The 115,343-nt window shown below is 48.2% G+C and carries 83 protein-coding genes, 17 tRNA genes, 3 rRNA genes and 1 pseudogene (1 of these 104 only partly in view); 22 read left to right on the top strand and 82 right to left on the bottom strand.

Annotated elements, in window-relative coordinates; all coding sequences use genetic code 11:
* Positions 1-923 carry the beginning of a methyl-accepting chemotaxis protein gene (locus tag ACR32F_RS01600; RefSeq protein WP_440115514.1) on the bottom strand. 1,051 nt of this gene lie to the left of the window's left edge, so the window shows 923 of its 1,974 coding nt (coding positions 1-923); it begins with the start codon at positions 921-923; its stop codon lies beyond the left edge, outside the window.
* Between the two features lie 253 nt (positions 924-1,176).
* Here ACR32F_RS01600 and ACR32F_RS01595 point away from each other — a divergent pair, with 253 nt between their 5' ends.
* On the top strand, positions 1,177-2,589 hold the full coding sequence (locus ACR32F_RS01595; protein ID WP_440115512.1) for a serine hydrolase: 1,413 nt from the start codon (positions 1,177-1,179) through the stop codon (positions 2,587-2,589).
* Between the two features lie 179 nt (positions 2,590-2,768).
* On the opposite strand, the gene nagZ is transcribed toward ACR32F_RS01595, so the two are convergent.
* From nagZ to ACR32F_RS01560, 7 genes are all read right to left on the bottom strand, one after another.
* On the bottom strand, positions 2,769-4,466 hold the full coding sequence (nagZ, locus tag ACR32F_RS01590) for a beta-N-acetylhexosaminidase (protein WP_440115510.1): 1,698 nt from the start codon (positions 4,464-4,466) through the stop codon (positions 2,769-2,771).
* 66 nt (positions 4,467-4,532) lie between these two features.
* Positions 4,533-5,750 carry an exo-beta-N-acetylmuramidase NamZ family protein gene (locus tag ACR32F_RS01585; RefSeq protein WP_440115508.1) on the bottom strand — a complete coding sequence of 406 codons (1,218 nt, stop codon included), beginning with the start codon at positions 5,748-5,750 and terminating at the stop codon, positions 4,533-4,535.
* Positions 5,747-6,457 (bottom strand): hypothetical protein, encoded by a 711-nt coding sequence (locus tag ACR32F_RS01580; RefSeq protein ID WP_440115506.1) that lies wholly within the window; start codon positions 6,455-6,457, stop codon positions 5,747-5,749. Before ACR32F_RS01580 ends, ACR32F_RS01585 begins: the two co-directional genes overlap by 4 nt.
* Positions 6,458-6,500: 43 nt before the next feature.
* Positions 6,501-7,610 carry an ABC transporter ATP-binding protein gene (locus ACR32F_RS01575; RefSeq protein ID WP_440115504.1) on the bottom strand — a complete coding sequence of 370 codons (1,110 nt, stop codon included), beginning with the start codon at positions 7,608-7,610 and terminating at the stop codon, positions 6,501-6,503.
* 50 nt (positions 7,611-7,660) lie between these two features.
* Positions 7,661-8,494, bottom strand: coding sequence for a carbohydrate ABC transporter permease (locus ACR32F_RS01570; RefSeq protein WP_440115502.1), 834 nt, complete (start codon positions 8,492-8,494; stop codon positions 7,661-7,663).
* 37 nt (positions 8,495-8,531) lie between these two features.
* A complete protein-coding gene (locus ACR32F_RS01565; RefSeq protein WP_440115500.1) occupies positions 8,532-9,455 on the bottom strand; it encodes a carbohydrate ABC transporter permease in 924 nt (307 codons plus the stop codon).
* Positions 9,456-9,591: 136 nt separating this feature from the next.
* Entirely contained in the window at positions 9,592-10,944 is a 1,353-nt protein-coding gene (locus ACR32F_RS01560; protein WP_440115498.1) for an ABC transporter substrate-binding protein, read from the bottom strand.
* A gap of 361 nt (positions 10,945-11,305) precedes the next feature.
* On the opposite strand from ACR32F_RS01560, the gene ACR32F_RS01555 reads away from it, so the two are divergent.
* Complete coding sequence (locus ACR32F_RS01555) at positions 11,306-12,268, top strand: N-acetylglucosamine kinase (protein WP_440115496.1); 963 nt, start codon at positions 11,306-11,308, stop codon at positions 12,266-12,268.
* Between the two features lie 22 nt (positions 12,269-12,290).
* Positions 12,291-13,196, top strand: coding sequence for an N-acetylmuramic acid 6-phosphate etherase (murQ, locus tag ACR32F_RS01550; RefSeq protein ID WP_440115494.1), 906 nt, complete (start codon positions 12,291-12,293; stop codon positions 13,194-13,196).
* Positions 13,197-13,346: 150 nt separating this feature from the next.
* Here the strand turns inward: murQ and ACR32F_RS01545 are convergent, their stop codons facing one another.
* From ACR32F_RS01545 to ACR32F_RS01520, 6 genes are all read right to left on the bottom strand, one after another.
* A complete protein-coding gene (locus tag ACR32F_RS01545; protein ID WP_440119641.1) occupies positions 13,347-14,186 on the bottom strand; it encodes a MurR/RpiR family transcriptional regulator in 840 nt (279 codons plus the stop codon).
* 125 nt (positions 14,187-14,311) lie between these two features.
* On the bottom strand, positions 14,312-15,541 hold the full coding sequence (locus ACR32F_RS01540) for an anhydro-N-acetylmuramic acid kinase (RefSeq protein WP_440115492.1): 1,230 nt from the start codon (positions 15,539-15,541) through the stop codon (positions 14,312-14,314).
* Between the two features lie 180 nt (positions 15,542-15,721).
* On the bottom strand, positions 15,722-17,215 hold the full coding sequence (locus ACR32F_RS01535) for an MBL fold metallo-hydrolase (protein WP_440115490.1): 1,494 nt from the start codon (positions 17,213-17,215) through the stop codon (positions 15,722-15,724).
* Positions 17,212-18,849, bottom strand: coding sequence for an ABC transporter permease (locus tag ACR32F_RS01530; RefSeq protein ID WP_440119639.1), 1,638 nt, complete (start codon positions 18,847-18,849; stop codon positions 17,212-17,214). The genes ACR32F_RS01535 and ACR32F_RS01530 overlap by 4 nt, the downstream gene beginning before the upstream one ends.
* 241 nt (positions 18,850-19,090) lie before the next feature.
* Entirely contained in the window at positions 19,091-20,164 is a 1,074-nt protein-coding gene (locus ACR32F_RS01525) for an ABC transporter substrate-binding protein (protein WP_440115488.1), read from the bottom strand.
* A gap of 42 nt (positions 20,165-20,206) precedes the next feature.
* Positions 20,207-21,223, bottom strand: coding sequence for an ABC transporter ATP-binding protein (locus ACR32F_RS01520; RefSeq protein WP_440115486.1), 1,017 nt, complete (start codon positions 21,221-21,223; stop codon positions 20,207-20,209).
* Positions 21,224-21,414: 191 nt separating this feature from the next.
* On the opposite strand from ACR32F_RS01520, the gene ACR32F_RS01515 reads away from it, so the two are divergent.
* The 4 genes from ACR32F_RS01515 to ACR32F_RS01500 all read left to right on the top strand — a co-directional run bounded on the left by ACR32F_RS01515 (position 21,415) and on the right by ACR32F_RS01500 (position 26,551).
* The gene (locus ACR32F_RS01515; RefSeq protein WP_440115484.1) at positions 21,415-22,323 is read left to right on the top strand and encodes a LysR family transcriptional regulator; all 909 of its coding nucleotides are present in this window, start codon (positions 21,415-21,417) and stop codon (positions 22,321-22,323) included.
* A 146-nt stretch (positions 22,324-22,469) separates the two neighbouring features.
* Entirely contained in the window at positions 22,470-23,330 is an 861-nt protein-coding gene (locus tag ACR32F_RS01510) for a hypothetical protein (RefSeq protein WP_440115482.1), read from the top strand.
* A 315-nt stretch (positions 23,331-23,645) separates the two neighbouring features.
* On the top strand, positions 23,646-25,340 hold the full coding sequence (locus ACR32F_RS01505; protein WP_440115480.1) for an AraC family transcriptional regulator: 1,695 nt from the start codon (positions 23,646-23,648) through the stop codon (positions 25,338-25,340).
* Between the two features lie 161 nt (positions 25,341-25,501).
* A complete protein-coding gene (locus tag ACR32F_RS01500; protein WP_440115478.1) occupies positions 25,502-26,551 on the top strand; it encodes an ABC transporter substrate-binding protein in 1,050 nt (349 codons plus the stop codon).
* A gap of 313 nt (positions 26,552-26,864) precedes the next feature.
* Here ACR32F_RS01500 and ACR32F_RS01495 read toward each other — a convergent pair whose 3' ends face one another.
* From ACR32F_RS01495 to ACR32F_RS01360, 28 genes are all read right to left on the bottom strand, one after another.
* Positions 26,865-27,506 carry a pentapeptide repeat-containing protein gene (locus ACR32F_RS01495; protein ID WP_440115476.1) on the bottom strand — a complete coding sequence of 214 codons (642 nt, stop codon included), beginning with the start codon at positions 27,504-27,506 and terminating at the stop codon, positions 26,865-26,867.
* A gap of 89 nt (positions 27,507-27,595) precedes the next feature.
* A tRNA-Gly gene (locus ACR32F_RS01490) sits at positions 27,596-27,666 on the bottom strand.
* Positions 27,667-27,676: 10 nt separating this feature from the next.
* A tRNA-Pro gene (locus ACR32F_RS01485) sits at positions 27,677-27,750 on the bottom strand.
* Between the two features lie 16 nt (positions 27,751-27,766).
* Positions 27,767-27,843: transfer RNA gene (locus tag ACR32F_RS01480), tRNA-Arg, on the bottom strand.
* Between the two features lie 6 nt (positions 27,844-27,849).
* Positions 27,850-27,924 (bottom strand) — tRNA-Gly (locus ACR32F_RS01475).
* 8 nt (positions 27,925-27,932) lie between these two features.
* Positions 27,933-28,019: transfer RNA gene (locus ACR32F_RS01470), tRNA-Leu, on the bottom strand.
* Between the two features lie 9 nt (positions 28,020-28,028).
* A tRNA-Lys gene (locus ACR32F_RS01465) sits at positions 28,029-28,104 on the bottom strand.
* A gap of 9 nt (positions 28,105-28,113) precedes the next feature.
* A tRNA-Gln gene (locus ACR32F_RS01460) sits at positions 28,114-28,188 on the bottom strand.
* Between the two features lie 13 nt (positions 28,189-28,201).
* A tRNA-His gene (locus tag ACR32F_RS01455) sits at positions 28,202-28,277 on the bottom strand.
* Positions 28,278-28,374: 97 nt separating this feature from the next.
* A tRNA-Thr gene (locus tag ACR32F_RS01450) sits at positions 28,375-28,450 on the bottom strand.
* Positions 28,451-28,479: 29 nt separating this feature from the next.
* Positions 28,480-28,557, bottom strand: a tRNA-Asp gene (locus tag ACR32F_RS01445).
* 27 nt (positions 28,558-28,584) lie between these two features.
* A tRNA-Met gene (locus ACR32F_RS01440) sits at positions 28,585-28,658 on the bottom strand.
* 20 nt (positions 28,659-28,678) lie between these two features.
* A tRNA-Val gene (locus ACR32F_RS01435) sits at positions 28,679-28,754 on the bottom strand.
* Positions 28,755-28,760: 6 nt separating this feature from the next.
* Positions 28,761-28,832: transfer RNA gene (locus tag ACR32F_RS01430), tRNA-Glu, on the bottom strand.
* 18 nt (positions 28,833-28,850) lie between these two features.
* Positions 28,851-28,942, bottom strand: a tRNA-Ser gene (locus ACR32F_RS01425).
* A 3-nt stretch (positions 28,943-28,945) separates the two neighbouring features.
* A tRNA-Asn gene (locus tag ACR32F_RS01420) sits at positions 28,946-29,021 on the bottom strand.
* 1 nt (position 29,022) lies between these two features.
* Positions 29,023-29,098, bottom strand: a tRNA-Ala gene (locus ACR32F_RS01415).
* Positions 29,099-29,186: 88 nt separating this feature from the next.
* Positions 29,187-29,263 (bottom strand) — tRNA-Ile (locus ACR32F_RS01410).
* 57 nt (positions 29,264-29,320) lie between these two features.
* A 5S ribosomal RNA gene (gene rrf / locus ACR32F_RS01405) occupies positions 29,321-29,437 on the bottom strand.
* Between the two features lie 84 nt (positions 29,438-29,521).
* Positions 29,522-32,448, bottom strand: a 23S ribosomal RNA gene (locus tag ACR32F_RS01400).
* 309 nt (positions 32,449-32,757) lie between these two features.
* A 16S ribosomal RNA gene (locus tag ACR32F_RS01395) occupies positions 32,758-34,310 on the bottom strand.
* Together the 16S, 23S and 5S rRNA genes with 17 tRNA genes alongside form the textbook arrangement of a ribosomal RNA operon.
* Before the next feature lie 496 nt (positions 34,311-34,806).
* Positions 34,807-34,956: a hypothetical protein gene (locus tag ACR32F_RS01390; RefSeq protein ID WP_440115474.1), complete on the bottom strand. Its 150-nt coding sequence runs from the start codon at positions 34,954-34,956 to the stop codon at positions 34,807-34,809.
* A 219-nt stretch (positions 34,957-35,175) separates the two neighbouring features.
* On the bottom strand, positions 35,176-36,780 hold the full coding sequence (locus ACR32F_RS01385; protein WP_440115472.1) for a response regulator: 1,605 nt from the start codon (positions 36,778-36,780) through the stop codon (positions 35,176-35,178).
* Complete coding sequence (locus tag ACR32F_RS01380; protein WP_440115469.1) at positions 36,777-38,747, bottom strand: sensor histidine kinase; 1,971 nt, start codon at positions 38,745-38,747, stop codon at positions 36,777-36,779. The genes ACR32F_RS01385 and ACR32F_RS01380 overlap by 4 nt, the downstream gene beginning before the upstream one ends.
* A 27-nt stretch (positions 38,748-38,774) precedes the next feature.
* The gene (locus tag ACR32F_RS01375) at positions 38,775-39,623 is read right to left on the bottom strand and encodes a carbohydrate ABC transporter permease (protein ID WP_440115467.1); all 849 of its coding nucleotides are present in this window, start codon (positions 39,621-39,623) and stop codon (positions 38,775-38,777) included.
* Entirely contained in the window at positions 39,620-40,570 is a 951-nt protein-coding gene (locus ACR32F_RS01370) for a carbohydrate ABC transporter permease (protein WP_440115465.1), read from the bottom strand. Before ACR32F_RS01370 ends, ACR32F_RS01375 begins: the two co-directional genes overlap by 4 nt.
* A gap of 48 nt (positions 40,571-40,618) precedes the next feature.
* Positions 40,619-41,953, bottom strand: a complete 1,335-nt coding sequence (locus ACR32F_RS01365) for an ABC transporter substrate-binding protein (protein WP_440115463.1) — start codon at positions 41,951-41,953, stop codon at positions 40,619-40,621.
* A 267-nt stretch (positions 41,954-42,220) separates the two neighbouring features.
* Positions 42,221-44,557: a glycoside hydrolase family 88/105 protein gene (locus ACR32F_RS01360; protein ID WP_440115461.1), complete on the bottom strand. Its 2,337-nt coding sequence runs from the start codon at positions 44,555-44,557 to the stop codon at positions 42,221-42,223.
* 513 nt (positions 44,558-45,070) lie between these two features.
* On the opposite strand from ACR32F_RS01360, the gene ACR32F_RS01355 reads away from it, so the two are divergent.
* Entirely contained in the window at positions 45,071-45,730 is a 660-nt protein-coding gene (locus ACR32F_RS01355) for a methyl-accepting chemotaxis protein (RefSeq protein WP_440115459.1), read from the top strand.
* A gap of 260 nt (positions 45,731-45,990) precedes the next feature.
* Here the strand turns inward: ACR32F_RS01355 and ACR32F_RS01350 are convergent, their stop codons facing one another.
* Positions 45,991-46,809 carry an endonuclease/exonuclease/phosphatase family protein gene (locus ACR32F_RS01350; protein ID WP_440115457.1) on the bottom strand — a complete coding sequence of 273 codons (819 nt, stop codon included), beginning with the start codon at positions 46,807-46,809 and terminating at the stop codon, positions 45,991-45,993.
* Between the two features lie 203 nt (positions 46,810-47,012).
* Between ACR32F_RS01350 and ACR32F_RS01345 the strand changes: the two genes are divergently transcribed.
* Together ACR32F_RS01345 and ACR32F_RS01340 are read left to right on the top strand one after the other, a co-directional pair.
* Positions 47,013-48,785 carry an SWIM zinc finger family protein gene (locus tag ACR32F_RS01345; protein ID WP_440115455.1) on the top strand — a complete coding sequence of 591 codons (1,773 nt, stop codon included), beginning with the start codon at positions 47,013-47,015 and terminating at the stop codon, positions 48,783-48,785.
* 5 nt (positions 48,786-48,790) lie between these two features.
* Complete coding sequence (locus ACR32F_RS01340; RefSeq protein WP_440119638.1) at positions 48,791-51,805, top strand: DEAD/DEAH box helicase; 3,015 nt, start codon at positions 48,791-48,793, stop codon at positions 51,803-51,805.
* Between the two features lie 341 nt (positions 51,806-52,146).
* On the opposite strand, the gene ACR32F_RS01335 is transcribed toward ACR32F_RS01340, so the two are convergent.
* On the bottom strand, positions 52,147-52,794 hold the full coding sequence (locus ACR32F_RS01335; RefSeq protein ID WP_440115453.1) for a TetR/AcrR family transcriptional regulator: 648 nt from the start codon (positions 52,792-52,794) through the stop codon (positions 52,147-52,149).
* Positions 52,795-53,095: 301 nt separating this feature from the next.
* On the opposite strand from ACR32F_RS01335, the gene ACR32F_RS01330 reads away from it, so the two are divergent.
* Entirely contained in the window at positions 53,096-53,779 is a 684-nt protein-coding gene (locus ACR32F_RS01330; RefSeq protein ID WP_440115451.1) for a type 1 glutamine amidotransferase domain-containing protein, read from the top strand.
* A 103-nt stretch (positions 53,780-53,882) separates the two neighbouring features.
* Here ACR32F_RS01330 and ACR32F_RS01325 read toward each other — a convergent pair whose 3' ends face one another.
* From ACR32F_RS01325 to ACR32F_RS01310, 4 genes are all read right to left on the bottom strand, one after another.
* Positions 53,883-54,074 carry a 2-keto-3-deoxygluconate permease gene (locus tag ACR32F_RS01325; protein WP_440115449.1) on the bottom strand — a complete coding sequence of 64 codons (192 nt, stop codon included), beginning with the start codon at positions 54,072-54,074 and terminating at the stop codon, positions 53,883-53,885.
* A gap of 6 nt (positions 54,075-54,080) precedes the next feature.
* Positions 54,081-55,538 (bottom strand): glycoside hydrolase family 1 protein, encoded by a 1,458-nt coding sequence (locus ACR32F_RS01320; RefSeq protein ID WP_440115447.1) that lies wholly within the window; start codon positions 55,536-55,538, stop codon positions 54,081-54,083.
* Positions 55,539-55,590: 52 nt separating this feature from the next.
* Positions 55,591-57,519: a beta-glucoside-specific PTS transporter subunit IIABC gene (locus ACR32F_RS01315; RefSeq protein WP_440115445.1), complete on the bottom strand. Its 1,929-nt coding sequence runs from the start codon at positions 57,517-57,519 to the stop codon at positions 55,591-55,593.
* 136 nt (positions 57,520-57,655) lie between these two features.
* Positions 57,656-58,489 (bottom strand): PRD domain-containing protein, encoded by an 834-nt coding sequence (locus tag ACR32F_RS01310; protein ID WP_440119637.1) that lies wholly within the window; start codon positions 58,487-58,489, stop codon positions 57,656-57,658.
* Between the two features lie 327 nt (positions 58,490-58,816).
* On the opposite strand from ACR32F_RS01310, the gene ACR32F_RS01305 reads away from it, so the two are divergent.
* The 7 genes and pseudogenes from ACR32F_RS01305 to ACR32F_RS01275 all read left to right on the top strand — a co-directional run bounded on the left by ACR32F_RS01305 (position 58,817) and on the right by ACR32F_RS01275 (position 67,591).
* A complete protein-coding gene (locus tag ACR32F_RS01305) occupies positions 58,817-59,350 on the top strand; it encodes an RNA polymerase sigma factor (protein WP_440115443.1) in 534 nt (177 codons plus the stop codon).
* On the top strand, positions 59,334-60,461 hold the full coding sequence (locus ACR32F_RS01300) for a DUF4179 domain-containing protein (RefSeq protein WP_440115441.1): 1,128 nt from the start codon (positions 59,334-59,336) through the stop codon (positions 60,459-60,461). Before ACR32F_RS01305 ends, ACR32F_RS01300 begins: the two co-directional genes overlap by 17 nt.
* Positions 60,462-60,490: 29 nt before the next feature.
* Entirely contained in the window at positions 60,491-61,069 is a 579-nt protein-coding gene (locus ACR32F_RS01295; protein WP_440115439.1) for a VanZ family protein, read from the top strand.
* 203 nt (positions 61,070-61,272) lie between these two features.
* Positions 61,273-61,905, top strand: coding sequence for a uridine kinase (gene udk / locus ACR32F_RS01290; protein WP_440115437.1), 633 nt, complete (start codon positions 61,273-61,275; stop codon positions 61,903-61,905).
* A 177-nt stretch (positions 61,906-62,082) separates the two neighbouring features.
* Positions 62,083-62,411, top strand: a pseudogene (csaA, locus tag ACR32F_RS01285) (chaperone CsaA).
* A gap of 520 nt (positions 62,412-62,931) precedes the next feature.
* A complete protein-coding gene (locus tag ACR32F_RS01280) occupies positions 62,932-64,212 on the top strand; it encodes an S-layer homology domain-containing protein (protein ID WP_440115435.1) in 1,281 nt (426 codons plus the stop codon).
* Between the two features lie 478 nt (positions 64,213-64,690).
* Entirely contained in the window at positions 64,691-67,591 is a 2,901-nt protein-coding gene (locus tag ACR32F_RS01275) for a DUF5704 domain-containing protein (RefSeq protein ID WP_440115433.1), read from the top strand.
* Between the two features lie 154 nt (positions 67,592-67,745).
* Here the strand turns inward: ACR32F_RS01275 and ACR32F_RS01270 are convergent, their stop codons facing one another.
* Positions 67,746-68,573 carry an AraC family transcriptional regulator gene (locus ACR32F_RS01270; RefSeq protein WP_440115431.1) on the bottom strand — a complete coding sequence of 276 codons (828 nt, stop codon included), beginning with the start codon at positions 68,571-68,573 and terminating at the stop codon, positions 67,746-67,748.
* 195 nt (positions 68,574-68,768) lie between these two features.
* Between ACR32F_RS01270 and ACR32F_RS01265 the strand changes: the two genes are divergently transcribed.
* Positions 68,769-70,070, top strand: a complete 1,302-nt coding sequence (locus tag ACR32F_RS01265; protein ID WP_440115429.1) for an alpha-glucosidase/alpha-galactosidase — start codon at positions 68,769-68,771, stop codon at positions 70,068-70,070.
* Positions 70,071-70,180: 110 nt separating this feature from the next.
* Here ACR32F_RS01265 and ACR32F_RS01260 read toward each other — a convergent pair whose 3' ends face one another.
* The 10 genes from ACR32F_RS01260 to ytxJ all read right to left on the bottom strand — a co-directional run bounded on the left by ACR32F_RS01260 (position 70,181) and on the right by ytxJ (position 82,601).
* Positions 70,181-70,879, bottom strand: a complete 699-nt coding sequence (locus ACR32F_RS01260; RefSeq protein WP_440115427.1) for a response regulator — start codon at positions 70,877-70,879, stop codon at positions 70,181-70,183.
* Between the two features lies 1 nt (position 70,880).
* Positions 70,881-72,428 carry an ATP-binding protein gene (locus ACR32F_RS01255; protein WP_440115425.1) on the bottom strand — a complete coding sequence of 516 codons (1,548 nt, stop codon included), beginning with the start codon at positions 72,426-72,428 and terminating at the stop codon, positions 70,881-70,883.
* Positions 72,429-72,469: 41 nt separating this feature from the next.
* Entirely contained in the window at positions 72,470-74,809 is a 2,340-nt protein-coding gene (locus ACR32F_RS01250) for a histidine kinase (protein ID WP_440115423.1), read from the bottom strand.
* A 200-nt stretch (positions 74,810-75,009) separates the two neighbouring features.
* A complete protein-coding gene (kdpC, locus tag ACR32F_RS01245) occupies positions 75,010-75,570 on the bottom strand; it encodes a potassium-transporting ATPase subunit KdpC (protein ID WP_440115421.1) in 561 nt (186 codons plus the stop codon).
* Between the two features lie 36 nt (positions 75,571-75,606).
* The gene (gene kdpB / locus ACR32F_RS01240; RefSeq protein ID WP_440115419.1) at positions 75,607-77,751 is read right to left on the bottom strand and encodes a potassium-transporting ATPase subunit KdpB; all 2,145 of its coding nucleotides are present in this window, start codon (positions 77,749-77,751) and stop codon (positions 75,607-75,609) included.
* Positions 77,752-77,818: 67 nt separating this feature from the next.
* Positions 77,819-79,498, bottom strand: a complete 1,680-nt coding sequence (kdpA, locus tag ACR32F_RS01235) for a potassium-transporting ATPase subunit KdpA (protein ID WP_440115417.1) — start codon at positions 79,496-79,498, stop codon at positions 77,819-77,821.
* Positions 79,499-79,561: 63 nt separating this feature from the next.
* Complete coding sequence (locus tag ACR32F_RS01230; protein ID WP_231952816.1) at positions 79,562-79,624, bottom strand: potassium-transporting ATPase subunit F; 63 nt, start codon at positions 79,622-79,624, stop codon at positions 79,562-79,564.
* Positions 79,625-79,961: 337 nt separating this feature from the next.
* Complete coding sequence (locus tag ACR32F_RS01225) at positions 79,962-81,158, bottom strand: spr1629 family repressor/antitoxin (RefSeq protein ID WP_440115415.1); 1,197 nt, start codon at positions 81,156-81,158, stop codon at positions 79,962-79,964.
* 20 nt (positions 81,159-81,178) lie between these two features.
* A complete protein-coding gene (locus ACR32F_RS01220; protein ID WP_440115413.1) occupies positions 81,179-81,949 on the bottom strand; it encodes a spr1630 family ClpXP-sensitive toxin in 771 nt (256 codons plus the stop codon).
* 112 nt (positions 81,950-82,061) lie between these two features.
* Positions 82,062-82,601 (bottom strand): bacillithiol system redox-active protein YtxJ, encoded by a 540-nt coding sequence (gene ytxJ, locus ACR32F_RS01215; RefSeq protein ID WP_440115411.1) that lies wholly within the window; start codon positions 82,599-82,601, stop codon positions 82,062-82,064.
* A 203-nt stretch (positions 82,602-82,804) separates the two neighbouring features.
* Here ytxJ and ACR32F_RS01210 point away from each other — a divergent pair, with 203 nt between their 5' ends.
* Positions 82,805-83,662 (top strand): hypothetical protein, encoded by an 858-nt coding sequence (locus ACR32F_RS01210; RefSeq protein ID WP_440115409.1) that lies wholly within the window; start codon positions 82,805-82,807, stop codon positions 83,660-83,662.
* 86 nt (positions 83,663-83,748) lie between these two features.
* On the opposite strand, the gene ACR32F_RS01205 is transcribed toward ACR32F_RS01210, so the two are convergent.
* Both ACR32F_RS01205 and ACR32F_RS01200 read right to left on the bottom strand, forming a co-directional pair.
* Entirely contained in the window at positions 83,749-84,177 is a 429-nt protein-coding gene (locus tag ACR32F_RS01205) for a VOC family protein (RefSeq protein ID WP_440115407.1), read from the bottom strand.
* Positions 84,178-84,439: 262 nt separating this feature from the next.
* Positions 84,440-84,667 carry a DNA-binding protein gene (locus ACR32F_RS01200; RefSeq protein ID WP_440115405.1) on the bottom strand — a complete coding sequence of 76 codons (228 nt, stop codon included), beginning with the start codon at positions 84,665-84,667 and terminating at the stop codon, positions 84,440-84,442.
* A 175-nt stretch (positions 84,668-84,842) separates the two neighbouring features.
* Here ACR32F_RS01200 and ACR32F_RS01195 point away from each other — a divergent pair, with 175 nt between their 5' ends.
* Positions 84,843-85,718, top strand: a complete 876-nt coding sequence (locus ACR32F_RS01195) for a CPBP family glutamic-type intramembrane protease (protein ID WP_440115403.1) — start codon at positions 84,843-84,845, stop codon at positions 85,716-85,718.
* 15 nt (positions 85,719-85,733) lie between these two features.
* Positions 85,734-86,495, top strand: coding sequence for a MerR family transcriptional regulator (locus tag ACR32F_RS01190; RefSeq protein ID WP_440115401.1), 762 nt, complete (start codon positions 85,734-85,736; stop codon positions 86,493-86,495).
* Between the two features lie 48 nt (positions 86,496-86,543).
* On the opposite strand, the gene ACR32F_RS01185 is transcribed toward ACR32F_RS01190, so the two are convergent.
* The 21 genes from ACR32F_RS01185 to ACR32F_RS01085 form a co-directional block, all read right to left on the bottom strand.
* Positions 86,544-87,416, bottom strand: a complete 873-nt coding sequence (locus tag ACR32F_RS01185; protein ID WP_440115399.1) for a sugar phosphate isomerase/epimerase family protein — start codon at positions 87,414-87,416, stop codon at positions 86,544-86,546.
* 12 nt (positions 87,417-87,428) lie between these two features.
* Entirely contained in the window at positions 87,429-88,304 is an 876-nt protein-coding gene (locus tag ACR32F_RS01180; RefSeq protein WP_440115397.1) for a sugar phosphate isomerase/epimerase family protein, read from the bottom strand.
* An 87-nt stretch (positions 88,305-88,391) separates the two neighbouring features.
* On the bottom strand, positions 88,392-91,493 hold the full coding sequence (locus ACR32F_RS01175; RefSeq protein ID WP_440115395.1) for an alpha-mannosidase: 3,102 nt from the start codon (positions 91,491-91,493) through the stop codon (positions 88,392-88,394).
* Positions 91,490-93,802: a glycoside hydrolase family 3 N-terminal domain-containing protein gene (locus ACR32F_RS01170; RefSeq protein WP_440115393.1), complete on the bottom strand. Its 2,313-nt coding sequence runs from the start codon at positions 93,800-93,802 to the stop codon at positions 91,490-91,492. Before ACR32F_RS01170 ends, ACR32F_RS01175 begins: the two co-directional genes overlap by 4 nt.
* Positions 93,803-93,894: 92 nt before the next feature.
* A complete protein-coding gene (locus ACR32F_RS01165) occupies positions 93,895-96,117 on the bottom strand; it encodes a helix-turn-helix domain-containing protein (RefSeq protein ID WP_440115391.1) in 2,223 nt (740 codons plus the stop codon).
* A 196-nt stretch (positions 96,118-96,313) separates the two neighbouring features.
* Positions 96,314-97,951 (bottom strand): ABC transporter substrate-binding protein, encoded by a 1,638-nt coding sequence (locus ACR32F_RS01160; RefSeq protein ID WP_440115389.1) that lies wholly within the window; start codon positions 97,949-97,951, stop codon positions 96,314-96,316.
* A gap of 127 nt (positions 97,952-98,078) precedes the next feature.
* Complete coding sequence (locus ACR32F_RS01155; protein ID WP_440115387.1) at positions 98,079-98,987, bottom strand: carbohydrate ABC transporter permease; 909 nt, start codon at positions 98,985-98,987, stop codon at positions 98,079-98,081.
* 15 nt (positions 98,988-99,002) lie between these two features.
* Complete coding sequence (locus ACR32F_RS01150) at positions 99,003-99,983, bottom strand: ABC transporter permease (RefSeq protein WP_440115385.1); 981 nt, start codon at positions 99,981-99,983, stop codon at positions 99,003-99,005.
* A 316-nt stretch (positions 99,984-100,299) separates the two neighbouring features.
* Complete coding sequence (locus ACR32F_RS01145; RefSeq protein ID WP_440115383.1) at positions 100,300-101,709, bottom strand: alpha-L-fucosidase; 1,410 nt, start codon at positions 101,707-101,709, stop codon at positions 100,300-100,302.
* A gap of 363 nt (positions 101,710-102,072) precedes the next feature.
* Positions 102,073-103,131, bottom strand: a complete 1,059-nt coding sequence (locus ACR32F_RS01140) for a Gfo/Idh/MocA family protein (protein ID WP_440115381.1) — start codon at positions 103,129-103,131, stop codon at positions 102,073-102,075.
* Between the two features lie 297 nt (positions 103,132-103,428).
* Complete coding sequence (locus ACR32F_RS01135; protein WP_440115379.1) at positions 103,429-104,295, bottom strand: sugar phosphate isomerase/epimerase family protein; 867 nt, start codon at positions 104,293-104,295, stop codon at positions 103,429-103,431.
* A gap of 258 nt (positions 104,296-104,553) precedes the next feature.
* A complete protein-coding gene (locus ACR32F_RS01130; protein ID WP_440115377.1) occupies positions 104,554-104,700 on the bottom strand; it encodes a hypothetical protein in 147 nt (48 codons plus the stop codon).
* 182 nt (positions 104,701-104,882) lie between these two features.
* Positions 104,883-105,071: a hypothetical protein gene (locus ACR32F_RS01125; RefSeq protein WP_440115375.1), complete on the bottom strand. Its 189-nt coding sequence runs from the start codon at positions 105,069-105,071 to the stop codon at positions 104,883-104,885.
* A 100-nt stretch (positions 105,072-105,171) separates the two neighbouring features.
* On the bottom strand, positions 105,172-107,958 hold the full coding sequence (locus tag ACR32F_RS01120) for a glycoside hydrolase family 3 C-terminal domain-containing protein (RefSeq protein WP_440115373.1): 2,787 nt from the start codon (positions 107,956-107,958) through the stop codon (positions 105,172-105,174).
* A 426-nt stretch (positions 107,959-108,384) separates the two neighbouring features.
* Positions 108,385-109,473 carry a low temperature requirement protein A gene (locus ACR32F_RS01115; protein ID WP_440115371.1) on the bottom strand — a complete coding sequence of 363 codons (1,089 nt, stop codon included), beginning with the start codon at positions 109,471-109,473 and terminating at the stop codon, positions 108,385-108,387.
* 186 nt (positions 109,474-109,659) lie between these two features.
* Positions 109,660-110,622, bottom strand: a complete 963-nt coding sequence (locus ACR32F_RS01110) for a ring-cleaving dioxygenase (protein WP_440115369.1) — start codon at positions 110,620-110,622, stop codon at positions 109,660-109,662.
* A 124-nt stretch (positions 110,623-110,746) separates the two neighbouring features.
* On the bottom strand, positions 110,747-110,974 hold the full coding sequence (locus ACR32F_RS01105; RefSeq protein WP_440119635.1) for a DUF896 domain-containing protein: 228 nt from the start codon (positions 110,972-110,974) through the stop codon (positions 110,747-110,749).
* A gap of 423 nt (positions 110,975-111,397) precedes the next feature.
* On the bottom strand, positions 111,398-112,444 hold the full coding sequence (locus ACR32F_RS01100; protein ID WP_440115367.1) for an SPFH domain-containing protein: 1,047 nt from the start codon (positions 112,442-112,444) through the stop codon (positions 111,398-111,400).
* 76 nt (positions 112,445-112,520) lie between these two features.
* A complete protein-coding gene (locus tag ACR32F_RS01095; protein WP_440119633.1) occupies positions 112,521-113,330 on the bottom strand; it encodes a TPM domain-containing protein in 810 nt (269 codons plus the stop codon).
* A 35-nt stretch (positions 113,331-113,365) separates the two neighbouring features.
* Positions 113,366-114,397 carry a TFIIB-type zinc ribbon-containing protein gene (locus tag ACR32F_RS01090; RefSeq protein ID WP_440115365.1) on the bottom strand — a complete coding sequence of 344 codons (1,032 nt, stop codon included), beginning with the start codon at positions 114,395-114,397 and terminating at the stop codon, positions 113,366-113,368.
* A 40-nt stretch (positions 114,398-114,437) separates the two neighbouring features.
* A complete protein-coding gene (locus ACR32F_RS01085) occupies positions 114,438-115,145 on the bottom strand; it encodes a PspA/IM30 family protein (RefSeq protein ID WP_440115363.1) in 708 nt (235 codons plus the stop codon).
* Positions 115,146-115,343: the final 198 nt, after the last annotated feature.

Raw genomic sequence — 115,343 nt, 5'->3', positions numbered from 1 at the left:
TGCGATAATGGACGGTGAATGCTACGGATAATGAACACGAGCAGAATAATACCGATGATCAACGAAACGCCTACAATGGATAATGTACGGATCATAATTGGTCTTACGGCGTCATCCGCTTCGGAAGGAAGCATCTCACCAACAATTTTCCAACCGGTTATCGGATTCGTATAATACACAGCCTCCACTTCATGTCCATCATATGTATACTTTACGGTTCCTCTGTCATTCGCATACATCTCATTAATGTAGCTCTCATTGGATTGCACACCGGATTCAATCTTATAATGGAACAGGAACTTCCCGCCGTTATCCAGCATGTACAGTTTTCCTTTTTCACCGATATGTATCTGATTGACAGATTCCTTCAAGTGGTTGAGACTCACATTCGCCCCGAATACCCCTTTGCCATCAGCCAGCTTGGCTGCTGCCGTTACCACCCATTCTCCTGTGGTTACGGACTGGAAGGTGTCCGAAATAATAGGTTCATCCTGTGACATCCCCATCTTATACCAACTGCGTTCCCGTGGATCATAGATCTGTTCCCCAGGATCAGGGGATTTCATCCAGCTGCCATCTTCAGCTCCTGCGGTAAGTACACCCAGTTCTTGGTGGTTCTCAGACATCCGGTCCATCTGCCTTTGAAGTGCAGGGGATTTATTGATAATATCGTTGGAAGTAATACCCGCCGCGATCTGCGCAGCGTTATCCTTCTCCATATCCAGCATCTGATTAATTTGCAGACTCAGCATTTCTGTCTTGGCCTGTGCGGAACGAATAATTTCTTCCTTGACCTGGTCAGCTGCTTTTTGATAAGACAACCATCCCACGGTAATGCTCGGTACCATCAGGAACAGGAGCAATGCAGCAATCAGGCGTTTCTTTACGGATAACGTGAACCAATTTCGAACCCTTTTCTTCATTTAACTATCCCCCATCATAATCTTCACCCCTCTTTTTATCGGACAAACGATGTAAAAATATTATGTATAGATACTAAATTAATTCGAATTTTAATTATTTTTGTTAGGATAATGAAACACTCCATGCTCATGTCCATTTTGACCCCCTCTGCGAGATCGTTTACAATGCTCATAAGCTGGTTATTCATGAAACGATTGGAAGGAGAGGATTCGAATCTTACGCAAGTCTCAATGGAAACGACCGATTGTCCCTATGTATTCATCCATTTTCCGCATCTTGTTTGCACTCATTTTGGTTACCGGTCCTGTTCTGGGTCAATTCGGCGCAGCTGCAACGGCAGCAACGCTGAGCCAGACCGTTCATATTGAAGTTAATGGTGAGCAACAATCCTGGAAGAACGAACCGCTGATCATTAAAGGAACTACGTTTGTACCACTTCGGGACGTCGTTAATTCCGTTAAAGGTACCTTGAAATGGAGCACCTCTACCAAAACGGCAACCATTACCTATGGACGAGACAAGCTGGTTCATCAAGCTGGCAGTGAATCCATTACGGTTAACCATGATCATCTGGCCTCCAGTGTCAGTTCCAGAACGGTTAACGGTACTTTAATGGTACCGGTAAGGCTGATGGCAAACGCGCTGAAAGCCGACATCAAGCTACAACGAATGGCTTCAGGACAGATGAGCGTTAATATTGAAACAGATAAAGTAAGTCTGCTGGACAATGAAGTCGCCAGTGTAGACCGTTATCTGCGTGAAATCAAGTATCCAGGCATGGCTTTGATTGCCCGCAAAGGCGAAGTGCTGCTCCGGCAGGGCTACGGACTTGCAGATAAACAGACGCTGAACCGTCCAGATCAGAAGACTAGAATCGCTTCACTGAGCAAATCTTTCACGGCTGCCTCTATTCTCAGCTTGGTGGAAAAAGGGAAGCTGGATGTACAAGATCCCATTTCCAAGTACATTTCGGGTATACCGAAGGGCGACGAGATCACCTTGCATATGCTGTTATCCCAAACTTCAGGCCTTCCATCCGCATTTGGCCGGGGCGAAGGGACTTCATTGGAAGAAACCGTTGAGGAAATTCGGCACAAAACGCTGAAATTCGAACCCGATAGCGCCTACCTGTACAGCAACAGCGGCTATGTTCTGCTTGCCTATGTCATTGAACAAGTATCCGGCGTGAGCTATGCCGATTACGTGCAGCAGACCATCTTGAAACCTTTGGGGATGAAAAACTCCGGGGAAGCTTCCCGTAAAGTTCATACCATTAGTGGATTTGTTGCACAGGGTAAAGAGTGGGTACCCGCTCCTTATTACGTTTCACAATCCGGTTCAGGAACGATCTATTCCACCGTGGACGATATGCTGAAATGGGATCGTTCGCTGTACACCGATCAAATTCTGAGCCAGGATACGATTGAACAGATGTACAAGCCTTATTCGGATAAAAATTATGGCTACGCCTGGATTCTCAAGGAAAATGGTCCGAATCGTACCGTCTTCCATAACGGTAGCGGCGGTGGTTTTGCCACAGCCTTTTCACGAAATTTATCGGATGATATCACGATTATCCTGCTCGGTAACCACGCAGGCATGGATATGACTTCACTTATGGATGAGGTCGAGATACAGACTGCCAAGGCACTGGGTTTGCAATAATTCATGATTATTCATTTATACAGCCCAAAGGGACGGTCCTGAAGAGGATCGTCCCTTTGGGCTGTATATGTATTATTTTTTACGGATACACTTCCGCTTCGTCCATTCAACACTTCGTTTTTTCTTCATTCCGCAAAAGGTAGATTATTTCATATCCCCATCACTGTCCAGCTGCTCTTTCATCGTATTTCCTCTATCGTTACAGGAAGTTTCCCGGCAAAAGGAATATGTCCCATCAGCGCCCGAGCGGCGCTATCCATGGCAAGCGGTCGGCTCTCGTAAGCCGCTACATAGACCTGGGCCTCCGGAATCGCCAGCAGATCATAGGGACTTCGCAGTGCCACAACCGTCAAAGGTTTACCCAATTGCTGCAACCAGCCGATTAGCCTGCACTGTGGATCTCCAGAAGGGCTTCCCGCATTATAGGTCCCCACCACAATCTGCCAGATGTCATCCCCTTCCGCAGCCTGAAGCAAGCGGGCAGTTCGGATGGCAACTTCCTCAGGTGTAACCATCAGATCGACAACATCCAGACCACAGTAGGATAAGGCTGATCCCAAGGTGACCACCTGAGTCAGCTGTTCATCAGCAATCGTTGTCACAGACGTGGCAACCGTAATGACCAGCGTGCGTTCCAGCTTCAAAGGCAGCATATTCAGCTGATCACGCACCAGTGTGATACTATTCTCGCTAATTCGCCGGGCCACCTTCTGATGCAACGAACTGTTGCGCTCTGACCCACTGGATGGAGCAGGAGTATTTGATACCTCGGAGGAAGATGTACTCGATACTACACTGTACAAATCATCATTACCCGCACTGCCCATTCCATTTTCCAGCAAACCACGTTTTGCCTTGTACATCAGCAGGCGGGTTACCGATTCATCAATGCGACTCTCTCTAATCCGCCCGCTCTTCACAGCTGCTACCAACGCATCAAATGCCTCTGCCTGAAGCTGAGCCGTGTGGCTGATTAACACCAGATCCGCTCCGGCCTCTACTGCCATCACGGCTGCATCGACGGTACCATAGTTGACGGCAATCGCGTCCATTTCCATGCAATCCGTCACGATCATGCCCTCATAACCCAGTTCCTGACGAAGTAATCCGCTTAATACGGTTGGCGACAATGTTACAGGCAGACGATTCGGTTCCAGAGCCGGAAAATAAATATGTGCCGACATCATCGCATCGACACCTTCGGCTATGGCGGCTCGGAACGGAATCAACTCCAGGCGTTCTACCCGTTCACGATCATGAGTGATCATCGGGAGGTCCAGATGGGAATCGGTATCGGTATCCCCATGTCCCGGGAAGTGCTTGGCTGTCGCTGCAATACCAGCGTCCTGAATTCCTGCAATAGTCCTGGCCCCATATTCTGCAACAGACTGTGGAGATTCGCCAAATGATCGTACACCGATTACCGGATTGGCGGCGTTATTGTTCACATCCAATACCGGAGCAAAATTCATGTTAATGCCCATGGATTTCAGTTCCACCCCGCTGATATATGCAGCCTGATAAGCATCGTCAATGGAACCGGCAGCTGCAATCGCCATTTGCCCTGGCATCAGGGTTATTCCATCGGTAATTCGGGCGACCATACCGCCCTCCTGATCAATGGATATCCAGAGCGGCACATTACCGCTGCTTTTGGCGATCCGTTGTAGCCCTAACGATAACCGCTCTACCTGCTCTGGTGACTCAATGTTACGTGCAAAATAGATTACGCCGCCGATCGGATACTTTCGGAGAAAGGTATTAATATCACCAGTCGCTTCAGTGCCATGAAAGCCACATAGCAGCATTTGGCCGATTTTCTCACGCAGGGTCATCTGTTTCAGTTTCGACTGGTACAACTCTTTTTGCCCACTCATTACACGCCTCCTCCCCATAACAAACTTCCGTACATTATGTGATCATCTATGGATGAACATCATTCTTTAAAGGTATAGCAAAAACGGCTTCCGCCGCTCCTTCCATTCTTCTGCCTGTACATTCCATACTTCCATCAAACGAATCAGTTCATCACGGTCATGAATGCCATCCCTGACTTCCCTGCCTCCGGTTAACAGATCAATAAAATAGCGGGAACCTGGCTGTGGCGGCTCCAACCAGCGAAAATACTCGGGATAGATCGAAGCCAGCTCATGCAAAAGCACCAGCCCTGTGTCTACCGCCCGAAATTCCTTGCGGTCCGTCACGAAAATTCGAACCCCTCCGCATAACTCACCTGCATGCTTGGAGAAGGTTGGCGACATGTAAACCGGATGTGCGTGTACGCCTTTCAGTTGGTGATTACAAAAGCGTTCCGCCAGTCGTTCACCATCTACCCACGGTGCGCCAATCCATTCAAAGGGTCGGGTCGTGCCTCTGCCCTCCGACACATTAGTACCTTCGAACAGACACGTACCCGCATATACTCGTACACTATCCAGGGTGGGTATGTTGGGAGAAGGCAGCATCCAGGGAAGTTCGCAATCCGTAAACTCCATGGAGCGCTGCCACCCTTCCATCTTAATCACACCCAGTTCGCAGGACGCCGACATTTCACTGTTCACCAGAAGGGCCAACTCACCGATCGTCAATCCGGTGCGGACAGGAACACGCCAAGCACCAACGAGCGATTCATACCCCGCGCTCAGCACGCCGCCTTCCACAACGTTTCCGCCCAGCGGATTGGGGCGGTCCAGAATCAGCATGCGTTTGCCAGCTTCAGCGCAGGCCTCCATCATGTGGAATAAGGTTGAGGCATACGTGTAATAACGGATGCCCACATCCTGAATATCAAACAGTACCGTGTCCACCCCAGCCAGCATCGCGGAAGTAGGCTTCTTGTGTTCACCATACAGGCTGAACACCGGAATGCCCAGCCTTGGGTGCAACGTATCCCCGAACCGTATTCCGGCCTGAAGCTCTCCTTCCAGTCCATGCTCACAGGCATAGAGCGCTGTAAACTCGGCATCGGCCAATCCGGAACATACATCCACTGTAGAGACAAAATCAGCCGTAATGCCAGTCGGGTTCGTGAACAGACCGATTCGTGCATCCGTTAACCATGGATGCGACAGCCCTCTGGACAGAAGATCCGTTCCGGTGCTTACCCGGGGTCTTCGTTTGAAGCCGTCCATCCTTCCTCTTATGTTCGTTCTGTTCATCATACATTCCCCTGGCTTATCCAACCGTTATGCTGGTGGTCATTGCCGCCGGATGGAACAGTCTCCTCTTCAGGCTCCAGCACATTCAAAGCAACTTTATGCTGATAGATCGCAAACATACCTCCGAACAGCGCTCCGAAACCAACTACGGTCAACATCAGCAAACCAGTTAGACACAATGCCTGAAAACAGGCGCCCATCGTGTACCCTGGATGACGTAAGAACAGCTTCACACTTTCCCCCATCGCCTGAATGATGCCCATGTTTTTTTGTAAAACAAGCTGCCAGGTATAGAACTGCGACATCAAGGCCATGAGAACGAAGAACGTCTGGAACATACTTACCGCCATGCCAGTCATCCCGCCCTGTCCGCCGTAATACCACCAGGTAGACCATAGAATGAAGCCAAGCACCGCGAAAAGCACCCCTACAGCCCCTCCTGGCATGAGTCCCTTCAACGTTCCGCTCCATAGATCCCGCAATCCATTCCGACGTTCCTTGCGTTCCAGCCTGTGATGCACGGCGTAACAGACACCGAACAACATCGGCATATAAATCACGGCCAGCAGCAGCACCGCCATAGGCAGCGGAGCAAATATCAGAATGGGCACCAGCACGATAGAGCTAACCACGCTGTACAGGGCCACCGAAATGATATCCCGATAGATCTCTGCCCCCGACTTGACCAACACCTCACTCAGCTTACGCATCTCCGTTCTCCCCTCTCTTGCCATTCGTTCCACTGATATAACCTTACTCTCGTCCAATGGCCATTTCTGTCTTCGGGTCAAAAAAATGCGCCTTGCGCAAATCCAGCACGAAATTTTTGTCCATGCCGACATAGGCATGAGTCTCTGGATGTACTTTGGCTGTGACGGTTCGCGCACCCAGATGGAAATAGACCAGATTCTCTGAACCGAGATGCTCCACCACCTGAACACGAGCCTGAAGCATATGATCTCTTGGAATATTCGGTGCAACATCTTCTCCGAAAAAATGCTCCGGACGCAAGCCGAGAATCACCTGTTTGCCCTGATAGCCTTGCAAGCGGGCAAGCACATCCTCTGGCAAAGTGAAGGATGCCCCTTCCACCACAACCTGTGTTCCTTCAATACGTGCATCGATGAAGTTCATTGCCGGAGAGCCGATAAATCCCGCTACAAACATATTACGCGGACTTGCATACAGTTCTTTGGGCGATGCCACCTGCTGAATATCCCCATGATTCATGACCACGATTCGTTCCCCAAGGGTCATCGCTTCCACCTGATCATGGGTGACGTACACAATGGTGGCACCCAGCCGTTTGTGCAACTCGCCCAATTCCACCCGCATCTGTACCCGCAGCTTCGCATCCAGATTGGAGAGCGGCTCATCGAACAGAAACACCTGAGGATCACGTACGATCGCCCGACCTACCGCTACCCGCTGACGCTGACCACCGGATAACTCACGCGGTTTGCGCTCCAGCATCGCTTCCAGCCCCAGAATGGATGCAGCGTTCTGCACCTGTTCATCAATATAGGACTTGGGCTTCTTCAGATTTTTGAGGCCAAAGGACAGATTTTCACGGATGGTCATGTGCGGGTAGAGCGCATAATCCTGAAATACCATCGCGATATCCCGATCCTTCGGATGCAGATCATTCACGATGCGGTCGCCAATGACAATATCACCGCTCGTCTGTTTTTCCAGCCCGGCAATCATCCGCAGTGACGTCGTTTTGCCACAGCCCGAAGGGCCGACAAAAACGACAAATTCCTTATCTTCTATAACAAAGTCTGAACCGGCTACAGCCGTGAACGTTCCTTTATGATCGTCTTTAAATTCTTTACGCACTTGGCGAAACTCCACGCGTGCCATAGGTAGATCCCCCTTTACGTTGTCGCTTGTCCTTGACGGGCTAACTCACCTTAACCTTTAACTGCTCCGATTGTAATGCCCTGCAGGAAATAGCGTTGCAGTGAGAAAAACAGAATGATCATCGGCAGTGCTCCAATCGTCGCCCCCGCCATCATTGCACCGAAGTCGGTCGATTCGGCAAATACAAACGAGGCCAGCCCTACCTGAACCGTACGCATTTCATTCGAATTCGTAATGAGGAATGGCCAGAAGAATTCATTCCACGAGGCGACAAACGTGAAGATCGCCAGCACCGCAATTCCTGGTTTCGCCATGGGCAGAATGACTTTCCAGAAAATGCCGAATTCGCTGCATGCATCGATCCGGGCTGCATGAATCAGAGATGTCGGAAGTGTCGACATGAACTGCTTCATCAGGAAGATGTTCCCCACACTCACCGCCGCAGGCAGAATAATAGCCGTATACGTATCCCCCAGGTCAAACACGTTGACCATTAGAATGTAGAGCGGGATCAATGTGACCTGTGCCGGAATCATCATGGTGCCCAGCAAAACCCAGAATACCGCCTGGCTGCCCGGGAATTTCAATTTGGCAAACGCATAACCCGCCAGAGAGGCGAAGAATACATTCGTTACCGTCAAAATGACCGAGATCAGCAGCGAGTTATATAACCAGCGCCATGCATCCGTTTTGGCAAAAAAACGCTCATACGGCGACAGCGATAGCTGCTCCGGAATCATCTGAGGTTTGAACGAAGCCGACATCGTCGTATCCTGCACCGAACCGACCAGCATCCAGTACATCGGGATGATCGTAACGAGTGCCCAGCCCGCCAGCAGAATGGATGCTACAACAAGCAATGTCTTTTTCTGTGTTGATTTCATGAATTTCATTCACCCCCGGGTGCTTATTGCAACAATCTTAATACTCAATGTCGCTGGAGAAATATTTGAACTGGATGACGGAGATCACAATGATGATGACTGCCAGTACAAATGACTGCGCCGAAGCGAGTCCAAATTCGTAGAATTTGAATGCCGTCTCATAGATCAGATAAGCAATCGTGGTGGTTGCAAAGTTCGGGCCACCCTGCGTCATCAGATAGACAGAGATGAATACCTGAAAGGACGTTATGACGCCCGTCACGAGCAGATACAGTGTTGTTGGCTTGAGCAGCGGCCAGGTGATTTTGCTGAACTGGGTCCAGCCACTCGCATGGTCGATGTCTGCTGCCTCATACAGAGACTTTGGAATGCCGCCCATGGCTGCCAGATACAGAATAATGCCCGCTCCGTGCGATCCAAGCCAGTTCATCAGAATCAGTGAAAAGAGTGCCGTACCTGACTGACCCAGCCAGATCACCGGATCAAGACCGAACAAGCCCAGAAATCGGTTGAGCAATCCTGAATCGGTAGGATCAAAGATCGCCAGCCATACAATGGAAATCGTTACTCCGGAAGCTACCGCTGGCAGATACAAGGTTGCTTTGAAAAAAGTCTGCCATTTGCTTTTCATCTGGAAGATGAAGTAGGACAGCACAAACGTAATGAGAATATTGACCGGGACTGTACCTACGGTGAAGATTACTGTATTTTTAATCGACTTCCAGAACGTTTCATCCTTCACCAGACGTTCGTAGTTATCCAGTCCCACCCACGTTGAATTCATGATGTTGTATTTCTGGAAGCTCATCACAAGTGCCGTCAGCACCGGGTACATCGTAAAAATGAGAAACAGCAGGACAGGCGCCAAAATGAACAAATACGCCCACCCGTAATCTCGCCAAAACCGTCCAACCCGGGAAGTCCGGGGCACGGACGGCTTTGGCGCAAGGGCAGTCTGCATGGCGAATCCTCCTCTCCTAGTCAGTGTGTTGTTGCACGATGCCTTAGTTCAGATGATAGTCGGTATGATGATTTGAGTTATGACTTAGGTACGACCCCACGGTATCGCTCGAAATATGGTTCAAGTATGGTACAAGTCATTGCCCAAACATCTGCTGCCCTTTGCTTTTGAAGTCTTCCGCGATCTGCTCCGGTGTTTTCTCACCTGAGAACAGCGCCTGAATGTTCGGCTTCACAACCTGTTCCTTGAATTGTTTTTGCTGGGATGCTTTGTCGATGTCCAGTTCCAGTACAACCGGCATCGCGATATGTTCAGCCATTACTTTAGCAGCGTCCAGATTATCCTGTTGTCCAAGTTCCTTGCCTTTGAACAGATCCACCTGGGATTGTCTGACAAAAGGCAGGGCCAGTTCATTAGCGGAATTGCCGGCTTTGGCACCGCTCAGCGCCTCCATAACGAGGAATGTATTTTTGGCATGCTGTTCGCCTTTATCCTTCTTCTGTTTGAAGGCGACATAACCCTCGCCACCCATCGTCGTCGCCGCAGGCTGGACGTCATTGTGCGGCACAGGCAGCAATACAAAATCAATTTTCTCGCCCTGCACCTTGCCGTCGTCAATATCCTTGTTGCGGTTCTGAATCATAACGTCATAATAAGGAATCGCCTTGGAGATGATTGCTGTCTCACCAGCATAGAACATATCTGTCCGTTTCGCCGGAGCGAGCGCGGCCGTTTCCTTCGGCATGTATCCTTGATCCATCATGTTTTTGATAAACGAGAGCGTGTCCAGAATGCGACCATCATTCCACTGGAACGTGCCGTCTTTGTCAAGAACGTCGATCATGCCATTGTTACGGGACAGCATTTCAATGAAATCAAGCGAAGTACCGTCTGTAACCAGCGCATACTGTTTGCTTCCGTTATCCAGCGTTTTGGTCAGCTTGGCAGCAGCTTCATTGAATTCGGACCACGTCCAGCCCTGTTGCTGAATGGATTGCCAGTCAATGCCCGCTTCCTCCAGAATGCGTTTGTTACCACCCCAGGCCCACTGGAATTGATACAAGGGCAGTCCGTATTGCTTGCCCTGAATCTGTCCGAGCTCCAGCGTACCCGGCAGGTAGTCGTCCTTGATCTCAGGCGTCAGGTAGCTATCCAGTTCCAGAGCCAGACCCGTATTTACATACGTGCCGTCTACACTATGGAAGTACAGATCCGGCGGATTGCCCGCGTTCAGAGCAACGTCGAATTTTTTGGGGCCTTCCGCCCAGGAGAGCATTTCCGTTTTCACGGTAATATTCGGATGTTCCTTATTGAAATCAGTAATCAGATCCTTCAACTCATCCTCATATGTGCCATGTACCGGATATGTCCACACTGTTACGGTATCGTCCGCATTCGGATCATCCGATGCAGCCCCACCACTGTTCCCACAGGCTGTAACCCAGACCATCATCAACAGCATTGCCAATACAAGACCCTTCCTTTTCATCCCTTTCATCTCCTTCACGTATCATCTTCAATGATCTCATGACCCCATCCTGCTACCCCTTATCACAATCCAGCTTCAACCCGTATCTCCACTTATTAAAAGATTAAAAGCGGACGCAAGGACCAGCACCTCCTTGTAAGTTCAACCTGCAAGCAAGCTCAACCTCTTAAATGCAATATTAACGTCAACTAAGTTAACATTAACAGTATTAATTCCTTCCAAAATTGTAGATTGAGTTCATTATATGAGTTGTAAAATAAAAATTCAACATTATTTTTTATCATAAAATTTAATTTTACTTTTTCGTTTTATGCCTCTATACTATGAAAAAAGAAAACACAAGCTAGCGAGGTGAGCCACGTTGCGAATATATGCAGGCATCGATGGAGGCGGTACCAATACTGATGCAGCAATCATTTCTGACTCCGGGGACATTCTTGCCGAGTTCCGTGGCGGTGCAAGCAATCCCCATAGTGTACCTTTTGAAGAAGCCATGTCGGAACTGCATCTGGTTCTGGATCAGCTGTTTCAGTCCGAAAAAGGAGCACTGTCGAATTGTGAAGGTATATGTCTCGGAATGTCAGGTGTAGATACTATTCAAGAGCGACAATGGATTGCTGACACCATACAGGACTATATGAAGAAGAACCGGCGGCAGGATGCTGCCGATTGTCAAGTCTGGGTCGTTTCAGAGGGAGAAATTGCTCTTATGGCCTCCATAGGACAGACTCACGGTGTGTTGTGCATCTCCGGAACGGGGTCCATCGTATACGGATTTACACCGGAAGGGGAACGGTATCGTGCAGGAGGTTGGGGACATTTGCTTGGAGACGAGGGAAGTGGCTATCACATAGGACAGCGAGCGCTCCAGGCGGTCATGCAAAGCTACGATCGCATTCTTCCGCCAACCGAATTAACCCCTCTTCTCCAACAGAAGCTGGATCTGCCGAATCTGATCGATCTGAAGCAGCTTGTATACCAATCCGGTTGGGGGAAGACCCATACGGCTTCCATTGCTCGCTTGGCCATAGAAGCCGCCGATGCGGGAGATAACGTGGCCAGAATACTCATTGCTGATGAAGCCCGACTACTTGCAGATACAGCAAAGGCATTAATTGCACGCCATAACTCATTCCCCTCCGCCCCATTCGTTCTGTCAGGGTCCATGTTTCGCTACTCTGCACTGTTCCGTGATACGTTTGTTCATAAGCTATCCGAATCTTATGGTGCATTGAATTTCGTATGCAGAGAGCATGCCCCGGCTCCGGCAGTAGGTGCAGCACAGCTCGCGCAGCGAAGATGTTCACTTCATCAATCATTTTGAAAGAGAAAAGGAGGCCACACGGATGAATCATACGCTTAACTCTTTGTTAACTGAACAACCTAATCCGCAGACGGATCATATAGATGAACTGCCCTCGGCAGAAATTATGGCATTAATTAATCAGGAGGACCGCCGAATTGCCGAACGGATTCAACCGCTTATTCCGGTCATTGCTCAGGCAGCCGACCTTATTGTGGAAGCTTTTCAGTCTGGTGGAAGGCTTTTCTACGTTGGTGCAGGCACAAGTGGAAGACTGGGTATCCTGGATGCTTCGGAGTGCCCTCCTACCTATGGCACACCACCCTCCATGGTGCAGGGCATTATTGCAGGCGGATTTCGCGCTGTGAAAGACCCTGTGGAAGGTGCTGAAGACAGTGAGGAAGCGGGAGCCGTGGATCTGGATGAGCACGAATTGAACGAAAACGATGTCGTTGTAGGCATTGCCGCCAGTGGTCGGACACCCTATGTGCTCGGAGCGATGAAACACGCCAGAAAGATCGGCGCTAGAGTGATCAGCCTAAGTAATAACGCAGATACACCGATGACTCCGCTGGCTGATGTTAGCATCGAGGCTGTCGTAGGGCCAGAAGTCGTGATGGGCTCTACACGCATGAAAGCAGGCAGTGCCCAGAAGATGATACTGAACATGCTGACCACAACGGCCATGATCCGCATGGGCAAAGTATATCGTAATTTTATGGTGGATCTGAACCCTTCCAATGAGAAGCTGGTCCACCGGGCCAAGCGCATGATTCAGCTGGCGACCGGAGCGAAGGAAGCGGACATCGAACAAGCCTTTGTCGCTGCAGATGGTCATGTCAAGACCGCTATTGTCATGTTAATGGCAGGTGTTGATGCAGCGGAAGCCGCCCGCAGACTTAAGTTGGCGGACGGCTTCGTCCGCAGCGCGATTGCAGGCCCACTGTAGACAAGCGACCAGATTACGCAGGAATCCATTCTGGAATACGAAGGAGCCCGACCATCAGTCAGGGCTCCTTTGGCTTTCTTTTCACATCTAACCACATGTTATCATCCAAAAAATCCCTTCTGCTTATGGCAGCAAGGGACTCTTTGTGCTTCATTTATGCTCCAGAATAGCCTGCCGGCTCTTCTCCAGATATTCCACCGTTTGACTGTAATCCCGGCTGGCAATGGCCAGATACAGAATATCAATCACATTGAGCTGTGCAATGCGTGAAGATGTCGCCCCGCTCCGAATATCGCTTTCGGTGGACGTAATCATCAGGGGTACATCAGCCAGACTGCTGAGTGTATTGCTGCCCCACTTGGTAATGCTGATCGTTGCTGCGCCACCTTCGCGGGCATGCTTCAAACAGGAGATCACATTGGATGTTTCCCCCGAATACGAGATGCACACCACCGCATCATCTTCACGAAGCGTCGTTGCAGACGAGATCTGCATATGTGGATCGGCGAACGAAAAGCTGGTGCGGTTGATACGCATGAACTTGTAGTGTGCATCCAGCGCAATCAGATTGGAAGCGCCCACCCCGTAGAAAAAAACTCGTTTCGCCCGGTGCAGCACATCCACAGCCTGCTCGACGAGGCGAGGGTCCAAAATATGGACCGTATCTTTCACCGATTGAATATTGTTCGCGGACACATGCTGGATAATGCTCTCCATGGAGTCCTGGGGACGAATCTCCGTATAATTATATTGCTCATCCGTCTGCAAATCTCCGGCAATCTTGAGCTTCAGCTCCTGAAAACCTGCTACTCCCAGCGATTTGCAGAGACGGATAATAGCCGCCGGGCTGCCCCCGCTCCGTTCAGACAGCTGTGCCACCGACGACTGGACGGTTTCCTGCGGGTGATCGAGAATATAAGCTCCGATCTTCCGTTCCGACGGGGTCAGGTCGTCCATTAATGCGCGTAAACGTACAAGTCCACCTTTCATGCCTGCCATCCGCTCCTCCTTTCCATACTGCATTCATGTACAAGCATTTTATCCTATAATTTCTGCCACGTCTAATTCGAAGTTGCTTCGATTCAACAGCCCGTTAACCGACATACCTTGTCCAGTTATAATGTCAGGATTCCCGAGATCACCGCATGTCTGGCTCCCGTAACAGCAGGAAGCGTATTCGTTCTGCCCATCAGCGCTTCATGCCCAAGCAGTGCGAATCCAATCGCTTCCCGGGCATCATCCGGCACACCATAATCTGCTGTGCGCTCCAGACGAATGCCCTCTGGCAGTCTCTCGCGAATCATTCGCATCAGGGTGGCATTGGAGGTTCCGCCGCCACAGGTCAGCATGGCCGAGATGGACACCTTCGGCAGCACAAAGTCCTTTACTGCGCGCACGATCGTCTCCGCGGTCAGGCAGGTCGCCGTAGCCAGAGTATCCTCCATGGATAAGGAACGTGCAGCAGCATGCTCCATCAGACGCTTGGCATAAGCAGCGCCATAAACTTCACGTCCTGTGCTTTTGGGAGGTATTCTCCTGAAATATTCGTCGTCCAGACACAGCTCGACCAGTTCTGGATCAAACTTCCCTTGTGCAGCCATGCTTCCATTCGGATCATAATGCTGCCGTCCTTCCGTAGCCTGTCGCACAATGGCATCCATCACCATATTGCCCGGCCCTGTATCAAAAGCCGATATGTCCTCGGCAGAAGATTCGGCTGGAAGCACAGTCACATTGCCAATACCCCCGATATTCTGCACCAGACGTCCTTCTGTCGAACTGCGGAACATCATGGCATCCGCGTAGGGCGTAAGCGGCGCGCCCTCCCCGCCTGCTGCCATGTCCCGCGCACGCAGGTTGCCAATCACCGGCAGTCCCGTACGTTCCCGCACCACAGCACATTCACCAATCTGCAATGTGGATGCTACGTGGAGACTTGCTCCCGTTGGCCCTGGGAATGCGGACGCCACAGGGGCATGCCATACCGTCTGTCCATGCATGCTGATCGCATCCACCTGCTCTGTTGAGATGCCCGCAGACCGCATCAGTTCCATAACGCTATGCGCATACCATTCCGATACACCAAAATGCGCGGCTGTCAGTTCGTCAACACGAGCTGTCTCCGGTGAACATAACCAGATCAGGACATCTCTCAATTCATTCGAATACGGCACACAGACGAAATCAACCAGATCCATCTGCTGTAATGCCCCGCTCTCATTGGTCTGAATACGCACCAGTGCCGCATCCGTTCCGTCCAGAGACGTCCCGGACATGAGTCCGATCACCAGATGCTCCCGCTTCAAACGATACTTCTCCCACATCGGATAGCTGCCTGTATCCATTCACTTCCAACCTCCCGCAAGACCCGATGAACACGTTCATCTGCCAACATTTCACCCAGTATATGATATAAAATTTCACAAGTCAAACATTACGTGAAATTAAATTACAAAACTGAAAATAAAAAAAAGAGGCGTCAGAGCGCCCCTTCCTGTTCGCTTAAATATGCCGTTTCATTCCCATTAGAATGACAGCTCATCACCCGGAGACATCGAATGTATGTCTGCTTCCGGGAATGGGCTATTGCCGCGCAATCCTGCCCGCAACCGATCGGTCTCTGGGCGATCGGTATGCACAAGCACCGTATGCCGCGCAGGAATGCGATGCAGCATTCGTTCAACATCCTTCCAGCCTTGATGCACCTTATAGCGGATTTTTCTCACCTTGCATTGGCCATATTCCTTGGGCTGCAGCAACAGCTTCTGTGCGAATGTTCCAGCAGCGACATGTCCAGTAAGCAGTATCAGGTTTTCCTCTCTAGCTGACAACTGGCCATAATACCAGCGGGCAAGCGAAGACTGCATCATGCCATCCGGAATGAACCATAGCGAAGCACCATGTTGATCCAGCAGCCGTTCCCGATCTTCCCTCGTTGTAGTCAGTTCCCATCCTTGACCATTCAGAAAGCTTCCAATTCTGTCCTGTAACGGCTCTAACGTAACTCTCTCTTCCTGCTTCCTTAGCCAGTCCGGAACACGAAACAATTGCTTCATGCCGTCCACGAGCTTTTGCTCCACGATGATCGGTGTGCCTTGAAACTGCCGCTGAGCCCATAATATAATCTCCTGCCCCCGGCCCACTGCCGGCATGGGCAGCAGCACCTTACCGCCTTTGGCAATCGTTGTACGAATAGCGCTGTCCAGCTGCTTCAGCTTATCGGCCTGCGTATCCTGGTCCGTACCATAAGCTGCATCCACAATCGCCAAATCCAGCATTGCAACAGAGGAGCTCTCCGCCATATCTGATCCATTAACAGAAGCCAAGTTTCGAGATGATGATGCCGCTCGCTCTGCTATAGCTTGCCCACCATTCACAGCTGCTGCTCTATTGGACATGCATGTGGGTCTACTGACAGGAGCAGCCAATGCTCGACTGTTACCGACCATGTCCGCCTGCATGAACACAGTTGCCGCATCATCTTCCTGTAGAAGTAGTGATTCCGAGGTATAGTCCCCCGAGTAGAAGATCCGTTTCCCTTCCATCTTCAGCCCGAACCACACCGAGCCTGCAAGGTGGCCACTTCGCCCCCAGACCGCCGCCACACCAGGAACAACATTGAACCAGGTTCCGCGTTGTGCTTCATCCTCCAGAAAGCGATAGCGAATCGCCTGTTCATCGGCTTCATCATAAGGCAAGGTATGTCCTGCCCTCTCCGTATTTCTGCGCCATGCGCTGAAATACGTGTCCAACTGTTCCCTCGTCTCCCTCGTTGTCCACACTTCACCCTGATAACCCATCTTGTACAGTAAAGGAATGGCTACGGAATGGTCCTCATGGGCGTGGGATAACAGGACCGCATCCAGTTGTGGAACGATCTCCGGTTCAATCAGCGGATATTCGCCCGTGCCTTCTTTTTTGACACCACAATCCAGCAAAAGGCGAAACCGGCTCCCGCTCAGGAGATACGCGGAACGTCCATGTTCCCCTGCACCGCCCCATACGTTCAGCTTGATCATGATGCATTCCACTTTCTCTTTGAATTCAGCATTTCGATTCCAAGCAGCATCAGCACCGTCATGCCTACAGTCACCACGGCCATCGCCATCCCGAGGGACACCTGACCTTGTTCAAACTGGGCAAAAATATACGTAGCCGATGTCTGCATCGACGGCGGGAGAATCAACAACGAACCTACCAGCTCCCGGGTAGCGATCGTAAATGTCATCATCCAGCCCGCCAGCATGCCGGGTAAGATCAGCGGGATCAAGATTCGCCGCAGAATATACAACGGCTTACCTCCAAATACCTGACCCGCCTGGAACAATGTTCCGTCAATCTGGGTGAAGCTCGATTTTACATACTGCACGGTGTAAGGCAAGAAGAGAACAACATACGTCAGAACAACCATACCGTAGGTGTTATACAGCGTGATTGGCATCCATGGTGAATTCCAGAAGAGAATCAGTCCCACGACCATCACGATGCCTGGCACCGTATTAGGCAACAGGCTGAACAAGTCAATTACACGCTGCATGAATGATGACGATCTGCCGATAGTCAGTGCGAGACCCGTACCGATAATAACCGCGACTGTTGAAGCCGCAAGGGATAATCCCAAACTGTTCCCAATCGCCTTCATGCTCACCGATCCCCAGGATAGCAGCTCCTTGTAATGATCTAGTGTCAGATTATCGAAAGCGAGTCCCGACCCCCGTAGCTTCATGGTCGAAGCGGCAATGATGGAGAAATACGGGATACCTACAGACATAATCAACAGAATCGCAAGATACACACCGCATAACCATCCAGCCCCGCCACGAAGGGAATATCGCTTCGAACGCTGCCCTTTGCCGCCAACCAGACGATAGGTGAACTTCCGGCTCATGGCAGACTGCATATACCACATCACCAGACAGACCGACAGCAGCACCGATGCCAGTGAAGTCGCCTTGCCGAAGTCAATCGGCCAACTGGAGATGTACTTGTGGATTTCGGAGGTCATGACATAATAGCCAATCTTGCGCCCGAAGGTTGCCGGTGTTCCGAATTCCGCAATCGTTTTGACAAAGACAAGCATAATCCCCATGCCGTAAGACGACAGCAACAAGGGTAAAATAATACGTCTGAAACGGTACCCCGCACGTGCACCGTGCACGGCTCCCGCTTCTTCCAGATTGCCGCCGATGCGAATCAAGGCATCCCGAAGCAGCAGATACAGGAAGGGGAACAGATGCAAGCTCATGATGAGCACCATGCCCCAGAAGCTGAAGAACAATTCACTCCAGCCTGCAGCTGAGGGCACCCATTGCTGCAGGTATCCCCCTTTTTGCATAAAGAGAATCCAGCCCATCGAGCCGATATACGGCGGGGTCATGAACGGAATCATCAGGATCACATCGACCCAGCGATGCTCGCCCATCCGTGTCTTCGCCATCATCCAGGCAAGTGGCAACGCCAGCAGCGTGGTTACCGCTACAACGCAGATGCCAAGCCAGACGGAATTCAGCAACACCCCAGACAGATGATGACCGGTAATGGTGCGAATCGGGGCCATCCAATCCCATTGTCCGTTTGCATACACACTTTGCCAGAAAATCAGCAAGAGCGGCACGCCAATGCTGATGGTCAGCAGAAAGAGGGCCAGAATCATGCCCACTCTCCGAAAAATACGGTTGTTGTCCATTACAACAGGTTTCACTACGCTCACCTCACATGACTTTCCACAGACAGCAGGTATTCCTTTTGCCTAATCGTCTCTTTTGTACTGCGTCTTTCAGTATCTTGCATAATTCGAATCAAATCGCTCGCGGGTACAAGGTATAGACGAATAGAAACATTTCGATCTATACCTTGCTTATTGAAAGACGCTCTTTGGATTTATGCAAAAGTACTTATTTAAAAGTCTCGGAAAGACGTGCCGCTGTCTCATCGCCATGTTCGCTCATCCAGTTCCAATCCACTTTAAGTTGTGGAATATCCTTTACGTTGGCACGGTTAGTCGCTTCAATGTCTTCGCGGCCCGGAATCAGATAGGCATCTGCGACGAGCTTCTGTGCTTCATCGGACAACAGGTAGTCAATGAACGCCTTGGCGTTCTCTACATTCGGACTGGATTTCAGAATTGCTGCCGGTCTTGGGCTGATTACAGTGCCTTCCTCAGGATATACGATATCCAGTGGCTCACCTTTGGCCTTCGAGGAATATGCCATGTAATCCACACCTGCCGCTACGATGCTTTTGGCACCCGTAATAACTGGATCCAGTGCTTCCTGATTGGCTCCTGCCATCGCTACACCATTAGCTTTATACGCACTCAGCAGATCCCAACCTTTTTCACCGTTCGCGCTTAGGTACCCAGTGATGAAGTCGAGTGCCGAACCTGAGAGTGTAGGGTCTGGAATGTTGACTGCATCTTTCCATGCAGGTGTAGCAAGCTCTGCCCAACTTGTCGGTGGTGTAGATACCAGTTTCGTGTTATAGACAATGCCCAGTGCGGAAGCGCTGCTACTGAAGTAGTTGCCTTCTGCATCCGACCAATCCTTGTTCAGCTTGTCTGCATTGGCTGCGTCCGGGTAAGGCAGTGTCAGTCCATCTGCTTTCAGAGCCTGTGCCGAAGGCAAAGAGGCCAGGATGACAACGTCTGCAACCGGATTGGATTTCTCTGCTTCCATACGAGCCAAAATTTTGCCTGTCGTTCCCTGGAACATCTCGACTTCGATACCCGTTTTGTCCGTAAATCCGCTCACGATGTTATCCGCCAGCTTCTGTGGGCCAGCACTGTACAATACCAGCTTGCCGCCAGCCGGTTTCGTTGTCTCTGCCGCTGCTGCCGTACTTCCTTCACCTGCGGGTTGTACCGCGTTGCCTGTGGTCGTGCTCCCTGTACTACATCCGAACAAACTGATACTCATCACCGCTGTTAATAGCAGCATTGCGCTCTTTTTCCGTGTTTTCATACCTAACATGTTAGTCCATCTCCCTTGGTTTCTGATTGAATTTGTACCACTTTAGTTGACCGCTGCTATAACTTCTCTCTGCTTCACACTTGGTTTGTCGTAACCGCCCATTCTGCATATCCGCTCGGGGGAAATATAGAGCTGCACCTTCTCCCCTGCACGCACTCTTTGGTTCATATAGGCTGTCCATACGTCTAGCCCTTCCATCTGCACTCGCACTTCATAACGCTCACCTACGTAGCTGACACTAAGCACCGTCCCCGGATAACAGAGATCATCATGCCCTGTTTTGTTCCAGGTGACATGCTCCGGACGAACCATCGACTGATTAGGCGTGAGCCAGTTGGACTTTCCGATAAACGAAGCGACATACGGATCACTTGGCGCAGAGTAGATCGTTTCCGGAGTGCCTTTTTGCAATATCTGCCCCTTCTGCATCACCACAATCTCATCCGACATCGACATCGCTTCAATCTGATCATGTGTGACATACAGCGCAGTCAGCCCCATGTCGCGCACCAATGACATCATCTCAATCCGCATCTCTTCCCGGAGTACAGCATCCAGTGCACTGAGTGGCTCATCGAACAAGATCACACCAGGCTTCACGGCTACGGCTCTGGCAAAAGCAACCCGTTGCTGCTGTCCACCAGACAGCTGATGAGGATAACGATCTTCCATGCCTTGCAGGCGAACCATGTCAAGTGCTTCATTTACCTTTTGCCGTAGATCGGACTTCTGTTTTCCGGCCTTCAGGCCAAAGGCTACATTTTCGTATACAGTCATATGCGGCCATAATGCAAAATCTTGAAACACCATGCCCAGATTACGCTTATGTGTCGGTATATCAATCCGCTTCGCCGCAGAGTAGATACACTGACCATCGGCACGAATCTCCCCCGCATCCGGCTGTTCCAGCCCGGCCAACATGCGGAGCAGTGTTGTTTTGCCACAGCCCGATGGGCCGAGCAGTGTCGTGAACTGTCCATGTTCAAGCGTTAGATCTGTCGGCAGCAGTGCGGGTGTTTGATTAAATGATTTTTGAATTCCGGTCATCTCTAATTTCATAAGCATCCCTGCCTGTCCTTGTTACTTGATCTCTTGCACTGATCTCAGTCTAACGTCTGCTTTCGCGAGTTGTATGTCTTCTATGTAAAATTGGAATTAACTTTTTAGATGAATTCTGTTGATGTTCATAGATTAAATCTATAGTAGGTGAACTAATCGTTTGCACGATAACGTAGAGGAGTGTTTGGACATTGAATCTAATCAAATTGCAAATTGTTGAACTGATCGACAAGCATCATCACATGACAAGTGTGGCCGAGTTACTGGGTATCAAGCAACCCACCGTCACATTTCATATGAAGTCACTGGAGGAAGAGATGGGCGTTCGATTATTTGAATCGCGCAGTGGGAAAACTTTTCTGACCGAGGCTGGACAAGCTCTGCTCCACTATTCCGTCAAAATCAATGCATTGACCCAGGAAGCACGTCGGGTAGTGAAGGAATATGACAGTCTCTATCGGGGTACCCTGCACATTGGAGCAAGTTACGTACCGGCTACATATCTGCTGCCTGCCATGCTCAATACCTTTTCTCAGGAATTCCCGGGCATTCGTATCGTCTTATCCGTCAAACCTTCACCCGTCATTCGCGAGATGTTAATTCGACATCAGATTGATCTGGGTGTGATCTCTTCCGAACCGTTTGTCGGACCCGCACTGCAAGCAGAGACGCTGTGTGAAGATGACCTGGTATTAATCTGCTCTCCGCAGCATGGATTGGCCCAGAAGGAAATATTGACACCTGAGCATATCGCACAGATCCCTTTTGCCTTACATGGCAATGAATCCAGCACTCGCCGTTTAACCAACCAATGGCTGGAGCAACACGACATTCGGCTGCGGAGCACGGTGGAGATGGACTCCCTGGAAGCCATCAAACAACTCGTGTTACTCGGGGGGCATGCCTCATTCATGTCGCGAATGGCGGTGCAGTGGGAGGAGCGGCAGGGGCTCATTGAGGTTCTTCCCATTCCGGGAGAGCAGGCACCGCGCCATATTTATACTGTACATAACAAGGACCGCCACCCCTCTGTTCAGGTGAACCGTTTCAAAGAAGTACTGCGAGAGGTGAGTCGTGGCTTTCCCCTTTTTCACGGATGACTCGCCTGATCCTCTATAAACTATCGTTTGCCATTCATCAAATCTATGCAGGCTTAACGCAATATGCGCTCCCCGTTAATCGCTTCCATATACTCGGGCGATAAAGTGAGTCTGTACGTTAATCCAGATTAGGAGAGTGATTAGTTTTGAAAAAGTGGAAAAAGGTAACTGCCTCATTGATGCTGAGCATCGTCACATTGGGAAGTGGACTGACATTTCTGGGAGCACCACAAGCTTCAGCTGCTGCCAATGCCGTTCCTGCTTATGAAGTGAAGTTTCTGGCCAAGCCGGAACTTGTATTGAATACAGATGGAACACCACGCAGTGAAGTGATTCAGACACTCGGCCTGAATTCCACACCAAGAAACATTAACGTAGAGTACTTTGACACGAGTTCACTCGGATTGGATCAGGAAGGATGGAACGTCCGTCTTCGGAAGAAAGATGACAAGAATAACTATGAATTGACTTATAAAAAGCGTTATCCTGTGATCAATGGTGATATCAACGCAGCACTGACATTGGCGAACCAAGAAGGATTTGATAAATCTGATGATAATTATGAGGCTGAGATTGATTGGGGATATGGCAAACAGACCCTGAGCTTCTCCAACACCAAAAAAGTTGATACCAAAGCGAAAGGTGTTCAACTTCCTTCCGAGCAAGAAGCCCTGACCATGTTACTGGACAAGCTTCCAGGTAAGTTGAAAAACTGGTCTGCCTCCAACTGGGGCAAACAGCAGCTTACACAATCCCGTGCATACGGTCCGATCACGTTTCAACGGTATGAAGGTACATGGAATGGACAAGAACTTACATTCGAAGTATGGCCGATCCGTAACGCAGCAGGTACAGGAACTGAGAATATCGTAGAAGTTTCGTTCAAAACTGATGATGCTGTAGCCGCATCCGGACTGCGTACCCAACTGCTGCAATTGCTGGAGAACAACAACTGGCTGATTCCTGCCGATGGCTTGAAGACACAGACAATTCTGGAAAGATACTAATCTCCTACTCTAACTAAACATGCCAAGCTCCTCTTCCTGCGTTAGCGTAGGAGAGGAGCTTGTTTTGCGTAGTGAACTACTGAATGCTGGGGGCTATGTATCTCGTTGTTCCGATACTCTACCAAAAAATCCATCTGCTTCACTTCCGCAACTTGTGGAAGCCCTGAAACCTTCTTCGTATTCTCTCCGCTATTTTCATTTACTTTTCTTGTTAATGAATGGACTTCTTATTTCTATGACAATATGCGATAATTGATAATGATTCTCAAATACATCAAATGTAATGTTACTATCGCAAGTTAAGGAGGGATTCTGTTGACTTTGGAAGTCTTTCCACTAATATCTAACGGTGAACATACCCGTGATCTATATGCAAGATTCAAGACATCCGAAATGCTTGATCAAGCCTCATTTCTTCCCCCATTCGTACTGACGGACACACACCTTCTGCTCATCTGTACTGGCGGTGAAGCCAATATCCGTATTGGGCATAGGCAAAATCATGCCACACTCGGTAAGATGTATCTGATCCTACCAGGAACATCGATAGAATATATACCCGATGAAGCTCATCCTTTACAGGGCCTCGCGATATATTTTGATCTGTTAAAGCCCATTTCAGATATCAACAAAGCAACTTCCGGCTCTACTGAAATGGAGGTATACCAAAAAGGATTACTTTGTTCGTCTTATGTCGATGAATTACCGTATGAACTCTTTCAGGAATGTACAAGAATTGCCTCCCAGCTCCATGAATGCATCTCTGTACCTCAAGAAAATCGTCCATTTCGAATCCAGACTTTGATGCATGAGTTGTTGGCCCATGTATATGCCGCTCCCAAAGAGAGTACATTAGGGGATTCTGAACATACCTCTGCTTTGGACCAAACGCTTGAACTTATTGAGCATGGATATGCGGAGCATTTATCCCGTGAAGTTCTTGCCGGAGTGGCAGGCATGAGTGTATGGCACTATTCCCGGGTATTCAAAAACCGGACCGGCATCAGTCCCATGGAATATGTGAATGGTATCCGCATGGACCGGGCCAAAGAGATGCTGCTCGTCTCTGGACAAACCATCAAGCATATCGCCTCGCAGGTCGGTTTCCAGGACGAGTTTTACTTTAGCCGCAAATTCAAAAAACATGTTGGCGTGTCTCCTTCCACCTATCAACTGCAGAAACGTAGTAAAATCGCAGCACTTTCCTTCGGAACCACCGGACATCTGCTGGCATTGCACGTCATCCCCCATGCGGCATTGATCGATAACCGACGGGATCAACACAGGAATCTGTTTTTCTCCAATATCCCCTATCATCTGGGGCGTAGCAAACGCATGAATCCTCATATTTGGCAAACCAACGTTGAGTTGTTAATGCAAGCGAGCCCAGACCTCATACTCTGTAATGAGTACGAAGCCCATACGTTAAAAAGAACGCTGCAGCAAATTGCACCTACCATCGTTATTCCATGGAAAGGATTGAGCTGGCGGGAACATTTTGAACAAGTTGCCTCCATTGTGGGACTGCAACAAGAAGCTCAGCAATGGTTGGAACAGTATGATGACAAAGTAACCCGTGCCAAAGAACTGCTTGGTCATCTAATCGGTAAGGATACGGTCTCCATCATTCATATCATGATGGGTCATCTATTAATCTACGGGCGACGCAATGGGGGGGCTGTTCTATATAATGATCTGGGCGTGTTACCTTCACACGATCTGCTTCCAGGGCAAGTCTATCGTGCATTGGATGATCAGGAGTTGCCTCGAATGGCAGGAGATCGCATGTTACTGATTGTGGACCAGGACCCGGAATCCCAGCAGCGCTGGCATGAACTACAACATACTCAGCTATGGCAACAATTGAGGCCCGTGCAGAACCAGCATGTATATCCGCTACATGAAATGCCTTGGTTAGATTATTCCCCGTATGCCCACGATCAAATTATAGATGAAACTGTGAAACTTTTTGGCGGGACATGTGATGGAGTCACCAATGAAACCTTGTAATGGGTGGCTGTATGATCAGAATAATCTCCGATGTATCACGAACAAACCACAGCACATTAATCCATGACTGAAGAGCACAAAAGGCTATGTCTCCCTCAACATGAGACCGTTACAATATAAAGTGTACTGAGAATCAATATCAATAGAACCACAGGGGGATTATGATGTACAGACAGCATTATATCAAAATAACGGGGATTCTGTTCATGCTCGCCATGCTACTTGTTGCTTGTGGACAGACACCTGCAACCACTTCGCAGCAATCTGCGGATGGCGTGAAATCAGCTGCGGGGACAAATGGGGACTCATCCATTGAATCAGCTACGAAGACGGTGGAGAGCGCCAGTGGCAGCTCAGAAATCCCCGCACATCCTGAACGGATTGTTTCCATTAATATGGAGGACATTCTCCTCTCCTTAGAGGTACCGCTGGTACTCGCAACACCGATTGGTCGGCAGGATTACCTGAATGAGCAACTTGAAGCCCAAGGCGTCACTGTCGAACCCATTAATGCGAGTGTCAATTTTGAAGCTGTAGTTAATGCCAATCCGGACCTCATTATTGCCAATGCCAGTTTGGATGCCAAGATTCTCGAACAACTCGATAAAATCGCGCCTACGATCACTTACGATCGTCGTAATTGGCAGGAGTCTATCGTACAGGTAGCTAAAGCGCTGGATATTGAAGAGCGGGCTGAACAGCTTTTACAAAAAAATAAAGACCAAGTGACAGACGCTCAGCAGCTCGCAGCCGATATCACCAAAACCAAACCTACAGCTGCATTCCTGCGCCTGGAAGAAAAGGATATGCGTTTGTTCTTCTCATCCATCCCCTCTACACCCTTTTCGGGTTCCAGCTATGTCGGAGCGGGTTATGAGATTGGATTCACTCCCGATGCTCTCGTTACCAAACTTGAGGCAGAGAACCCGGAACGGATGAATGCCAATATCTCGGTCGAACTTCTGCCTGAGATCAAAGCAGACTATCTGTTCATAGTGTCCATCAGCTCAGATGGGTCAGCTGAAGCATTGCAAAAAACAAAAGATGAACTAAACGAAATCCAACAACTCCAAGTATGGAAAAGCTTGCCCGCTGTGCAAAATGGTCATGTATATGTCCTTAATGCGAAGAAATGGCTCATTGACGGTCCCACTGCCGAATCGCTCAAACGTAATGAAATGATCGAAGTTCTTGGATTATCTGCTCCATAATTCCAAACATCAAGTCCGTTTCATCGAAGACAAATGGAGATCAACAGGATTATTCTGTTGATCTCCATTATATTTATTATTCCAGATGGCTTCATTCAGGAATTCTTCATTGAGTATAATCTCGTTCAGTTATTTTCCATGGAAAATTATTGTGCATGTTCAACCTTTAATAGCTACCATGGCACTCGATGCACCCTTCTAATAGGATGATCTTGTATAATGCCACTGACCAGCGTGAAACTCCCTTGTCGTTGATGTAGTGCTAACAAACAAAGATCATACACATTACCAAACCGCTTGCAGAAGAAATAAGTTAATCCTTCACAATTAAGCCCAATAATCCAACAAAAGACGATGCCTGTGTATCTGAGATTATGCAACCGTCCAGATCTTCAGTATCTACATGTAACATGTCAAAGCTACAATCACTAAGATCAATTCCCTTTAGTTTCACACCCGACATCATGACTTGATCTATTTTGCATTCAGAGAATTCCAATTTATGTGGTGCAGATTGAAAAAAATCACTGCTCGTCAAAGAACATTCCTCGTACTTTACCTGTTTGAGATTGGTGAATCGAAACAACGAAAAGTCAGCCAAACAATTCCGAAAACTCACATTTTGAATCCTGCTATTTGCAAAATTAGTACCGATTAATTTACAGTTCCTGAATTCTGTTCGATGGATGAAGGAACCGTTAAGGTTCATATTGGACAGATCACATTTATCAAAAATAACATCCGTAAGCTCTACCTCCGGTAGAGAGGATTCACTGAATACCACGTTCTCAAAGATGACTTTATCAAATGAAACCCTGCTGGCGCTCTGATTCTCAATCGAGATATTACTGAATCCCCCTTGCTTGATTTCTTCCTTGCTCTCCCATGTTCCTAAGGTGAACGATAAGTCATCGAGATCTAGGGGAATGTTAGGAACTTCTATTTTATTTTTCATAAGTCCTCCCACTATTTTCTTGTTTAAAATTATTATATCAAAAAAGAGCCCTTGCAATAAGCAAGAGCTCTTTTTTGATGTTACCATGAAGCGGGTGATGGGAATCGAACCCACGCTATTAGCTTGGAAGGCTAAAGTTCTACCATTGAACTACACCCGCGAATAAAAAATCGGGATGACACGATTTGAACATGCGACCCCCTGGTCCCAAACCAGGTGCTCTACCAAGCTGAGCTACATCCCGATGCTTATGAGAATAATGGCGCGCCCTGAGAGATTCGAACTCCCGGCCTTTTGATTCGTAGTCAAACGCTCTATCCAGCTGAGCTAAGGGCGCATATATTGGAGCGGACGACGGGAATCGAACCCGCGACCCTCGCCTTGGCAAGGCGATGCTCTACCGCTGAGCCACGTCCGCAAAGCAATTGGTGCGGTCGAGAGGACTCGAACCTCCACGGGGGTTAGCCCACACGGACCTGAACCGTGCGCGTCTGCCAATTCCGCCACGACCGCAAAATATAATGGTGAGTCATGAAGGGCTCGAACCTTCGACACCCTGATTAAAAGTCAGGTGCTCTACCAACTGAGCTAATGACTCATGAAAAAATGGCTGGGGATATAGGATTTGAACCTATGCATGACGGAGTCAAAGTCCGTTGCCTTACCGCTTGGCTAATCCCCATTGAGATAAAAAATGGGGCGATCGAGGGGAATTGAACCCCCGAATGCCGGATCCACAAACCGGTGCGTTAACCACTTCGCCACGACCGCCATAATATATCTCAATTATTCACTGAGAGTATCTCAGTATTCCCATCCACATTTATAATATACATTATACTATAAATTGAAATGAAAATGTAATAAGTGGTGCCGGCGAGAGGACTTGAACCCCCAACCTACTGATTACAAGTCAGTTGCTCTACCAGTTGAGCTACACCGGCACGGTGTAAGTGTAAACTGAATAAAAAAATGGCGGAACCGACGGGATTCGAACCCGCGATCTCCTGCGTGACAGGCAGGCATGTTAGGCCAACTACACCACGGTTCCACAGTACTTTCATCGAAGAAAGGTTAATTGCGGGGGCAGGATTTGAACCTGCGGCCTTCGGGTTATGAGCCCGACGAGCTACCGGGCTGCTCCACCCCGCGTCGTTATTCAAAAATAGATATGGTGGAGGCTGAGGGGATCGAACCCCCGACCCTCTGCTTGTAAGGCAGATGCTCTCCCAGCTGAGCTAAGCCTCCATGTTATGACCCGTAGGGGATTCGAACCCCTGTTACCTCCGTGAAAGGGAGGTGTCTTAACCCCTTGACCAACGGGCCTCACTAAAAAAATATATCTGGCGGAGAGAGAGGGATTCGAACCCTCGAGACGCTTGTGACGCCTACACGATTTCCAATCGTGCTCCTTCGGCCAGCTCGGACACCTCTCCATATGGCTCCCCGAACAGGGCTCGAACCTGTGACAACTCGATTAACAGTCGAGTGCTCTACCAACTGAGCTATCAGGGAATGGTGGAGCCAAGCGGGATCGAACCGCTGACCTCCTGCTTGCAAGGCAGGCGCTCTCCCAGCTGAGCTATGGCCCCATGTTTCACTCCAAAAAGTGAAGTTTATTTTCGAGGTTGATTCCCATTACTTCTCGGGGACCCCGTGCAATTCAATAATAAACATGTATGGTGGGCCCTGGTGGACTCGAACCACCGGCCTCACCCTTATCAGAGGTGCGCTCTAACCAACTGAGCTAAGGGCCCCAATATGTTTCTCTTTTATCTCACTAGGGGGCAAAAAAAATACCCCAAAGGGAATTCGCTTGGCGGCGTCCTACTCTCCCAGGACCCTGCGGTCCAAGTACCATCGGCGCTAGAGGGCTTAACGGTCGTGTTCGGGATGGGTACGTGTGGAACCCCTCCGCCATCGCCACCAAACGCATAGCTTGTAGCTTACATTTCAGAGTATTTGTTCTCTGAAAACTAGATTCGAAACGAAATTTGCGCCTTACAACCTGCATATTGGATAAGCCCTCGACCGATTAGTACTGGTCAGCTCCATGCATTGCTGCACTTCCACCCCCAGCCTATCTACCTCGTCGTCTTCAAGGGGTCTTACATACTGGGAAATCTCATCTTGAGGGGGGCTTCACGCTTAGATGCTTTCAGCGCTTATCCCTTCCGTACATAGCTACCCAGCGGTGCTCCTGGCGGAACAACTGGTACACCAGCGGTACGTCCATCCCGGTCCTCTCGTACTAAGGACAGCTCCTCTCAAATTTCCTACGCCCACGACAGATAGGGACCGAACTGTCTCACGACGTTCTGAACCCAGCTCGCGTACCGCTTTAATGGGCGAACAGCCCAACCCTTGGGACCTACTTCAGCCCCAGGATGCGATGAGCCGACATCGAGGTGCCAAACCTCCCCGTCGATGTGGACTCTTGGGGGAGATAAGCCTGTTATCCCCAGGGTAGCTTTTATCCGTTGAGCGATGGCCCTTCCATGCGGTACCACCGGATCACTAAGCCCGACTTTCGTCCCTGCTCGACTTGTAGGTCTCGCAGTCAAGCTCCCTTATGCCTTTGCACTCTTCGAATGATTTCCAACCATTCTGAGGGAACCTTTGGGCGCCTCCGTTACTCTTTAGGAGGCGACCGCCCCAGTCAAACTGCCCACCTGACACTGTCCCCGCACCGGATTACGGTACCAGGTTAGAACCTAGATACGATCAGGGTGGTATCCCAACGGTGCCTCCACACAAGCTGGCGCTCATGCTTCAAAGGCTCCCACCTATCCTGTACAGATCGTACCCAAATTCAATATCAAGCTGCAGTAAAGCTCCATGGGGTCTTTCCGTCTTGTCGCGGGTAACCTGCATCTTCACAGGTATTAAAATTTCACCGGATCTCTCGTTGAGACAGCGCCCAAGTCGTTACGCCATTCGTGCGGGTCAGAATTTACCTGACAAGGAATTTCGCTACCTTAGGACCGTTATAGTTACGGCCGCCGTTTACTGGGGCTTCGGTTCACAGCTTCGGATTGCTCCTAACCACTCCCCTTAACCTTCCAGCACCGGGCAGGCGTCAGCCCGTATACTTCGCCTTACGGCTTCGCACAGACCTGTGTTTTTGCTAAACAGTCGCTTGGGCCTTTTCACTGCGGCCCCCTCGTGCTATTCACACTACCGGGGCACCCCTTCTCCCGAAGTTACGGGGTCATTTTGCCGAGTTCCTTAACGAGAGTTCTTCCGCGCGCCTTAGAATACTCTTCTCGCCTACCTGTGTCGGTTTGCGGTACGGGCACCATCACCTGGCTAGAGGCTTTTCTTGGCAGTGTGAGATCATGACCTTCGCTACTATAATTTTCGCTCCCCATCACAGCCCAGCCTTATCGATGTGCGGATTTGCCTACACATCAGCCTCACTGCTTAGACGGACATCCATCAGTCCGCGTCACTACCCTGCTGCGTCCCCCCATTGCTCATAACGGCTTACGGTGGTACAGGAATTTCGACCTGTTGTCCTTCGACTACGCCTTTCGGCCTCGCCTTAGGTCCCGACTTACCCTGAGCGGACGAGCCTTCCTCAGGAACCCTTAGGCTTTCGGCGGATCAGATTCTCACTGATCTTTTCGTTACTCATACCGGCATTCTCACTTGTATAATGTCCAGCGCTCCTTACGGTACACCTTCAACCCTTATACAACGCTCCCCTACCCCTGATGCAAAGCATCAAGCCATAGCTTCGGTGGTGTGTTTAGCCCCGTTACATTTTCGGCGCAGAGTCACTCGACCAGTGAGCTATTACGCACTCTTTCAATGGTGGCTGCTTCTAAGCCAACATCCTGGTTGTCTGGGCAACTCCACATCCTTTTCCACTTAACACACACTTGGGGACCTTAGCTGATGGTCTGGGCTGTTTCCCTTTTGACAATGGATCTTAGCACTCACTGTCTGACTCCCGGAAGTAAGTCTATGGCATTCGGAGTTTGACTGAGCTTGGTAACCCTTGCGGGCCCCGCACCCAATCAGTGCTCTACCTCCACGACTCTGTTTTCCGAGGCTAGCCCTAAAGCTATTTCGGGGAGAACCAGCTATCTCCGAGTTCGATTGGAATTTCTCCGCTACCCCCACCTCATCCCCGCATTTTTCAACATGCGTGGGTTCGGGCCTCCAGTGCGTGTTACCGCACCTTCACCCTGGACAGGGGTAGATCACCCGGTTTCGGGTCTACGTCCACGTACTAACTCGCCCTATTCAGACTCGCTTTCGCTGCGGCTCCGGCTCATCACCTTAACCTTGCACGGGAACGTAACTCGCCGGTTCATTCTACAAAAGGCACGCCATCACCCCTAAAACGGGCTCTGACTTTTTGTAAGCACACGGTTTCAGGTTCTATTTCACTCCCCTTCCGGGGTGCTTTTCACCTTTCCCTCACGGTACTGCTTCACTATCGGTCGCTAGGAAGTATTTAGCCTTGGCAGATGGTCCTGCCGGATTCATACGGGGTTTCACGTGCCCCGCACTACTCGGGATCCGTCTCGGAGGGAACAGACTTTCAACTACAGGGCTTTTACCTTCTTTGGCGGGCCTTTCCAGACCTCTTCGCTTAATCGGTTCCTTTGTAACTCCATGTGAGACGTCCCACAACCCCAAAGAGCAAGCTCTCTGGTTTGGGCTTCTCCGCGTTCGCTCGCCGCTACTGACGGAATCACTATTGTTTTCTCTTCCTCAGGGTACTTAGATGTTTCAGTTCCCCTGGTATGCCTCTGCACAACCTATGTATTCAGTTGTGAGTAACTGGAAATTACCCCAGCTGGGTTTCCCCATTCGGACACCCCCGGATCAAAGCTTGCTTACAGCTCCCCGAGGCAGTTTCGTTGTTCGCCACGTCCTTCATCGGCTCCTAGCGCCTAGGCATCCTCCGTGTGCTCTTAGTAGCTTAACCATATCGCTCGTGTTCGAGCTGTCGCTCCGCTTGTTTTGGACTACGTCCAAAGCCAAAAGTCGCTCCATTTCGATCACTCGCTCATGCAATCTACCTTATAAACACTTCACTTGTTTACACAAGATCAGCTTAAAGGAATGTTCTAAATCGCAAAATTTCGTTTCGATATCTAGTTTTCAAAGAACAAGCTCCATGCAAAAGCAAGCTGTTTGAGAGTTTGAGCTCTCAAAACTGAGCAACGAGTGAGTTGCGCAGGTTCTAAGAACCTGCTTATTTGAATGTTTCCACTCGGGAAACGATTCTCCATAGAAAGGAGGTGATCCAGCCGCACCTTCCGATACGGCTACCTTGTTACGACTTCACCCCAATCATCTATCCCACCTTCGGCGGCTGGCTCCTTGCGGTTACCCCACCGACTTCGGGTGTTATAAACTCTCGTGGTGTGACGGGCGGTGTGTACAAGACCCGGGAACGTATTCACCGCGGCATGCTGATCCGCGATTACTAGCAATTCCGACTTCATGCAGGCGAGTTGCAGCCTGCAATCCGAACTGAGACCGGCTTTGTTGGGATTCGCTCCATCTCGCGATTTCGCAGCCCGTTGTACCGGCCATTGTAGTACGTGTGTAGCCCAGGTCATAAGGGGCATGATGATTTGACGTCATCCCCACCTTCCTCCGGTTTGTCACCGGCAGTCTATCTAGAGTGCCCACCCGAAGTGCTGGCAACTAAATATAAGGGTTGCGCTCGTTGCGGGACTTAACCCAACATCTCACGACACGAGCTGACGACAACCATGCACCACCTGTCTCCTCTGTCCCGAAGGAAAGATACATCTCTGCATCGATCAGAGGGATGTCAAGACCTGGTAAGGTTCTTCGCGTTGCTTCGAATTAAACCACATACTCCACTGCTTGTGCGGGTCCCCGTCAATTCCTTTGAGTTTCAGTCTTGCGACCGTACTCCCCAGGCGGAGTGCTTAATGTGTTAACTTCGGCACCAAGGGTATCGAAACCCCTAACACCTAGCACTCATCGTTTACGGCGTGGACTACCAGGGTATCTAATCCTGTTTGCTCCCCACGCTTTCGCGCCTCAGCGTCAGTTACAGCCCAGAGAGTCGCCTTCGCCACTGGTGTTCCTCCACATATCTACGCATTTCACCGCTACACGTGGAATTCCACTCTCCTCTTCTGCACTCAAGTCACCCAGTTTCCAGTGCGATCCGGGGTTGAGCCCCGGGATTAAACACCAGACTTAAATGACCGCCTGCGCGCGCTTTACGCCCAATAATTCCGGACAACGCTTGCCCCCTACGTATTACCGCGGCTGCTGGCACGTAGTTAGCCGGGGCTTTCTTCTCAGGTACCGTCACTCCTTGAGCAGTTACTCTCAAGGACGTTCTTCCCTGGCAACAGAGCTTTACGATCCGAAAACCTTCATCACTCACGCGGCATTGCTCCGTCAGGCTTTCGCCCATTGCGGAAGATTCCCTACTGCTGCCTCCCGTAGGAGTCTGGGCCGTGTCTCAGTCCCAGTGTGGCCGATCACCCTCTCAGGTCGGCTACGCATCGTCGCCTTGGTGAGCCGTTACCTCACCAACTAGCTAATGCGCCGCAGGCCCATCCCCAAGTGACAGATTGCTCCGTCTTTCCAGTTTCCTTCAGGAGAAGAAAACAAGTATTCGGTATTAGCTACCGTTTCCGGTAGTTGTCCCAAGCTTGAGGGCAGGTTGCCTACGTGTTACTCACCCGTCCGCCGCTAAGTATCAAGGAAGCAAGCTTCCTATCCACTCCGCTCGACTTGCATGTATTAGGCATGCCGCCAGCGTTCGTCCTGAGCCAGGATCAAACTCTCCAATAAAGTATTGAAAAGAGCGATAAGCTCATTTTGAATCTGACGAGATTAAAAATCTCATTTGTGCTCCAGCTGATCCAAGCCAAGGCTTGTCTCAAACTTTCGCGTTCATTCTGCAAGCAGAATGTTTACTCACTCGTTGTTCAGTTTTCAAAGATCAAACTTGTTTCTCGTCGCCGTCGTTGTTCTCTCTGGCAACTCTTATATCCTATCATGTCCAAACCAACTTTGCAAGCTCTTTTTTTAAGTTTCTTTCGAAGCTTCAATCATTTGCTTGCCGCACCGTGTTTCTCGTGTTTTCTTGGCCGGATTAATAATATATCACACAGAATTAATAATTACAACACTTAAAATAATCTTTATTAAAAAGTATATTATTGATTTAAATAACTAGTGGCCAAAATGTATGAATCCGTCATCTCCGTTGTATAAGCTCTCACTGTAAATTCATCAAAACGGATTCCAAACAATATCTATCTTCTATTATATTATACTGCACTCATCACCTCATATCTAATGTTGAATCAAAAGCAAGCGTCGACTTATAATGCTCCACCCCCATGCCTTCACTTCTATAATACCCAACGACCTGTCCCCGCACGCCAGCAACAAGAAACAGATTTTTCGGCTTCACCGTATCCAACCGGATCATCTTCTCAAACCCTTCGGCATTGTTATACGCTTCGCCCTGCTCCCGATCATCTTCTCAGTTTCACCGTCAATCCGCATACAATGTGAAGAAAATGCTCCAGCATCTTGAACCTTCCCATCACAAATGAGTAATTTAATCCTTATACGTTAAACTCTTGGTGTGCGATAATCATATGTCGCAATCCGTTCAATCCATTTTTTGACTCACCTTTGCCTTCCTCTACCCTACTTCAGATGGACTCTTGCCTGTAAGCATCTTGAATACCTGGCTGAAATATGTGGCATTACGGAACCCGGTCATCCCACTAACCTCGTAAACCATGTAATGGCCCGACTGCAGCAGTTCCATCGCCTTTTGAATGCGGTAACCATTAAGATAGCTCACAAAATTCTCCCCAGTTACCTTTTTGAATAGTTGGCTGAGATATTTGGGGTGTACAAACAATCCTCTCGCAATCGCTTCAAAGCTGATTTCTTCGGCGTAATGTAGTTCCACGTACTGTTTCACCTGTCCCACCAGTTTATTGCTCTTTTTCTCACCCGTCTCTTTCTTGGTCTGATCCAGCCATTTCCCAATAATGCCGTCCATCCAGCATACCAAATCCTGTAGTGCATATTTCGATTGAATTTCCCGCAAAAAATCACTCATCGCCAGTGGCGGCGCCAACATGGGATACTGCCGGTTCCAGCTATGAATCAGCGTGTTGAACAGACTCACCGCTATAACCTGCACATCCTGAATACCAACACCATTCCCTTTATCCAGCAAACTGCGAATATGAACCCATATCTCCTCTGCCAAATCCGTCCGCATTTCCACCCATGACTCATTCCATTGTCGGAGCAATAGTGAGTAGTCCGTGACGCATGCTGCTGAACCATCTGACGAATCATAGCGATAAATACGGCTGCCACCCTGAAACTCTGCCGTTTCAAGCGCTTCTCTGCTCTCCAAATAAGAATCCATCACCTCACAAAGGTGGTTTTTGGATGTTCCAATTCCGGCACTCACTTCAATTTTGAGATACGTGAAGATCTGATCGATCATCCGCTCCACGAGAGACTGCAATTGCTTCAGGTGATCCTTCCCGGCAAATAGAAGCAACACAAACACCTGATCCGAATAATCCACAATCTCTATCTGACAATCGATCATTTGTAGGCTTTGCTCTTTAACAGTCTCCTGTATAATATCTGCTGCCCCGTACCTTAACAGCTGCCAGTCCCGCTCCTTCATCCTTGCTAGGAACCCGGGACGATTCAATTGCAGACTGATGGCGCGTACCTGAGAGGACATGCGAATACCTACATAATCCATGCGTTCCGCAGGCAACTCATCTGCCTGATAGCGTGTGGTCAACAGCTCATGGAGAAATTGTTTGCGCAAATAGGGAACCACCCGTCCAATCTCCTGTTTATATGTCCGCTCCAGCTGCTCATGTCGCTCCCGTACATCCTGTTCCAGTAGTACTTCGCGCAGCACAGTTTCGATCTCCTCCACCTCCGCGGGTTTCAGCAAAAAATGACTGACGCCCCAGCGCATCGCCGCCCGGGCATTCTCGAATTCGTCATATCCACTAAGGATAATAATCGGTAGATGGGGATGCTCCCGCCGTAGCGTCTGCGTCACCTCAAGTCCCGTCATACCCGGCAAGTATACATCCGTCATGACCAGATCCGGACTTAAGCGGTGAAACATCTCCAGCGCATCCACGCCAGTGGAGGCTGTACCCGCAATACTCAGGCCCAGCGATGGCCAATCAATATGTTCGATCAGCGCCCTTACAATATGAGGATCGTCGTCTACGAGCATAATCGTTTTCATTTATTTTCACCGTCCATCCACAGATTTAACTGCTCTTCCGTATCAATGCGCGGCAACGTAATGGTCACTTCCATCCCACCCGATTCACCCGCCCTTAGATCTACACCATACCCGACTCCACAATACAACTGAATGCGCTGATGCACATTCCGCACACCAATCCCACCCGTCTCTCCCAGCGTCCACCCTTCCTGCAAGCCCTGTCCATTATCTGTAATGCGAATGATGATTCTGGGCTCATCATATGCCAACTTCCTGAACAGACCGTAGTTCTTGGTTTGGCTGCCTAATCTGGATGGATCAGATGGATCAGATGAATCGATGGAGAGACACATTGAAGAAGTATCCACTCCCAGTGGGTGAATGCTCTCCGATTCCCGCACATCCACCTGTATCCGTAGCTTCTCCTCTTTAGGGTGAGCGTGCATAACCGCATTCTCGATAAAAGGCTGCAAAATAATTTTGGGAATATAGCAACCACGGATACGCGGATCAATTTTTTCCTGATAATCAATGGAGAATGGCAAACGTTCGGATTGAATACTGATATAACAACGGGCATGCTCCAACTCATCCCTAACCCGAATAAACAGTCTGCCCCCGCTCAATCCAATACGCAACAGCTTGCTAAGCTGCACGATCATACGGCTGATATCTTTGGCTTCATAATCTAGAGCACGCCAGTGGATCATATCGAGTGTGTTATATAGAAAATGTGGTTTGATCTGGGCCTCAAGCAAGCTCGTCTGAGCTTCGCGCTTTGCACGGCTCTCCTCCTTGACCTGCTCCATCAGCTCCGTCAGCCGGGAGGCCATATGGTTAAAGCCGTACCCCAGATGGGCATATTCCTCGGTAAACGAAAGCTGAATACGAGTGTCGAAGTCTCCCTTCTCCAGTTGCCTCATTCGCTTGATCAACTGACGTATGGGATGGACAATGCGCCGCACAAACAAATACGCGAGTACGGCAGAGCATAACAGACCCAATACAGCAATCGCGAGCACTTTCCATCCAGCCTCCCTGACTGGAGACAACAGCATATGTACAGGGATCGTCTGTACCAAACGCCACTGAAGCATGGCCGGCCTTGAATATAGGACAAGCTGTGATCCACCAGGCTTGCCAGATATGACTTCGAATCCATCCTCCCCATGCTCGGCATGCTTCTGAATCCAAGCACTATCTACAGCAGGTTCACTTTCCCTTATGACAGATCCCTCAGCAGACGTATTAATAGAAGAAGCGCGCTCTGAATTGTCATCACCCATCTGCATAATGACGTTACCTGCAGTATCCACCAAAAGCACCTGTCCATCCAGCACCATGGGCATATCTGCAAATCTGCGCACAATGTCCGCGCGACTCAGTCGGATTAGAACGTAGGCTAACGTACTCCCTCGGCTGTCGAAAATACGCTGGGCATACCCAATCAGCGAATGCCCGGACTCATTTTCCCGCAGAGGCACCCAGACCGCATCGGCCTGTTCAAGCGCAGCAAACCAAGAATCTCCGGCAATCATATCCACCGGATAGATACGATCAGCCATGGTGAACGTGACGCCGTTGAAGGCATCTGTATACAATTCCACAGAGGTAATACCTTCACTGACCACCAGTGTGTGATCCAATATTTTGGATACTTCACGACGCTGGTGGATTTGTGTGAGTCTGCCCGTTCCCGCCGTTTCCAGCAGATTCGACAATTCCCTATTGCTTGCCAGAGAATAGGCGGTTCCCGTCACACCTGTAATAAAATCAAATCCCCGGCGTGTACTCTCGTTCAGGAGAGCCAGCCGTGCTTTACTAATCTCCGTGAAGGTGACGGCAGAGAACGACTGGTACGCGAGCCAGACAATCAGGGAGACGAGCAACAGGTTAAACGCAATAAAGCAAGTCACCATCAACGTGGAGAGCTTGCTTTGTTGCAGCTTTTGATTTAGTAAGCGAGATAATCTTCGTTTCCTCATACGGAATCAACTCGTTTCGTCTTGGTATTACCCTTTGAGCCCGGAGGTAGCGATTCCTTCCACGAAGTACTTTTGACACACGATAAATACGATAAAACAAGGCACCAGCGACAGCACCGACATCGCAAACATTGGGCCCCAATCCGATTGGGAGCTGGAATCAAGGAACAGGCGAAGGCCCAGCGGCACCGTGTATTTGCTGACATCACTCAGATAGATCAACTGGCTGAAGAAATCGTCCCATGTCCACAAAAAAGTGAAGATCATCGTGGTCACCAGCGCAGGGAAGGCCAGTGGAATGATGATTTTGGTATAGATCCGTACAGGACCGCAGCCATCAATGGTGGCCGCTTCATCCAGTTCTTTTGGCAACCCCCGGAAGAACTGCACCATTAGAAAAATGAAAAATGCATCGGTTGCCAGCCATTTCGGTACAACCAGAGGCAAGTACGTATTGACCCACTCCAGGTGGTTGAACAGAATATACTGAGGGATCAGCGTCACATGATGCGGCAGCATAATCGTCATTAGCATCAGACCGAAGCAGATCGCTTTGAAACGAAAATTAAGGCGGGCGAAGGCGTATGCCGCCATTGAGCAGGAGATGACATTGCCCAGCACAGCCCCCAGCGACAGAACAATGGAGTTGGTCAGAAACCGGGAGAACGGATTACCCTGAATCCCCGACCAGCCATTCATGTAATTTTTCCAATTCCATTCCTGCGGCCAGAACCAGGTTTCACTGAAGATCATATGTCCTGGTTTGAATGAACTGCCCAGCATCCAGAGCACCGGATACAGCATGACAAGGGCAATACCTGAGATTAAAACATGCTTGGCGACTACCCAAGTAGCAGAGTTCCGTTGTCCAATCATGATTTTCCACCATCCTCATAGTGCACCCACAGCTTGCTGCTGCGGAATACCAGCAATGTAAACACACCGATCAGAATCACCAGCACCCAAGCCATCGCGGACGCATAACCCATCTGGAAGAAAGAGAACCCTTTTTTGTACAGGTACAGCGAGTACATCAATGTTGAATTGACAGGCCCCCCACTGCCATTACTGATGATAAAGGCCTGCGTAAACGACTGAAAGGACGTAATCAGCTGCATCACGAGATTGAAAAAGATAACCGGTGACAGAATCGGTAACGTTATATAGAAGAATCTCCGCAGTGGACCTGCACCATCCACCGCTGAGGCTTCGTCATATTCGGGTGGAATCTGCTTCAGGCCTGCCAGGAAAATAATCATCGACGATCCGAACTGCCACACGGATAACAGTACGATCGAGTACAGAGCATACTTCGGATTAGCCACCCAGTCGGGTGCCTTAATACCCACCATGGCAAGGACACTATTTAAAAGCCCGTCCCCACCCAGCATTTTACGCCACAACATCGCAATCGCCACGCTACCTCCAAGCAATGTCGGGATGTAATACACTGTCCGGTAAATACCGAGTCCTCGAATCCCCTTGTTCAGCAGCATCGCCACAAGCAGCGCAAAGATCAGCTTGATCGGTACGGATACGGCTACATACGTAAATGTGACTTTGAGCGATTGAGTAAACAGCTTATCCGATGTAAACATCGTGGTGTAGTTATCCAGACCGACCCAGGAAGGGGCGGCCAGGATACTGTAGTCGGTGAACGAAATGTATAATGAAACCAGCATGGGGCCAAGTGTCAAAAACAATAAACCAACCAGCCATGGGGCCAGAAATAAAAGCGCTGCTCCATTATGGGCATATCTCCGTTTCACCCGCCGGACTGTCACGCTCTCGGTTCGGGCCTGACTGACCTGTGTTGTACTCATTTTCGCAACCTCCCCGCAGAATTTGAAGTCTGGAACGGTTCAAGCAGCTTATTGACTGGATGCAAGCGTCGCCTTGGCCCCCTCAATAAACTGAGCAATCACATCTGCTGTATTGCCTTGTCCAAAGGCGATCTGCTCGCTTGCGCTCTTGAAGCTAGTATCCACTTCGGAAAATCCTTGCGGGTATGGAGGATCAATTTCACTGGAGTTTTTGGATACCACATCGATAAATTGGAAGATCGCTTGCTCTGCTTCGGGCAGCGTAGGGTGCATCTTCTCACGAATGCTGGCATTAACGGGCACACCGCGCTCCGAACCGAGAATGGCGGTAGCTTCGGGATCATTGACCATAAAATCAATAAACATCGCCACTTCCTTCGGATGTTTCGTTTTGGCATACCCGGACAGGAACTGACCTGCTTTCAGGTATTCACCGATTTGCTTTTCATCCACACCGTGCGGCAACACTTGTATCCCGAGCTTATGATCCTGATTTTTGTTCACCTGCTGGAACGTCAGCAATTGGTTAGACCACGCAAAATCCATGGCTGCTGTACCCAGCGAGATCGGGCGTGTTTCCAATGCATTGGTTGTGGATGCCGTCACTTCTGCAGAGGTAGCGCCCCCATTCTCACGAAGCGCTCCCCACATGTCAAACCATTGCTGAAGCTCTTCACTGGTTGCTGTTATCGTCCCGCCATCAAATAGTCCCTTGCCTGTTTGCCGAATAAAAACCTCAAACATATTGGTGGTTCCTGACATATCGGCCGAACCGTAGAATCCGTCACCTTTGTCTGCTGCAATCTTGGCAGCGATATCGCTAAAATCCTTCCACGTCCAGCTTTCTTGCGGCTCTTCAATCCCAAGCTCTTTGAATACAGTAGCGTCATAGATGACTCCAGGTGCATTTACGCCCAATGTAATAGCGTATAATTTATCGTCAATCGATCCGGCTTTGAGCATGCTCTTGTCATGATCCTCTGTACGCAGCTCTTTACTCTCTGCGTATGTGGTCAGGTCAAGTAAAGCACCACGTCGGGCAAAATCGGTTAGAAAGGCGTAATCCATCTGTATGATATCCGGCGCATTCGAACCGGCTACCTGTGTGGTCAGCTTGTCAAAGTATCCGTCCCAACCGGAATATTCCGGTTTGATAACAATACCAGGGTGTTTCTTTTCAAATAATTGGATCACCTTGGTCGTTAGATCATGTCGAGTCTGTGATCCCCACCAGGTCATCCGAAGTTCAATATTGCCAGAAGCACCTTCCTGACCGCCTTCATTAGATGAAGCAGTTGATCCCGAAGATCCTCCAGAACAAGCTGTAGCGAACACTAACAGGGACAGGCAGAACAGGGTGACCCACTTCTTTGTATTCAACATGAATGAAATTCCTCCCCTTCTCACTCTTATGAAATCGCTTACAAAACCTATTGTAACGGTCTATGGCGGCTCATGACATAAACAAAAGTAAGCTTTCCTGTCAAAAAAGTAAGGGGTTTAGACGGGTAATTGTAAAGGTCAATTTATTGGGTTTCCGGTATTCGAAGTGATTAAAAACCACCGGGAATAACCTTCCCGGCGGTTATGCATGGCAATAACCATACGCATGTAACACCTAATGCTTCATCTAATACATTATCGTTATACTCAGGAATGCATGGCAGCTGATGATGATACCTTACGCTCAGCCAGATGTTTTCTCATCTTCGCCACCTCGGTCCCCGCCAGCATCATAATGCCAATACCGTGATTATCGTTTGTTACAGTGAGCAGATCCTTGTTATAATATTCAGCTGTGAAAGCATATCTTGATCCGCTGCATACACCATGTACGTTGCCCTGGCGGTCGATTGCTTTGCAGGTTAATCCGTTCCATGCCCGCTGAGCCGCTTCAATGTAACGATCGGATTGCTTCAGCCATCCAAAACGTACTCCCCGGGCAAATCCATAAGCAAACATCGCTGTACAAGAGGCTTCTTCGTAGGTTTCAGGATCATTCAGTACCTGATGCCATAAACCACTCTCTCCTTGAAGAGCCGCATATCCCTCGCACAATTCATTGAAGAAGGTAATTAATGCAGGCCGATCGGGATGCTCTTCTGGCAGTCCTTCCAATACTTCAGTCAAGGAGAACAGTGTCCACCCATTTCCCCGTCCCCATGGAATCTGTGTCGCTTGGCCGTATTTAAAATCGTACACATGGGACATGATTTTGAACTCAGGCATAAACAGATACTTCCGATACAATAAAAATTGTCTGGCAGCTTCGTCCAGTGCTGACATATTCCCCGTCAGTCGTGCATAACGCACGAGAAACGGTGTGCTCATATATAGATCATCCGCCCACATCGTATTCTCCGCATATTCCCCTATGCACTCGCGGTAAAATGCACCGTCCTCCTGCCGTTCCAATCGGGACAGCATAAATTCTGCGATTCGCTCGGCAATCGGCAGAAATGTCGGTTCCTGATACTCCGAATATGCTTCCAGCATAGCCGAGCCAAATGAGCCGCAGTTATCCAGCATTTTCATCATAACCAGTTGCTGGTTCACTGCCGGAAATCCATACTGCTCCCGATCCCACAGCGAGTACTCAAACATTCGTGTACACGCCTGCACATGTTCAGCCGCATAACGTGTGATGTCCGGTCTCTGCAAATAACGCCCAGTCTGCAACAGGCCATACACGGTGACACCCAATGGATAATCCCAGCGGCCATAGTTGGTCACACTACCTACCGTCCATTTGTTGCTGAGCATCGCATTTTCGTAGTAGGGACGTATCCACGCATCGGGTCTGTCCAGTTGCCAATACGTATATTCCGTTTGTGTCTGCTCATTCCCGGTCACTGGATTATCCTGCATCACACTTCCTTTATACACCCGATCCGTTCGCATCAGATCCTGCACATCAGGTTCTACCCCAGATTCAAAAGGTCCGGCATATAACCACGATTCTCCAGAAGCCCCATGCACACGCTTAGGAAGCTCCAGTTGAAGCGACTTGCCAAGGACGGTTGCGTTTAAAATGAAACCCCAGGGCTCCGCCGTATCACTGCATTCACTACATACAAGCAGGTCATTCCGTCCAAAAGATGCGGGTACATCCACCTCGAATGAACCAGCCTCGGCTAACTGAACAACGGCTTGGTCCTGTAACCATATCTGAAGAGGTCCCGAAGAATGACCGGATAATCGAATGGGACTGTCCGTTGAATCGCTATTGTTAAGGTGAGTCCACGCATAAACACGCCGACCAGGAAGATGCCCGTATATTCGCTCAAGGGCTTGTTTTGTCTGATCTTCATTAGACCATTTTGTATCAGGTAACCACTCCAGCTTGTGATCCTCTTCTTTCCCAAGTAGACTCCAGTCTTGAGGCATGTTTCCTGAGCTGTTGACGATATGGTCTGGGCTGAAAGCGAGTGATTCTTCCGAATTTACCGGTTTGGAATAGACCCATCCAGCTTCTCCCTGTCTTTCCTGAAAAGGAGCCAGCACATTCAGAATCCGCACCTTCCCCTCATCCGATCCGAACTGGCACCCAAATCCCGCAGGGGTGTACTTCAATTCCAGCAATAATGTATTCCAACCCGGTTTGATGTCGATTCCCAACTTCACTGTTGCATTTGGATCAATCTCATCCATGACTGTGGAGCGATACACCATTTGCCCATTAAAATAGAAACGAACGGGTCCATAACAGCGGATCAGCACATCCAGATTCCGATCTTCATCCCCCCAGACTAACGCTGCGGCGTAAGAGACCTGTCCTTTTTGCGCATCAGGAAGGCGTGCACCTAAATTCAGATCATACAGACCTTTTTCATTTTGCAAAATACCTGACTTCTGGAATACCCGATACACAAAATCAGCCTGAGCATTGGCGCCAATATATCTCTCGGCCAGTACCTTCAGCACCTGATCCTGATCTTCTCCAAATCGGTAATACATGCTTTGCGGTTCGCTGAAATAAGTCGTCATTAAATGCCCACATTCCTCTCCCGTTGGAATAAAGTCATATATCAATTGATTTCATAACATCCACACTTGACCACTAGATTAGCATAACAATGATTGATTAGGTATAGCGCTTAACCCTTGTGGATTATTCCCTTGTTAAAAGGTGGCTATATTCCTTCTTTTATTGTCAGAACAGCCGAATAATAATCCAAGTATAACTGACATGTTCCATGGTGGCTACAATTTATTGTTTACGCTTTCATTTTTCTTCGACAGCATCTTTCATCATTCGAGGGATTTATGCAAAATACTATTGACGCAACGGTTTAGAAATCTGAAAGCATTACCGATAAAAGTAATAGGCTTAAAATCCACTTTTTGTATGAGAAAGGATCGATGAACCTTGAATATTCTTGAATCTTTGGTTAATGCCATGCCTTTTGTATGGCAGATGTTTCGTGACGATGTATCCATTTCCATTAATGATCAAGAAAGTACTGTATTTTTCCGAAGCCAAAAAGTCTGGAAATTGGTGTGAAGGTTGGGGATGAGCTGCATGAGGACTACAAACATTTCAAAATGCTGATCAACAAAGATACACGTACCGTGGCACGAATGCCTGGTGATCTGCAAGGCAGACCCTTTGATGCCATCCTCATCCCAATCAAGGAAAACGATCAGGTTGTAGGCATATTGGGTGTAAACTACGCACTGGATAACCATATGACACTGGAGACACTTATCAGCGAAAATGAAGCGACCATTAATGCTCTGATGGGTGGTATTCAGCAGATTGCTGCACATTCGGAGGAACTATCTGCAACCTCGGAAGAAATACTGCGCAACTCCAAACGCGCTTCGGAGAACTCCGTCAGTGTGACAAAAGTGACAAACGTTATTCGTGAGGTATCCGAACAAACCAACCTGCTTGGATTAAATGCCATGATTGAAGCTGCTCGTGTCGGCGATCTGGGAAGTGGCTTCGGCGTTGTTGCCAGTGAGGTTCGCAAGTTGTCGGATCACACCAAACAAGCGGTGACGGATATCGAGACTTCACTTGGCAGCGTTCAGGATTCCATGAAACATATGGAGCAGGAGATTGGACAGATCACAACCGCGACGGTAGATCAGGCCAGTTGGTTACTGAGTTTATGGAGAGTATTGAACAGCTTAGCGAGACAAGTGGGAATCTGAAAGCCTTTGTGCAGAAAATGCTGGCGCTGGAATAAGAAGAAGGCTAAGAACAGCTCGTAGTTTGGAGATAGGATCGTCAACAAGGACATGTACATAGTTTTTAAATAGCCTTTTGTATACACCTAGGAAGCGGCTGGAATCGAATGATGCAAAAGACTGAAATATACAATATACAAAGCCTCCGGCTACCACTCCCCTGTTGAGGAGATGAGCGTCCGGAGGCTTCTTTTTGTAAAATCACGTCCAGAGTTGTCGTGTGGTTAGATTTCTACAGCCACACCGAAGTGATCCGATACGATCGGACCATTCGTACCGTTGAGAACCACCGTTGAAGATTTGGCCTGTACATGGCGGTTGGAGAAAATATAATCTATTCTCAGATTACGTTTGTTGCCTGCCCATCCGGCGATGGCTTTGACCACTGTTGCTCCGTCATCCTTTTGCAATGCTGTCGTGTACAGATCATGCCAGCCTTTGTCCATCATATAATCGTAGCCTTCCCCACGCACTTCGGCGACATTGTTGAAATCACCCATAATGTACAGCGGCTGGTCCATGTATGGAGCAAGCTTGCTCTCGGTGAGTTCCCATTGACCCTTGAAAGGCTCCTGTTCATCATCCCACCAGTTATAGTGTCCATTCACAAACCAGGTTACTTCCCCTTCCACGACTGTCTGTACTCCGACAATTTTACGTGTCCGATAGTTATCGTAATCCCGCATATGCGATACATATTCTCCAAAAGTCTGTGTAATCGGTGTCCGGCTCAGGATCGCCAGCCCTTCATCGTATTTGCCGAACCCGATATGGGCCGGAATCCATGTCCAGTGATAGGTCTCGGTTAGTTGCGTGAGCAGAACGTAGGCGTAGTTATCTTTTTTGACCACAGCATCCGATTCAGTAGTGACATAATATTTCAGTTCCTCTTCAGACAGCGCTTCTTCCTGCATGGATTGGTTAACCTCTTGCATGGAGATCACATCAAATTGATGTGTATTAATAAAATCAGCCAGTTGGCTAATCTTGTTCAGTTGGTCTTCTTCTGCCCAAGCATGCGTATTTAACGTAAGTATTTTCATATATGCTCTCTCCTGTTGTATGAAATTTAGCCATTTCACGGTCTGCATCGTTCCTGAAAGGAATACATACGCTAAGCATACACAATATGAAGCTATTATGCGATGCACGGAACACCCGATAACTGATATGATGGATACATCAAATGTACACCATTACGTCCAGACGTGGTGATTACTGAACCTATGATTTCCCGGGAGATGGAATGATGAACATACCAAATGACATGAGAATGGATGATGCGCAGTGGCAACAGTTGATCAGGCAGGTTGCGGAACATTTTAACAATCTGACGATCATGCGCGGATTTCAATATTATAAACAGAAACGAGTCGGACCATTAACCTATACCGAACAAAATGGAATCTCGGCCGTTGTACAAGGTTCGAAAGACTATGAGGTCACACTCAGCATGCAATCACTGTCTACCAGTCACTGCACCTGCCCGGTAGGTTCTCGTTGTAAGCATATGTCTGCCGCTTTAATGAGTTATGCCGAGCAGATGGGACGACCAGTACACGGTATCGTGAATGCTCACTCCAGTACAGCACTGAAACAGGCTGCCAAATCCACTACTGCAACGTCTTCAGGGTATTCGGATTACGCAGAGCGTGAAGAGGATCTAATGATTCCAGATAACCAGTACAGTCAGATCAAAGAGCAGGCAATGGACATTGCCCATCTGGACATCGCGGAATGGCACGAGTTGTTCCGGGCTTGTCTGAAACGATTGGGTACGGGCACGGCAAGTACATCCTATGTACAGGCAGCGGCGGACGAGCTTTATGCGATCAAGCCAAGGCTGTCCACTGGTATGGACCAGCTTTTTGAACTACATGTGCAACTATACCTGATGCGATTCTGTGTGCCTCCAGCCCGCAATTCAATCACCCATACACCAGTGTACCTAAGTTATCCTGCCCAGCTTGCAGTGGATGCGCTCCAGAAAGGCATTGAACAGATCCTTAACCACCCGCTTAATCTGTCAGGTCTGCAGGGCAAGAAACTTGAACAACATTGGAACAGACTCGAAGAAACCTCAGCTTATCTGCGTACTCAGATGTTGTCCGAAACAGCTAGCATGATGTTCTTTACGCCGATCTATCGAGAGTTGTGGTTGAACTGGATTGTGCCTCATGTTCAGGGTGATCAGGAAACGCTCCATTCGGAACTGGACATCTTGAATGATGTAGAACAGGGTTTGACCGCCTCCTCCACACCAGCCCAGTCCGGGGAGAGTGTATTAAGCGTAGCAAATTTAAGCGGAAGTGGACGTGGTACGCCAGGCAAACCTGTAACTCTGCCTTTGCCGCTCGTACTGGCGCAAAGCTGGATCTATTTCCATTTGGGACAAGATGAGCAGGCTTGGCAGCGATTAATCAGCGGAAGCTCGGCATATGGCATTCCTCCGGAGCAACTATTGCATTTTCTGCATGTACTCGCTGATTTATCGGACTGGAAACGGCTTGGAGAGTGGCTGGTCCAGCTTGGACCCCTGCTCGCGAATCGACGCAATTCCCCGCTGAATGATTATATGCAACTATGGGACACGGCCATTCATCATCTGCCAGATGTGGAGAACCGCATGTGGGACACGCTTGTCAGCATGCTTCCCCATTCCCGTCCAGCCTACGAAGACGCTATGCATTCTCGTGGACAGTGGCGAAGATGGATTGATTTTCAGCTGAGCACGGAGACGGAGCCGCTCGAATTCCGTGTCGCTGTATTACAGCCCATTGAGAAGGAAGCGCCTGAGCTGCTGCTACCCTTTTACCATCAAGCGGTGGAGCGTTATATCGGGCACAAGAACAGGGACGGATACAAAGCAGCGGTGAAGCTGCTGAAACGACTATCCAAAATCTACAAAAAAATGAAGCAAGAAGCGCACTGGGAGCAGTTCATCACCACGCTGGCGGTCCGTAACAGTAGGCTGCGTGCCCTGCAGGAAGAGCTTCGGAAAGGTAAACTGATCTCATGAGTCTAATGCACCCTTACACCGAAACGATTGAGGTTCACGTTGCCTTAACCGGATATGGCGATGCCTTATTCTACGGGGCACTGAATACCCACCACTTTGTATCAGGACAGTCGCTCAAGCAGCGACTATTTGCTTGGCATGCGCCTTCCTTCTACGGTACAGAGCTGGAGACTCGACAGATCGAAGAGATTGAGCTGGTTGTACTGCCTGCGGAAGAAGTGATTCCCTTCTTCGCCGAGATGCATACGCTGCTTCATATTGAATGGAAATGGGATGAGCAGGCCGAGCACTTAATCCGCCTGGCTCCCGTGCTGGCAGCAACGATCGAGAATCGTAAATATGTGCCTAGCTTCGAGGCTTTTCGCGCAGGACAACTACAATGGACCTGGGATCCAGACAGCTTGAAGAAACAGGATCGGGCATCCCTCAGCAAAGCCATTCAACAGACGGATGAGAGCTATGCGGAGGGACTTCGTGCGGCCTACTCTGCTTCGGTATTCCAGCGCTGGTATAGCTCGGAAGAAGCTGCAACCGATCTGCGGCGTGAATTCCCGCAACTCTTCCCACCAAGTGGGGCTACTCCTCAGACAGCCGGTATGGATGCCCAGTCCTGGCTCGTGTCCATCGGCTGGAAAGCAGATGCGGCACCATTCCGACCGCTCCTGCAATTGCTGGAGCCGGACGATGATGAACCCGCATGGCGGCTGCGATTGGTATTACAGAACAAGCTGGATGCTGCCGTATTGGTGCCAGTCATGCTGGATTCACGCGGCAGGCTTGAAGGAGAATGGCCAGAGGTATGGACGCCGTTCATTCTGGATCGCTCCATCGGATGGTTGGATCAGCTGCGTGCGCATCTGCCACGTCTTGGAAGCTCCATTAGCGGTAGGCGGGATGTGCTGAGTGATCCACTGGACGATCAGCAAGCTTGGCAGTTCCTGACGCTGGATAGCGGCAGATTGCTGAAAGCCGGATGGCAAGTGCTGCTCCCGGGCTGGTGGGAAGCAGCTCGTAAGAAGAAACCGAAGCTGCGTGCCAAGGTGAAGCCAGAGGAAGGCAGTGAGCGAGGACAGTCGTTCTTTGGACTGGACTCGATTATTCATTTTGACTGGCGAATTGCGATTGGTGACACCGATCTTAGCGAGGATGAATTCGCTGATCTTGTTGCACGTAATGAACGACTGGTCCGTTTTCGCGGGGAATGGGTTCCGCTTGACCCTGACCTTCTAGAGCAGATCCGTCGGGCCATGGGCGGTGTAGATCGAGAACAGGGATTATCGTTCCAGGATATTCTGCACCTGCATCTGCTGCACAATGAGCAACGTGAATATCGCAACCAGAAGCGCAAGGAAGGACAGGAAGTGGAAGAGGAGCAAATACAGTCCGGTGAGAACATTCGATTAGAGGTTGAACTGAACGAACACTTGAATCGGGTCATCGCACAACTCGGCGGCGGACAAGGCGGCGCCCCTTCCCTTCCAATTCCTGCGGGACTCCATGCCGAGCTGCGATCCTATCAGAAGGAAGGTTTCGCCTGGCTTGGTTTTCTGCGCAGATTTGGACTTGGTGCATGTCTTGCAGATGATATGGGTCTCGGAAAGACGATCCAGTTTATTACGTATCTGCTGCACATCAAGGATCATGAACCGCGTTCTCCGGGGCAAGCCCCGGCACTTCTAATCTGCCCGACTTCCGTACTGGGCAACTGGCAAAAGGAGATTAGCCGCTTCGCCCCCTCCATTAATGTCAGTCTGCATTACGGTGCACGTAGATTAAGCGGAGAAGAATTCAGGGAGCAGACGGAGCAGGTGGATATTATCATTACGTCCTTTGCTACGGCTACACTGGATCAGGAAATGTTGCAATCCTATACGTGGGCATGCATCTGTCTGGATGAAGCGCAGAATATTAAGAACGCCCAGACCAAGCAGTCCATGGCCGTTCGAAGTTTCCCAGCGAAACACCGCATTGCAATGACGGGTACACCAATCGAGAATCGGTTATCCGAGCTGTGGTCGATCTATGATTTTATTAATCCAGGATATCTGGGCAGTGCGCGGGCATTCCAGACTCGCTTTATCAGTGCGATCGAGAAGGATAAGGATGAGCAGCGCATGCAGGACCTGCAACAGTTGGTGAAACCGTTCATGCTGCGCCGCAAGAAAAAAGATCCGAATATCCAGCTTGATCTGCCGGACAAAAACGAGATGAAGACCTATATTCACCTTACGGGTGAACAAAGTGCATTGTATGACCAGTCCGTCCAGGCTCTGATGGATAAAATGAAAGAACTCGAAGGTATCAAGCGCAAAGGCGCGATCCTGTCCGCGTTAACCCAACTCAAGCAGTTGTGTGACCACCCACTGTTGCTGACGAAGGAAGCCTTGCCTGAAACAGTATCGCCCGACGGCTCTGTGACATCATATGACCTGTACAGCCCGCAGGATATGGCGATGCTGATCAGTCGCTCCGCGAAGCTGGAACGGCTGATGGAACTTGTCCGTGAATTGCGTGATGAAGGTGAGCGTTGCCTAATTTTCACACAATATATCGGTATGGGACAGATGCTGCAACAGGTACTGAGACAGGAGTTGCAGGAACCTGTGCTGTATCTGCATGGTGGTACCTCCAAGACGGCACGGGATCGCATGATTGACGAATTCCAATCCCGTACATTGCCTACGGATGAGCAACCGTCCGTCTTCATTCTGTCGATCAAGGCAGGCGGCGTGGGGTTGAATCTGACTGCGGCCAATCATGTGTTCCATTTTGACCGTTGGTGGAACCCTGCCGTAGAAAATCAGGCCACCGACCGAGCTTACCGAATGGGTCAGACCAAGGATGTTCAGGTGCACAAGTTCATCTCCCTCGGTACGCTGGAAGAGCGTATTGATGAGATGTTGGAGAGCAAACAGCAGCTTAGCGATAACATCATTACAAGCTCCGAGAACTGGATTACGGAATTGTCGACCGATGAGCTGAAGGATCTGTTCACTCGGCGTCGCGACTGGTCAGGCTAACTTGGAAGCGAACAATGTAGTATGGAGACATGAAACACATCCTATTAGAGCACAAAAAGAGCGAAGTTTCGGAACCTAAGTTCCGTCTTCGCTTTTTTGTTATTGCAGTTAATTATCCGTTCTTAACGCATGTTACCGATGATGGATGATCTTGAATGGCTTTTCAGCTTTTGAACAGCAGCTTCATCCCCATTTTGTTGGGCTGTTTGCAATTGAAGACATCTCCTGATAATCGACATTTTTCGACATTATTAAATATCAAAAGTCCTAGAACCTTGAGCCTATTTTTCAAAAAATTAAGATAAATATAAAATGAATCAAATTCAATGTATTATTTCATCTCACATTGTTCGTGATAACTGATGGATCAACTCATTGATATGTTCCTTTACAGGTTGATCATCAAGGGATTCCACCATCTTGGGATTCAACAGCTGATTCTTTTTCATAAGGTAGAAATCAAACAGTGCCTGACGAATAGTTATATCGTATGTGATCGAAAAAGAAGGCTCTGCCAATCGACGGATTACCGCCTCATCCTGAATCATATACAGAATGGGATTGATTCGGTTAAATATGCCCCGCTCCATACCCTCCTCGAAAAAATGGCCTAACTGTTCACCATGATGTCGTAAAGCTGCCGCGATTCCCTCATATAACCCTGGATACAGCTTCTTCACATCACTCCAGAAAAAATCCGGTAGATATAACACATGGGAGATGGAATGCTGGTACGCAATCTGGAATCGTCGTTCATACGAGACTGAATCATCTCTGATCATGGCTCTGGAATCGTGAATTTCCTCTATATAATCGTCCAAAATATGCTGAATAATTTCCTCTTTGGATGAGAAGTATTTATATAGTGTCGCTTTGCTGATGTCCATATGTTTGGCTACGTCGTCAATCCTAAGCGAACTAATGGTTGTGGTGCGGAGCACGGGAATGATCATGGTCAGAAATTTCTGTGAGTTCTCCAAACGTTTCACGGAGTGTCTCCTCCTTAATAATGAGCTTTGTTCTATTGCAAAAAGAGTGTGTAAGCCAGTCCTGACGATACACGCAATTCATGTTGATTCAAGTAGTTTACGGGCTCTGAGATGGGCAAGATAATATTGAGTATAGCATGGATATACCAAATAGAAACATTGAACGAACTAAACTAATTTCAATGTTTTAGTTTACTTTTGAATAGGGGCATGTTATATTTAGTCTATCAAATTACACACAATTATATTTTACACAATATAATTTAAAGTCTTCAATCTATTATTCTAGGAGGTTTTTCATATGAAAAAAATATTAGTGGTATTGACCAATGTAGATAAATACGCAACAAAGGACGAGCCTACTGGCTTGTGGCTGAGCGAAGCAACTCACTTTATTGAAGAGTTTGATCATAACGAAAATGTTCAGATCGATCTGGTCAGCCCCAAAGGTGGAAATGTCCCCCTTGATCCGAAAAGTCTGGGCGAGTCTCTGGATGAGAGCACCAAAGCCTATTTCGAGAACGAAACGTTCATGAACCAATTGAAAAACACGTTGAAACCTAGCGAAGTGAATGCAAGTGACTACGATGCGATCTACTTCACAGGGGGTCACGGTACGATGTGGGATTTCCCGGACAACACTGAACTTCAAGAGCTTTCTCGTGAAATTTATGAAAAAGGCGGCGTTGTATCCGGCGTATGCCATGGTGTTACAGCTCTGCTGAACGTGAAGCTGTCCAACGGATTGCTTCTGATCAAAGACAAAACGGTTTCTGGCTTCACGAATGAAGAAGAAACATTGGCTCAACAAACCGAATATGTTCCATTTTTGCTGGAAGATGCATTGAGAGAACGTGCTGCACAATACGATAAAGCTGCTGCATTCAGCTCCTATGTCACAACAGATGGCCGTGTGGTCACAGGACAAAATCCTCAATCCAGCAAAGCGGTAGCTGAAAGTGTCAAACAATTGCTTGGCCTGTAAAATAACCGATTGATTCCTCTCCTCCCCCAGGAGATCATATAGATGAACAAATCAAAACAGCACGTAATCCGTCATGACCTGACAGATAACGTGCTGTTTTTTTCTATTTATCTTCCAGTAAAGAAGCTTCCGTTGCTGTTCTTCCAGCCAGTCGCTTTACGATATAAGGCACGGTCATCGAAGTCAGGATCACGGCAAACGCAATTTGAGCAATCGCTGTGTCAACATAAGGCGTATACGCCGGATTGAATCCGGAACCGCCAGGGATTTTTTTGATACGTCCCAGAATATTCATGGTATGTTACAGTTCTGCTCCGTTCGTGCGGATCACATTCTGATACCAAAAGAAGGAATCCTTACGATATCTTTTTAGCGTACCATTGCCATAGTCATCCTGATCCACATAGATAAATCCGTACCGTTTGCTCATCTCAGATGTACCTGAACTGATCATGTCAATCGGTCCCCACATCGTGTAACCAAGCACTTCGACTCCATCGGCAATGGCGAGTCCCATCTGTTCAATATGTTTGCTCAGGAAATCAATTCGGTATGGATCGTTGACCGACCCGTCCTCATTCAGCTTGTCGTAGAAGCCTGAGCTGTTCTCCAGAATGAACACAGGTTTTTGATACCGATCATATACGAGATTAAGTGTATACCGCAGGCCAATGGGATCAATCTGCCAACCCCACTCGTTAGCGGGCAGATGCGGGTTTTTATATACACTGTGTACATTACCTGCCGTTAATTCAAGCTGCTCCGTATCACTGCTGGATATCATGGAGTTGTAATACGACATCCCCACGAAATCAGCCGTATGTGCGCGAATGCTATCCAGATCACCATCCTCGATATTCAGCTGGATTTCCTTGTTTTTAAAATACGTTTTACTGTAATAAGGGTACTCGCCTTTATTGAGCACATCCAAATAGAATTGATTTTTCATCTGATCATCCTGCTGCATCTGGAGTGCATCCTCCGGCTTACATGTGTAAGGATACGTTGTAAAATAAGCCACCATACTTCCGATCTGGTTATTCGGATCAATCTCATGGGCCATCTTAGTCGCTCTGGACGCAGCTACAAATTGATGATGCAGCCCCTGAAACAGCATTTCCTCATAATTTGGAGCATCATAATCGATGATACCCAGCGTCTTAGCTGATGCTTTCACGCTCATGTTGATCTCGTTGAACGTCACCCAATATTTCACTTTTCCCTTGTAGCGATTGAACAGCACATCACAATAGTTCACATACAGATTAATCAGCTTACGGTTATACCATCCGCCGAACTTATCCATCAGTACAATCGGTGTATCAAAGTGACTGATGGTGATCAATGGCTCCATGCCATATTTTAGACATTCATCGATAACTTGATCGTAGAACTGAAGTGCTTTCTCATTCGGAGTTGAATCATCCCCGTTCGGGAATACTCTGGCCCATGAGATGGAATAACGGAATACCTTGAAACCCATTTCGGCGAACAGCGCAATATCTTCTCTAAATGTATGGTAAAAATCAATTCCTCGGCGCTTTGGATATTTCACGGTATCCGGGTCATTTCTGGCCTCTTCAATCATCTCCCAATTCACCCTGATCTGCTTGGTCACTTTGCGGTCATTCTTCTCGTTAAACTTCATCACTTCCGGAATGGTCAGACTCTTGCCATCCATGTCATAAGCACCTTCAGCCTGACAGGCAGACAGGGCACCCCCCCATAAAAAATCTTCTGGAAAATTAGAATTGGTCATTTAAGTTTCCTCCTACAAATTGGTTTCAAGATATGTTAGTCATGCATCACATTTACGGAATCAGCTTGATCAAAGCTTCGCTCTCCCGAATTGGGCCGCTGGTAGCTGTGCTCAGTACGTCTCCATACTGTTGCATGTTGGTTACTACAATGGAAGTAATGGTGTTATAGCCTGCTGACGTAATGCCTTCCCGATCAAATTCAACCAGTAAATCGCCTGCTTTGATCGTCTGTCCCTGTTCGATATGGGCGTTAAAATATTTTCCTTTCAGACTGACGGTATCCACGCCAATATGAATCAGGATCTCGACTCCATTCGCCGCCTTCAGTCCGATGGCGTGTTTGGTACGATAAAGTGCTTCGACTACCCCGTCAAAAGGAGCATACACTTTGCCCTCTGTCGGAACGATCGCAATGCCTTTACCCATTAACTCTTGGGCAAATGCCTGATCTTCTACCTCAGAGATCGGTTTGATCTCCCCGGTCATTGGACTAACGATGAGCATGTCAGACGATGTGGAAGTCTGTGATGTTACTGATGCTGGAGTTGCTTCTGTTGCAACGGCCGGCTGGATGTCCCCTACCGCATCGGTAGAGTGCTGCTTCGGTTTGGCTCCTTTATTATCTTCCTTAATGCCTGCCATCAGCGTAAATACAAATCCCAATACAACTGCGGCAATACAACCAATAACGACATACATGTAACGATCGGATGTATACGTGCCCAGTGCCAATACCCCTGGAAGCGAAATTGCATTCGCTGTTGTATGCACCAGGCTGTAGAATCCGCCGACTAAACCGCCAGCCACACAACCTGCGAAAAAGGGACGTTTGTATTTCAGTGTAACTCCATAGATTGCCGGTTCGGTAATGCCGAACAAAGCAGTAAATCCGCTCGAAGCAGCCGCTGATTTCATCGTTTTACTCTTGGTGAGTACAAATACACCGAAGGCTGCTCCAGCCTGAGCCAAATTCGCCGCGAGTGCTGTGGGCAATAGAACGGTTGAACCGAGTGTTGCAACTTGCTGAACCTGAATTGGCATGATGGCATAGTGCATTCCGAACATAACCATGATCGGTTTGAAAAAGCCAAGAATAGCCCCCGCCAGAACACCAGCCGTCGAGAACAACGAGTTAATTCCGTTCGTTAGCCAGTCACCGATATACGATCCAATTGGTCCAAGTACAATCAATTCCAGTGGGATCATGACAAATAGGACAATCATTGGTGTAATCAGAACTTGCAGAAATTTGGGTATTAACCGGTTAACGAGTGGGTACACATAACTCATGATCCATACCGCCAGAATGATAGGAATGACGGAAGATGAATATTTCATCAACAGGATCGGCATGCCAAGAAAATCAATGCTGTTCACACCCGTCTCAGCAATCTGGGACGCAGCGTTCAGAATAATTGGGTGCATCAGTCCGGCAGCTAGAGCCACCGCCAGGTAAGGATTAGTTTTGAAGCGATTCGCTGCACTAACGGCCAGGAAGAACGGCAGGAAGTAGAAGATGCAGTCCCCGATCATGTTAATGATCGTCAGGAAGCCGGAGCCTTCCAGATACCCCATTGCAGCTATAACAGTAGCCAAACATTTGATCATCCCGCAACCAACAAGTGCTGGCAGAATAGGCGTGAATATACCAGCGATGGTTTCAAGCACTACATTGACAGGGTTGCGTCTCTTTTTCGGTCCACTGTCTGTAGACTCCGTAAGCTCGCCAATATGGTCAGAGGTCAGATTCCTCACTTCACTGTATACCGCATCTACCTTTGCACCGATGACAACCTGAATCTGTCCCCCGGAATTTTGAGCCTTAAGCACGCCATCGAGCTGATCCAGTGCCTTGAGGTCTGCTTTGTTATCATCCTTTAATACGAATCTCAAACGGGTTGCACAGTGCGTTAGACCCGATATATTTTGCTCGCCGCCAACAAGATCAAGTACGTTTTTAGCCAAGTCTTTGTTGTTCATGACCCTTCTCCTTTATAAATAGAGATATAATAGAAAAAATTTATATAAAAAATGACCAAGCCGGGGAATCGTCATTCCCTACGCTTGGTCATGCCTGATCGAATCAGTAACAGTCCATTGTGTAATATTCGTTTGTTTAATTGGATATTAGTCGTTGGATATGCAGAATCAGATATAACTTTTCATCATCAGAACAGGTCCAGCCGTAATTATTTTTCAGAAAATCAGCAATCTTCTCAACACATGCCAGTTCCTTTGGAAACTTTTCTTTCACCATCAGGAAAAGTGATTCATTCTCATCCTTGAGCGATTTACCGCTCATCTGTCGCATGATGAAGTACCTTATATGTGTCGCAAATCGCATAAAGTGAATGGAGTCTTCCTGAAAGTCAATTTTGAGAGCGTATTTAATCACGGATAGGATCTCGCCCGTAACTGTCGTTACCTTGGTGGTGTCTGTCATCTCTCCTGAGCCTACCTGTGCATTCACAAAATGCAGGGCGATCAATGTTGTTTCGGCCGTTGGCAAGGCCACATCCGTCTGCTCTTGAATCAGTTTCAGTGCAGCCTCCCCAACTCGTGTCTCATTAGGGTATAAGGTTCGGACTTCCCACTCCAGCGGATTCTTAATATGGATACCTTCCCGTTGCCGAGTCAATGCAAAACTGATATGGTCGGACAGGGTGAGAAGCAGATTCGGGTTAAATTGTTTGTTCAGAATCTGACTACCAAGCTTGATGACTTCCTCAGCCAAATAAATATCCTCAATCGGTATGCTGTTCAGCAGGTCATACATACGGATATTCTTCGGTGCCACAAATATTTTCTCCACCAAATCGGTCTCCGTCAGCTCATAAGGCGTTTTCAGAAATCCTACCCCTTTACCCACAACAAATACTTCTTCGTTATTATCGTTAATGGCAATAGCCACATTATTATTTACTTTCTTAATAACCTTCAATGTCCTCACCCCCCGACGAAATAAAAAAAGACCGAAAGCGATTACAGTTAAATAATCGAATTCGGTCATGCCTGGTTCTCCCAGTAACAGTCCGTGTTATGAATATAAGTATTATTATAGGCCTGTTCACCAGAATGTCAATCCTCCAATATTCGGGAAACGACTCCTCTACTGTGCAATCCAATTGAAGGGTGTAATGTTGTCCAAATCGTCCATGATATTGACCCCTTCACATCTCCCAAAAAATAATTGTGACCATATGTGCCGGGTGAGAGTCTAATTCATGTAAACCAAAGGGAAATGGTTTCCCGCAACCCATGAAAGGAGCTGGTACCGATGGAATGGACCGGTCTTGTGAACCAGGCCATCCAGGGAAATCGTGACGCCTTTATCAGGCTTATCCGACAACTTGAGAATTCCCTGTACAATACCGCAAAATCCATGCTTCGCAAAGAGGAAGACGTGGCTGATGCCATTCAGGAGACGATTTTGAAAGCCTATAAATCGCTGCATATGATTCGTGAACCCCAATATTTCAAAACGTGGATGTTCCGCATCCTGATTAATGAATGCAACACCCTATTGTCCCGTCGCTCCCTCTCTACGTCCTATGCAGAGGTGCCCGCAAAGCCAGAACCCTCCAGTCCCTTCGATGAGGTCGATATGAGAGAAGCGGTTGATCGGCTTGATGAACAAAAGAGAGTCGTCATCGTGCTGCATTATTTCGAGGATCTCTCCCTGCGGCAGGTAGCAGATGCACTCGATATCTCCGAAAGCGCGGTGAAAATGAGATTAAGCCGGGCAAGGCAAGAATTGTATCACAAATTCAAGAACTTTCGGGAGGTAAAACTACATGTCAAACCCGTTTAATATCGATCAGGAATTAAGAGCACACGCGAAGGAGCGACCCGTCATGTCAGCAACTGTTCGCAATCGAATTGATGCCACGCTGGAATCACTACCGGAATCACCCCGTATGAATTCAGAACCATTTTCACATAATCCGCGTCTTCGTAAAGGTCTGCGTCGTACAGCCGCAGCAACTATTGCAGCCGGAGTATTGGGTGTGACCGTCTTTGCCTCTGGATTTGTGTCTCCCGTTATGGCTGACTCTTTGCGCAGCATCCCGCTGGTTGGCAGTCTCTTCAGCTCCATTGAAGCCGATATGGGATTGCGTACAGCAGGAGACGAAGGGCTTACGAAGCTCGTATACAGCAGTGTGTCGTTCAAGGATGTGAAGCTAGAAGTGTCAGAAACCGTATATGATGGTACTCGTGCAGCCTTCTTGGTTCATGTTACCGCACCCAACCTGAACAATGGCGAATATGACAACGGCAAGGACATCGTGAAGCTTAGCAACGGAATTGAGAATGTCTTTTTTAACGTAAATGGTACAGGGCAAGGTGGCGGTTTGTTCTACGGTTCTGCAGGACAAACGCAGCCGGATACGCTGCTGTTCGAGCAGGTAATCCCCTCAAACCAGATAGCTGCCGGACTGCCAAATCAGTTTGACGCTGAGGTCACGTTCACTTTGCAGGGCATTGATCATGAATTTAAGCTGAACATTCCTTTTACAAAAACGACTGAGGATATTCAGCATATTAAACCTAATGCCATCGTCTCCAATGATCTGATAACCGCATCCGTTACGGAAGCTCAGGTTACGCCGATTACAACACGTCTGTCTACGGTGATCTCACTTAATGGTAAGAGCATGCTCACGGCTAAAGATGAAGAGCAGTTACGAAATATAGGGTTTGCAATTTACGATGATCAGGGCAGACAATTGACTGCATTGAGCGGTGAGGGCTTATATGAGGGCAATCAATTAAAATCCGAACGAATCTATGCCACCACGCCAGGAGACTCAACGTATTTGATCGTGAAGCCGTTTGAGATTAACGATGATTTTACGGAAGAGATCACAGATCGGCAATTCATCAAAGGAATGGACATGAAAATCGAACTTCATCAACCGTAAACCATACATTTAAAAAGGAGTCTTTCCCCATGTCCATTCAACTTACGGTTGCATCCATAACTGTACTGGGTCCACTATTTATTCTCTTCCTGATCGCTCTGGTGTTCTACATCAGGGTGAATCAAATCAGGTACTCAATAAGGCATTACACTTTAATCATTGCATTTGCTGTGTATCTTTTGGCGGTCATGCATTTTGTCTTTTTCCCTATCGATGTCAATATAGGTATGTATGCCAATCAGACGCCCTGGTACAAAACGATTCAGTTCATTCCGATTCTCACGTTAGATATCCCCAGTTTTGCACTGAATATTCTGTTGTTTATGCCGCTCGGCTTCATGCTTCCTCTGGTCAGGTCTTCGGCAGACTCAGTGAGAGAAGCTGTGCGGATCGGATTGATCTTGAGCTTTTCCATAGAAATGCTGCAGCTCATCATCCGGGTTACCCTCGGTAATGGCCGTACTACGGACATAAACGATCTGATTGCCAATACAGTGGGCAGCATCATGGGTTATCTCATTTTTCACAGAATCACAAAACTTGCGATAGGCCAGCGTATGATATCCCCATGGAGTCTGCCAAATCGCTCCCTTCGAAAACATGCGTAGCAGACCAGCTCCCTCTTAAAACCGGAGATCTATTCAGGCAAAACATGGTCACCTCCATCAGATGAAAAAAGTAATGCGCTGTGGTACAATGAAAGAATTGTGTATTCACAGACAGACATGTGGGTAAAGGTGCTGAATCAAACATGCTCAGCACTCTTTATCCATGATCATGCTGCCATTCTAGGGAGGTTTATGGAATAACCATGCTCATTATTGGTATCGCCGGAGGAACCGGCTCCGGTAAAACGACGGTAGCTCGCTCCGTCATAGACCGTCTGGGATCAGGTAAAGTAACGTTTATATCTCAAGACAATTATTACAAAGACCAGTCGCAGCTCACACCTGAGCAACGCCGACTCACCAATTACGATCATCCGTTTGCATTCGATAATGATCTGTTGATTGAGCATCTCACCCTGTTGAAAAAAGGCCAAGCGGCATACGCTCCCGTATATGACTTCACCATAGATAACCGTGCTGCCAATGAGACGGTTGAACTGGCACCGAACCATATCGTCATCGTAGAAGGACTGCATGTGCTAATTGACGAACATCTACGCGGTCTACTGGATATCAAGGTATTTGTAGATACCGATTCCGATGTGCGAATTCTGCGCAGAGTACTGCGGGATATGGAAGAGCGCGGTCGGACGATCCAATCCGTGTACAAACAATATCTCGAAACGGTCAAACCGATGCACGATGCTTTTATCGAGCCATCCAAAAAGTATGCCGATATCATTATTCCAGAAGGTGGACATAATGAAGTGGGCATTCAGATGTTATCCATTCTCACCGAGAAATATCTGACCGGTGAAAAGTGGAACGGTGCTTAATTTTGCTGCAATTTGCTTATTCGCTGGGCGGCTGCGGTACTCACGTTCATGTGAGCGATCTTGGCACCACTTATAAAGTATCACAACAGAAAACAAGATTACGATACAGCGTAATCTTGTTTTTTTGTTTGTCCTTCTTTTATAATAATCCCCATAGTTGAAAGGAGATCTCCCCCTATGGCTACTTTTGAAGAGTTCGTGCAGCATGACATTCGAGTTGGTACTGTGGTGGAAGCCGAACCTTTTCCCAAGGCTCGCATTCCTGCAATTAAAATGACATCGACTTCGGACCCCTTGGTCTTAAGCGTTCCAGTGCTCAGATTACCCAACGATACACGCCTGACATGATGATCGGCAAACAGGTCGTTGCTGTAGTTAATTTCCCACCCCGGCGGATTGCCGGTTTTGTCTCTGAAGTACTCGTACTGGGCGGCGTGCCTGGTGAAGGAGATGTTGTCTTGCTCACACCGGATAGCCCATTGCCTAATGGAACGCCGATAGCCTGACTTTATTTGAGTTAGAAGAATATGGGCTTTTCAAATGCTTGGAAATCGAGTATCCTTGATTTATTAAACAATGAACTACATACGTTGGAGACCTTAAAGCATAAGGCTATGAATCTGCGGATTCGTGGCCTTTTTTTGTGTTTTTTTGAGGATATATAGGTCTGTAGGACTAGTTGTGTATCCATGAAAGGAGGGAATTTGTTGATAAATAATACCAAAATACTAGTTTTACATGGTAGAATATTGATTATTATTACAAATTAAGTATCTATATAAGTTGAACTAATCATTTACACAGAAACGGAGAGGACAGAAAAAACCTGAAAAAGTGAAGCGTTCGCCTTTATCACCGGATTTTCCCCTTGAGAAAAGGGAATCAAAAAAATCTGGGGATAACAGCGATTGGAAGGTTATTCTGTCATCGGAGTGTACGTGTGAATATATCTTTAGTTCAACTTATATAGTAGTCTGACGAGTACATATCAAAGACAGAAAATCAGAATGGAGAGGAGTAAGATTCATGAAAAAAATGATGATTTCAAGCGTAACGGCATTGGCTTTATTAACAGGGGGTATTGTAGGTTTTGGAGGAATGGGGAGTTCTGTAGAAGCGGCACAAGCTACAACCAAATTTAAGGATGTTCCGGCTACACACTGGGCATCTTCAGCGATCAATGCGGCAGTGGAACAGGGATATTTCAAGGGGTATGCAGACGGAACATTTAAACCAAGTTCACCTGTCACCAAAGCTGAAATGGCAAGTATCCTGGGACGTCTTTCAGACCAGCCTAATGCACCGACACAAGAACAAAACAATTTCACGGATATACCCGAGTGGGCAAAAAGCAGTGTCTCTGTTGCTATTGCCAAAGGTTTTATCAGCCCCTCTAATTACAAAGGGAAACTGGAAGCCCAAGCCGCCCTCCAACGAGGCGAAATGGCTGCCTGGCTAACGCAAGGACTGACCGTGGTTGATCCGGAGTACAAGCAAGCACTCTCTGATATGACGAACACCGTTGTGCCTGCGAAGGAATATTTCACAGATAAACTCGCAAGCTCACAAAAAAATGCAGTAGCCGTTGCCCTGGGAACTGGACTGATGAGTGTAGCAAACGACAAAACATTTGGTGTGGATCGTACCACAACTCGGGCAGAAGTTGCTGTGTTGATTGCCCGTTATGCAGCTGTTGCCAAGACAAAGCCTGCCGATTTTCAGGGTCTGAATGAGCTGCGGGAAGTAGGATTGACGGGGACGAATTTGAGTATTATTGCGCCATCGTACAAAAAAACACCTGAGAAAAAAGTTAATCCTAACATTGACTATAATTCTGTAACAGATGACTTTTCAAAAATAAGAAATAAAAATCTTGTTACACTAACAAATTATTCTGATCTAAAAATTCACAATTGGATAATTGTTAGTCCTTATGCTGTAGGAGCAAAACGGAGCATTTATTATCCTGTTTTTGTTGATGAAGGAGTTATTACTACTTTGCGAGGTGCCTATCACTCATTTGTCGAATTTGAATTAAATATTAAAAGTTCATCTATGAATCAATTACAAGCTGGAAGTTTATTAAACTCAAGTGCTGTTGATCCTCTTCTTTCACCAAAAACTAAAACTAGTGCTTCATTTAGCATACCAACTAATATTGAATTCACAAAAAGTAGAGGCGTGTTCACTGTCAAAAACCCCGTTTTCTGGGGAGATGGACTACTCCATTTTGACAAAGCTCTAATTTCTGCTATTACCCTCACAACTAATGAAGGCGTTACATTTAGTGTGATTGATAATAAATAAGGATGGGATGAGTTTGGCGTTAAAAAGTAATATTAATCGATTTCTTGTGATAGCCCTTACTACAAGTGCATTATTAGCCCCCTTTTCAACGATTGAAGCTGGCGGGGGGCCAGGTACTAAAGAAGAAGTTAAACCATTTCACATGGAACCTTCAGGACAAGCAAAGTCACAGAAGAAAGTTATCCCTCTTGAAGGACAAGCAAAAACGAATCTTGGTATCTATATCTTTCAACTTGATAATTTGGATTGGAGGGTAGAAGGTCAATGTAACGACATTAACTTACTAAATGATCGTTCAACTAACCTTCCCAAATCATCCAGAGTATGTGTAAAACTAGATCTCGATAAAGATGTATACAAACCATTAGAGTACAAAGATAAAAATAATGAACAGCCCCCTTCGTCTACAATAACTGAAAGATCAAAGAAACCTCACTACATGGATAATACTGACTATTATAGAATTGGAGATCCTATTTTGCTTTCTGTAGATGAATTCGATGGCTTGAGTACCAAATTCCAGATGCAAATTGGGGGCGCGATCACCCCTACTGCATCAAGAGATTATAATCCTCCAAAATGGTCAGCAGACTATATTTTCAGAACGGATCTTTATTGGAAGGCGTTGGCTGAAATCACTAAAGAAATCAATCTGACCAATGGAGGTCAGCTAAGGTTCGGGGAACAAAGACAACTTAATGCAACTGTTAAAACCAAAAACGGTGATGGGAACTTTGGAGCCGAGACCAATGTAAACACCGGTAGTGGCGGTATAACTAGATGGGAATCATCAAATCCTGGTGTCGCTACCGTTAGTAATTCTGGATTAGTTCAAGCTGTCAGTAGGGGAACTACAACCATCACTGTACTATGGAAAAAGGATGGATTTGAATTAACTACCACGACAAACATTGGTGTCGAGGAAGATCCGGGTACTGGAGGCGGCGGTAACGGGAATGGCGGGGGCGGTTGCACACCAACAATTGGACCACCTTCTACAGGAACTACGATGAATATGAGTGATCTCGATCCAAATGCTAACGGTGTTATTAAGTCGGATAACAGAGACAATGAGACATTCGATGTATTGAAAGGAATTCCAACTTCTGAGTCACTGTATACCAATGCCGTGGCAGACAATTATCTGTTTAAACAAGCCTGGACGAAAATGAGCGGTAAAGTCACGTACAATTGTAATGTAACCATTTCTTATGACAGAGAATGGACGGTACCTGGGCCAGACATATGTACAGAGGATGGTTGCACGGATGGGCCACCTGTTCCAGCAAATGATACCGTACCTGTACCGTACACCTTCCAGATCACAAGAGACTATTCCTATTGGGCAATCAACAATCTTGAAGTGTATAAGATCGTCAAAGCAACGATGAAAAATTATGCACTGCCCGGAGAAACGGTTACGATGACTCCTTCCGGTTATACTCCACCTACACTGGAGTCCAGAAACGATACCTCTGTGGAGAGCCATGTCAAACCAGGGCAAACAACGGCCATTTCATATACTCCATCTAAACTAACAGGTGGTCTGAATTCACCTCCAGATGTGCCGAACGATACATCCCTGTTAAAAGGAATGGCGGAGTCGAATACACCCCAGAGCAAAGTACAAAATGATCTGGTGAGGTTCAACAACACAACCATTATGAATGATGCGGAAGCAACCAAAGATGGTCCAACGCCATCTAACATATCTAATTCAACAACCATCGGACGAGATGTTCTGTACAAGCCCCACAATATGATCAGCAATACTCTGCTGAATAAAGCGAACACAACAAGCTCCGGTGAAATCTATTATGATTTGCTGCCGGGTAACGTGAACGGTGGTGCCAACAAAATATTGCCGATTAACGGTATCAACACCGTCACGGTGCACACACCTGTCGTCAACTACGCCTGGGTGTCGGATGATCAGCCGCATAACCAGAAAACTGTACCGGACCCAACCAGCGCTGCGCTCATTCTGGAACGTCCGTTCATTGTGCGAATTCCTACATCGGGACAGCACTTGGACGCAGCGAATTATCCCGGCTATGGGAATCGGGACTATGCCAAGTATTTTCGGATCAAACAGGTGCAATTCCCGTTTGATGTCTATAACGCTGACCGGAGTCAGTTTATCCCTGCCAAGACATGGGTAGATATTCCGGTGAATCAACTGGATACTACGTTCTATCTTCCGGTATGGGTGGATGAGGGAAAATACCGTATTGAATTCCGCAATATTGCAGAGAATGCACCTGCGAACTTCACGGAGCAACAGGACGCCAATACCAATCTGGCACATCATGTTGCAGCCGACACCGTACCTGTAGATGTCATCGGAAGGTTGTATGATTTTCACGTCACCGATATCTCGGATTACAACTGGGAAAATGTATTTCGTAAGCGATTGGGCAGTCCCGAACCAACGGGGCATAGCTACTGGACTGGGATGAATAGCATTGATGGTGATCCACGAGGCAACCTGGCCCCATTTGTATTACCCATTCGACCAGGCAGCCATCCAGTACAAGGATTCCGTAATGTGGCCGTAAAAACGGGATACCACATCAAGTTTGACCTGAAGACCAAAGGCAATATGTCTGGCAAACAGGATGGTATTCGAATTACACCAACTTTTGCTTTTGTGAACAAAGACGGTTCTTCCCGACAAGACGTGGATTTGTACTACCATCGAGGTCAGGAACGACTCATCCGGATTGGTTCGGCCCAGGATCTGGAGAAACGCTTTGTTATCCTAAACTCGCGATTGCGGAGTGTGCCAGGCACAGAGCTGGGTGATACGGCGCGTTACCAGTATACCTACGAACTGACTGCGGAGGAACAGAGCCAGAGTACACTTGCGGAGCATATGGTTCGATTGGTGGATCAAACCTCGCACCAGAAAACCTGGGTGGGCCGCTATGACTGGACGATCCTCCCTGCTCCAATTCGCACGCTGATCGGGCCCAAGACAGACATCCCTTCTGGTGTTAGTGTAGATCGAGCGAATGCAGCTATCCAACGCTGGTACGGGGAGTATAGCTTGCCAGCCGATGTATATGCCGTGCCAAAGGGAACTGACCTCGAATCCCTAGCCAGACAAAATCAGTTGGATGAAAAATCGGCGATATTCTTAAAGGATGGTTATATCGTGGTCAACTTTAATATGGAGAGCCTGCGGAACGGCAATACGGATGCGCCGCATCTGCAATACATTCATGCACCGTTGATGAACCAATGGCAGATGGAGGGTTTTAATAACAGTCCGGTAACCAGTCAAGGCAGAGCCTGGCCTCTGAAGGATGGCGATGTAGTCTTTTACCATGCAGATCAGTCCAGCCGAAGCGATTTTCAATCTCAAGTACCACATTAATGAATCAACAAAAGGGTTGCTGCATAAGTCATGAACACGACTTTGCAGCAACCCTTTATGGTATTCCTATATTTGAATTCGAGTCTCCTACCGCACTTGTATATCATCTTCTCCTACATAAGTGTGTCAGCCTGCAGAATTACAGCTAATCCCCTCATTCCATATTTCTCGAACCTTTTGGAGATACCCCCGTCACTCGCTTAAACATCTTGGAAAACAACAGCGGGTCTGTATATCCCACAGAGTGGGCCACTTCGCTAACGGATAGCGCTGAATGTTGCAGCAGTTCAGCTGCCCGGTTCATTCGGTATTCAAGAAAAAAAGCCTGCAATGACTTGCCGTATCTTTCCTTGAAAAGTCCTGACAGATACGTGCGATCCAGCCCTACGGCCTTTGCAATATCAAGGATCGAGGTTCTCTGACTGTATCTGTTCTCAATGAACTGAACTGCCTGTTTGATGTACTCCTCTTTGGTGGACAGGGGACGTTGCACCCTCTCTTCTTCGGGAGAAGATGAGATTAACTCCGCGATCAGTCGGTACAACAGGCTTTGGTTGAATACATCTCCCCCTGTGCGTGTTGAAGCCTGAACCATCTCCGCATACAAACGATCAAAGGTATTCGGATCTCCGGCATCAAAAATGGGTCGTTCTGGATTTAGTTGCGCCCGTTGCATAAATGCCTTTGCATGTACCCCCTTGAATCCAAACCAGGAGTACGTCCAAGGCTCCTTCGCATCCGCCTCATAATGAATAAGCGTATCCGGGAAAATCACGAAGCCTTGACCCTGCGTCAACTTATATTCCCGATCCTCCATAAATACGCTGCCCTGTCCTTCATGAATATAATGAACCACGTAGGAATCCCGAACCCCCGGCCCCCAATAGTGGGACGGATCACATGCTTCCCAACCGAAAAATAACAACACCAGCTCCATCTGGGTCCAGTCCACAGGAACCACATTCATCTCAATCGGGCTCACCTTCTCCACTCCTTCCGTCGCTTGTTATGATTTTCTTTGTATCTAAATTATAACAGGTAAACTATCTACATACGGTATGTAAGCGAACCCATAAATGGGATTATGCCATATTTCAGAGAGGTTGAGCCATAGTTATATATGCCTGATCCACCTATATTGAAGATACACCATTTATTCAGGGAGGCTGAACCTTAGATGAACAAGATTACGTTTCTCGGTGCAGGAAGCACCGTTTTTGTCAAAAATGTATTGGGTGACGTCATGATGACCGAAGCATTGCAGGATTTTGAGCTGGCGTTGTTTGATATTGATGCCCAGCGCCTAAGCGACTCGGAGCGTTTGCTTAGCAGTATGGCCCGTTCGCTTGGAAGCCGATGTGCCGTCAAGGTCTATACCGACCGTAAAGAAGCACTGCGCGGGGCCAAATATGTGATTAATGCCATTCAGGTGGGCGGTTATGATCCATGTACAATCACGGATTTTGAAATTCCGAAGAAATATGGATTGCGTCAAACAATTGCCGATACGCTCGGAATTGGCGGGATCTTCCGTAATTTGCGGACAATTCCGGTGATGCTCGATTTTGCACGGGATATGCAGGAAGTCTGCCCGGACGCGTGGTTCCTGAACTATACTAACCCGATGGCGGTGCTGACGAATGTCATGAATGTGCACGGCGGGATCAAAACGGTAGGTCTGTGTCACAGTGTACAGGTGTGCGTACCTCATCTATTTGATGCACTGGGAATTGATCAGACGGGGGTGGTCGCGAAAATAGCGGGCATTAACCACATGGCCTGGCTGCTGGAAGTAACACGGGATGGTCAGGATCTGTATCCAGAGATTAAACGTCTGGCGAAAGAAAGACAGAAAGAGCAGCATGATGACATGGTACGTTTCGAGCTGATGCAGCGTTTCGGATACTATGTAACAGAGTCTTCCGAGCATAATGCCGAGTACCACCCCTATTTTATCAAACGGAACTACCCGGAGCTGATCGAACGCTTCAACATTCCGCTGGATGAGTATCCGCGCCGCTGCGTGAACCAGATTGAAGGCTGGAAGGAAATGCGTGAGAAGCTGTTTGCCAGCGAGAATATTGAACATACGCGCAGTCGGGAATACGCTTCGCATATTATGGAGGCCATGGAGACGGATCGCCCTTACAAAATCGGCGGTAATGTCATGAATAACGGACTGATCACCAACCTGCCGCGTGAAGCCTGTGTAGAGGTGCCTTGTCTTGTTGACGGGTCTGGCATCAGCCCGACGTATATCGGAGACCTGCCTCCACAACTTGCGGCATTGAACCGCACGAATATTAACACCCAACTTTTGACCATTGAAGCAGCAATCACGGGAAAAAAGGAACATATCTATCATGCCGCCATGCTTGACCCGCATACATCTGCCGAGCTGTCCATTGATGACATCGTAGCGATGTGTGATGAACTGATTGAAGCACATGGCGACTGGTTGCCAAAATATACGTCATAAAAAGTTAAATGTAGTTACAGCAAAAAGCGCTGATATCCTCTGAATACTCGAGGGTCACGGCGCTTTTTTGAATTATTTGAATTATTCGTATTACTCCGTATTACCCCGATCTATTCCTGAAGCAGAAAACGATAGCCGATTCCCGGCTCGGTCTGGATAAAACGAGGCCGCGTAGGATCTTCCTGTAATTTTTTGCGCAGATGGCCGACATATACCCGCAAGTAATGACTGTCTGACTCATGATGATGCCCTCCCCAGACTTGTTGCAGCAACTGGCGTTGAGTAATAATTTTGCCTGCATGGGAAGCGAGCACCTTCAGCATTTCATACTCCGTTGGGGTTAACTTCACCTGTGATCCGTCCAAATCAACTTGCCTCTGGGCCAGATCAATCGTGAGCGGCCCAAAACGCAATACCGGCTCATCCGTCGTTTTCGCCACATGGCGAAGGGCGACCCGAATGCGGGCAACCAGCTCGCCCATACCAAACGGTTTGGTGACATAATCATCTGCCCCACCATCAAGCGCAGCGATTTTATCCTCTTCACGTTCTTTTGCCGTCAGTACAATCACCGGTACCTGAGACCATTCCCGGATACGCTGAAGCACGTCCATTCCAGACATACCGGGTAAACCCAGATCAAGCACAATCAGATCCGGATGTACAATGCTCGCTTGGATGACTGCTTCTTCTCCGTCAGCGCATTCATAGATCTCGAAGTTATGTGCCTGAAGCGTAACCTTCAGCAGTTTGCGAATTTGCGGTTCATCATCCACAATCAATATGCGTGCGCCTTGCGGTGCAGTCATTTCATTCTTCCTCTCCTTTTGCCATATACGGGAATGATGCTTCTGGCTGCTCTGCGGGCAAACAGATGCACACCCTCGTCCCACCCTCTGGATTCGGCTCTGCGATAATCGTACCGCCATGAACCTCGACGATGCCTCTACAGATGGCAAGTCCGAGTCCTGTACCTGTTACATGCCGTGACGATTCGGATCGATAAAATTTCTCAAACACCCGCTCCCGATCTGCTTCCGGAATCCCTACACCCGCATCAGCCACTACAATGGTCATTCGGCCAAGCGGCTCATCCACCTTCACCGTAATGACGATTTCACTGTCGTCTGGTGAATATTTGATAGCATTGCTGATTACGTTAACCAGAACCTGCTCCAGCAAAATCTCATCCCCGGATACAAACGGCGGCTGATCCGGCAATACTACCCGAATGCGACGTTGCTGGATGAATTGCTGCACCTGGTTTAGCACAATGCCGATCATGTCGCCCATATCGCACCATTTCCTGCGCAGCTGCAACATACCACTCTCCAGCTTCACCATACCCAACAAATTGGTTACCAGCCTGTTCATGCGCAAGGCTCCATCCCGAATATTGCCTGTCAGTTCCTTTCGGTCCTCCGGGGTAAAAAGAGAATCATTCTCCAGCAGACCTGTCGCTGAACCGATAATGGCCGTAAGGGGTGTACGCAACTCGTGAGACACCGAGTCAAGCAAAGCGGTGCGAATTCGCTCCGATTCCGCCGACATCTGCACAAGTCTCGCTTCTTCCGCCAGCTTAACGCGGGCAATAGCGCCTGCTACGAGCCCACCACATGCTTCCAGCAAACGCAGCTCTTCCCTCTGCTCATGAAGGTCACTGGATTCCAGATTCACGGCAAGTACCCCATGAATCTGATCTTCTGTACGTAGTGGCACATATAATCCAGACGAATCCCGCAGGCTGGAAGATCCACGACCAGCAATTTCACCATGTTTATATACCCATCTGGCAATAGCAACCTCGGATTCACCTTCACCCCACCTGCTTGAACCCGGATCGCCCGAAGATGAGGTAACCTTAAGCTCACCGTCAGCATTCGGCAGATATAATGCCGCCGGAGCCTCAAGCGTTAGGGACACTTGTCTCGCGATGCTAATCAGTAGTGTATCCAAATCGGTAACAGCCGTCATCTGACGGCTCAAAGCATATAGTGAATTCGTCGTAGCCTCGCGCTGCTTCACGACCACCAGCTGCTGCCGCAGACGTCCTGCCAGACTCGCCGTTAACACCGCCACGGCCAAATATACGACAAATGAGAATATATATCGTAAATCCTCCACCGTAAAACTGAGATACGGCGGAATAAAAAAGAAATCAAAGGCAACGATGCTAAGACTTGCTGCATATATCGCCGGTCCCATTCCCCAATACACGGCGCTGACCAACACCGGAAAAAGATAAATCAGTCCTACGTTAACCAAATCTTCACTAATCCCGATGGCATGAAGCAGAATCGTTAACAATGTGATGCCAAGGGTAACCCATATATACTTGGGAACAAGGTTCAGCTTCAACCTGATGCCTTCCCTATTATTTCGTTCAGACACAGCACATCTCACATCCCGCTCAGATCATAATCGTAGTCCGCAACGATCAATACGTCCATATGCCTCGACAACCGCACCAGTCTGCTAACAACCGACCCTTTTCCACGGTAACCATTTAACCACCAGACACGCTTCGCTTGACCTACTACCAATTGCGTTGCTTTTTCTTCAGATGCTTTACCCGCCAAAATACCTGGCACATCCCTCAGCCTCTGGCAGTGATGAATATGAAACTTTCCACCCAGTCGGACGGTGAGCTGTTCCAACTCCTCCAACTGACACCTTACTTCGTCATGCATGACTCGGCCTACATGAACATGGTGCACATGCCAGACCGCTTTCAAGCGGTAAGCTGTGCGAAATCCGCGGCGGATCAGCCGTTCTGCATGCTCATCACTGCTTACGCAAACAAAGACCGCTTCCTGTCTGCGCCAAGGGCCACGCAGTGCGCTTTTGCGCTCCTGGGATTCCAGGCGTTCATCCACATCATCGGCCAATTCACGCAGAGCGAGTTCCCGTAAGGCAATCAGATTACCTATGCGGAAAAAATGAACGAGAGCCTGTTCCACCTTAGCTGCTGCATAGATTTTACCCTCCCGCATGCGTTGCCGCAAGGCCTGAGGGGCTACATCAATGAGCTGAACCTCATCTGCCATTTGCAGAATCTGATCGGGCACCGTCTCTCGGACTCGAATCCCCGTAATATGCTCCACAGCATCGTTCAGACTTTCCAGATGCTGCACGTTAACTGTGGTGATGACAGAGATGCCTGCATTCAGCAGAACCTGCACATCTTCGTAACGTTTTTGCCGCGTGCTCCCAGGGATATTCGTATGTGCAAGCTCATCCACCAGCACCACTTCCGGGCACAGGCGGAGAATTGCTTCGGTATCCATCTCCTCCAGTTGAATTCCCTGATATGCTCTAAATCCACGTGGAATCACGGACAATTGACCGATTTGCTCCACCGTCTCTGCCCGATTGTGCGTCTCCAGCAAACCAATCCGCACATCGATGCCTTTGCGGAGTAGATCATTTCCCTCCCGAAGCATCATATACGTTTTCCCCACACCTGGCGCAGCGCCAATGTATACTTTGAATTTGCCACGCTGGATCTGACCAATCTGTGTTTTCACTTCTTGCTCGCTTAACCTGCGATATGTCGGTATCTCCACATCTGGCAATCGGGTCGGAAGTACCCGTTCTCCCTCATACTGCGCCCGATCCGCGAGCAGAAACAGATCGACACCCCGAACTCTGCGCAGTAGAGAATTAACGAACGATCCCCGCCATAGCTCCTGCCAGCGGCTGTGCCGTGAGTGTCCCATGACAATACGGGTAATCTGATGCTGAACTGCGTAGCGTGCGAGCGTAGATGGAATATTACGGCGGTGTAACACAGGCAATTCCTCAAACTGTCCACCAAACTTTTCCACTAATTTGATCATACTGCGACGAAAAACAGTAGCTTCCTTCGTAAGAGACTGCTTCATATTGCGAAAAGTTACGGCATGCAAATCCCCGTTTAATCTCTTTGCGATCTGCTGGCCCCGCCGAATATAGATGGACCCGTTCCAATGATATTGGGTGGACACCAAAATGCGTTCCATGATGCCTGTTGTAACCTTAATCCCCAGCTCTTCCCGGTGCTCACGCAGCGATTCGTTAACCCCTTCGGCGACAAGCCGGAGGGCCAGTTCGCGCAAAATGCCCAAATTGCCCTGCCGAAACACCGCTTCACCTTCATGTCCCCGAAGATGCCCCTCTGCAAGGCGGCTCAAAACCGTTTCCGGGGTCACATCGATCAGCTTCACCTCATCAGCCAGTTCAAGCGTATCGGCAGGCACGGTATGTTCTGCTGCAATTCCCGTTAGCTGGCGGGCAAGCTCCGTATACCCTTCCAGCTCATAGACGTTCATCGTTGTAATAACGCTGATATTGTGCCGTAACAGATACTGAATGTCTTCCAACCGGTTTGCATGACGTGCCCCTTTACGGTTACGATGCGCCAATCCGTCAACGAGCACCACCTCCGGATTACGCTCCAGCAGGGCATCCAGGTTCAGGTCCTTCATCTCTACGCCATCTTTTCCGCGAGACCAATGAATGCTCGGAATCCGTTCCAAATTACCCAGCTGCTCCACGGTCTCCGGTCTTTGCATGGTCGACACGGCGCAGATGACTACATCAATCCCCTGCTGGCGCAATGTGTTTCCTTCTCTGAGCATATGATACGTTTTGCCCGAGCCGCTGACTGGACCGATATAGATCTTCAAGGTACCCTGCTGTAGCTTCGTAATCATCTTCAAGATGTCTTCAGGGGACTTCCGCTTGAAACTGTCCTCCATCCTGCTCACTCCCCCAGCATACCTTTTACTTCACATGGAGAAAGCCCCTTCCGAAGCTTGGAAGAAGGCTTGATACGAATCCTGCAAAGGTAACTGCATCCTCTGTGCAATGAAAACATGTATATTTTAGATTGGCAAAAAACAACATGTCACTTTAACTTGCATCCGAAACACATCAACTCCACCCAACACGATGCCTGTTATTTCACCTCTGCCACCAACGCCAGATTCAGAGCAGTCACATTCACACGCGGCTCACCGAATATGCCCAGATGTCGTCCTTGTGTATGTTCCTCCACGATATTGGAAAGCTTTTGTTCACTAAGTCCCGTTGTCTGGCTAATCCGCGGAATCTGTGCTCTTGCCGCTTCGGGTGACAGGTCGGGGTCAAGACCAGAACCGGAACCCGTCACGAGATCCGCAGGAATGGGCTGCAAGCCCGGATTATCCCGTTTGAGCTGAGCCACCTTTTCCTTCATCTCAATAATATATGCCTCTGAAGCCACCGCACGAGTGGAACCTGCCGAAGCGGTACCATCATAATTGGCGTTTGATGCCCGGGGCTGGAACAGCCCCAGCGATTTTACTTCCTGCGCCAGCAGCGACGATCCGATGATTTTCCCATCTGTTGTAATCAAACTGCCGTTGGCCTGCTTCGGAAAGATCAGCTGTGCGACTCCTGTTGTAACCAGCGGATAGAGAACACCGCAAATCAGCATAAGCACGACAGACAGCCGAATAGCGGGCAGTACCTGTTTCACATGAATCACATCCTAAATTCGTTAGTAGTTAAATCATCACACCAGGTGAAGACCAGATAGTACCAGATCAATGAGCTTAATTCCGATAAAAGGAACGATCACACCGCCTACACCATAGATGAACACATTCCGTCCAAGCAGCCGTTCGGCTGACATGGCCCGATACTTCACACCCCGCATGGCAATTGGGATTAACAGCGGGATAATGATGGCGTTAAAGATCAGTGCCGACAGAATCGCGGACTGTGGTGAAGCGAGATTCATAATATTCAGTGCTTGCAGCTGCGGCATAGCTACAATAAACATGGCCGGAATGATGGCAAAGTACTTCGCAATGTCATTGGATATCGAAAAAGTCGTCAGCGCGCCGCGGGTAATCAGCAGCTGCTTGCCAATGGAGACCACCGACAACAGCTTGGTCGGGTCGGAATCCAGATCGATCATGTTGGCGGCTTCCTTGGCCGCCATGGTGCCCGAATTCATCGCCAGGCCCACATCGGCCTGTGCCAGAGCAGGAGCATCGTTCGTACCGTCGCCGGTCATGGCGACGAGCTTGCCCTCCTGCTGCTCTTTTTTGATCGCGGCAATCTTGTCTTCCGGCTTGGCCTCGGCAATAAAATCATCCACGCCCGCTTCCAGCGCAATGGTCGCCGCCGTCAAGGGGTTATCCCCTGTACACATAATTGTCTTAATGCCCATGGATCGCATCTCCGCAAACTTCTCTTTCAGCCCCGGCTTTACCGTATCTTTTAGATAAATTACACCATAGATCTGGTTGTCCATCGCAACAGCAAGTGGTGTCCCCCCAGCCTTGGCGATGCGATTGGATATATCATCCAAATCACCGGGTATCCGCCCTCCACAGGAGGAGATATAGCGTTTGATGGCATCCACCGCGCCCTTGCGAATCTGCCTCCCTCCGCTTAGATTCAGACCCGACATGCGGGTCTCTGCGGTGAAGTTCACATGTTCTGCATCTGCATATTCCGTCTCCGCCCAGGTCTCGCCCTGTTTGCTAGCCAATTCAACGACCGAGCGCCCCTCCGGTGTCTCATCCCCTACAGAAGCTTGCAGCGCAGCCCGGGTCATCTCCTGTGCAGATACGCCCTGAACGGGGATAAACTCCGAGGCCATGCGGTTGCCGTACGTAATCGTTCCGGTTTTGTCCAGGATTAGTGTGTCAATATCGCCTGCCGCTTCCACCGCTTTACCCGACATAGCGAGTACGTTGAACTGTGTCACACGGTCCATCCCCGCAATACCGATAGCGGAGAGCAGTCCGCCGATCGTTGTCGGAATCAGACAGACAAGCAACGCGATAAGGGTAGCCAGATCGAGCCGGATGCCCAAATAGTTCGCCATTGGCACCATGGTCATGATGACAATGAGGAATATCAGCGTTAACACAGCAAGTAATGTAGTCAGTGCAATTTCATTCGGTGTTTTCTGGCGCTGTGCGCCTTCAACAAGTGAGATCATTCGGTCAAGGAACGACTCCCCCGGATCGGTCTGCACACGTATGACGATATAGTCGGAAGTGACCCTCGTGCCTCCCGTAACAGAGGAGAAGTCACCGCCCGCCTCCTTGATCACAGGGGCAGATTCCCCGGTAATGGCGGACTCGTCGATAGAGGCCAGCCCCTCCATAATCTCACCGTCCGTGGGAATCAGTTCTCCTGCTTCTACACGGACGACATCTCCTTTTTTCAACTGGGTTGAAGATACTTCCTTGATGGTTCCGTCTTTCTGTACCAGCTTCGCCGTGGTTTCCGATTTCGTCTTCCGCAGCGTATCCGCCTGGGCTTTGCCCCGTCCCTCTGCCAGTGCTTCCGCAAAGTTCGCAAACAGCAAAGTAAACAACAGGGTGAGAAACACCGCGATGTTGTACCCCCGCCCTGCCTCAGATGGTACAAACAGATTCGGATTGATACATAATAGCAATGTGATCAATGTGCCGACTTCGACGATAAACATCACTGGATTTTTGATCATGACGACCGGGTTCAGCTTTTTGAAGGCATCCAGAGATGCCTGAAGAAGAATCTCCCGACTTAATGTTTTGGTTCTTTTGGGCGTGCCTGGATCAGTGCCCGTACCCCTCGTTCCCTTACCATGGGTTCTGATCGTGTCTCTATCTAATTCTGCCACCGTCTGCGCCTTCTTTCGTTCTACAGCATTCATTGCGCTAATTCACCTCCGCACTTTACGTCCTTGCTCATACTGCCATATCCGATCACCGTACCATTCATCATCGGATCATCGCCAAATGTTCCGCAATCGGCCCAAGCGCCAGCGATGGGAAGAATGTGAGCGCTCCAACCACCACAATCATCATCACCAGAATGCCTGCAAAAAGAGGCGTATGCGTACGAAGTGTACCCGTTGTTACGGGAACCACTCGTTTGGTAGCCAGTGATCCGGCAATGGCGAGCATCGCGATCATGGACATATATCTTCCGAATAGCATCACTGCACCTATCGCAATATTGTAAAAATCCGTGTTGGCATTCAGTCCAGCAAACGCCGATCCATTATTGGCAGCCCCGGATGCAAAAGCATAGAGCACTTCAGTCAGGCCATGCATGCCGGCGTTTGAGATAGATGCTACAGCTTCCGGGCGCATAAGCGCCAGTGCAGTTGGAGCCAGAATAATTAAAGGGTGAATGAGCAGCGCGATGGACGCGAGCTTCACTTCTTTCCCCTCAATTTTTTTGCCCAGAAACTCAGGGGTTCGCCCAACCATTAGTCCGCAGATAAATACGGCCAGAATCACATAGAGCAATCCGTTAAGCAGCCCCACCCCTTTGCCGCCAAATACGTTGTTAAGCATCATCTCAGCCAATGCGACCATACCCCCGAGCGGAGTGAGCGACTCATGCATATTGTTCACCGACCCGGTTGTGGCTGCTGTGGTCACCGCCGTGAAGAGCGCCGATTCGGACACCCCGAACCTGACCTCTTTGCCTTCCATATTGCCATGAATCCCCACCGCATCCAGTGCGGGCACACCGCGATATTCCGAAACAAATACCGTGGTCAGCATCACGAGGAAAAGAAAACTCATGGCCGCAAACAGCGCCCAGCCCTGCTTCCGGTTATTCACCATGATGCCGAAGGCATAGACCAGTGCAGTAGGCAGCAGCATCATGCAGACGATATGCACCAGGTTGGACAATGCTGTTGGGTTCTCAAATGGATGCGCTGCATTAGTTCCGAACCAGCCGCCGCCATTGGTACCCAGGTGCTTGATCGACTCCAGCGAAGCGACTAGCCCGCGGCTAATCGTCTGCTGGGCCCCGTCCAGCGTGGTTGCGTTCACTGCTCCCGCCAGCGTCTGTGGCACACCCTGAAATACCAGGAACAGCGCCACAATGAAGCTCAGCGGCAAAAAAATTCTTGTAATCGACCGTATCAGGTCGACGTAAAAGTTCCCCAGTTCATCCCGGCGACCCACCAGGCCGCGAATGAATGCAATAGCCACCGCGAAGCCGGTCGCCGCTGAGGTGAACATCGGAAACGTCACGGCCAGCATCTGTGACAGATACGACAGGGCGTTCTCGCCCGTGTACGACTGCCAGTTGGTGTTGGTCATGAACGATGCCGCTGTGTTAAATGCCTGCGCCGCAGGCATGTTGCCGATGCCATCCGGATTAAGCGGCAAGTATTTTTGCAGCCGCAGTACCAGAAACATCAACAACAGCATGACGAAGTTTGAGATGAGCACAGCTGACAGATACTTTTTCCAGCCCATCGACTCATTCTCCCGGACCCCCATCCATCGATACAGCAGACGCTCAGGTCCGCCAAACACCCGGTCCAGCCCTGTTCGCTTGCCGTCAAACACCTTCACCAGATAACTCCCCATCGGTTTCACCAGTAGTATAATGATCAGCAGCGTCACCGCCACTTGTAATAAACCGCTACCCATATCCGCATTTCCTCCCTAAAATCGACGATCCGGGTGCTTCCAGATTCGTGCACCATGCGACCATCAGAATTTCTCCGGCCTCACCAGCACATAACCGAGATAGACGACCAGCGCGAGTACAATCATGCCTATGACGATCATATGGCTCCTCCCCTTTCATGCCCCCTATGCATTCATGCTTTCTCACAAAACTTTACAAATCCCCAAAATACCACAAACAGTAGCACAACCACGCCGATCATCGTGGCATCGTTCACCATGCGCCTAACCTCCCTCTCTCTACCGTTCTTCTCACTTGCTACATCAATAATCCTAATACGGAACGCTGTAAAAAGGGGGTAAAGAAATACCCATCAGGGTGTAAAAAAAACGTAAAAATAGACCCGTTCACCTCAGCCATCTGCTGAAGAAAACGGATCTATGGATATTGCAGCTTTGTTAATTCACTACCTAATTATTTGTTTTATGAACTGCGTTTAGGCATTTTCATGACATTACGGACACTGTTGTCCGGCTTACTTGTCATATACTTGTTAAAAAAGTCCGTGTTTATTCCTGTCATACGATGAAAGAAGGAAGTCTCCACTTTCCAATCGTCCTCAATCATATAACGAATATCCACAAGACCTTTCTTGGAGAGCAAGTCAATAATGGTTTTGATTCGCATCGGTTTTTGGAGCGGAATTGTATGATCGAAAGGTTCCTTTTCCAAATATCCTCTTCGGTGCATCGCCGCATAGAAATTACGATGATCCTTTGCTTCCATCATTCCTAGATGCGCTGCTCTGTATCCCAGTACTTGCAGCGAGGTCTTCCATTTCTTTTTCAAGTCAAGATATTGATCGGGATTTGTCTGGTGAGTGATGTCACTCATATCCAATGAGAATTCTTCCTCAGGCAATAAAAATGCACCCGCAAACAGATTGGCTTCATTCTCGATCAATTTGTGTTCTTTTCGGTCCAGATTGACAAACTCAAGACGATAATGAAGCAACAAATGGCCAAGTTCATGTGCAATATCAAAATTCCTGCGAACCGCTGAGCGTTTTATGTTACCCAGTATGATAAACGGACGATCATTTCGCGTCCACAGGCTATACGCATCAATTTCCTCACCAATCGCTTTCTCAAAAACGTAAACACCGCTTTTTTCAATCCAGAACATCAAGTTCTCATTCGTAGATGGCTCCAGATTAAGCCGTTGCCGCGCAAGATGTGCAACATAATGGATCTGAGTAGCACGATCATCGTCTGAATGATTCATATATTCAATAACCTCTTCCCGCAGCTTGATAATTTTCAGCGTAGGAAGGCTAATCTGAGCGGTAATATAATTGATGAACGTGTCCAAATACTCTACGTGTTTTGCTTCTGTCTGTGTCTTGGAGATCACATTCATTACTTTCGAACGATAGGCAATGTTCATGACATTAATATTGGCAGAGTTATTATGCTCTGTAAGCATATCTTTTGCATAAAAATACTTGCTTTTCACACTGAAAATGCGTTTCAACTCATTCACGATTGGCACTTTGGGAGAGGTATACGCATTTTCATATTGCCAGACTGCTTGTTCTGTCACACCTAACTGTTCGGAGAGCTGCTTTCTCGAATATCCATGCATGATCCGCAAATTGGTCAAATTTTCACCAACGAACATGCTGTTCCCTCCTTACTGAACTACCCAGGGAATGATCCCCGCTGTTCTTCTTCCAAAATTTCAATATCATAAGCTGCCGGATCAACCATATCTTCCATATCTGGTGCAAGTACCTCACGGTCACTCTCATTTAACTCAGCACCTGAAATCAGATCCGACAAATCCTCTATATAATAAGCGATATTATCATGCGGATTGGGCAGATAATGCTGAACCTTAGAAATTTGATATGCATCATCCATGGCATAAGTGAGTATATGGAATTCATTATACGTAGCTGCAAAATGTTCAAGTTCTTCTTTCACACGACTGACCTGACTTTCTGGAATGGGTAAACAAAGTTGCTCCACTCTCTCGAACTTACCTTGTCCAGTATCGAACGGTTGGGTTAAGGAGAATTTCAAGTCTTTATTAATCTTGGAGAGATCATGTAGATACGTACGGAAAACACCCTTGTTGTCACCACCCGTAGGCAACTTAGCTCTGGAAAAACTATGTTCATTAAAATAGGCGGCATTTTTAATCAGAAAAAGAACTTTTGAATCTTCGTGTGTGAACTGAAGGTAATCCCATGTTAAACCTGCTTTGGATTTTTTGTGAGTAAATCCTTGTTCAACGCAATAATCTGCAATTTTGCTTTCAATAAAGTTGCCCTTAGTCCAGGCAAACGCTGAACTAATCTTCATTTTATCTTTTCGATCTTTACGGTGTTCAATATATTCGCGGTATCCTTCGACAATAGCATCAACAATCATCTGACTATGTTCCGACTTGAACTTATATTGTTCCATATGAATCACTCCGATTCAGAAATATGAAGGCCATTTATATTCTAATCGAAATTCACATGCAAGGATATGATTTTTTTTGTTTTTTTTAAAGTGAAACTGATTTCGATGACCTTCATCCAAACGGGTTCTGTGCCCACTGCATCAATCTCTTCCGGGTAATTTTCCCGTGAGAAGTGTGTTCGATCACCTGACCATTGTCCAATAGCAGAACTTGCGGTGATTCATGATGAACCTCCGTATCTTCCGCAATACGGCGGGACAGTGAACGACTTTCGATCACTCTGACGATTCGGTATTCCATCTTCTGAGCGGGATCTGACGCATGCGAGCCTACAAAAGCCATGAACTCTCTGTACGCTCTCGCACTGGTTGGACAAGTTGTACTGTGTTTCAGAATAAGGACGGGATGATCCTCTGAGCGATGAAGTATCTCTTCCCATTCCTCATGTTTATGCAGTTCGCTGACATGCTCACTCAGCATATCATCCAGCCCTGACCCTGCACGTTTGCTAACGACAGAGCCAATGACTATGCCCAATGCCACACCAAAAGCAACGCCTAGGGCAATCTGGTCTGTAGCCACACCAAAACTCGTTCCAATGGCAATGCCCACCGCAAGCCAAAGGGCCTGAGGATTTACTTTTTTGTCCATGTAGATCATCCTTCCTCCTGCATTCAGCCTACCCATGTCTATTGTATTATTACGTTCACTCAGAACTTCACTGCGTTGCATCCACTATTATTTTAGTTGAACTTAAAGGGCAAGATGAAGGGAGAAGTCAATTTATGCTACACTAATTATACTTTAGAATTACAGTCAGGATAAGAATAGGCATGAAAGGGCGGGAATTCGTTATGGCATATGCTTTTATGATTGAGCCGCAGGATTATATGGCTTTTGAGAACGAAGATGAATTGATTGAGAAGTGTCAGGAATGGGGACTGCTGTCCGAAAAAGCCACGAAGGCCAAAACCTTCTTTTATAAAGGTAACGGATTAAATGTGCCCTGCACGATCATTGGTTTCGTTGATCATATGGCCGCGGTCATTCAACTAGATAACGATCAGAAACACTGTATTCATCCATCTTACCTAAAAGAAATGCAGGCTTCTGGCTATAATGTGAAAAAGCCGGTTGGAGAAGGCGTAGGAAAGTCTAATGAACCTGTAGCGATGTCCAACATAGACGATGTGACGAAGTCTGAAACTGCACTAAAACCAGATGTCAGCTCCGAATCCGATGAGGTTGCACTCCAGGCATATGAAATGGAAGTAGATGATGACGATGATATCTCTTCCGGCCTTAAAGGCGACCCTGAGGGTCTGGTGGAAGAGTATGTTGGACCCGCAAACGAGACAAGCAGTGCAGCCAAACCCAAAGCAAAAACAGCTGGCAAAGCCAAGTCGCTTAAGATTGAATTGCCAGAGGGTAAAGTAAAAATGTCGGCAGTTGTGAAGGAATTTACGACTGTACCAAACCACTTTTCGGACAATGACGACGAAGTCATCATCTATGAGGCTGTTACGATCACTGAGCCTGAAGTGATTGAGATTGGCGAAGCCTGGTCCAGCCACAGTGCCACGATCAAGAAACAGGAGCTTGAGGTAGGCGACGTGCTTACGTTTGAAGGAAAGATCATCAAGAAGAAGCTAACCAAGAATCCGGTACCCTACAAAATCAACAATCCTTCCAAGATCCAAAAGGAAGAATAGCCAAAAAACCTCCAGATGATGTTGTTACTCATGTTCTGGAGGTTTTGTTGTTTCTTCCTATTTGGGAGAGAAAATTAATCGTTGAATTATTGGTTGCCAGGAACGCAGCTGATCTGGAACTGGACTCCAAATTTGTCGGTAACCGAGCCGTAGGCTGGACTCCAGAACGTCTCTTGTATCGGCATTTTCACTTCGCCGCCATCTTGCAGTTGGTTGAAAATAGCTTTGGCTTCATCCGCCGTATCCGTGTTCACCGTAACCGTAACATGATTGCCTATCGTGTGCGGCATGCCTGGAAATGTATCGGACAACATCAATACCGAGCTGCCAATCTGCAAAGAAGCATGCATAATACGGTCTTTCGCTTCTGGCGGGATGGGGTGATCCGGGTTGGACGGACCCTCGCCAAATGTTTGGAGCGCGAGCACTTCCGCTCCAAATGCCTTTTGATAAAAATCTACCGCTTCACGTCCATTACCGTCTGTTACCAGATACACATTCAAGCTGATCGACATGCGTTCTTCATCCCCCTTGAGCTCATGTAATTAAACAATTCACGCCACTTGCGACATGAGTATATATGAACAGGTTGTCCTTTGACAAGAAGGTAATTCTACAAACGCCTCTGCGAACCTTCACACGGGTAGGATTAACCGGATATCCATTTTTCATCCACTATGATCGAGAGTCTTCAACGCGCTCCATTCCCTTTCTCATAAAAAAAAGGCCACTCTCCCGAATCCTGTGGGTAAAATGGCTGTGGTCGATCCTATGAGGTTATCGTGTTTTTACGATGCTATCTAGTTCACTTTTCAATAAGAGGTATCGATGAACACTTCTCATGATCGGGACCTTGGTTAGTTTATTCTTGTCTACATAGAGTTTCATCTGGTCTTTGGTCAGGCCCAACAAACTCCCTGCTTCAGACACCGTCAATACAACCTCGGGATTCGTAGCATTGAATGTTCTTTTCACTTTCTGGTTCCAGTCCTCAAATACCTGCATAGATCAGCATCTCCTATCCATAGCCAGTCATTTTCCAGGCTGAATATACCCATTATACCATACTTGTGAGGCTCGTAACTCAATCCTTGCATAAGTCCATATTCTGTTAGTCATATTTCCTTCTTGACCCTGACGTTAACTCGAGGGTTTATACTGGCTGCAGGAGGGGATTAGCATGAGTATGTCACCTGAACATGTAACCAAGAAACGACGCGGCAGTGGTATGGCCATTGTTGGAATGAGTTGGTTAACGATGACATTGGGTCTGTTTTTTGCTACACTCGCAGGGGAACTCGTCAGCACTGTTGGTGCTGCTGAATGGATGATTCATCTCACCCAGGCTGTCGTCATTAGTAGTATCATCTTACCCGTATTATTCGTCATTCGAAGACGCTTCCATATGAAGTCCGTTCTTCTTCCTCTGACAGGCAAAAGCATAATTCACTTACTCTCCGGTGCACTATTTGCCACTTCTCTGGCCTTCACCGGTTTGGCGATAGCCAGTATGAACAACTGGATTACGATTACGGAGTGGCACTTCTCAGCCGAATTCTTGCTTGTTGTCGCACTCAATAGTTGTATTGCTTTCTTGTATGAAGCTTTGCCAGAGGAACTATCCCTGCGAGGCATGGTATATGATGGATTGCGCTCCAGACTGCGGCTTCCTGTGTTTTTCGCTTATGTATCTCAAATCATACTCTTTCTGCTGGTTCCGATGAGCGTCAGCCTATTGCAAGAGCTCGTCGGTATGGATGCCGGAAACCGGATAACCCTGGATTATATGATCTTGCTCTTGACCTATGGTACTACGTTACAGCTTCTGCGCAGTTTGACCAGATCTTTATGGGCCTCAATCGGATTTCATATCGCTTACCTGGAAGTAGCCAGATTCGTTGTTATTCCAGGTGATAGACCGGCATTGTTAAGCTATACCGAGCAAGATAACGGGTTGGCCGAAATATTTATTTTGTATATGATGACGATCTTCGTCGGTGCGATCATTCTGGCGGTGCTCAATTCATGGCGCTGGTGGAGAATACATAAATCATGAGGGAGGGCTCTGCCGTTGTATACCGTTGGACAACTATCCAAACATACCGGAGTATCCATCCGAACACTGCATTATTATGAGAAGCTGGGTTTGCTGCGACCGGCCCGTAATGAGAACAATCAGTATCGCAAATATGGTGAAGAGGACATTTTGCGGCTTCAGCAGATTACTGTTCTAAAGAAAATGCACTTTAAATTGAAAGAGATTGGAGCATTCCTCGATCAGGATGCTGCCCGCTCCGCGCCAGAGAGTACCCTCTCTTTATGGAATAATACGTTGGAACAACAACTGGCCGTGGTCAAAGAACAGCAGGAGAGATTAAGCAAGGTCGAGCATCTTCTTTTTTCGATCATATATGCCATCAGAGCCTCCGGTACGATTAGCCTGGATGAGATGTTGGGTTTCATCCGTGAACTGGAGCAGCCCCCGGGCAGGTCCCGTCGAGATGTTTTTACACCTGAAGAAATGGAATCGTTACCCCTGAATAATCAGAACAATCCACTATCGTTGGAATGGGCCGATATTCTCAGAGAAATTCATACATGCAAGATGGAACCTGTGGATTCCGAAGCCTCACGGTTACTTGCCATCCGAATCTATGATTATGCCGAAAGGACTTTTCAAGGGAATGCAGAATTGGCACAAAAATATTGGGATTATATCGCCCCGGAGGATGATCAGCCAGCTCGTGTGTATGGTATGACAACGGAAACCATGCGTTACATCGAAACGATCCTGGATCGATGGGCAGTCCAGGATCCGGGGGATCAACCATAAGAGCCACTTCGAAAAGTGGCCCTTGATCCATTCCCTCGCTAAGCTTCATTACGCCTCATCCCAGAAGCGGCGCAGGTTACTCATGGCAATTTTGGATGCTGATTTACATTCCTCCATGCCTTCGAACTCCACCGTAATGTTGCCATTATAACCGGAGTCTTTGATTAGCTTTACTATTTTACGTATCGGAATATCCCCTTGCCCAACGATGGCACCACGCAAGAAGTTGCCGTAGGCGGTAATGAACCACTCTCCTTCACCCGGGTGCTCATCATAAGGGCGGAAATAGAAGTCTTTGAAATGGACCAGAGAAGCGTACGGCAGATTTTTCATGACCCCGATGATCGGATTCTCATCCACACACATGAAGTTGCCAATGTCGAGTGTCGTTTTGAAGTTGGGGCGATCTACGGCATGAAGCACACGCTGCACACGGTCACTCGCCTGCACACTGAAGCCGTGATTCTCAATAGTTGTTGTAATGCCAAACTGTGCAGCATAATCCGCAATGATCTGGCTTCCCTTCACCATCGGCGGCAAGTTTTCCTCGAACCAGGCAATCGTCATTTTCTCCTTGGGCAAAGTAAACGCCGTTACGTCATGACGCATATGCTTTACACCCATTCGGTGTACAACATCGACATGCCTTTTGACCCGAGCCATCTCTTCTTCAAAGGCTTCCTCCGTCTCCTGTACAAAATTGGCAGGCATCGAATAGTTGGACAGCTCAATACCCGCAGAAGCAGCCCGCTCCCGAATGTCGTCGGCCAGATCAGGATTGTCCTCCAACGTATAGCCATACGGAACCATCTCCATATGCTCCCCACCATTTGCAGCAATCCAGTCGATGATATCCAGAACCGTCATTTCACCCGAATTCAGATCGTTCAACAAGCTATACGTACTCAGGCCCACTTTCATCTGCTCAGCTCCCTATCGGTATTGTTGGATAAATTGCACCGCTTTGCGAATGTCCTGCTCCGGCTGGTTGCCAACCTCGCGTTCAATCGTCAGATACCCCGTATAGCCAATCTCCTGAAGAGCAGCGAAGTATCCGTCAAAATCTACACTGCCCTCGCCCAGCGGTACCTCGCGGAAAAACGTGCCAGATGAGACCATTTCGGCGATCTTCTCATGATCCATAGGCGCATAACCCACAGCACCATATACATCTCGCGGGTCTACTTCTTGCAGACGTACACCATCCTTCACATGGGTATGCACAATGTAATCCTTGAGCAGATGAACACCCCGCACAGGGTCATCTCCGGTCACCATCACCATGTTCGCCGGGTCAAAATTCACCGAAACCCCGTTGGTCGACAGGGTATCCAAAAACCTCTTCAAGTCTGCGGCGGTTTCCGGCCCCGTCTCGATAGCGAAGTATGCGCCAACACTTTTGGCGTATTGACCCAGCTCCTCACAAGCGGCATGCAAGGTGGCATATACTTCGGATGTTGGGTCATGTGGGACAATGCCGATGTGCGTTGTGACAATATTAGTTCCCAGATCGAGGGCCAGATCCACGATGCGCTTCGACTTTTCTACTTTCCACGGATTATCTTCCTTGACCTGAAATCCGTGACCTCCCAAATCGCCAACCAGTGCAGAAATTTCAAGACCGAGAGAAGTGATATGACTTCTTAGCTCCTTGCGCGCCGCAGGCGACAAATTTTCGGGGTCCATCTCTCCCTTAACTGCGTAGATCTGCACACCCTCTGCACCTACATCTTTCGCCTTGTTCAACCCTTCCCGTACGCCTACACCGAAGCTGTCTACGATGACGCCGATCTTGTTCGTTAATTTCATGTCATGCCCTCCCTCTGATTAGGTGAATGGATTGGCCTTACATAAGCTTATGATTAATTACTGTCTGACTGCATCTTTTCCCTGTTATTACTGAGAATATGGGATGAGCTTCACCGACTGAATCTCATAAGGCTTAAATGCCAGTTCAAACTTTCCTTCATGGCAAGCCAGCGGTCTGATTTCATCCTCCAACAGATTGACTACAGATGCTTTTGCCTTCGTTTCTGCCCACTGCACCTCGACCGTTTCTCTTCCTCCCGATGATTCATAGAAACGTAGTACCGTTCCTGTACCATCCTCTGAAGCCTTAACTGTATCCAGGATAACATGCTTGCTGCGGAAATGGACCCAGGAATGCTCTGTTGGCAATCGGCCCGAATGCCGGCTCGTAACAACAAGCTCCAGAGGATGGTTAAGTTCCATCGCACGCCGAACCACTCCAGCCTGCCGCCAATCACCCTGATGTGGCAGAAAGGAATAGGTAAATTCATGCTCACCCTGATCCGCATGTTCATCCGGCCATTTCGGAGCACGAAGCAGGGACAGACGGATGGTTCGATCCTTGATGTCGTATCCATACTTGCAATCATTCAGCAGGCTTACACCACTATTGCCCTCGGAAACATCAGCCCAGCGGTGTCCGCAGACTTCAAATTGCGCCTGTTCCCAACTGGTGTTGTTATGGGTTGGTCGTTCCAGCGCACCAAACGGAATTTCGTAGGCTGCTTTGGCTGCTACCAAATCAACCGGAAATGCTACCTTGAGCAACTTATGACTTTCCGCCCAGTTCACCTTGGTTTTGAAATCAACACGCCGCTGGTGACGATACAAAATAATGTCCTGGCTGATCTCGGAGTGATTCAGCTTCCAGTGGAAACGAAGTACATCCTGCGTTGCCCCTCGTTGTACAATCTTTCTGGAGATCAACTGTACCTTGCCTGCCCGTTGGGACTCGAACCGCGGATCGATGTCCCAGGCATCCCAATATGTCGGCTTGTCATGGAAGAATTGCAACTCATTCGCTATATCTCCTGGCTTCAGCCACTCGCGGCGGACAGACTTGTCATACCACCTTGTGATTTCTCCGCTGTCATTGAATTCAAGGGTGTAGAATTCTGTTTCCCATACGGAAGGGAACGGTTCATCTTTCCATGCTGGAAGGACAACATCCGTTGCCGTGCGCAGCCATAAGGTTGTATACCCGAAAGCCGGAATGAATGGAACATACACGGACAGCGTGTACTTGTCTTCATTTTGCTCAAGGTCGCATTCCAGATGTTGTCCCTGATTGTCAAATGCAGCTAAACCGCTAAGTTTCGAATCGCCTGTAATGGTCACCACTTCCCCACGTTCCCAGCCCAGACTGTTGAATACGATGTATGGCAGGCCCTCAAACCGATCTGTCGCAATGTTCTCCGCGAGGGTATCCAACGTATCCTTCAACGCAGATGTTCCCAACGCAAACACCTTGTTGTACTCCTCCGTGGACGTTACATACGCTTCAGGGATCGACGTTCCAGGGATAATGTCATGGAACTGGTTGAGCATGATGAGCTTCCAGCCTTCGTTCAGGTCCTCCTTCATCCGCGTGGCTTCCGATCCCGCAAGCTGTCCCCAGATCTCTGCTTCCCGGTACAGCACTTCCGCTTTGCGATTGCTTCGTTTATTCCGTGCATGGGTGGTATAGGTTCCGCGATGCAGCTCCAGGTATAAGTCGCCATGCCATTGTGGCAAAGTAGGATTATGATTCGAAATTCCTTCGAAAAAGGCTCCCGCCGTACTGAATTTGCTAATCGGCTGTCCAACCATGAAACGAGATCGCTCCGCGAACTCAATCATTTCATTCGTTACACCGCCGCCACCATCGCCATGTCCGTAGAGCAACATCTGCTCGGGGTGCACATCCTTCTGTTTATAGGATTGCCAGTGCTCATCCACATCTTTGGGGCGCGTATGCTCATTCACGCCGTGATTGAGATAGGCAAGCACCGAGGTGCCGTCAATGCCCACCCAATGGAACAGATCATACGGAAACACATTGGTATCATTCCAATTGAGCTTGGTGGTCATAAAATAGGGAATGTCCGCCAGCTTGAGCATTTGCGGCAGGGAAGCACAGTAGCCAAACGTATCAGGAAGCCACTCAATATTCGAACGTTTGCCGAACTCCTCCTGATAGAAGTTTTGCCCGTACAGCATCTGCCTCACCAACGACTCGCCACTCGGAATGTTCAGATCCGGCTCTACCCACATGCCTCCGACCAGCTCCCAGCGGCCTTCGGCAATTCGGGCTTTGATTCGTTCATACAGCTCGGGATAATGTTCCTTTACGAATGCATACAACTGCGGCTGACTCTGCGAATACACAAACTCCGGGTACTCCTCCATCAAAGTACACATCGTGGAGAATGTGCGACTGGACTTGCGGACCGTCTCACGTACGGGCCATAGCCAGGCGATATCAATGTGTGATTGCCCGACCAGATGCATGAATCCATTCCGGTACTCTTCCGGGTCTTCCTCCTGTACCGACTGAGCCAACGAATGTTCGAAGCTCTGTACCCATGCTGCCTCACTCCAGCGCCCCGGCTCGTTGTACATCTCATCCATCACCTGATGAATGGCCCGAACAAGACGAATCCGCTTCAAGTCCTTCTCAGCCAATGCCCGGAGTGACTCGGCGAGTACCGTCACGCTGTACATCAAGCTCTGTAGTGGCTGATTAACCTGAACCAAAGCGGCTCGGATGCCTCGGATTGGCGGCTGAATAACAGCCTGTCGGTTCAGTGGGTCATGCGGCTCCGGTATAGGATCGTAGAGTTCGATCTCCAATAAAGGTGTACTTCCTACCCGATTCTTGGGAAGAGGTACGAATCCATGATTCCGATCCAGCCCGTGATAAGGCGTGCCATTCACCTTCAAGAGCCCTTCACCCCCAGCCTCAAAGATCAACCCGACCGCATGATCCTCCCACTCGACGGGAACCTCCACGGTTATGCTCAGAAAATAAGTCGTTCCATGGTGGCTATCGAGCGGATTCACGCTTTGAACAGCCGCATGCTCCTGTTCGAACTCGTATTCACCAGAGCGGATATACTTCGCCTTCTGCATCCGCCACTGCGGAAGCTCAATGGTATCAAGCCATTGCTGCTGGGCCAGATCCTGAATGAATCTCTGAATTCGAATCATACCTCTACCCCCACCTTCTGGATGTGCAGGCTGCAAGCAGTCCAGTCCCTGGAACTGCGGCCGACCATCAGCCTGAATTCACCTGGTTCTACAACAGGCTGAAGACGGGAGTCGATCAGTTCCAGATGTTCTTTTTGCACAGGGAACGTAACCGTTTGGGTCTGTCCTGGCTTCAGATGAATTTTGCGAAAACCTTTCAGTGTAATTTCAGCCCGCGTTACCGAAGCCGACACATCCGTAATATATAGTTGCACAACCTCATCTCCAGCAACCGCTCCAACGTTCGTGACCTCCACCTGTACCTGTGCCTTATCGTCTGGTCCGATCACTTCCGGGACAACCCTTACATTCTCGTACTTAAATTCGGTGTAGCTCAGCCCGAAGCCAAAAGGATACTGCGGTGCAAGATCCGTCTCCAGGTACCGTTTGCCTCGGGTACGTTTGGCATTATAGTAGACAGGAAGTTGTCCTACATGCTTGGGAATGGAAACGGTCAGACGACCGCACGGGTTCATGTCACCGAACAGGATATCTGCAATGGCATTGCCGCCCTCCTGCCCCGGATACCACGCCTCCACAATGGCCTGAACATGCTCATCAATCCAAGGTTCGGCAATCGGTCGTCCGTTGATATACACAACAATAACCGGTTTGCCCAGCTTATGTACTTCCTGCACCAGCTCCAGTTGAACACCCATCAGGCTCAGAGACGATCGGTCTATGCCCTCGCCGCACTCCATATCGTTCCATGGATCATCCGTAACAACGGATGCCCCCGTCCGCAGATCAATGGTCCCTTCTCCAAAATCACGGGCACTGGACCCTCCCATCACCATAATAATGGCATCCGCTTGTTCAGCACAGGAGAGCGCTTGCGCAAAACCCTCTCTGGAATCGCCCTTGATCCGGCAGCCGGGTGCGTACAGCACCTTTCCGGCGTCAGCACCTAGCTTGCGCGTAATACCATCCAGCACCGTAACGATCTGTCCTCTCGGCTGCGGCGAGGTGTAGTCACCAAGCTGGTTGTAGATATGGTTCGCATTTGGACCAATAACAGCCAGCTTAGTACCTGTTTTGCTGAGCGGAAGAGTATTGTCCTCATTTTTGAGTAAAATGATTCCCTCTTGCGCGACTTCCCTCGCCAGCTGAATATGATCCTCACATCCAATCACCTGCTCCGCAAAGTCGGGATCAACGAAAGGCTGTTCGAACAAGCCCAGTCTGAACTTCATCTCCAGAACTCGCCATACGGCTGTATCCAGATCCTGCTCTCCGATTAATCCTTGCTCCAGCGTCTGCCCGAGATGCTTCCGGTACATGTACCCGGACATTTCCATGTCCACACCTGCCTGGAGCGACTGTGCGACGGCCTGTTCCCCGTTCTCTGCCGTGTTGTGCCCACGGACTAGCATCTGAATCGCGCCAAAATCGGTGATGACGAACCCATCAAACCCCCATTGCTCACGCAAAAGATCATGTAGTAGGTACGAACTCGACGTACAAGGTACACCGTCAATTTCGTTATATGCTGTCATGACGGAGCAAGCCCCGGCTTCCACAGCTTTCTTGAAGGGCAGCAGATCCACCTCATGCAGCTCTCGTAATCCCATATGGACAGGGGCTGCATTGCGACCTCCCTCTGAACTGCCATAAGCCGCAAAATGTTTGAGTGTCGCCACAATTGTCTGATTGGAATCCAGCCGGTCACCTTGCAGGCCTTTCATCGCTTCAACCGCGAATTCACCGATCAAGTATGGATCTTCGGCAAAACATTCCTCCGTCCGGCCCCATCTCGGGTCACGCACGACATCAAGCACAGGGGAATACGTTGCCGCTCCCCCCTGGCTTCGGGTCTCCACCGCAATCGCTTCGCACATCTTACGATATAGTTCCAAGTTCCAGGTGCCGCCTACGGCAAGTGGCACCGGGAATACGGTCGCCCCAATTGCCATATGCCCATGAGAACACTCTTCCCCGAACAAAATGGGAATCCCAAGCCGGGAGTTTTCTATGGCATACCGCTGAATTTCATTCGTGGCAGCAGCCCCCTGCCTGGGGGTCAGCCCCGTCTGCAGCGTCACTTCTGTCCAGGGATCAGCACGAAGCACACCATACAGAGACCCGATTCCTCCCTTTGCAACGTCCTCTTTAAACTCCTCCGTCACCTGTACCGTGCCATCTGATTCTTTAACATAAGTCTTCCAACCCATCGGCTGAATCAGCTGTCCAATCTTCTCCTCCGTTGTCATCCGACCGAGCAGATCCTGTACCCGTTCTTGAATGGGAAGCGAAGCATCTTTATAGTCCATATGCACATTCTCCTTATGAGTTCGGCTTGGTCTGACAACTGTGGTACATATGATAAATGTGTTGACTCTAGTAACCTCTGGTAACATCGCCCTCACATGGCTTTTCTGTAGTCACTTGGCGCTACACCCACCACATTCTTGAAAGCCCGATTGAAGGAATTATAATTCGTATACCCAACCTCCTCACTAATCTCCTGAATGGCTTTGTCAGTCTCCAGCATGAGCTGTTTGGCTTTCTCTATACGATGGCTAATCAGAAGATCCACGAACTTCTCACCAATTTCATCCTTAAAAAGCTTGCTCAAATATTTTGGATTAATATCGAATAAATCACTTAGATAATTCAACGACAGCTCGGGGTTATTGTAGTTCTGTTCGATATATTTGCGAATTTCAAGAATATGAGATCTATGTTTTCTGGAACAATGCAGCGTCTTCATCTGCTCTGCCAGTTCCCGAAATCCTTCCCAGCACAGCTCGCGCAAATCGCCTACCGTCTCCCATCCTTCCAGTCTTGGGAGAAGTGGTGTAAATACGGCTGCCCATTGCTCCTGGTATTCCCGTGGAAGCTCCGCGAACTCCCGGTTGTAATGCTGGAATAACAATTGCACGGTATTCATGATCTCCTGGCGAGAGAGCACGGATTCACGGATCTGTTCAAACAATCGGTCAAAATGCTTTTCCCAGACATCGTCCGTGAGCCGCATCGCCTGCACCAATAGAGAGATCGTCTTCAGGAACTCATATACATCATTGGTTGAGTTCGGCACGTCTGCGCATGGAATGATTCGATTCATACCAAGCACAGCTTTATATTCCAGGGCATGTACTGCCTCTTTCAATGAAGCTCTCAGCCCCCGAACATCGACTGCATCTCTTCCTATACCCATGGTCACCGTGAAGTTCAGATACTGCCCAACCCTGTCGAGATAACCAGAAAGCAGTCTATGCTCTGTTTCCTCCCCCTTTTCCGTCTCGGGAATCCAGACAATCGCATACAGCCGCTGATCCGATATCCACTCCGCCCATACTTCTGTCCCTTCGTGCCTTGCACTCTCTTGCAGAATGCTGGATAACACGAATTTCAGAAGAGATTGGTCCTGATCGTGATACTCCTCCATGAACCGGGAATACTGATCAATCTCCACCACGATCACAGCCCAGCGATCCTCCAACGGCGGAAGCTTGAACTTTCTCATCTCCGCTGCCAGCTCACTGCTATTAAAGTCCCGTGTGCCCTCCAGCAACTCCTGGAAGAAATATTTCTTCTGCAAAATCAGATTTTCTTCGTGCTCCTCCTGATACTGCTTGGTTTGATCAATCATTCGCTCCAAGGTAGTCTGGATAAAATGGAATTCGCTTTCTTTGGTATAGCCCATGCCTGGCTGTTTCTGCGAAGCTACCGTCTCAATCAACGTAACAATCTGTTGAATTGGTTTGTAGTTTCTGCGTGTAACGTAGATCACCCACACCACCCCGATCAGAACAACGACAACAGCAAAAACAAACCAGATGTTATAAAATTGCAATGCAAATTTGACGATCTTGCCATTGTTCAATCCCGTCTGTACCTTCCAGCCGCTGTAGCTGGATGTAAATTCGGAGAACACTTCACCTGAAGCCGTTTTCGGGGAAGCTGTTGTAGCGCCATCCTGCATTCCACCATCCCAGAGACTGCCGCCCGCACGATTGAAGATGTGGACAAAGGTGAACTCGGGATCATACATCTGCAGGATGGACTTCTGCAAGGTGGGTAGATCCACGTTAACAACCACTAGACCCGTGCCATTTCCGACACCACGAATGAGTGTAATCACCTGTTTGCCTTCCTGTGTAGGAAATGCCTTAAAAGATCTTGCCCCTACCCACTTTTGCGTGGCCGCAGCACGGCTGTCTTTAATAAACGACGCGTCCGGGAATTCCTCAATCGGTACCGCCTTGCCGTTGCTAAAAACCGTATCGTCGTTGTATCTCACCAGATAGATGGAATCAATCAGCGGATACTCTATTTTCAATTCATCAATAACCTGGACTGCTTGAATTCCGGCATATACATCTTCGCTGCCCGTTACCGAGTAATAATTTTTCAGATTGGGATTGGTCAAAATATCACGCAGCACCTTGAAATCAATGGAGCGCAGTGAATTGTCCAGATATTGCGTGACCTGTGAGGCCAGAAATTCATTGGCCTTGAGTGCCTCTCTTCGGTTCTGTTCGTTGAATATCTGGAAGAAGATAATGAACAGGATGGTCGTCACGATAAAAAATACGGGCAAATACGATAACAGCAAACGTCTAAACCAATTGTTGTTCATTCTCCTAGGCCCCCCACCACTGTTGATATACATGAGCATTTTGCAAAATGCCGGAACGACAACCATGCCAATCTGGTCGCTAAATTCCCCATAAATATTCAGTAAATTATATCGGATGAAGTGGGGTTGTCAAAGGAGAAGACCATCCCGATCCGGTGTGACATCGGGACAGCCTTAATCATGAATCCATCAACCTTTATTGATTCTTCTCAATGGCACGCTGGTAAATCTCAAGGTAATTGCTAAGTCCCAGGCCATCAAAGCCTTTCACGTACGCGTCCCACTCCTTGTCGATGCTCTTGCTACCGATAATGAATTGAGCCATATTGGTCATCACATAATCCTTGACGGCAGTTGTGAGCTGCGCAGCGGTTTCTGTATCTTCAGGACGGATAAATACGTTCGCAGGATAGACCTCTTTGGGTGCATAAGGCTCATATACATTGGTCGCTTGTGCCAGACGTGTACCGTATCCTTCCGCTTCCAGCGGGTTCTGGCCTTCTGCAAACAGGTTACGGAACGCATTGGACAAGTCATGTGCTCCGATCTGCGACCAGCTCTCGTTAACGACTACGTTCGGATCACGCTCAGGCAGGTTATAATAGCTGTATTTGGCAGGCTCGCCATTGATGTTTTTCTCATCAGCATCCGCCTTCTTCCAGCCCTTGCCTTCCGTCGGTCCGTACTCGGCATATAGGGCACCTTCTTCACTGAACATGTAATCCACAATTTTGATCGCGGCGATCTGTTGTGCTTCGCTCGCTTTGTTCGTGATGGCAAACTCGAATTCCCCTACGCTCTGCGTAGCACCTGTTGTCTGCACACCATCCGGTCCCTTTAGCGGAGGAACAATCTCCCAGTGCTGGTGGCGAGTGATATCTTTGTCGTACGTGTTGACGAGGTAGCTGACCAGCGCTGTGGTAATGGAGCCGACCACTTCATCACCTTCCTTGTTACCCAGCTGCCCGATGGCCTGATCGTTCTGTGTGAAGGAAGCCGGATCAATCAGACCTTCTGCATACAACTTGTGCATATACTCCAGTCCTTTTTTCCACTCCTCCTTGTTCGCTGCAAAATCAACCTTGCCATCATTCACGATCAGATATTTGTCGTTGTCATTATAGATAAAGCTATTCATTAGATAGGCGTCGATGTTGCCATTCCATACATACTTGTTGGGTGCGCCAGTGAGCGGAATCTCATCGGCTTTCCCGTTGCCATTCGGGTCTTGTGTCTTGAACGCTTTCAGAACGGTGTACAGTTCATCCGTCGTGGTTGGCATTTGCAGGCCCAGATTGTCGAGCCACTCCGTGTTAATCCAATATTTCTGAGCATACGTACAGTGGTAACATTCATTAAAAATCGGCAGGGCATAGATGTTGCCATCCGGCGCTGTAATCGCTTCTTTGAAGTATGACTTCTCCTCCATAATCTTGGTTAGATTCGGACCATACTGCTTAATCAGATCCTGTAGCGGAAGGAATACGCCCTGTTTTCCATAGGTTTGAAGGTCTGAGGTGGTGAACTTGCCGTGAAGAAACACTTCCGGATAATCACCACTGGCCAGCAGCAATTGTCTGCGGTCCTGCAGTGCATCTGTTGGAGCCAGGTCCCATTTCAAGGTAACGTCAAACTTGTCTTCGATAAATCGGGTGAACTCATTGTCTTCCATAGACGCTTTGCCTTGGGGAGCAAAGAAGGTCATGGTCACAGGACCCCCGTTCTCGCCGCTACCGTCGCTCCCTGCACTTCCTTCCTCGGATGAACCACATGCTGACAACATCGCCATCGAAGCAAAGACCAGAAATAACATCGAAATCCAAGATTTTTTCAATCTGACTCCTCCTTTTTGTTGAAAACGGCATACCTTCTGGTACTGCACTTGTGTTAAAGCCGATCCCGGAAGCCGGAGTGTTCCCCCACCTCCTTTCAAGTGGCTTACGGGGTGTAGATTACAAGAATTATCCTTTGAGAGAACCGACCATGACCCCTTTGACAAAATGCTTCTGTACAAACGGATACATGATGAGAATTGGAATGCTCGCAACAACGATAAGCGCGTATTTCAACACCTGTTCGAACCCTTGATCCCTCATCTGCTGGCTGGTATTGGCTAGCATCGCCGGATCAGCGGCGTTTAATATGAGCAGATTGCGCAGCACATATTGCAGTGGGAACAACTTCTCGGATCTCAGATAGATCAGTGCATCAAAGTACGCATTCCAGTGGCCCACCGCATACATCAGCGTCATGACCGCCAGAATGGGCTTCGATAACGGAAGCACCACACTGATCAAATACCGGATATCCCGGCAACCATCCATCTCCGCGGCCTCTCCCAGCTCTTCCGGGATGGAAGATTGGAAGAAGGTTCTCGCCACGATGACCTGGAACACCGCGAGCGCCCCTGGCAGCCACATCGCCCAGCGTGTATCCAGCAGATGAAGGTCTTTCATCAATAGATAGGTTGGAATGAGACCCCCGTCAAAGAACATCGTGATCATCATGAAAATGATAATGGCTCCCCGTCCGTAAAATGACTTGCGTGACAAGGGATACGCCAGCATAACGGTTAATGCCACATTGATAAATGTGCCGACAACGGTATAGATGATCGTATTATAGAAACCCATCATCAACTGCTGGCTTTTAAAAATGGATACATAGGCCTTGATGTTAAAGTCTACCGGGAATAACCACACCTGCCCTGATGTTACAGCCCGCGAGGAACTGAAGGAGGAACTGATGATATATAAGAGCGGGTAGAACACCGTTAGCAGGATCAAAATCAGAAAGATATAGTTGAATGTCATGAAGATACGGTCACCGATCGGGTCCTTGATCCGGTTACGATTCAACAGATTGAACATGGATAAGCTCCTCCTTTACCACAAGCTGTTCTGGGAAACTTTGCGGGAAATGCCGTTGACGATGACCAGCAGGATCAGGTTAATGATGGAGTTGAACAAGCCTACCGCCGAGGAGAAGCTGAAGTTCGCCCCGATCAGACCCACCTTGTACACATACGTGGAGATGACTTCCGATGCGCTCGTATTGAGTGGATTCTGCATCAGATATATTTTCTCGAAGCCCACGCCCATAATGCTGCCCAGACTCAGAATCAGCATAATAACGGTGACAGGAACAAGCGTAGGCAGGTCGATATGCCAAATTTTCCGAAGCCTTGAAGCTCCGTCCATACGGGCTGCCTCATAGAGCGAAGGATCAACGCCAGCGAGCGCTGCGATATAAATAATCGATGAATACCCCATGCCCTGCCATACACCCGACCAGACATAGATCGATTTGAAATATTCGGGAATACCCATGAAGTTGGTCATGGGGAAGCCCAGGAAGGTAAAGAGCTTGTCTACGACGCCTACGTGAGGAGATAACATCAGAATAATAATGGATACCATGACAACCGTAGAGATAAAATGAGGAGCATACGTGACCATCTGTACGGTCTTTTTAAAATAACCTGTACGGATTTCATTCAGCGCCAGCGCAAGCAGGATCGGAATGGGAAACCCGGCGAGCAAAGAGTAGAAACTGATGCCAATCGTATTTTTAATTAGCAGCCAGAAGTTCGGGGATTCAAAAAAGGCTTCAAAGTGTTTCAGTCCAACCCAAGGGCTGCCCCAGATTCCTTTTACGACACTGAAGTCTTTGAAGGCAATCTGTACACCAACCATTGGAATGTACTTGAAGATCAATAGATACAATACCGGAGGCAATACCAACAGATAGAGCTCCCAATGTTTCTTGAGACTTTTAATAAATGGATGCTGCCTTTTGGGTTCAACATCATTCCTTCCTTGCTGGAGCTCCACCTGTGCAGGAATGCTTTCTGTAGATCGACTCATTTGCGTCACTCCTTCTACACTTCAAGTGTAATAATACATTACATTCACATTCCTTAAACATCCTTTTCTTTTGGTCTTCTCTCTGATTCAGCGTTAACCGTGTGAAGAATAATGTCAGGTAGCGCTTTCTTAAATCGATAGTACCTTGAGCGGGGTTCTTTTATCAATTTGCAATTTTCTCCCACCTCTCCTTATTCCCAAAACCCTTGTCAGACAAGGGAAAATCGCACTTCCGAGTATGTATATTACAAAAATCACCGTATCGAAAAATCCCGAAGGACTGTAAAGGTCCTCCGGGATTTGAAGTGAAGATTTATTAGGTTGTGAACAATCTGAACGCAAGTGTGATCGGTGCCGTGTCCGTGACTGCCGCTTGAGGCAATTCTACAAGAAGTCCTTCTTCCGTACGTCCGAATGCCAGCACATCATCTGTGCCGATGAGTTCAATCCGCTCCACCTTTTCCACATAAGGAATGATTACCCGAGAACCAACCACCTCGTTCTCTTCTCTGTACAGACGGAAAGCGTACGTTACGTTGATGTCCTCTTTACGTGTAAAGGCCCACTCTCCTGTGAAGTACGGTCCACAAATCCGCGTGCCATAGATGCCTTCGCCGTGTGTACCCAACCAGTCTCCGAGCGCTTTAATACTGCTGACTGCCCCTTTCGGGAGACGCCCGTCTGGTTGTGGCCCCACGTTCAGCGCCAGGTTACCTCCCTTGGACACCACCTCCAGCAGAATATGTGCCAGCTGCCTTGCCGATTTATACTGATCATCGAATCCAAACGCAAAGGAGTTACCCACCGTGATACAGCTCTCCCAAGGTATATTCATTGGATGATCCGGGATGGTCTGTTCCGGAGTGACGATATTCTCGTACGGTCCACCTACTGTGCGATCTGCTGCCAGAAGCCACGGCTGTGTGGTCTGACGTGCCCGCTCCACCACTTCACCCAGGCGGATATCCTGACCATGGCGTCCTTCACGTACCCAGCCGGCATCCAGCCACAGACACTCGATCCGGCCGTAATTCGTAAGCAACTCCATAATCTGCGCATGCGTGAACTCCACGAACTTCTCCCACAGCCACGGATACGCTTTCGGATCATAGGATGGCCCGCGCCACATATGACTTCCTCGCTCCATGCCAGGTGTCCAGTAATACGGAGTGTGCCAGTCTGCTTTGGAGAAGTAAGCCGAGATTCCCAGCCCTTTGGCACGAAAAGCGTCAAAAAGCGCCCGGCAAATATCCGCATACTTATGGGTGTGAAAAGGGGTATCCTTTCCCGTGATCCGATAATCGGTCGTATGGGTATCCCACATGCAGAACCCATCATGATGCTTGGTGGTGAACAGAAAATATTTAAACCCGTTATCGGCAGCCATCTGTGCCCATTCCTCGGGCTGAAAGCGGATCGGATTAAAGGTTTTATTCAGGTCAGTGTATTCCCGCTTGAAATGCTCCATATCGTCAGTCCAGTCGATATCATCGCGTGACCAATCGCCATCTTCGTCACTTAGCGCCCAGGACTCCACGAGTCCAAGCTGGGAATAGGGACCCCAGTGCATCATCAGTCCCAGCTTCTGGTCCTTGAACCACTCCAGCCGTTCATTCAGCAACGGATCTTCAGGCCTCACCCATTCTTCCTCTTTGCTAAAATTGTGTACCCCGGCTTCGACAATCTGCTCTTCCTGTTCCAGCAACGTATCTTGGGTTTCGCTCATCCCGTTCATCTCCTTTGGATCAAATGTCACACGTTGAAAAAGTAGCTTTACACAGGTCACTGCGCGGTCAGAACAATCTTCCGATCGCTGTTATCCCCAGATTTTTCGATCCCTTTCCTAAGGGGAAATCCGGGGATAAAGGCGAGCGCTTCGCTTCTCCAGATTTGTTCTGCCCTCTCCGTTATCGTGTAAATGTTTCATTCAACTAAGAAAGACATATTAAGCCCTGTCACTCCGATTGCAGTGCATTCTTCAGGTTGGTTCTGAACTCCGTTTTGGCGTAATGTTTAGTTCAACAAGTAAAGACTTGTTAGACCTCACTACTTCGAGTGGCGTTGCCATTTTCGTATTGCAACGCCACATCTATAGTGTAATTTCGCGTCCCTGGCGGGCTGATTCGTAGATGGCACAGAGTATTTTCATGATTTCAACGCCGTCCTCTACCGGGCTGAGCGTTTCTTTGCGACCTTGGGTGCTGTCGATAAAATGATTGACCTCATTGCGGAAAGAACCCACAAAATCAAAAGACTTGAAATCCACCTGTGGGGTCATGTTCAGAATAGTGTCAAACTTCTCGCCAATCAGTGAGATTTCCGGTTCCAGTTCAGCCCCGCCCTTATCGCCATAGAGTCTGACCGAGGTTTCATCCTGTTTGGCGTGCAGCGTGAAGCTTACATCCACCAGCAGGCTTGCCCCGTTTTCGAAGCGAATCAACGCATTGGCCATGTCCTCCACCGTGTTCTTGTCCGCATCATAGTCCGCCGCCTGGTAGAACGACAGATTACGAACGTTAGCACGGTTACCCAATCGGTTGGAGACATTGGCCGAGACGGATTTCACCTTCGGTTTGCCCATCAGATACCAGCAGATATCAATAATGTGCACGCCAATATCGATCAGCGGGCCGCCGCCAGAACGCTCTACATCTGCGAACCAGCCGCCCGGATTTCCGAGACGACGCAGACAAGATGCCTTGGCATAATAGATCTCTCCAAGCTCACCTTCATCAATAAACCTCTTCAGGATCTGTGCATTGTTGCTATAGCGGCGGACAAACCCTACCTGGAGCAGTTTTCCGCTGCGATGTACAGCCTTCTCCACCTCCAATGCATCTTCTACCGTCTGGCAGAGCGGCTTCTCGCAAAGTACGTTCTTCCCGGCATCCAGAGCAGCAATGCTGATCTCGGCGTGGGTATCATTCCAGGTACAGATGCTAATCGAATGAATCTCAGGCAGTGCCAGAAGCTCCTTATAATCTGTGAATACGTGAGGAGCATTATATTTTTTTGCCACTTCCTGAGCACGCACTTCATTCAGGTCACATATGGCGTATATTTCAACTTCCGGATTGCTGGCATAGGCTTGTAAATGAAAATCGGATATCGATCCTGCACCGATAACGGCGACTTTAAGTTTGGACATGGATTTTCCCCTCCATAATCTGGTGAATGATGGGCATATCAGTTGACTACTTATTTCAAAAAAGTGATTTAACGTTCTGCGAAGTAGTCGCTCCGGTTACGAATCGTTCTTCCGATCACTCTTATCCCCAAATTTCTGATCATCCCTTATAAGGGGAAATTCGGGGATAAAGGCGCACGCTTCGCTTCTTCAGAATCGATTTCGTCCCCTCCACTAATTTTCGCTCTTTTAAAAACTAATTTTAAGATATTCAACCAAGCTTATATTCCACTTATACAGTAGTACAGCAGTCGCTGCTTATGCTTCCTCCCAGAAGCGGCGGACGTTATCCATTGCGATTCGGGATGCTGTTTTGCAATTTTCCATGCCCTCGAATTCTACAGAGATATATCCGTCATAACCGGATTGCTTCAACACACGGAACACTTCAGGCATGTCGATATCTCCATGACCCACAATTGCACCGCGCAGGTAATTGCCATGCGAGGTCTGGAACCAGCCCTCTCCGGGGTTACGGTAAGAGGGTCTCAGATAGAAGTCTTTGGCATGCACCATGGATGCATAAGGAATGTTATTTTTCACAGCGCTAACCGGGTCTTCATCTACACACAGAAAGTTGCCGATATCCAGCGTTGTCTTGAAATTCTCCCGTGCCGTCTCGTGCACCAACCGTCGGATTCGTTCACTCGACTGCACATAATAACCATGATTCTCAACACTAGTGGTAATACCATGGTTTGCCGCATAGTCGGCAATTCGCTGACAGGCCTTCACCAGGATAGGCAGATCCGCCTCAAATTGGGCTACGGTTCCTTCCTGTGCAGGACGAAACGCGACATCATGGCGCATTCTTGTAACACCAAGTGCGGCAGCAACATCTACATGTTTCATGACAGCTACAATCTCATTCTCCAGTGCATCCGGGCCCTCTCCTGTAACAAAGTTCGCGCCTATGGCGTAATTGGAGATATCGATTCCCACTTCTTGTGCAGCCGCTCGAATCTGGTCTATTAATTCGGGTTGGTCGATCAGGCTGTATCCCATTGGAACAATCTCCACATGCTCTCCGCCCTGCTCGGCGATGTAACGGATGGCATCGGGTACAGTCAGTTCCTTGGTATTTAGCGCCTGTTGCAGACTATATGTGCTGAGTCCTACCTTCATATCATCTCTCATCCTCTCCTGCTGGTGTGTGGCTCTACCTTACGTATACCTTTTTCCATCCAATCGTTCAATTCCCAATAATCGTGTGCTTCTCTATTTTCCATCTGCTGAGTCCAAAACAGGCTTATCTACAAATGTTACAGCTCAATCTGCCGTTCCATGCAGCTCAAACACCACAATTTCATTCTCCGTCAGTGATCTGCCAAATGCCATAAAGGACCGACAGAGCAAAGCGCCTCCAGCGGTCCTTCATTATATTCACAATCCTTGGCACATCTTCCTGTACGCAATTTTTTTCCTTTTCAGCTCTTCACCACTTGGCATCACCGCCACGATCGATGCAAAACTGTGCTGAAACAACTGACCTTGCTGAAAGACATATGGTTTGTCCGCCATAATCTTCATGGTTGGGCCTCCTTTCGGGAAATGATTGGCATAGGGTTGTGTAAATTTCGTTATTTTTGTTATCTTAAAAACGTTATTATTTTATTCATAAACAGTCTAAGACGTTATGGATAAAACGTCAACACGCAAAAAAGACACCCCTAAGGGTGCCTTTCGCTTACTTCATATTTGAACCTATATGTTCACTTTCGCTTTGCCTTTGTCATCCGATTAAACATAATGAGTGCAGCAATCACCATAGCAACAATCGCGATATTACTCGCCGCCTCCTGCGACATGCCGAACAGAACGCCCAGATTGGTAACCAGGCCTCTCACAATCAGCGCAACCGCAATCAGCAGGATTGGACTCCAAAAATTGTACCTTCTCATCCTTCGCAACACTCCTGACCTGATTGTTCAGAAATTCCAGATCTCATAACACAATCATAACCGTCGTCATGTTCAGTTACAACCAATCAGACGATCTGCATTACACCTGTTTGAATTCGATCCAGTCAATCTGTAGACCCGGTTTGGTGAAGTCCAGCTTCAATTCGTACAGTCCTGCTTCCAATTCTACTTTGACAAGTTTCTGTCTGATCCATTTGCCTTCGGTACCATTCGTTTGGATGGTCGTCACCAGTTGATCATTCAGTGTTACATTACAAGCACTTTGAGCCAGTTCCGGTTCAGGAGACCTGATTTGCACAATAATCCGGTATTGGCCTGCTTCGTCCACTTTCATATAGACCGCTTCACCTACAGCAGGTCTTACCTGTGCATTGTCAGCCAGGACTTGCACCTGTTCTGTGGAAAGTGAAGCGTTCGCTTGGAAGGAAGCAACATTCTCTACAATCTCATGTTTTCTGGAGAAGACAGGAGCGTTCATGATGAACTCACAAATATTCATAGCTGAGCGCTGAAGCTCTCCGCGTGTCAACGTCCCATTTTCCAGAGATTCGATCGTGTTGTCATCCCAGCCATTGATTTCTGCACCATAGTTAGGTACAACCATGTATAGATCGTTTTGAGCGCGAACCATCCAATTCGTGTTTTTGCGATCTGCTGGTCCACCTTCAACGCCGTCATTCATAATAGCCCACCAGTCGGTCATCACGATGCCGTGGAAGCCCCACTCTCCACGAAGAATCGTGGTGTTCATATCGTAGTTGGAAGCCGCCCAGTGTCCGTTAATTGGATTATAGGAGGTCATGATCGAATTCGCGCCGCCTTGTTTCACGGCAATTTCGAACCCTTTCAGATAAATCTCGCGCAGCGCACGTTCGGATACAACAGCATCCACTTTACTGCGATGTTTCTCCTGGTTGTTGCAGGCGAAATGTTTCAGCGTAGCGTTAGAGCCACCCTTCATAATTCCTTTTGTACAAGCTGCAGCAAACACACCCGAAATCAGCGGATCTTCTGAAAAATACTCGAAGTTACGTCCATTCATCGGACTCCGGCGAATATTCAATCCCGGTCCGAGTAGCGCATCCACCTGGTTTCTCAGCAATTCCTGACCTTCCATTACATAAAGCTCTTCGACCAATTCCTTGTTCCAGGTCGCCGCAAGCAGTGTTCCAATCGAAACCTGGGTCGCTTTCTCCCCGCTATCCATACGAATCCCGGACGGGCCATCTGCGGTACAGGCAACAGGAATTCCGTAGTTAAACAAACTGTCGCTCACGCCACCGAATGCTGAAGCAGTACCGGATGTAACGAGTGGGCTGCTCATGCCTTCGCCTCTAACGATTGCTGCCAGATCCTGATCGCTCAACTGGGCAATGAAAGCCTCCAGGCTGACTTTGCCATCCTTCACATCTCTCAGCTTGTAGCCCTGATTGCCGGTTTGCTCCAGCGTTTGTGGCAAACTCTGTTCAATCCGTTCAGCCATGGATACCTGGCGCGTCGGTACATCTGCAAAGATCAGCTCATACGAGCCATCTTCCTTGCGAACACCCGGTTTCATTCTCGTAAAGCTTTCTGTAGGCGCCATCGCCTCTTGCAGCTGCTCCACGACTTGAATCGTTTCTACAACGTAGCCATCCTGGCCTTCGATGCTGATCGGCTCCACATTTTTCACACTGGTTCCCACGTGCAAGCGATATGTCCCTTCCTCCAGCACATAAGCCGAAGCATGGCCTGTTACGCCAGCATCATCATAGGAAGCCATGGAATCAACAGGGAAGCTTACCGTCAGGCGCTGTGACTCTCCCGGCTGAAGTACATTGGTTTTTCCGAATGCGACCAAGGCTTTAGCTGGTTGTCCCAGTTTACCTTGTGGAGCCTCGTAATAGACCTGTACAACTTCTTTACCCGCATAGGTAGTGCCCGTATTGGTTACGGTTACATTCACCTTAATGTTGGTTTCTCCTTCTTTGGAGATCAATTTTGCATCTTCAGACTTGATTTCGAATGTGGTATAGGAAATACCATACCCAAATTCAAACTGAACTTTTTCAGGTCGAAACGTTTCGAAATAACGGTAGCCTACGTAGATATCTTCCTGATAAAGGTTCTTGAACTCATTGCCGTAGTTGCTTGTTGAAGGATAATCTTCGATAGAATAGGCAATGGTATCCGTTAATTTTCCACTAGGCGTTACGTCTCCTGCGAGTACATCTGCAATTGCGTTACCGCCCTCCATACCACCATGCCATGAGTAAATGACACTTTGGATCGGATGTACATAACTTTCATCATTCAACCAGCTCATGTCGATAATGTTGGATACATTCAGTACCACAATCGTTTGTTCAAAATGAGTCGTGACCTGTTTGAGCATCGCTTTCTCGTCTTCGGTCAACTTGTAGCTGCCCGGCGCGTCAACATTGTCCTGATCTTCACCTGCGGTACGTCCAATTACGATGATCGCTTTGCTGGACTTGCTTCTTGCCTGCGATACCAATTCATCGGTTAACGGCATTTCCTTTTGGTTCCACGGCTCTGCCGCCCATACTTTGCCGCCATCGTCAAATGGATTTTCCTCAATCCACTTTTCATAGACAGCCGCCAGTTCTTCATTGACTGTAAATCCCTTTTTGCTACGCAGACCATCCAACAAATTGGTTGTATACGCCACATGAACACTTCCGCCTGAACCTGTACCACTGCGATAATAATTGACTTGAATGCGTCCGAAAACTGAAACGTTTTCGTTTTTCAGGATCGGAAGAGCCTGACCCTCGTTTTTCAACAGCACTGCGCCTTCTGCGGCAACCGTACGACTAAACTCTGCAAACCCTTCCAATGGAACTCCGATTTGATGTGTGCTCAATGATTTCCCTCCTAATTGTCATCCCCATACCCACGAATATCGCGATATATAAAATGAATTTATGAAACTCACACTTAGGTCACTCCGATGACAGAACAACCTTCCGATCACTGTTATCCTCGGATTTCCTTAATACCTTTATAAAAGGTTAAAATCCGGTGATAAAGGCGAACGCGTTGCTTCTTCAGGTTATTTCTGCCCTCTCCGTTATCGTGCAACTCTTCTTTGGTTCATTTTATAAAGAAAGATATTCGTTGATCTGGTAGATTACTTGTACATAATCTCATATTAACAGATTCTATAGTAGAAAATATATCAGGTTAAACGTTTTTTCATAATGTGGACATGCTTTGTTAAAAGTACCCCACTAAAAAAAGCCACGGATGTTATCCATCCGTGACTTTTCATTCATTTCCACTCTGTGCATCAGGTCGTTAACTTTGCATATACCAGGAAAAACACCATAACTTCTCCAACGATTACATAGTTAGGAACATGATAGATCAGATCTACAATCATGCAGCATCCAAGGACCCCCAGCATGATCGCCAGATGGCGCGGGCGAAGCCGCATATGAGCATATCTGTATCGATGAAACACGAGAGAGGTCGACATAAAGTACAGCAAGACCGATCCGAATACAAATGCCAACATGAAACCATAATTAAGTTTATCCTGATATAACAGTTGAATCGAAGCCGCAATCATGCTCATGGATATATAGATGAATAAATGGCCGTATATAATCGCTTGCCCGGCTGTTTGTATATCCTTGCTTACCTTTTTCTCAACATTATCAAAATACTGCCACCACATAGCAATCACGAAAATGGACGTAAAGGCGGCAAAAAGTACAGATTTTGTATCCCAATGATCCGCCTGCAGCACAGCAATGATACTGACGACAGATTCACCAAGCAAGATAAGTGTAAACAGAGCGAAACGTTCCAACAAATGATGGGTATGTATGGGCACCTTCACCAGATTTTTGCGTCCAATCAGCGGAAGGATGATATCTACGGCAATCCCCACATACAAAATCGCGTATCGTAACCACGAATCAAAGAACAAGGAACACATTGAAATTAAGATACCGATGGTGAAACACATGCCCAGATAACGAGCAGCCTTTTGTTGGTGTTCACTTTTGGAATTGTGAATCATGAAATATTGAATGGCTGTCAGTGCTCTCGAACCGATATAACCTATAAAGAAGGGAAGATAGTATTGATCAAAATGAGTCGAGAGACTCGCCGTCATCACTAGAACCGCCAGGAGCTGAAGGATGAGAAATACTCTATGGATTAGGACGTCCTGACCATATCGGTTAATAAACAAGGTCTGACCAACCCACGCCCACCAGACAGGAATGAAAATCAACACAAACTTCATTAGATATTCAAACGTGATCACTCCATGTTCGGCATGTAACAGGACATGACCCGCTTTGGAAACCGCCGCTACAAAAAGCAGATCATAGAAAAGCTCCAGCCAGGTAACCTTTTTCTCCATCATCCTTCTGTGCTCCTTTGTTAAACTTATATCGAATGCTTTCGCAGCGATAAATTGAATTATACAACATGCTAATCTAGTAGAACACATGGTTTATACTGGATCGCCACTATCACCGGAGTTCTCCTTACTGAGGAAAATTACGGTGATCAAGGTGCGACTTGCTCCAGTTTTGCTCTCAACTCTTCCTTAACGCACCGTCATAGCATGCGAAGTCTCCAACGTTCTTACCTGGATTGGTTGCAGATTGCCCTCAATTGGGGCACGGTATGGCTCAAACCACTCTGGCAGCATCAATTTTTGTCCCAGCGATTCAGCAGGTTCGTCTTTGGCAAATCCCGGTGGATCAGTAGCAATTTCGAACAGAATTCCACCAGCTTCTCTGAAGTAGATCGCATTAAAATACTGACGATCCCGAACCGGAGTTGGTTGGTAGCCATACTGGCGTACAGCTTCACTCCACTGTGCATGTTCTTCATCATCTTTGGCACGCCACGCAATGTGATGCACAGTTCCTGCTCCGCCTACACCCAAAGCCATGCGTGTAACCGGAACATCGACAACGTTACCGACATCCCCGTTAGAACGGAATCGAGTATACTCCTCATTTTCATCCACTTTGACAAATCCCATTATTTTCTCAAGAGCATCCATCGTTCTTTGCGGGTTAACACTGAACAACACGGCACCTCCAAAGCCTTTGATGGCTTTATCCGTTGGGATTCCATCATGCGCCCAAGTGCTTGTTGCTCCCTCTTCCCGTTCAACAAGTTCAAGTCGCAGACCTTCGCTGTCTTCGAATTGAAGCAGTTCTTCGCTGAAACGACTTGTTTTGGTTACCTCAATGTTATACTGTTCCAACCGATCCTGCCAGAAGCCAATAGTCCCAATTGGAATGACATACGAGGTGATTCCAACCTGACCACCGCCAATTTTGCCTCTTGGCGCTCCGGCGGATGGGAAGAACGTAATGATCGTACCTGGACTTCCATTTTCGTCTCCAAAGTACAGATGGTACACGTCAGGCGCATCGAAGTTGATCGTTTTTTTCACGAGACGGAGTCCCAGAACTCCAGCATAAAAGTCAACATTGGCCTGTGGATCTCCCGCGAAAGCTGTAATATGGTGAATACCTGCTGTTTGAAGTGTCATGATTAATTCCTCCTTGGTTTTATCGAGCATGTTGATTCGGTTTGAGTGTTTAATGATCTAAACATGAATATTTTTTTATAGTCATTTATATTATCTTTAAATTAAGATATATGATCGTTTTAAGTTAGCTATTATTTTGAGTGGCTTGTTCCTGTCTCAATTTATCCGGAGTAACGTCGTCGCCGTTCGGATCATAGATGGTTACATTCAGCAGAATATCATTGATTGAACCGCGAAAGGTTTGCAGATATTCCTGACGCAGACGAATTTGTTCCGCTTTCTCCATCTCTGTCAATCCGCCCTCTTTGGCTTTTCTAGAAAGTTCATTTATTCTGGTCAATGTTGGGATCATCATCTTGATCTCTCCTCATATAATGGATTAAAGATATTTGTTCTTGGGTGTAATTTATATTCAAATCAAATATCTTAAGTTAAAGATAGTTGGTTTGTGATCCGTTGTCAACTCTTTTATAAACATAAAAGGCCAACCCAACCCGTAATTTGGGCTGACCTGATAATACGAAAAGCTAGCTCAGCAGAAATTACACTTCCTCCTGAACTATATAAGTTGAACTAATCATTTACACAGAAACGGAGAGGACAGAAAAAACCTGAAAAAGCGAAGCGTTCGCCTTTATCACCGGATTTTCCCCTTGAGAAAAGGGAATCAAAAAAATCTGGGGATAACAGCGATTGGAAGGTTATTCTGTCATCGGAGTGTACGTGTGAATATATCTTTAGTTCAACTTATATAGCCCTTCTTATATTTATTTCATTAACCCAGCTTTTGACCACATTCGGGACAGAAGTTGGCTCCTTCGTTCTTGGCGCCACAGTTCGGACAGAAATTCGGCTTTTTGTTGCCATCCGAGGAGGAGGGTGTGCCTGCATTGCCGTTTGGATTACCTGCAGGCTTTGGATCAGAGTTCTGATTCTGAGACGAGTCGGTATTGTTGTTTTGATTCTGACTTTGGTTGTTCTGATTCATATTCTTCATCATTTCATTCGCCATGTTCATTCCCATCATCATGCCAGCCATATCCGAGGCCGCGCCGCCACCCTGCACCTTACCGGATGAGATGCCATCTGTCATGCTGACCTGCTGATACTTCTGCAGATTGCCAATCATTTCATGCGAAGCGGTCTTCGTAATCATATCCTGGATCTCTTGCGGATAGTTGAAGCTCATTACCTGGAAGCCCGTAATGCCAATCCCGATATCCATCATCTGCATATCCAAGTCTTCCTGAATACCTTTCGCAATATCCGAGGCATTTGCCTGCAGATTGAACATGTCCTTGCCTTCACGGCTAATCCACTTCATCAGCAGCTGATCCAGCACAGACGTAATCCGGATTTTAACATCCTCGACTAAATAACTCTGCTTGATACCTGCGATTTTATCGATCAGTGTGACATAGTCACTTACTTTGAAATTAAACGTACCATTGGCACGAATCGGCATACCGCCCGGCAGCTGTGGTGTCGGAATCAGTACCGGACTTTTCGTTCCCCAACGAACGGTAAATTCCTTCGTATTTACAAACAGCACTTCGACTCGCATACCGCTGTTGAAACCGAATTTGAATCCTTTTAACGTAGACAGAAACGGAATGATCTCCGAATCGATATTAAAAGAACCCTCGTCCTCAAAGATCCCTTCCACCTTGCCGTTATTCAGGAAAATCGCGTCTTGCCCCGAACGGATAATCAGTTTACTTCCTTTCTTGATCTCCCGGTTACTCCACTTCCAGAAAATCATATCATCTCTGAACTCTTCCCATTCCACCACATTCGAAAATTGATTTCTGAAAAATCCCATACTCGTTCCCATCCCTTCTATAGTACGCATTGTGCACCATCATGCCTACGTTGAATTGCTGCGGATATATCTCATGTTAGAAAGATCGGCTGCTTCCGCTATGTGAATGACCGCCTCCGGTGGTACCTCCACCGCCACCATTGTTATTGTTCTTCTCGATCTTGGTTTTAGTTACCGTTGTGCGGATGTACCGATCCTGACGGTCAATTACACTCGATGTGCTTGAATCCTCATACGTTGCACGATTAACCGTCACACGACCACCCGAACGGTGTGCCATGATCCCAACTACAATACCACCAATGACTACAGAAATGCCAAGTTGAAACCAGATGTTAAACAAGATATTATCGGAGTTTACACTCGAACTTCCATTTGGATACGTATTTGAACTGCTGCCTGAGCTTGCCCCTGAATTTACATCCGGTTTCTCTCCGAGATACTCATAGGCCAATGTAATATACTTTTCAAAAGCCAGCTTGTAATTCCCGTCTGACAGATCCGGAGCTATCTCGGCGGTAATTTGGTCAGCTCTGTAATTGTCGACATATTCTTCTCCTTTATAAAAACCGCCTACATAAACCTTGCGATTGTACATATCCAAGGTCAGAATAACCGCGTTACCATGAGCTTTATCGTATCCTGGTGCCTGTTCATCATAAAAATTCTCGGTGACTAACTTTTCACTTAAATGCTCTTCATTATTAGTCGTCAGAACAATAAGATCTGTCTCACGTTCATTTCCATATTCATTTGCCAAGGTATTCAACTCGTCTATTTCTTGCTGACTGAGCAAGTTTGCTTCATCATAGATGAGGGTCATATTCTCTGCCGCCGCACTATGAAGTGGAAACCACGGAGCCGCAAGGCAACATACGAGCAACATGAGAGTGGTAATTACCGCGAGATGTTTTCCATTTGTCACAGGAATCCCCCTCCCATCATCCAAGCTACGACCTTGATGGACAGAAATGATACAGCGGATACTCCTGCAAACCATCCAGCCACTTTGGCTTTGCTGATCGGAGGTCTGCCAACAACCTTACCCGTCTGACCATTCATAGCAAAGGTGTACTCTGTGCGATTAAAGTCATAGTAGACCATCCATACCGGGAGCAGCACATAGTCCGCATTTTTTAACGTGGTATCAATCTGTTTGTCCGTATAACTCACACTGCTATACCCAGATACCGTTGAAGCAATATAAGAATCAATATAAGATCTTGTTTTATCTTTGGCCCGCGGAAAAAGTTCTTCATCCGTATAACTGTATTTTTCCGCAATGTAACCCGCCAGATACGGGGTCTTGAACAATTTTAACTGGTTATACGGAAAAGGCTCCAGCTTATCCATCAGTTCATCCTTCATTTTCTCCGAAGCATCAATGGGCAGATTCACATAATTAAGCCGGATTCTCCGGTAAATATCAAAATGCTGCGTCTCTGTATAAACGTAGTCCCCTTGAGTATAGGTTCTGACCTTTGTGCCTCGGCCATGAACTTCGATTTTGTTATGTAACTCATATAACCAGAAAGGCACATATATCCCGGTAATGCTCTGAATCCGATCAGCTGACATAAAGCCGCTTGGCGTCAGCAGACCGTTTCTGCACCACTTTTTGAACGCCAGCTTGGCTTCATCCTTGTTAATAGAAAAGGGAATAACCATGGCCGGCGCCAGATCTCCCGTCAGCCGATCACTCAGCACCACAGCTGCACCACAGAAACTACAGGTCGTGGCGCTTGTCTCCGGCTCCGTCACGATGTCAGCTCCGCAGCTATTGCAGTGGTATTGCTTTACCTCATCTTCCGTGAACACTTGCTTCTTCAGCGGATCAGGGATCTGCTCAATGTTGTCCTGTCGTCCGCAGCTGGGGCAGGATAATGCTCCACTCGCACTATCAAAAAGCATTCCGCTGCCGCAGTTGGGACATTTATATTCAATTACCGGCATGTGCTCACCTCAAGTCTGACAAAATAGGATCGTGTATATTTCAAATTTTATCATTCAATTTCTTCTGAATCGCCGCCAGCTCTTCCTCCGCATTTGGCGTCGTCTGTTCATTATTACCCGCATCGGCGTTCATTTGCTGCTCCAGCTGCGCAATTAGTTCATCCAGATCATCTTCCTGAGCCCCTGCACGGAGTTCAGCCAAAGCCTCAGCTTCGTTAAGCGCCTGATTTGCTTTGTCTTCCATCGCATTAAAAGCAGCATTCGCAGTCGCAGCAGAGGCATTCGGTTCATTGGCCTGTTGTTGCGCATTGGCAGCAGCCATCCTGCCCTTCAACTCTGCATGCCGAGCTTCCAATTGCCCCATATCCGCAACCAGCTTCTCTTGCATATGCTTCATCATTTGGGCTTTGGCGGAGGCCCGATCATAGGCAGCTTGTAACTCGTTCATTGTCTCCGCCTGTTTCACTTTTTTCTCCAGAAAACTTCGTGCCTTGTCTTCATCGCCTGACTCCGCCGACTTCTCTGCATACCGCTGCAACTTCTTAAGCTCGGAGTTGCATTCATCCAATGCCCTTTTCGCCCGGCTCTCATCTGCCAGCACCGCAGTCGTCTCTGCCTTCACCTGACCGAGATCACTGCTTAAGCTCCGCATATATTCGTTCACGGTCTTCTCCGGATTCTCCGCCCGGGCCAGCACATGGTTCACATTGGCCTTCATCACGTCTTTAAACCTCGATAAGATTCCCATTATTCGTTCCTCCTCCGATAAGTTCATATGTATACTATAATAGAGGTTGTTCAAAAAGTCCGCTTTTGATTACGAAGGATGCCTAGTGGCATCATCAGCATCGAATATGGAATTCAGCCGAATAAGTTGATGCTTCCGGAGTATGTTTCCTTCGGAAACATTGTAGTTACTCACGTAGTTTTCCCTACGCTCCGCTAC

This window comes from Paenibacillus hebaui, from assembly GCF_051934385.1.
In the GTDB taxonomy this organism is placed as follows: domain Bacteria; phylum Bacillota; class Bacilli; order Paenibacillales; family Paenibacillaceae; genus Paenibacillus.
The sequence above is the reverse complement of the archived record's forward strand: the minus strand, read 5'-3'. Positions and strand labels throughout refer to the sequence as shown.

What these genes read in the sequence shown, in the direction of transcription:
- ACR32F_RS01350 (WP_440115457.1), bottom strand. Translation starts at nt 46,809, where the DNA reads ATGAAAATACTTACGTTAAATACGCATGCTTGGGCAGAAGAAGACCAA.
- ACR32F_RS01595 (WP_440115512.1), top strand. Translation starts at nt 1,177, where the DNA reads ATGTATTCATCCATTTTCCGCATCTTGTTTGCACTCATTTTGGTTACC.
- ACR32F_RS01540 (WP_440115492.1), bottom strand. Translation starts at nt 15,541, where the DNA reads ATGGATACAGGCAGCTATCCGATGTGGGAGAAGTATCGTTTGAAGCGG.
- ACR32F_RS01325 (WP_440115449.1), bottom strand. Translation starts at nt 54,074, where the DNA reads ATGAATATTCTGGGACGTATCAAAAAAATCCCTGGCGGTTCCGGATTC.
- ACR32F_RS01135 (WP_440115379.1), bottom strand. Translation starts at nt 104,295, where the DNA reads ATGAAGGTAGGACTCAGCACATATAGTCTGCAACAGGCGCTAAATACC.
- ytxJ (WP_440115411.1), bottom strand. Translation starts at nt 82,601, where the DNA reads ATGGACAAAAAAGTAAATCCTCAGGCCCTTTGGCTTGCGGTGGGCATT.
- ACR32F_RS01535 (WP_440115490.1), bottom strand. Translation starts at nt 17,215, where the DNA reads ATGATCAAGCTGAACGTATGGGGCGGTGCAGGGGAACATGGACGTTCC.
- ACR32F_RS01220 (WP_440115413.1), bottom strand. Translation starts at nt 81,949, where the DNA reads ATGGAACAATATAAGTTCAAGTCGGAACATAGTCAGATGATTGTTGAT.
- ACR32F_RS01320 (WP_440115447.1), bottom strand. Translation starts at nt 55,538, where the DNA reads ATGACCAATTCTAATTTTCCAGAAGATTTTTTATGGGGGGGTGCCCTG.
- kdpA (WP_440115417.1), bottom strand. Translation starts at nt 79,498, where the DNA reads ATGGGTAGCGGTTTATTACAAGTGGCGGTGACGCTGCTGATCATTATA.
- nagZ (WP_440115510.1), bottom strand. Translation starts at nt 4,466, where the DNA reads ATGAGTGGGCAAAAAGAGTTGTACCAGTCGAAACTGAAACAGATGACC.
- ACR32F_RS01090 (WP_440115365.1), bottom strand. Translation starts at nt 114,397, where the DNA reads ATGCCGGTAATTGAATATAAATGTCCCAACTGCGGCAGCGGAATGCTT.
- ACR32F_RS01520 (WP_440115486.1), bottom strand. Translation starts at nt 21,223, where the DNA reads ATGAAATTAGAGATGACCGGAATTCAAAAATCATTTAATCAAACACCC.
- ACR32F_RS01185 (WP_440115399.1), bottom strand. Translation starts at nt 87,416, where the DNA reads ATGAAAGTGGGCCTGAGTACGTATAGCTTGTTGAACGATCTGAATTCG.
- ACR32F_RS01525 (WP_440115488.1), bottom strand. Translation starts at nt 20,164, where the DNA reads ATGTTAGGTATGAAAACACGGAAAAAGAGCGCAATGCTGCTATTAACA.
- ACR32F_RS01155 (WP_440115387.1), bottom strand. Translation starts at nt 98,987, where the DNA reads ATGTTCAATCTGTTGAATCGTAACCGGATCAAGGACCCGATCGGTGAC.
- ACR32F_RS01265 (WP_440115429.1), top strand. Translation starts at nt 68,769, where the DNA reads ATGAACAAGATTACGTTTCTCGGTGCAGGAAGCACCGTTTTTGTCAAA.
- ACR32F_RS01390 (WP_440115474.1), bottom strand. Translation starts at nt 34,956, where the DNA reads ATGATCCGGTTGGATACGGTGAAGCCGAAAAATCTGTTTCTTGTTGCT.
- ACR32F_RS01165 (WP_440115391.1), bottom strand. Translation starts at nt 96,117, where the DNA reads ATGAACAACAATTGGTTTAGACGTTTGCTGTTATCGTATTTGCCCGTA.
- ACR32F_RS01585 (WP_440115508.1), bottom strand. Translation starts at nt 5,750, where the DNA reads ATGATGAACAGAACGAACATAAGAGGAAGGATGGACGGCTTCAAACGA.
- ACR32F_RS01530 (WP_440119639.1), bottom strand. Translation starts at nt 18,849, where the DNA reads ATGATTCTGGCCCTCTTTCTGCTGACCATCAGCATTGGCGTGCCGCTC.
- ACR32F_RS01315 (WP_440115445.1), bottom strand. Translation starts at nt 57,519, where the DNA reads ATGAACAACAAAGACTTGGCTAAAAACGTACTTGATCTTGTTGGCGGC.
- ACR32F_RS01180 (WP_440115397.1), bottom strand. Translation starts at nt 88,304, where the DNA reads ATGAAATTAACGAACAAGATCGGCGTCATCGTAGACAGCTTCGGTGTA.
- ACR32F_RS01250 (WP_440115423.1), bottom strand. Translation starts at nt 74,809, where the DNA reads ATGGAGGACAGTTTCAAGCGGAAGTCCCCTGAAGACATCTTGAAGATG.
- ACR32F_RS01560 (WP_440115498.1), bottom strand. Translation starts at nt 10,944, where the DNA reads ATGAAAAGGAAGGGTCTTGTATTGGCAATGCTGTTGATGATGGTCTGG.
- ACR32F_RS01300 (WP_440115441.1), top strand. Translation starts at nt 59,334, where the DNA reads ATGTCAAACCCGTTTAATATCGATCAGGAATTAAGAGCACACGCGAAG.
- ACR32F_RS01205 (WP_440115407.1), bottom strand. Translation starts at nt 84,177, where the DNA reads ATGTCGATCAGCTTGAATGTGTATCTGGTAACAGACGGTAATGGACGT.
- ACR32F_RS01365 (WP_440115463.1), bottom strand. Translation starts at nt 41,953, where the DNA reads ATGTTGAATACAAAGAAGTGGGTCACCCTGTTCTGCCTGTCCCTGTTA.
- ACR32F_RS01345 (WP_440115455.1), top strand. Translation starts at nt 47,013, where the DNA reads ATGATGAACATACCAAATGACATGAGAATGGATGATGCGCAGTGGCAA.
- ACR32F_RS01130 (WP_440115377.1), bottom strand. Translation starts at nt 104,700, where the DNA reads ATGAAGATTATGGCGGACAAACCATATGTCTTTCAGCAAGGTCAGTTG.
- ACR32F_RS01145 (WP_440115383.1), bottom strand. Translation starts at nt 101,709, where the DNA reads ATGAGCGAAACCCAAGATACGTTGCTGGAACAGGAAGAGCAGATTGTC.
- ACR32F_RS01140 (WP_440115381.1), bottom strand. Translation starts at nt 103,131, where the DNA reads ATGTCCAAACTTAAAGTCGCCGTTATCGGTGCAGGATCGATATCCGAT.
- ACR32F_RS01195 (WP_440115403.1), top strand. Translation starts at nt 84,843, where the DNA reads ATGAGTATGTCACCTGAACATGTAACCAAGAAACGACGCGGCAGTGGT.
- ACR32F_RS01570 (WP_440115502.1), bottom strand. Translation starts at nt 8,494, where the DNA reads ATGAAATCAACACAGAAAAAGACATTGCTTGTTGTAGCATCCATTCTG.
- ACR32F_RS01580 (WP_440115506.1), bottom strand. Translation starts at nt 6,457, where the DNA reads ATGCGTAAGCTGAGTGAGGTGTTGGTCAAGTCGGGGGCAGAGATCTAT.
- udk (WP_440115437.1), top strand. Translation starts at nt 61,273, where the DNA reads ATGCTCATTATTGGTATCGCCGGAGGAACCGGCTCCGGTAAAACGACG.
- ACR32F_RS01150 (WP_440115385.1), bottom strand. Translation starts at nt 99,983, where the DNA reads ATGAGTCGATCTACAGAAAGCATTCCTGCACAGGTGGAGCTCCAGCAA.
- ACR32F_RS01575 (WP_440115504.1), bottom strand. Translation starts at nt 7,610, where the DNA reads ATGGCACGCGTGGAGTTTCGCCAAGTGCGTAAAGAATTTAAAGACGAT.
- ACR32F_RS01330 (WP_440115451.1), top strand. Translation starts at nt 53,096, where the DNA reads ATGAAAAAAATATTAGTGGTATTGACCAATGTAGATAAATACGCAACA.
- ACR32F_RS01175 (WP_440115395.1), bottom strand. Translation starts at nt 91,493, where the DNA reads ATGATTCGAATTCAGAGATTCATTCAGGATCTGGCCCAGCAGCAATGG.
- kdpB (WP_440115419.1), bottom strand. Translation starts at nt 77,751, where the DNA reads ATGAATGCTGTAGAACGAAAGAAGGCGCAGACGGTGGCAGAATTAGAT.
- murQ (WP_440115494.1), top strand. Translation starts at nt 12,291, where the DNA reads ATGAATCATACGCTTAACTCTTTGTTAACTGAACAACCTAATCCGCAG.
- ACR32F_RS01375 (WP_440115467.1), bottom strand. Translation starts at nt 39,623, where the DNA reads ATGATTGGACAACGGAACTCTGCTACTTGGGTAGTCGCCAAGCATGTT.
- ACR32F_RS01095 (WP_440119633.1), bottom strand. Translation starts at nt 113,330, where the DNA reads ATGTTGCTCGTATGTTGCCTTGCGGCTCCGTGGTTTCCACTTCATAGT.
- ACR32F_RS01305 (WP_440115443.1), top strand. Translation starts at nt 58,817, where the DNA reads ATGGAATGGACCGGTCTTGTGAACCAGGCCATCCAGGGAAATCGTGAC.
- ACR32F_RS01500 (WP_440115478.1), top strand. Translation starts at nt 25,502, where the DNA reads ATGATGTACAGACAGCATTATATCAAAATAACGGGGATTCTGTTCATG.
- ACR32F_RS01225 (WP_440115415.1), bottom strand. Translation starts at nt 81,158, where the DNA reads ATGTTCGTTGGTGAAAATTTGACCAATTTGCGGATCATGCATGGATAT.
- ACR32F_RS01280 (WP_440115435.1), top strand. Translation starts at nt 62,932, where the DNA reads ATGAAAAAAATGATGATTTCAAGCGTAACGGCATTGGCTTTATTAACA.
- ACR32F_RS01295 (WP_440115439.1), top strand. Translation starts at nt 60,491, where the DNA reads ATGTCCATTCAACTTACGGTTGCATCCATAACTGTACTGGGTCCACTA.
- ACR32F_RS01110 (WP_440115369.1), bottom strand. Translation starts at nt 110,622, where the DNA reads ATGACACTTCAAACAGCAGGTATTCACCATATTACAGCTTTCGCGGGA.
- ACR32F_RS01360 (WP_440115461.1), bottom strand. Translation starts at nt 44,557, where the DNA reads ATGACGACTTATTTCAGCGAACCGCAAAGCATGTATTACCGATTTGGA.
- ACR32F_RS01125 (WP_440115375.1), bottom strand. Translation starts at nt 105,071, where the DNA reads ATGAGAAGGTACAATTTTTGGAGTCCAATCCTGCTGATTGCGGTTGCG.
- ACR32F_RS01115 (WP_440115371.1), bottom strand. Translation starts at nt 109,473, where the DNA reads ATGATGGAGAAAAAGGTTACCTGGCTGGAGCTTTTCTATGATCTGCTT.
- ACR32F_RS01380 (WP_440115469.1), bottom strand. Translation starts at nt 38,747, where the DNA reads ATGAGGAAACGAAGATTATCTCGCTTACTAAATCAAAAGCTGCAACAA.
- ACR32F_RS01170 (WP_440115393.1), bottom strand. Translation starts at nt 93,802, where the DNA reads ATGGACTATAAAGATGCTTCGCTTCCCATTCAAGAACGGGTACAGGAT.
- ACR32F_RS01100 (WP_440115367.1), bottom strand. Translation starts at nt 112,444, where the DNA reads ATGGGATTTTTCAGAAATCAATTTTCGAATGTGGTGGAATGGGAAGAG.
- ACR32F_RS01340 (WP_440119638.1), top strand. Translation starts at nt 48,791, where the DNA reads ATGCACCCTTACACCGAAACGATTGAGGTTCACGTTGCCTTAACCGGA.
- ACR32F_RS01370 (WP_440115465.1), bottom strand. Translation starts at nt 40,570, where the DNA reads ATGAGTACAACACAGGTCAGTCAGGCCCGAACCGAGAGCGTGACAGTC.
- ACR32F_RS01385 (WP_440115472.1), bottom strand. Translation starts at nt 36,780, where the DNA reads ATGAAAACGATTATGCTCGTAGACGACGATCCTCATATTGTAAGGGCG.
- ACR32F_RS01545 (WP_440119641.1), bottom strand. Translation starts at nt 14,186, where the DNA reads ATGAAAGGTGGACTTGTACGTTTACGCGCATTAATGGACGACCTGACC.
- ACR32F_RS01085 (WP_440115363.1), bottom strand. Translation starts at nt 115,145, where the DNA reads ATGGGAATCTTATCGAGGTTTAAAGACGTGATGAAGGCCAATGTGAAC.
- ACR32F_RS01105 (WP_440119635.1), bottom strand. Translation starts at nt 110,974, where the DNA reads ATGATCCCAACATTGACCAGAATAAATGAACTTTCTAGAAAAGCCAAA.
- ACR32F_RS01495 (WP_440115476.1), bottom strand. Translation starts at nt 27,506, where the DNA reads ATGAAAAATAAAATAGAAGTTCCTAACATTCCCCTAGATCTCGATGAC.
- ACR32F_RS01200 (WP_440115405.1), bottom strand. Translation starts at nt 84,667, where the DNA reads ATGCAGGTATTTGAGGACTGGAACCAGAAAGTGAAAAGAACATTCAAT.
- ACR32F_RS01565 (WP_440115500.1), bottom strand. Translation starts at nt 9,455, where the DNA reads ATGCAGACTGCCCTTGCGCCAAAGCCGTCCGTGCCCCGGACTTCCCGG.
- ACR32F_RS01210 (WP_440115409.1), top strand. Translation starts at nt 82,805, where the DNA reads ATGGCATATGCTTTTATGATTGAGCCGCAGGATTATATGGCTTTTGAG.
- ACR32F_RS01260 (WP_440115427.1), bottom strand. Translation starts at nt 70,879, where the DNA reads ATGACTGCACCGCAAGGCGCACGCATATTGATTGTGGATGATGAACCG.